Here is a 112895-nt window from a genome sequence, read left to right as displayed (position 1 = left end):
CGACGGCGCGCGCCTGATCGAGGCGTCCGACATCAACGCCGACGGCGTGCTGAAGCTGGCCGCCGGCAAGAAGAAGATCGTTCTCGTCCGTCCCGTCTGAGGTTCGCCATGACCGACATCACCGCAGGTATGAAGGCCCCGGCCTTCGACATGGCCACCGACGGCGGCGGCCGCGTGTCGCTGGACGGCCTGAAGGGCAAGTCGGTCGTCGTGTACTTCTATCCCAAGGCCGACACCCCCGGGTGCACGACCGAGGGACAGGACTTCTCGGCTCTCATCGACGACTTCGCCGCCGCCGGCGCGGTGGTGATCGGCGCCTCGCGCGATCCGGTGAAGAAGCTGGATCGGTTCAAGGCCAAGCGCGAACTGAAGGTCGTTCTTGCCTCGGACGAGCCCGAGGATGTGACCAACGCTTACGGCGTCTGGGTCGAGAAGACCCTGTACGGCCGCCAGTACATGGGCATCGAGCGGGCGACCTTCCTCATCGATGGCGAAGGCGTCGTGCGACGGGTCTGGCGCAAGGTCTCGGTCAAGGGCCACGCCGCCGAAGTGTTGGCGGCCGTCCAGTCGCTCTGAGTCCGGATCAATCGCCCTCCGGACCGGTCCAGCGCCTGTAACTTCGGCGGGCCGTTACGCCTGACAGGCGAAATTCAGACGCGAATACCGACGAACTTCGCCTGAACACGGACCAGCGTGGTTAACAAGTCGTGAAGAGACTTGTCGGCTGTCCCCAAAAATGGCTCATAACCGGAGCCGGGCGTGGGGGCGTTTGAGTATGAGCGAACAGGAGAGCACGGGCAGACCGTCTCTGATCGGCCGGTGGTTCCCGGTCCGGTACCTGTACCTGCGCGACGGCGACCAGGTTCGGGCCTGGGCCCTGACGCCGGGCCGCCAGATCCTGGGCGCCTTCGGAGCCCTGGTGCTGGGCGTCTGGATCCTGATCGCCTCGGGCGGCTTCGCCTTCGATCTCGTCATGCAGAGCCAGGCCGACCGGGCTGTCGCCCGGACGCGCGCCGAGTCCCAGCGTCTGAACGCCGACCTGCGGGCCCGTCTGGACAGCGCCGTGGTGCGCATGACGGCCACCTCCGGCTCGCTGGACGAGATGGCCGAGATGGTCGAGCGGCGTCACGCCGCCCTGACCCAGGTGATGACCATGTTCCGCGGCGTCGACGGCGCGCAGGCCGCGCTGGCCCCCGCCCCTGCCCTTGATCCGGACCGCAGCTCGCCGGTGCAGCGAATGATCGCCGTGCGCATGGACCAGGAACGTCTGATCGCCCGCGCCGAGAGCGTGGCCCGTACCCGCGCCGAACGGCTGCGCCTGGCCTTCCGCCTCGCCGGCCTGAACCCGGCCGCCTATTCACCGCGCGGAGACGCGCTGGGCGGCCCGTTGGTGGATGCCAGGGACCCGCGCGCGCTGGGCGTGGTGCTGGATGTCGACGAGGCCTTCGCCGTTCGCATCCGGCACGCCGCCGACAACCTGTCCGACATGCGCTCGCTGGCCGACGCGGCCGAGGGGTTGCCGTTCAAGCGCCCGACCACGGCGCGGACGACCTCGGGCTTCGGCGTGCGCTTCGATCCCTTCAACGGCCGCCCGGCAGTTCATCAGGGGCAGGACTTCGCCGCCCCCCTGAACAGCCCGATCTACGCCACGGCGCCCGGAATCGTGTCATTTGTCGGTGTACGTTCAGGGTATGGCAACGTCGTCGAGATAGATCATGGACGCGGTTTCAAGACGCGTTTCGCCCACCTGAACTCCATGGCCGTCCGCACCGGCCAGCGCGTCGCGCTGGGCCAACGCATCGGGGCCATGGGAACGACAGGACGCTCTACCGGCGTTCACCTGCACTACGAAGTGTGGATGGACGGCCGCCCGCAAAACCCAGCCCGCTTCATGAGAGCCGGAGACCAACTTGTTCAACAAGACTAAATCCCCCGCCCCGTCGTCGCCGCAGCCCCGCGCCGAATCCGGTTCCGCCATCCCGCCGCTGCCGGACATGCCGGCTCCCGGCGCGGCGGCAGCCGCCGCAGCGCCGCGCCCCGTCGCGCCGCCGGTCGCCCAGCGCGGCCTGTCGACCCTGTCGTCCGACCTGCAGTTCGACGGCAGCATCTCGGGCTCCGGCGATCTTCAGATCGACGGCGCGGTCAAGGGCGACGTCCGCGTCGGCCGGCTGATCATCGGCGAGACCGGCGCGGTCGAAGGCAATGTCACGGCCGACTACATCGAGGTCCGCGGCCGCATCGTCGGCGGCGTCTCGGGCAAGCAGGTCAAGCTGATCGCCACCGCCTACGTCGACGGCGACATCACCGCCGAGCAGCTGTCGATCGACATCGGCGCCTATTTCCAGGGCCGCGTCCTGCAAGGCCGTCGCGACGCCCCTGCGCCGTCGCACGCGCCGCGTCCGGCCGCTCACGTTCCGGCCCCGGTGCCGGAGCCCGGTCCGCAGATCATCGACATGAAGCCGCCGGCCGCCTGAGCCGGCGAACCGCTCCATGAAGAAAGGCCCCGGATCGCTCCGGGGCCTTTTTTGTTACTCGACCGTGGAGCCGCGGGTCTCGCCGACCCGGGCGGCCAGCGCGGCCCCCATGAAGTCGTCCAGATCGCCGTCGAGGACACCCTGGGTGTCCGAGGTTTCGACGTTGGTCCGCAGGTCCTTCACCATCTGGTACGGCTGCAGCACGTACGAGCGGATCTGGTGACCCCAGCCGATGTCGGTCTTGGCGTCGGCCAGCGCCTGGGCGGCGGCCTCGCGCTTCTGAAGCTCCAGCTCGTACAGACGGGCGCGGAGCATCTTCCACGCCTGTTCCCGGTTCTGGTGCTGGGAGCGACCGGCCTGACAGGCGACGACCGTATTGGTCGGGATGTGGGTCAGGCGGACGGCGGAGTCGGTCTTGTTGATGTGCTGACCGCCCGCGCCCGAGGCCCGGTAGGTATCGGTGCGCACGTCCGACGGGTTGATGTCGACCTCGATGGCGTCATCGACAACCGGCGAAACGCCGATCGAGGCGAACGAGGTGTGGCGCTTGGCGGCGGCGTCATAGGGGCTGATTCGCACCAGGCGGTGCACGCCGGACTCCGACTTCAACCAGCCGTAGGCGTTGGGGCCCTTCACCTGGATGGTGGCGGACTTGATGCCGGCCTGCTCGCCGGATTCCTCGGCCTCGACCTCGACCTCATAGCCGTGGGCGCGGGCCCAGCGGCTGTACATGCGCAGCAGCATGCCGGCCCAGTCGTTGGACTCGGTGCCGCCGGCGCCGGAGTTCACTTCCAGATAAGCGTCGTTGGCGTCGGCCTCGCCGGACAGAAGGGCTTCCAGTTCGGCGCGGGCGGCGCGGTCCTTGATCGCCTTCAGATCGGCGCGTGCGCCTTCGAGGGCGGCTTCATCGCCTTCCTCGTCAGCCATGTCGGCCAGCATGACCCCGTCCTCGAGGCCCTGCTCCATCTGCTTGACGGTGTTGATCTGGCTTTCCAGACGCGAGCGATCGCGGCTGACGGCCTGGGCCTGTTCGGGGTCGTTCCACAGCGTCGGATCCTCGACGCGGGCGTTCAGCTCATCGAGCTTTCGAAGCGCGACATCCCAGTCAAAGACGCCTCCTGAGCAGAGCGATGCTCTGCTCGATGTCGGCCTTCATGGCCTCGACATCCGGTCTCATCGCAAACTCCTGCGATACATGAGCCCTCAAGCAGCTGCGCGCCGTGCGCGAAGCGATAGGGCAGGAAAGGAAGCGGCGCGCCGTCGGGCGCGCCGCGTGAGGGGGTTACCTAGAGGCTCAGTACAGGCCGCTCAAGTCCTCCGCCGGTTCCTTCTTCGGCGGCGGCGGCGTCGCGGGCTGGTTCGGCGTCGTCGAAGGCGGCAGGCCGGCGGCCTCCTCCTGCTCGCGACGCAGGATGTCGTTGTAGTTCTGCGGACCGGTCGGGATTTCGCGGGCCGGAGCGCGCTCTTCCTCGCGACGGCGCTCGGTGCCGGGGCGGAACGCTTCCTCGATGCCGTTCACCGTGCGGAAGATGGCGTTCTTCGGCCGCACGAAGGGCCGCGCCGGGCGTTCGCGCAGGGCGACGGTCATGAAGTCGGTGAACACAGGCACCGGGCCAGTCGCGCCGGTTTCACCCGAACCCAGCGGGCGGTTGTCGTCGAAGCCGATGAAGACGCCGACGACGATGTCGGACGAGAAGCCGACGAACCAGGCCGAGCGGTATTCGTTGGTCGTGCCGGTCTTGCCGCCGATCCAGCGGCCGAGGCCGCGGGCGCTGGCGGCGGTGCCGCGCTGGACGACGCCTTCCAGCATGGAGCTCATCTGGTAGGCGGTGATGGGATCGATCACCTGCTCGCCGCGCGGCTCGAGTTTGGGCGACTCCTGGCCGCTGAACGGACGATCGCAATCGCGGCAGCGGCGGTCGTCGGCGCGGAAGATGGTCTCGCCGTCGCGGTTCTGGACCAGTTCGATCAGATAGGGATCGACGCGCCGGCCGCCGTTGACGAAGGCCGCGTAGGCCGCGGTCAGATTGAAGGGCGTGGTCTCCCCTGCCCCCAGCGACACCGACAGGTTCGGCTGCAGGTCGTCGGCGACGCCCATCCGCTTCGACAGGTCGACGACGTTCTTCATGCCGATGGACTGCGCGAGACGCACTGTCATGACGTTGCGCGACAGCTCAAGACCACGACGCAGGGTCTGCGGACCGTAGTATTCGCGGCTGTAGTTCTCGGGGCTCCAGCGCGTGCCGTTCGGGCCGCCGGCGAAGCTGATCGGGGCGTCAAGCACGATCGAGGCCGGAGTGTAGTCGCCTTCCAGCGCCGTCGCGTAGACGAACGGCTTGAAGGCCGAACCGGGCTGACGCTTCGCCTGGGTGGCGCGGTTGAAGCTGGACAAGCCATAGGAATAGCCGCCGACCATGGCCAGGACCCGGCCCGACTGGGGCTCGATCGCCACCAGGGCGCCGTTGACGCGCGGAACCTGTTTGATCGCGAACTGGCCGCCGCGAGCCTCGACGAAGATCAGGTCGCCACGCTTGAGCGGGCGGTTGGCGTTGGCCCAGGCCGCATCCTCGGTGAGCAGATAGCCGGAGCGATCGTTGCGGGCGGTGCGGATGCGCACGCTGTTGCCAGCGACGTTCTCGACGGCGGCGGCCTCCCAGGCGCGACGCTCGGGCGGACGGGTGCCGCGCAGGGCGGTCTGCTGCCAGCCGTCGGCGAAATCGGTCGTGCCCCACGGGCCGCGCCAGCCGTGACGACGGTCGTAGTTCTCAAGCCCCTTCATCAGGGCGTCGCGCGCCGCGGACTGCAGCTCGGGATCAAGTGTGGTGCGCAGATAGTAGCCGCCGCGGTTGACCTCTTCCTTGCCGAAACGGGCGATCGCCTGACGGCGGGCCTCCTCGACGAAGAAGTCGGCGTCGGCGTACTGGGCCCGGCGCGGGGCGTCCTGGGTGACCAGCGGACGGGTGCGCGCCTGCTCCAGCTGGGCCGGGGTCAGCCAGCCGCTCTGGGCCATTTCGCCCAGCACCCAGTCGCGACGGCCCTTGGCGGCACCGGGGTGACGTTTGGGATGATAGTTGTTCGGGCCCTTCGGCAGGGCGGCAAGGAAGGCGGCCTCGTCCGGCGTCAGCTGGTCCAGCGACTTGCCGAAGTAGTTATAGGCGGCCGCGGCCACGCCGTAGGAGCGATAGCCGAGGAAAATCTCGTTCAGGTACAGCTCGAGGATCTGCTGCTTGGTAAGCGTCGCTTCGAGGCGGTTGGCGAGGATCGCTTCCTTGACCTTGCGGTTGATGCTCGACTCGTTGGTCAGCAGGACGTTCTTGGCGACCTGCTGGGTGATCGTGGAGCCGCCCTCGAGACGACGCCCGGAGACGGCGTTGAACACGTTCTTGAACATCGCCCGGCCGAGGCCCGACACGTCGATGCCGCCGTGGTTGAAGAAGTTCCGGTCTTCAGCGGCGAGGAAGGCCTGCACCACCGGCAGCGGGATCTGGTCGTAGGGCACATAGATGCGGCGCTCGTCCGAGAACTCGCCGATCAGGGTGCCGTCGCCGGCATAGACGCGGGTCGCGGTCGCCGGACGGTAATCGGCCAACTCGGAGGCGTCCGGAAGGTCGTGAAACAGCCACGCCGCATAGATGGTGACGACCAACCCGGCCAGGGTGATGCCCCCCAGCAGGGCCACGCCGGCCAGCACGAACCAGCGTTCGGCGATCTTTACCTGGAAATCCGGGAAGCGGAGCATGAAGGCAGGTCTAGCCCGCGTCGGAGAGGTTCGCCAGACCACCTGACGCCAGGGCCGTACGACGCTCCAGTTCCTGTCGCGCGGCGGCCACGACATCGCTGTCCATATCCTGCTGCGAGGCCATCCAGCGCAGGTAGTCGTCCGGGGGCTCGGCCCAGGGTTTGCCGCGATGCTTGCCGAATGGAATGCGGTCCAGCCGGCGCGGCTCGCGCGTCCATTCGATCATTTGCTCGACGGAGGCTTCCTTCAGCAGGTCGATCAGCAGATGAGCCGTCACCCAGGCGTCGGGCCCCGCCCGGTGGGCCGGATTGGCGAGCGAGGGGTCGAGATCCAGCCCACGCCAGTAGCGCAGCACCTGGTTCGAATGGCCTGGAGCCTGCGGCCAGACCGCCTTGGCCGAACGGACCGTGCATATCCACGGCAGGCCGCCCGTGGCGGTGTCGGCGATAAAGGCGCGTTCGAAGCGCGCGCTGTGGGCGACCATGACGTCAGCGGGCTCGGAGAACATGTCTCGCAGCGCGTATTCGTCGCAGTGCGGATCGGCGTCGCAGAAATGGGCCGGCGTCAGATGATGCACCGCCATGGCGTGAAAGGAGATGTCGCCACGGGGCCGGAACAGCTTCGCCACCGGCGGCAGGGCCCGCCAAACGTCGCCTTCGCGCACGACATCGACAAAGCCGACCTCGATGATTTCGGCGGTCCGGTCTCCACCGGTGGTTTCAAGATCGACGACGCGTAGACGCATCAGGCCCAGATAGGTCCAAAGCGCCGATCATGCACCAGGCGCTACGTCAAACGCGGTCGCAGGCGCTCAGTGTTCGGTGGTGTCGGCGGCGGATGCCATTTGCACGCCGCCATCCGGAGCCTCGAAATAGCGGTCGATGCCTTCGGCCACGGCCCGCATCAGCCGACGGCGGGCGCGGCTGTCGTTCAGCATGCGCTCGTCCTCGGGATTGGTGATGAAGCCCATCTCCAGCAGGACGGCCGGCACGTCGGGCGCCAGCAGAACGGCGAGACCGGCGTCCCGATGGCTGCGACGCAGCATCGGGTGGTTGGACTCCTCCAGCTCACCCAGCAGGGTTCGGGCAAGCTGGGCCGAGCGGTTCTGGGTCGCCCGTTGCGTCATATCCAGCAGGATACGGTCCACCGACGGATCGCGGCCCGGCAGGTTCAGGCTGCGGTGCCAGTTTTCCCCCCGCGTGAACTCGCGCACGGCGCGGCCGGCCCCTTGTTCGGACAGGGTGTAGACGCTGGCGCCGCGGGTCGCCGGATCGGCGCCGGCGTCGGCGTGGAGCGAGATGAACAGATCGGCGTCGGCCTGGCGGGCGATCGCCACGCGGCGATACAGGCCGACATAGGTGTCGCTGTCGCGGACCAGCCGGACGCGATAGCGGCCCGAACGCTCAAGCTCCTGCTTCAGGGCGCGGGCGGCCGCCAGGGTCACGTCGCTTTCGTTCGAGGTCGCCCCATGGGCGCCGGGGTCGTTCCCGCCGTGACCGGCATCGATGTAGATCAGCGGCCGCTCAGCCGGACGCGCGGGACGCGGCGCAGGCGTGCGGGCGCCGGCCGGAGCACGGCCGGTGGCGCGGAGGTCGATGACGTAGCGGTAGTGCTGGACGCCGTCGCCCGGCGGCAGGAGGAAGCGGCGCTCGATCTCGGCGCTGGTGGCAAGGTCGAGCTCGATGCGTGATGAGGCTCCGGTCCCGTTGACGCGATAGCCGCGCACCAGGCCGACGCCCGCGCCATGCAGACCGCGCGGCGGCGCCACGCCCGAGAGGGACACGATGACGCGGCCGTCAGAGCCGGGCTGGATCACTTCGCCGCGGGAGGTGCTGTCGAGGTCGACGACGACGCGGGTGCGCTCGGCGTCGCCGCCGAAGCGGACGCGCATCACCTCGCCCACCGCGCCCGAGGCCAGGCCACGACCGGCGGCCAGCGCCACGACGCAGAACACGACAAACGCCAACGCGAGCATAGCGCGCTCGCGAAGCGTCCAACGCGACAGCCTGAAACGCGGCAACCCGCTCATTCTAGCGTCAACCCACCATTATGGTTGACGCGATGGTACCCCAACGTCGTCGACAACGGGTTAAGGCGAAGCCGCCTTTTAATTCACGTTTGTCGTGACTATGCTTTGTGGGCTCGCGATCCGATCGCGTCCTCCGCATTGCGGTTACGGGACGCGCCCTCCTCGCGGCGCTGCTTTCACTGATCCGAGGATCGACCGGCCCCTGAGCCGACGATCCGAAGACGGACACCGTGACGCTGCCCTGACAGGCGCGGGCGGGTCCAGGACCGACTGAACCCTATGGGCGTTAACGCCGGCTATTCCCTGCAGTCCGATTGGACCAAGCACGCTCGCGGCGAAGGCCGCGACTGCGGGATCGCGCCTGCCGTCGCCCCTATCATCCCCATTCGGCGAGCCGCCGCGTCCCTCAGCCAGGTGCTGACCGGACCGGCCCGAGCGCGCCAGAGAGAGACTTTTAATGTCAAAGACCATGTTGATCGACGCCGCACACGCGGAAGAGACGCGCGTCGCGATCGTCGAGGGCCGCCAGGTCGAGGAATTCGACTTTGAATCCCGCGCGAAGCGCCAGCTTCGCGGCAACATCTACCTCGCCAAGGTCACCCGCGTAGAGCCCAGCCTGCAGGCTGCGTTCGTGGAGTACGGCGGCAATCGCCACGGCTTCCTGGCCTTCAACGAAATCCACCCGGACTATTATCAAATCCCGGTCGCCGACCGCGAAGCCATCATGGCCGAAGCGCAGTCGGACGATGACCAGGACGATGATCTCGGCCGCGAAAGCGACGACGGCGAACACGAAGGCGGTCTCGCCGACGAGGAACGCCTGAAGCGTCGCCTGATGCGCCGCTACAAGATCCAGGACGTCATCAAGCGCCGCCAGATCCTGCTGGTGCAGGTCGTCAAGGACGAGCGCGGCGGCAAGGGCGCGGCCCTGACCACCTGGCTGTCGCTGGCCGGCCGCTACTGCGTGCTCATGCCCAACACCGGCAAGGGCGGCGGCATCTCGCGCAAAATCACCCAGGCCACCGACCGCAAGCGCCTGAAGGCCGCCGCGGCCTCGCTGGAAGTGCCGCAAGGCATGGGCCTCATCATCCGCACCGCGGGCGCCAAGCGCACCAAGGCCGAGATCAAGCGCGACTACGAATACCTCCTGCGTCTGTGGGAGACGATCCGCGAGACGACGCTGCGCTCCAACGCGCCCTCGCTGATCTATGAGGAAGAGAACCTCGTCCGCCGAGCCGTGCGCGACATGTTCGACAAGGATTTCGACGGCATCCAGGTCGAGGGCGTCGAAGGCTTCAAGGAAGCGCGCGACTTCATGCGGGTGCTGATGCCCTCGCAGGCGAAGAAGGTGCACCTGTACCAGGGCGCCCGGCCGCTGTTCGCCTCCAACGGCATCGAGGAGATGCTGACGCAGATCCACCAGCCGACCGTGCCGCTGAAGTCGGGCGGCTACCTGGTGATCAACCAGACCGAGGCGCTGGTCGCCATCGACGTCAACTCGGGCCGCGCCACCAAGGAACGGAACGTCGAGGCCACCGCCTTCAAGACGAACATGGAAGCGGCTGCGGAAGCCGCCCGCCAGCTGCGCCTGCGCGACCTCGCCGGCCTGATCGTCATCGACTTCATCGATATGGAGGAGTCGAAGAACAACCGCGCCGTCGAGAAGGTGCTGAAGGACGCGCTGGCCAAGGATCGCGCCCGCATCCAGATGGGCCGCATCTCGAGCTTCGGCCTGATGGAAATCAGCCGCCAGCGCCGCCGTCTGGGCGTGATCGAGGGCGCGACCGAGGTCTGCCCCCACTGCCAGGGCGCCGGCCGCATCCGCTCGGCCGAAAGCGCCGCGCTGATGACCCTGCGCGCCGTCGACATCGAAGCCGGCAAGAACGGCGCGGGTTCGGTGAACCTGCGCGTCTGCACCGCGGTCGCCCTCTACATCCTGAACCACAAGCGCGACTATCTGCAGCGCCTGCTGGTGCAGCGCGGCCTGAACGTCGTGATCCTGATCGACGACACGCTCGGCCAGGGCGAGAGCACGATCGAGCGCACCGAGACCAATGAAGACTTCACGCCGCCGGAAGGCGCGGAGGTCTTCGTCGATCTGGACGACGATTTCGACGACAGTGCCTACGCCGATGAAGACGAAGGCGACGACGAGTTCATCGACGACGAGGACGCCGACGATCTGGACCGCGAGGACTCCGACGACGACGAGCCGCGCGAGCGCGCCGAACGCGCCGAGGGCGAAGGCGGCCGTGGTCGTGGACGCCGCCGCCGCCGCGGCGGACGTCGGGAAGACGGTGATGCCGCGCCTGCCGATGCGGCCGGCGAAGACCTCGCGACCGCCCCGTCGGACGACGATGACGACAGCGAAGGCGGCCGTCGCCGTCGCCGCGGTCGCCGCGGCGGACGTCGGGTCCGTGAGGACGGCGGCGAGCGCGACTCCTTCTTCTGGGTCCGTGGCCGCACGCCGTCGCTGGACGATCCGTACGTCTGGTTCGACCCGATCAACCCGGAGCGCCCGCAAGCGCGCGCCGACGCCGATGCGACCACCTCCGAGAGCGATGTCGACGAAGTCGTCGGCGAGCGTCCCGAGGGCGAGATCAACGGCGAGCGTGGTGGCCGTTCGCGCCGTCGTCGCGGTCGTGGTCGCGGCCGGGATCGCGGTTCGGAAGCCGGCCTGACCCACGAGGTCAAGGTCGAGACCCGCGCCACCAACGAAGGCATGCCGCCGGACGGCTCGCCTGACACGCCGATGGCGGTGATCGTCGAGGACGAGGCTGTCGAGGTCGCTCCGGCAGTCATCGAGGAGCCGAAGCGCCGCCGCGTCCGTCGCAAGGCCTCCGCCAGCGCCACGGCCGAATCCGCCCTGGAGTCGGCGATTGAGCCCAACGAGGTCGAACCGGCCAGCGAACCGGCTGTGCTGGACGTCACGCCGATCGAGGCCGCGGAAGAAGTGTTCGAGGCGCCTGCGCCCGTTCATGAGCCGAAGCCGGCTCCCGTCGCGGCCCCGGTCGAGGCTCCGGCCCCGGAAGTCGACGTGGCCACGCTGATTGCCGAGGATCCGAACCAGATCGTCGCGCCGCCCGAGAAGCCGAAACGCGGGTGGTGGCGCCGCTGAAAGGCCGCGATTAGACTATGAGGATGATCTGACGGGCGGGGGCGTCCGGGGCCTTGAGGAGTTCGCCATGTCCTGGCTGTCTCGAAAAGCCGCCCGCCTCGCAGGCGTTGCGACCGCCGTCGGCCTTGTGCTGACGGCGGCCTCCCCGGCTTCGGCCCAGAGCGCAGTCCGCGACACCGAGATCGAGGCGATCATCCACGAGTGGTCCGATCCCGTGTTCTCGGCCATGGGGCTTGAGCCCACCGAGGTCGAAATCCTGCTCATCAACGACAACGAGCTGAACGCCTTCGCCATTCCCGGCCGGGTCATGGGCCTGAACACCGGCCTGATCCTGCGCACGCGGACGCCGAACGAACTGCTCGGCGTCATCGCCCACGAGGCGGGCCACATCCGCAACCGCCACGTCCTTCGCGACGGCGCTCAGCAGGCCGGCATGCAGCCGATGCTGATGACCATGGCCCTCGGCGCCCTGGCCCTGGCCGCAGGAGCACCCGACGCCGCCGCCGTCCTGTTGGGCAACAGCCAGTATTTCGGCGCGCTCAGCTCGCTGCGCTACATCTCCCACCAGGAGGGCGAGGCCGACAACACGGCTGCGCGGGCCCTGGAGGGCGCTGGTCAATCCGGGCGCGGCCTGGTGAGCTTCTTCGAAAACTTCCGCTCGCAGGAGGTCTTCTCGGACGCGCGGCGCTACCCCTATTTCCGCAGCCACCCGCTGTCGTCCGAGCGAATCGAGAACCTGCGCCGACTGGTGTCCGAGCAACCGCACTACGGCGTCACCGACAGCGAGGAGCGGCTGGCGCAGCACGCCCTCGTCGTGGCCAAGATTCACGCCTTCATGGATGCGCCGAACAGCACGCTGCGGGCCTACCCCGAGAGCAACACCACCCTGCCCGCCCGCTATGCCCGCGCGATCGCCTGGTACCGCGACGGTCAGACCGACCGCGCCCTGGCGGCGGTCGACGTCCTGCTGCAGGAGCAGCCCGACAACCCGTATCTGTGGGAACTGCGGGGCCAGATCCTGTTCGAGGAAGGCCGACCCGCCGAAGCCATCGGCGCGCACCAGAAATCCATCGAGCTGAAGCCCGACGCCCCGCTGCTGCGCATCAACCTCGCCCACGCGATGATCGAGACCCAGGATCCAGACCAGATCGCCCTGGCCGTCGATCAGCTGAAGCGCGCCACGGCCATGGAGAAGGACAACACCATGGGCTGGCGGCTGCTGTCGCAGGCCTATGCCAGCCAGGGCAAGGAGGGCGAGGCTCGCCTGGCTTCGGCCGAAATGTATTTCGCCATGGGCGCCGAGGAACAGGCCACCCAGTTCGCCCTGCGCGCTCGGGACATGCTGCCCCAGGGCAGCGCCGAATGGACCCGCGCCATGGACATCGTCTTCGCATCCGGGGCCACCCAGGAAGACGTCGACGACGTTGATCGCCGCAACAGCCGCAACCGCCCGGTCATCGTCCCGGCGGCCGGCTGAGACTGCAAGGAAACCTATGAACGACGCGCCTGAACCCCGCACCGAAGCCACGTCCATGGGCGGCTTCCTGAGCGGCCCCCGCGCCAGCCTGGCGGCGCTGGGCGTGTCCATCGTGGCGCTGGTTCTGGCCGCCGCCCCCTATGCGACGGGCGGAAACTTCGACCAGCGCGTTCGCAGCTATCTGCTGCAGCACCCTGAGTTGCTTCAGGAAATGAGCAACGCCCTGCAGACGAACGCTGACAAGGCGTTGGCGGATGAAATCAACCGCCGGGCTGCGGCCAGCCCCGCGCTGCTCGCCGCCGATGCGCGCGACCCGTCGTTCGGACCGGCCGACGCCAAGGTGACGGTGATCGAGTTCTTCGACTTCCGCTGCCCGGGCTGCAAGGTGACCGCGCCGGAAGTGCTGCGCCTGATGCAGGCGCATCCGGACGTGCGCTTCGTCTTCAAGGACTGGCCGATCCTGGATCGCGGCGCGCCTGACGGCGTGTCCCACTATGCCGCCCGCGCCGCCCAGGCCGCCCACGATCAGGGCAAATACCTGCCGGTGTTCCGGGCGATCATGGCCGAGCCGGATCTGTCAAACGAAGCCGTCGACCGGATCCTGGCCGAGAACGGCGTCGCCCTGCCGGCCGCCCGGGCCGCCATGAGCGACCCCGCGATGGTGCGGCACCTGACCGACACGCACACCGCCGCGACCAGCCTGGGTCTGCAAGGCACGCCGACGTTCTTCATCAACGGCAAGGCCTCGCCCAGCATTCAGCCCAGCGCCATCGACACGGCCATCCGCGCAGCCAAGGCGGGCTAGGCCAGCTTCAGGTCCATCGCCCCGCCGATCCATTCGACCCGAGAAAGTCGCAGCGCCTCGGCGGCGGCGTCCATGTTCCCGAGTGCACGCTCGGCCTCGGCGAGAACGAAGTAGCTGTACGGGTCGCCCGGCCAGTCCTCGAGCAGTTCCTGGATCTTGTCGCGCGCGGCGGCGGCATCGCCCTTCATCAGCAATGCGGCGGCGAGGCTGCGGCGGGTCGGGTACCAGATGGCGGGCGGATCCCCGCCCTCCTCGCCCTTGGCCTGTATCTCCGCGGCGCGCTTGAAGGCGGCGATGGCGGCGTCCGCATTGCCCTCGATCATGGCCGCACGGCCTTCGAGAACGCGCTGGGACAGTTCGGTGAAGTCGCGACGTTCCTCGGCCATGGGGCCCGCATCGAAGGCGGCGTCCCCGCGTAGCAGTTTGATGGCCTCAGCCTCCGCACGGACGGCTGCAGCGTCGCCCGCACGGGCGGCGGCCTCCCCACGGGCATAGCGCCAGCTGATCCGCAGCATCGGGTGGCTGACCGGCGGCTCCTTCAGCGCGGCGACCTGTTCCGGCGTGCCGAAGCGGCCGTAGACGGCGTAGGCGTTGTTGGACACCACCTGCCGCCAGACGTTCCGGGCGGGGATATCGGGATAGGTGGCGAGGAACCATTCGGCGAGCTTCAGCCCCTCATCACCTCCGCCGGCCATCAGCGCGCCGCCCATGCCGAAATGGATGTTGTGCCCATGCAGCGGCATGCCCGGCACGCCGCCGGGCGGATCGGCGAGGCCGTCGTAGCGGAGGTCCAACGCCACGGCGTTGACGTTCGACATCATGGCGTCGCGGTAGCGGCCGACCCGATAGAAGGTGTGAGACGGCATGTGCACCAGATGGCTCGCGCCCGGGGCCAGCGCCGCCAGCCGCTCGCCGTAGGGGATCGCCTTGTGCGGATCGTCCGACCATTCGGTCAGGTGAATGTAGAGGTGGATGGCGCCGGGATCATCGGGCGCCTGGGCCAGGGCCTGCTCCAGGATATTCATGGCGCGGGTGATGCCGGGATCGGCCGCCTTGCCCTCGTCGTCCCACCACTCGTCGGCGTTCATCATCCACGCGTCAGCGGTGATGGCCGCCACCGTCACGTCGGCCGGGTTCTGGCGGGCGATACGATCCATGCCCTGGGCGAAGCGCCGAGATCGGGAGCCCTTGGCGCCGGAATAGCGCTGGACGAGAGCATCGATCATCTGCCGCTGCATCGGGGTGGCGTCGCGGGCCAGCCGGCGGGCCTCCCGCGCCGTGCTCAGAGCCTGCTCCTGCACTTCGGGATCATTACCGCCGCCGTTCAGGTTGGGTCCCATGGCCCACGCCTCGCCCCAGGCGCACATGCCGCAGGTCGGGTCTATGAGACGCGCCTTGCGGAAGGCGCGCACGGACTCAGAATGCTCGAAAGCCCAGCGCAGGCGGACGCCGTGGTTGAACCAGGCCTGAGCCTCCGGACTGGCGGTGTCGACAGCGAAGCCGCCGGTTCCAAATCCATCGACCATGACCATCGAGGCGACAGGGGCACCGGTTTCAGTCGGCCCGGCGGGACCGCACACCTGGGGCCGTTCGATCAGGTCGCGGGCAGCGCGATCCGCCGTGGCGTCTGCCACCGCGGCCGGACCGACCATACATGCGCCGATGGCCACTCCCGCCAGAAGGATGATCCGCATCGCCTCTCTCCCTGCCCGACGCGATCCTTGCGCGTCTTGTGGGATTTAGCGAGGCCTAGCCGCAGTCGACCTTTTCGACGATGCGGGTCGCCTGGTTGAACCGCACGTTCAGGCGGTCAGGCTGATAGTCCCGGGTTGTCGGGCAGGTCGTGCAGACGATACGGACGTTGGCGTCCGCCGGAAAGCTCACCGATCCGACGTGCGTGCCGATGATCGAATTCGCGGTCTCCGCATCACACAGCTTCGCGACCTCGGACGGGGATTGCTCGATCGGCGCGCATGCGACGGCGCCAGACAGCACCGCCGCAAACGTGATGGCGCGGATCATCCGCACGAGACCCGGCGGATGACGCCCGAGGGTTCGTCATAGAAGATGTTCAGGCGCTCGGGATTGAAGTCCATCGTCACCGGGCACTGGGTGCAGGTCACGCGCCAGGTGGCGCCCGCGGGCTCGGGCGGCAGTTCGGACCGGTTACGGCCGATGTACTGCTGGTACTGGCTTGCCTTGCACTGATCCGCTTCGTCGTCCGGGGCTGGCGCCGGGGTCGCGGTGTCAGTCGGCGCACAGGCGACAGCCATCAGAGCCGTCGCGGCCAGGCTGAGGATCAGGGTTCTCATGGACACTCCTCCGGGTCAGCCGCAGCGGACCTGTTCGACGATCTGCGTCTGGTCGTTGAAGAAGATGTTCACCCGGTATGGCGAGTAGTCCTCGGTCACCGGGCAGGTCGTGCACGTGACGCGGCGGTTCACAACCTCGACAGGAACGGGAATGTCCGTCTTTGGTTTCCCCACCAGCCATTGCAGTTCGCCGGCCCGGCACAGGTCGGCGGTCGGGTTCTGCGGATTGAGAGTGCCGACCGGTTGATTCATCTGCGCTTCCTCGACCGCGCGAGGCGCCGGGGCGTCAGAAGCCGGGGTCGAACAGCCGGCCAGCGCGACGACAGCGATCAGGCCGCCTTTTCCCAACGGCCCTCGGGCGACTGCTTCCAGTAGGCCAGGTTGGCGCCGGCGTCCTTCAACGCCTTCCACCGCACCCGTGCGCCCGTCAGCGAGTCCTCGTCGCGACCGTCGAAAATGATGAAGCATCGATCGTAGCCCTCCGTATCGCCAAGCTCTGCGCTGTCCACGATGAACAGCGCCTGAGCGGCGTTCGGGTTCTCCATCGAATCCGTCAAAAGCACCGGTTGGCGGTCCGCGTCCGGCTCCGAGGCGCGGCCGTGCGCCAGGAAGCTGTCGTCCCTGTAGGACCAGAGCCGCTCGTCGATATCGTCGAGCAGACGCGCGTCGGCGGCGCGGACCAGAGCCCGCCACCCCCGCTCGCGCGTCTTTTCAAGCAGTCCCGGCAGCACCTGGCCCAGCGTCGAGCGCTCGAGGTGATAGAACCAGATTTCGGTCTGCGTGCTCACCGGGAAGCGCGGGTCAGGACTCGTAGGAGTCCTGAACCATGCGGTCGAGCGTGCGCACGCCCCAGCCCACCGCGCCGTCCGGCACGGTCGGGCTGCGGCTGTCCTTGACCCACGCCGTCGGCGCGATGTCGATGTGCGCCCACGGCGTGCCGTTGGTGAAGCGCTGCAGGAACAGGGCGGCGGTGATCGAGCCGCCGGCGCGGCCGTTGCCGGTGTTCTTCACATCGGCGATCGGGGTGTCGATATGGCGCTCGTAGGCCGCCGGGATCGGCATCCGCCAAGCGTTCTCGCCGACCTTCGGCGCGGCGGCGAGGAAGTTGTCCGCCAGTTCGTCCGAGTTCGAGAAGACGCCCGCGTATTCCAGACCCAGGGCCACGATCATCGCGCCCGTCAGGGTCGCGAGGTCGAGCATGAATTTCGGCTTGAAGCGCTCCTGGGTGTACCAGAGGCAGTCCGCCAGAACGAGACGGCCTTCGGCGTCGGTGTTCAGCACCTCGACCGACTGGCCCGACAGCGACATGACCACGTCGCCCGGACGTTGGGCCGCGCCGTCAGGCATATTCTCGACCAGGCCGATGACGCCGACGGCGTTCACCGCAGCCTTGCGGCCGGCCAGCGCATGCATGAGGCCGGACACGGCGGCGGCGCCGCCCATGTCCCACTTCATGTCTTCCATGCCGTCGGCCGGCTTGATCGAGATGCCGCCAGTGTCGAAGCAGACGCCCTTTCCGACGAAGGCGATGGGCTGATCGCCCTTCTTGCCGCCGTTCCACTTCATGATCGCGACCTGGCTGTCACGGACGCTGCCCTGACCGACAGCCAGCAGGGTGTTGAAGCCAAGCTTCGCCAGTTCCTTCTCGCCGAGGATCTCGACCTCGAGGCCCAGCTTCTCCAGGCCCTTCACGCGTTTGGCGAACTCTTCCGGGTACAGGACGTTGGCCGGTTCGCTGACCAGATCGCGCGAGAATTCGACGGCGTCGGCGATGGCCGAATAGGTCTTGTACGCGGCCTGGGCGGACTTCACGTCGGCGGCGACGACCTTGATGGTCTCGATCGACGGCGTCTTCTCGGGCTTCAGCGTGGTGCGGTATTTCAGGAAGCGGTAGCTGGCCAGACGGGCGGCGAAGGCCGCACGGGCGGCCTGGTCGGCCGAAAGGTGCGTCGCGTCGATCGTCAGCGAGGTCGCGCCGGACATCTTGACGGCGTGATAGGCGGCGCCCGCAGCGGCTTCCAGCGCGAGGTCATCGAATTTTCCGGCATCGCCGGCGCCGGTCAGCACGATCGTGGCGGCGTCCACGCCGGCCGGAGCGGCGACGATCAGGCTGCTGTTCGAACCGCCGGTGAAGCGGCTGGCGGTCATCGCCTTCGCCAAGGCTCCCGAGGTCGCGGTATTCAGGGACTGGCCCATTCCCGCGAGTGCGCGGCCCTCGTGAACCAGCACGGCCAAAACTTCGGCGGCGGTCGCGGACGCGACGAACTCGATCTTCATTTACTGCTCCCGCCGGGCTGCAAGCCCTGGCCTTGTGCGAGTGGGATTAAGCGCGCCCGGTTTCACCGGCGCGAACGGGTGTGTATTAGATGCGCTCCCTCGCCGCCACCTGCAACGGGCGATTTCCTTCCGCGTATGACGCTGATTCAAGGCTATCTTTTCCGCCAGATCGGGCGCCCCATCGTGGGTGCATGCGCCGCGCTGGCTGGAATCGGCATCCTGAGCCAGAGCCTGGACCAGCTCGAATTCATTGTTGAGCGCGGGCAAAGCGTCTGGGTCATGGTCAAACTGACCCTGCTGGCGGTGCCGCAACTGCTGGCCGTCATCATTCCAATCGGCTTGTTCGTCGGCGCCCTGATCTCCCTGACCCGCCTGCAGCGCGAACAGGAACTGACCGCCGTGTTCGCCTCGGGCGTGACGCGCTGGTCAGCGATCCGGCCCGCGGCGCGGCTGGCGATCATCGCCGCCCTGCTGACGTTGGCGATCACCACCGTGGTCCAGCCGTGGGCGCAGCGACAGGCGCGGGCCGAGACCTTCGCCGTCCGCACCGATCTGGCCGCGCTGCTGGTCGAGGAAGGACGCTTCGTCCAGGGGCCTGAAGGCCTGACCGTCTATGTCCAGCAGATCGAGCAGAACGGCCTGCTGAAGAACCTGTTCGCCTATGTCCAGGACGGCGACCGGACCACGACCTGGGACGCCGCCGAAGCCCGGTTCAGCCGCATTGACGGCCAGCCGTACCTGACACTGCTGAACGGTTCGTGGCAGCGCTACTCGTCGCGCGGCGTGCTGGAGTACCTGTCGTTCGGGCGCTACGAGCTGCCGCTTGCCCAGTACACGGACGTCACCGAGGACATCCGCTTCAAACCGGCCGACCTCTATCTGACCCAGCTGTTCAACCCGTCGCCCCGTGATCTGGAAAAGGTCGGTTCGGCCGCGCAACTGGCCGCCGAAGGTCATTCCCGCCTGTCCGCGCCGCTGTACGCCCTGATGGCGATGGCCATGGCCCTGGCGGCGATCATGGGCGGGCAGTTCAGCCGCACGGGCTACGGACTGCGCATCGCAAAGGCCGCGGCGGCCTTCCTGCTGGTGCGGATCGTCGGCTACGGCATCGTGGCCGCCAGCGCATGGAACGGCTGGCTGAACGTCTTCCAGTATCTGCTCCCGATCCTCGCCACCGTGGTTGCATTGAGGCTGCTGTTCCGGGCGCTGAAGCCGCGCCGTCGCCGGTCATGGCCCGCATTCGAGCGGCTCAAGGCGCGGTTCGCATGAGCAGCCGGACCTCCCTCCCCGTTCCGTGGCTGCGATTCGGCCGGATCGAGCGCTACGTCCTGGTCCAACAGGCGCGGTCGCTGGCGATCGCGCTCGGCGTCATCGCCGCGCTGATCATGCTCATCGACTTCGTGGAGATTTCGCGCGGGGTCGGGTCGGACGTCGATCTGTCCGGCCTGCAGATCCTGAGCCTGATGCTGCTAAAATCGCCACAGGTGATCATCCAGCTGCTGCCCTTCGTCTTCCTGTTCGGCACCCTGGCGGCCTTCGTCGGTCTGAACCGGCGAAGCGAGCTGATCGCGATGCGCGCGGCCGGCGTTTCGGCGTGGCGATTCGTTCTGCCCGCCGCCGGCGCCGCCCTGCTGTTCGGCGTCATCACCGTGACCGCGCTGGGTCCCGCGGCCGCAGCGGCGGACGGGCTGTTCCAGCGCGAGCGCACGCGCCTGTCGGGCGCTGCGTCCGGGTCCGAGCAGCCTGAGGCCGTATGGATTCGCGAAGGCGACGATTCCCGACAGATGGTCATCCGCGCGGCGCAGCAGGATCGCAACAACGCACGGCTGCTGGGCGTGACCTTCTTCATCTACAACAACGACGGGGACGGCATGCGCACCTTCTCCGAGCGGATCGACGCGGCGGAGGCCTCGCTCAGCGCCGGCCGCTGGCGACTGGTCGACGCCGTGGGGGCCCAGATCGGCCAACGCGCGGTGCGCTACGCCACCCTGGACCTGCCCTCCAGCCTGGCGGATGACGAGGCCTTCGAACGGTTCGCGCGCCCGCAATCGACCTCGTTCTGGGACCTGCCGGCGCAGATTCGCCGGGTGTCTGACGCGGGCTTCTCGACCACGGCCTATCGCCTCAGGCTGCAGCAGCTCCTGGCCACGCCGCTGATGTTCGCCGCCATGTCGATTCTCGCGGCGGCCTTCTCCCTGCGACTGATGCGGCTGGGCGATCTGGCGCGGATGAGCGTGGCGGCCGTCGTGCTCGGCTTCGCCTTCTTCTTCGTCAATCAGGCCGCTTCGGCGTTCGGTTCGGCCGAGGTCATTCCGCCGTGGCTGGCCGCATGGCTTCCACCGTTGCTTACGGCGCTCGCCGCCTTCACCTTGCTGTTCTATACCGAGGACGGGTAACGATCCTGCTCGTACCGACCCTTCCAGAGTGAGCTTGCATGCAGCGTGACCGACGCGCGCCACAAACGGCAGTCCTGCGCCTCCGGCTCCTCGCGGGGGCGGCTGCGGTGGCGTTGGCCGTGTCAGGCGGCGCGGCTCTGGCCCAGGAAGCACCGGTCGCCACGGCGCCGGATCAGCCGGGCACAGATGGCCTGAATCAAGGCTCGGTCTACCTGGAAGCCGATTCCGCCTCACGCGACGGCGACGTCATCACCGCGACGGGCGGCGAAACACGCGTGCTGGCGCGCTTCCGCAACACGACCCTGCGCGCCCACCAGATCACCTACAATCTGGGCCAGGGCATCGCGACGGCCGATGACCGCGTCGAGTTCGTCGATCCGGACGGCAACATCGTTTTCGCCAGTCACCTCGAGGTCGATTCGGACCTGAAGGCCGGCGTGGCGATCGATTTCGCGACCCGGTTCACCAACGGCGCCAGCCTGATGGCCGCGACCGCCGTGCGGCGCAGCGAAAACGTCAACGAGCTGAACTACGCGATCTTCACCCCCTGCCCGATCTGCGACGCCGAGGGCCGGCCTAAGGAGCCGAGCATCGCCATCCAGGCGGAGAAGGTGGTCCAGGACGAAGACCTGCGCGCCATTCTCTACCGCAACGCCGTCTTCAAGTTCGGCGGCGTGCCGGTCTTCTATCTGCCCTTCTTCTCGCACCCCGACCCGACCGTGGAGCGCGCGTCCGGCTTCCTGGTCCCGATTCCGAGCTATGACGAAGGGCGCGGCCTCAGCGTCGAGATGCCGTACCTGCAGGTCGTGTCGCCGTCCGAGGACTGGCTGATCAGCCCGCAGATCAACACCCGGGTCGCGCCGTTCCTGAACCTGCAATGGCGCCGCCGCTTCAGCGACGGGACCGTGGTCCTGCGCGGCGGCTACACCTATGCGCAGAATTTCGGCGACTTCGATCCCGATGGTGAATGCGTCATCGACTGTAATATCGAGGAAAACGTCAAATTCGGCGACCGGACCAGCCGCAGCTACTTCCTCGGCTACGGGCTGTTTGATCCGGCCGGTCCGTGGCGCTGGGGCTTCACCGCCGAGCGCACGTCGGACAAGACCCTGTTCGACCGCTACGACGTCCGCGACCCCTATCAGGACAACGGCCTGTACTACGGCGACCAGCGCCGTCTGATCAGCCAGCTGTACGCCGAACGTCAAACCGACCGGTCGTACCTGTCGTTCGCTGCCTTCACCCTTCAAAGCCTGCGGGTGAAGGAGTTCAGCCCGATCACGCCGGCGCTGAACGTGTTCGAATCCGACGGCGACCTGCCGCTGGTGGCCCCTCTGATCGAAGGACGCTGGGAACCGGACAGTCCGGTGTTCGGCGGTCGCCTGCGTCTGCGGGGCACGGCCGTCGCCCTGTCGCGGGACAACTACGTCGGCAGCCCGGTCCTGCGGCCCGGGGTCATTCCGGTCGGTCCGACAGACGACCTGCCCGGCGTCGATACCCGCCGTATCTCGGGCCAGGTCGAATGGCGGCGGACGATGTTCTCGCCGATGGGCATCCGCTGGGAGCCCTTCATCGACATGCGGGCCGACTACTACCAGGTCGAGGACCTGCCGCCGATGCTGGGCATCGAGGACGGCGACATCGGGCGTGGTCGGGCGACCGCGGGCATCGACGTCAGCTATCCCCTGATCCGCCGCATGGGCCCGGGCGCCGATCTGATCCTGGAGCCGATGGCCCAGCTGTCGATCTCGAGCGACGCCGACCTGGACGCGCGTATTCCGAACGAGGACAGCGAGACGGTCGAGCTGGACGCCAGCTCGCTGTTCCGGATCGACCGCTTCCCCGGCTACGACCTCTATGAGGGCGGCGTGCGGCTGACCGCCGGCGCCCGGGCCACCCTCCGTTGGGGTGACGCCCGCGAAGCGAGTCTGTTCGTCGGACGCAGCATGCGCAGCGACGAGGAGCCCGGCTTCCTCGTTCCGATCCCCGACGCACCTACCGAGCTGTACGACCCCACCGGTCTCGCCGCCGATACGTCGGACTGGATCGTCCAGGGCACGTTCTCGCCGTCAGACCGCATCCGTGGCTGGGCGCACGCCAACATCGACTCCTCGGGTGATCTTCGCCGGGCGGAATTCGCCGTCGACGGCAGCTGGGGCCGCCGCAACGCTGCGACCGTCAGCTATGTGCTGGACCGCTCCAACCCGCTGGCCGGACCGAACAACCGCAACTACGAATTCGTTCAGGTCTCAGCCCAGCAGTTCGTTTACGGCAACTGGGGCGTCGCCGCCTCGGCCATCGCCGACATGGAACGCGATATCGTGACCCGGTCCGAAGTCGGACTGCTGTTCGACGACGATTGTTTCCGTTTCGAGCTGGGATGGCGGCGCGATAACACCCGGGTGCAGCCGACCGGACCGTCCGAGACCATCTATATACGCCTAAACCTCGCCACTTTCGGCGGTACAGGGTAAGAGCAGGGCGACGGGCGCTGACCGACGCGCGACTCGGTGTGCGCGATGGCTCGCGGCGCCGCGGTCGACCGGCAGGCGCCGCTTGAGGAACAAGAACTGACATGCGTTTGCAGCGTTATTTGACGGGCGTGGCCATGGCCGCCCTGATGGCCGGTACGGCCGTGGCCCAGACGGCCCCGGCGCCGGCCCCTGCGGCCGCAGGCCGACTGAACCCCGCCGCCGAAGGGGCGCCGGCGCAGCCGCCCGCCGCCGCGCCGCAGTTCCAGATGGCCGACGGCATTCTGGCCACGGTCAACGACAGCGTCATCACCGGTTTCGACCTGCGTCAGCGGATGCTGCTGCTGATCGCCATGACCCAGGTCCAGCCGACGCCGGAAAATCTGCCGGCGATCCAGCAGCAGGCGATGAACGCTCTGATCGATGAGCGTCTTCAGGCCCAGGAGCTGGCCAAGTTCGAGGACCTGAAAGTCACCGACGCCGACGTCGATCGCGAAATCGCGACCATGGCCCAGGAAGTCGGCACCACGCCCCAGAACTACGTCGACTTCCTCGCCCAGGGCGGCATCCGCCCGCAGACGTTCCGCGAACAGGTCCGCACCCAGCTGGGCTGGTCCCAACTGGTCGGCGGCCGCTTCCAGAGCCGCGCCCGCGTAAGCAAGTCGGCCGTCGACGCCGCCCTGCGTCAGGTGTCGGAAGCCGCGTCCAAGAAGCAGTACCTGATCGGCGAGATCTACATCGAAGCCAGCCGCGTCGGTGGCCAGCAGCAGGCCCTCAACGGCGCCAACCAGCTGGTGGCCCAGATGGTCCAGGGCGCGCCCTTCCAGGCCGTGGCCCAGCAGTTCTCGGCCGCCCCCTCGGCGACCCGCGGCGGCGACGCCGGCTGGGTGGTCGAAGGCGCTGTGCCCGCGCCCCTGCAACAGGCCCTGGACCAATTGGCTCCGGGTCAGCTGTCGCGCCCGATCCCGGTCGATGGCGGCGTCTACATCATCTACATGCGCGACAAGCGCGACGGCGCCTCGGCCAGCCTGGTCCAGATGAAACAGGTGATGATCGAGCTGCCGGAAACGGCCAGCGAGGCCGACGTCGCCGCCGCGACCCAGCGGCTCGAGGCGATCCGTCCGCAGCTGACCTGCGACAACATCCTGGCCCGCGCCACGTCCGAGGCCGGCCTGCTCGGCGCCGATCTCGGCGAGGCCGATGTCCAGAACCTCGCGCCGCAGTTCCAGCAGGTCGCCCGCTCGGCCGAGGTCGGTTCGGTCAGCTCGCCGGTCCGCACCCCGCTGGGCATCCACCTGCTCGCCGTCTGCGGCCGTCGCGTCGGCGGCGTCGAAGCCCCTGACGCCCAAATGGTCGAGAGCCAGCTGTTCCGCCAGAACCTGACCACGCTGGCGCGTCGCTACATGCGCGACCTCCGTGAGGACGCCCTGATCGAGACCCGGTGATGACCCGCCCCGCCCCGCTGGCCCTCACCATGGGCGAACCGGCGGGCGTGGGTCCAGAGATCATCGCAAAGGCCTGGGCTGCGCTCAGGCCTGAGGGGCCCGTCTTCGCCGTCGTCGGCGACGCGGCCCTGATGCGGGCGCAAGGCCATCCGATCCAGACCATTCCAGACCTCGGCATGGCTGAGGACGTGTTCGCGCGGGCCGTACCCGTGCTGGATCACCCCCTCCCCGCCGCCGTCACGCCCGGCAGACCGGATACGGCGAACGCCGGTGCGATCGCCGACTGGATCGAACAGGCGGTCAATCTCGCCATGGCCGGAGAGGCCTCGGGCGTGGTCACGGCGCCAATCGCCAAGGCTCCGCTCTACGCCGCCGGCTTCCGCTTCCCGGGCCACACCGAGTTCATCGCCGAACTGACCGCCGACCAGCCGTTCGCCGGCACGCGCGGCCCGGTGATGATGCTCACCGCCAAGGATCTGCGGGCCTGTCTGGTCACCATCCACGCACCGCTGGCGGAGGTGCCCGAGTTGGTGACGGCCGAACGCGTTATCCGGACGGCCCGGGTTGTGCACGAGGCCATGCGACGGGACTTCGGCATCGCTTCGCCCCGGCTGGCGCTGGCGGGACTGAACCCACACGCCGGCGAGGGCGGTTCGATCGGTCTGGAGGAGATCACCGTGCTGGCTCCCGCCGTGGCCCAGCTGCGCGGCGAAGGGATCACGATCACCGACCCCCTGCCCGCCGACACCCTGTTCCATGACGACGCGCGCGCGACCTATGACGCGGTCGTCTGCCTGTACCACGACCAGGCCCTGATCCCGGTGAAGACGCTGGACTTCTGGGGTGGTGTGAACGTCAGCCTCGGCCTGCCGGTGGTGCGCACCTCGCCCGACCACGGCACCGGCTTCGACATCGCCGGCAAGGACGTGGCGCGCGCCGACAGCCTCATCGCAGCGCTCCGCCTGGCCGCGGAGATGGCGGCGGCGCGGGCGTTGCGGTAGTCAGCCTGCGTGACCGACAACCTGCCCTCCCTCCGCGAGACCCTCGACGCCCACGGGCTGCTGGCCAAGAAGAGCTTCGGCCAGCATTTCCTGCTGGACCTGAACGTGACGCGGAAGATCGTCCGCTTCGCAGGACCGTTCGAGGGCCGCGCCGTCATCGAGGTCGGTCCGGGCCCCGGCGGCCTGACCCGCGCCCTGATGGAAAGCGACGCAGGCAAGGTGGTGCTGGTCGAGAAGGACCCGCGCTTCATTCCGCTGCTGTCGGAACTGGATGACGGCTCCGGCCGCCTGACCATCGTCGAGGCGGACGCGCTGAACGTTCGCGAGGCCGATCTGACCGAAGGCCCGACCCATCTGGTCTCCAACCTGCCATACAACGTCGGCACGCCGCTGCTGATCAAGTGGCTGACTGGCCCGTGGACACCCTGCGCCCTGACGCTGATGTTCCAGAAGGAAGTCGCGGAACGCGTCGTCGCCCGCCCCGGAGAGGAGGCCTACGGCCGTCTCGCCGTAATCTCCCAGGCCGTCGCCGAAGCGAAACTGGTCATGCACCTGCCCGCCGCCGCCTTCACCCCGCCGCCCAAGGTCGCCAGCGCCGTGGTTCACCTGGTTCCGAAGACCGACCGCCCCGACCGGGACCTGCTGAAAAGCCTTGAGCGCGTCACCGCCGCCGCCTTCGGGCAGCGCCGCAAGATGCTCCGCTCCAGTCTGAAGCAGTTGGGCGGCGCGGATTTGTGCGAGGCGGCGGGAATCTCGCCCGAGGATCGGGCCGAGGTCATCGACCTTGCCGGCTTCCTGCGGCTGGCTCGCGTCGCCGCCGGCCTGCCTTCGGAGACCGTGCCGAGAGATACGGGCCCTGTGCTCGCCCGCCGGAAGCGGACCTGATCGGGCCTACGCCGCCAGTTTGAGATCGAACTCGGCCCAGATCACCATCAGCGCATCGACGAGATCGACGATCATCGCCTCGTCGTGCATCGGTCCGGGGGTGAAGCGCAGACGCTCGGTGCCGCGCGGAACGGTCGGATAGTTGATCGGCTGCACATAGACGCCGAACTCGTCCAGCAGACGGTCGCTGATCGCCTTGGCCTTCACAGGATCACCGACCATCAACGGCACGATGTGCGTCGTTGAAGGCATCAGCGGCAGACCGGCGGCGCGAAGCTGCTGCTTCAAACGGGCCGCGTTTCGCTGCTGGCCGTCACGCTCGCTCTGCGACGCTTTCAGGTGACGCACGCTGGCGAGAGCTCCGGCCACCAAGACTGGCGACAGCGAGGTGCTGAAGATGAAACCCGGGGCGTAGCTGCGGATCACGTCGACGATCCGACGGTCGGCGGTGATGTATCCACCCATGACGCCGAAGGCCTTGGCCAGGGTGCCCTCGATGATCGTCACGCGATGGGCGACGGCGTCACGCTCCGAGATGCCTCCACCACGCGGACCGTACATGCCGACGGCGTGGACCTCGTCCAGATAGGTCAGGGCGCCGTAGCGGTCGGCCAGATCGCAGATGGCCGCGATCGGTGCGACGTCGCCGTCCATGGAATAGACGCTCTCGAACGCGATCACCTTGGGGGCGTCGGCCGGCGCGGCCTGCAGCAACTCTTCCAGGTGTTCGAGGTCGTTGTGGCGGAAGCAGTGCTTCTCGCAGCCGGAGTTGCGGATGCCGGCGATCATCGAGGCGTGGTTCAGTTCGTCCGAGAAGATGATGCAGCCCGGCAGGACCTTGCCAAGGGTCGACAGGGTGGCCTCGTTGGAAACGAAGCCCGAGGTGAAGAGCAGCCCCGCCTCCTTGCCGTGGAGTTCGGCCAGCTCACGCTCCAGCGCGAGGTGGTAGTGGGTATTGCCCCCGATGTTGCGGGTCCCGCCCGAGCCGGCGCCGACGTCGTGCAACGCGGCTTCCATGGCTTCAATAACGATCGGGTGCTGCCCCATGGCGAGGTAGTCGTTCGAGCACCAGACCGTGACGGGACGAGGCTTTTCCTCGCCAGTAAAGCAACGCGCCTGCGGAAACGCGCCCTTGTTCCGAAGAATATCAATAAAAACTCTGTAACGCCCTTCTTCGTGAAGACGCGCAATTGCCCCATCGAATGCTGATGCATAGTTCATCGCAGACGCCCCAGATCACCTCCCGTCTATGCTTTCGCCCTCCAAGTCGAGAACACGCGGGATTTGTTCCAAGATCACGGAAATGCAGGGACCGAACAAGTGGATCGTTCGACATAGGACTTACGGCATAGGGCCATGTCGGCCTATCCGCATGGTTATAGCCAGCCGACCGGCCGCTCTACCGGACGGGCTATTCATAAGCATTCGCAACTAGATGAAAAACCGCACCTCGCGGAGAGCGCGAGGAGTCTTCAACCGGGGTGCCTGAAGGCCCCCGGTGCCTAGCGGTTCAGACGACTTCCTTGAGCAGCGCAGCCGTGTAGCTGTCGACCCACAGGTTGCGGCGCCGGCGGCTGCGTTCGGCGTGATAGATGTGCGCCAGTTCAGCGTAGGACCGGTCGAAGTCGTCATTGACGAAGACGTAGTCGAAGTCGCCGCAGTGTTCGATCTCGCCCTTGGCGTTCTGGATGCGACGCTCGATGACGTCTTCAGCGTCCTGCGACCGGGTCACCAGGCGGCGGCGAAGCTCTTCCAGGCTCGGCGGCAGGATGAAGACCCGCACGGCGTCCTCCGGACATTTGACGGCGATGTCGCGCGCGCCCTGCCAGTCGATGTCGAACAGGACGTCACGGCCTTCGGCGAGGGCGCGGTCGATCGGGGCGCGCGGGCTGCCGTAGCGATTGCCGTGGACGTCGGCCCATTCGAGGAAGGCGTCCTCGTCGATCAGGCGCTGGAATTCGGCGTCGCTGACGAAGTGATAGTCGCGGTCGGCGACTTCGCCCGGACGGATGCCCCGCGTGGTCATCGAAACCGAAAGCTCCAGTCGCCCGTGATCCGCCATCAGCCGGCGGCACAGGCTGGTCTTGCCCGCGCCCGACGGGCTGGCGACGATCAGGAGGACACCCCGACGGGGCGTGTGTTCATTCGACATTCTGGACCTGCTCACGCAACTGCTCGATCACGGCCTTGAGCTCCAGGCCGATTCCGGTGAGCGCGGTCGTAGCCGATTTCGAGCAGAGGGTGTTCGCCTCCCTCATGAATTCCTGCATCAGGAAGTCGAGTTTCCGCCCGGCGGGGGGTTGCTGCAACAGCGTGCGGGCCGAGGCGACGTGTGCGGTCAGCCGATCCAGTTCCTCACGCACGTCCGCCTTGGTCGCCAGGGCGGCCGCTTCGAGGAAGATGCGCTCTTCGAGACCCGGCGCGTCCGGGGCCAGTTCGCTGATCCGGCGCGTGAAGCGATCCCGGATGGCCTCCACCTGGGCGGCGGCTTCGGTTTCCGCGGCGGCGACCAGGTGTTCGATCCGGTCGACGAAGCCTGTGATGACCGGCAGCAACTGCTCCCCTTCCCGCTCACGCGAGATCTTCAGGGCGTCCAGGGCCTGATCGATCGCCGCGGCGATGGCGGCCTCCAAGGGGCCGCGGGCCTCGATGTCGTCGGCGTCTTCAGGCGCTTCAAGCACGCCGCGCAGAGCCAGAAGGCCGTCGGCGGACGGCGGCGTCGCGCCCTCTTCGGCCAACTGGTTCGCCAGAACCAGATAGCGCGCGAGGATCGCTTCGTTGACCTTCAGCGAAGCGACCGCCTCAGACCGCTTCGCCTGCACGCCCAGGGTGACCTGACCGCGGCTCAGTCGCCCCTGCGCCGAGGCCTTGGCCAGACGCTCGAGATTGTCGAACCCCGGAGGGCCGCGGAAGCGGACTTCCAGATTGCGGCCGTTGACCGAGCGCGCCTCGACCGACCAGCTCCAGTCGCCGTCCGCGCCGTCCGCCCGACCGAAGCCGGTCATGCCCGAAAGCCGGGTCATTGAGCGGCCGCCGCGGGTTGGGCGGTCTGCGGGACGCGGATCACCCGGGCTCCGGGCGGTACGGTCACGCCTGCAGGAAGGCCCGTTTCCGGGTCCGGCGCCGCGACGGGGGGCTCCGGCGGCAGACCGGCGCGGCGGCGCTCGATTTCGCGCCAGCGGGCGACGTTCAGCAGATGCTCCTCATAGGTCCGCGCGAACGCATGGCCGCCGGTGCCATCGGCGACGAAGAACAGCTCGTCGGTCTGCGGCGGGTTGAGCACGGCGGCGATCGCCTCGCGTCCGGGATTGGCGATCGGCGTCGGGGGCAGGCCGTCGATCTGGTAGGTGTTCCAGTCGGTCTGCCGATCCAGTTCCGAGCGGCGAATGCCGCGCCCGAGCGGGCGGCCCTTGGTGATGCCGTAGACGATGGTCGGATCGCTCTCCAGCCGCATGCCGGCGCGCAGCCGGTTCGAGAAGATGGCGGCGACACGGGGACGCTCTGAGGCGACGCCGGTTTCTTTCTCCACGATCGACGCGAGGATCATGGCTTCGTCCGGCGTGCGCACCACGCTGTTGGGACCGCGCTGGGCCCACAGGCGGGCGAGATTGTCGTCCCGCGCGCGCTTCATACGGGCGATCACCGAGGCGCGGGTTTCACCGCGCGAAACTTCATAGGTGTCGGGCCACAATGTGCCCTCCTCAGGAACCGCCTCGACAGCGCCCGTCAGGATCGGCTGGTTCATCAGGATGTCCACCGCCTGAGCCGACGACCAGCCTTCCGGCAGGGTCACGTAGTGCCGAACCACCTTGCCCGAGACCAGAAGGATCAGCACGGAGCGCAGTGACGCCCGTGAGGGCACCTCATACTCGCCGGCGCGTAGCTTCCGGTCCGCGCCGGTCAGGGTGGCGGCGGCCTTGAACATGTCAGTGGAGCGGATCACGCCCGCCGCCTTCAGATTGGCGGCGATGGCGCTGACCCCTGCCCCGCTGGGCAGGCTGACGACGGTCGTGTCGCCCTCCCGCGCCGCCGGCCCGGGCGCGTAGAACACGCTCCACGCCGCGACCAGGGCGGCGATCAGGAACAGGCTGAAGGTCGCCGTGGCGGCCAGGAAGGCCGTTTTCCGGCCCGGGGGCGTCCGCTCGACCGAACGTCCGAACACTCAGACCACCTTCTTGAAGATGACACTGGCATTGGTGCCGCCGAAGCCGAAGCTGTTGGACATGGCGACGTCGATCTTCATGGGCTTGCCCTTGTGCGGGACCAGGTCGATGGCCGTCTCTTCCTCGGGATTGTCGAGGTTGATGGTCGGCGGGGCGATCTGGTCACGGATCGCCAGCACGCTGAAGATGGATTCGATGGCGCCGGCGGCGCCCAGCAGGTGGCCCGTCATCGACTTGGTCGAGGAGACGGCCAGGTTCTTCGCATGGTCGCCGACCAGTTGCTCGATAGCGTGCAGCTCGATCCAGTCAGCCATGGTCGAGGTGCCGTGGGCGTTGACGTAGTCGAGGTCCGACGGCTGCATGCCCGCGCGCTTCAGCGCCGCCTTCATGGCCCGCAGGCCACCCTCGCCGGTCTCTGACGGCGCGGTGATGTGGTAGGCGTCGCCGCTCATGCCATAGCCGACGACCTCGGCGTAGATCTTCGCACCGCGCGCCTTCGCGTGCTCGTATTCCTCCAGCACCATGATGCCGGCGCCCTCGCCCATGACGAAGCCCGCGTGGTCCTTGTCGTAGGGACGGCTGGCCTTCTCGGGCGTGTCGTTGAAGGCGGTGCACAGGGCCTTGCAGGCCAGGAAGCCGGCGATGCCGATCGGCACGATGGAGCTTTCCGCCCCGCCGCACACCATCACGTCAGCGTCGTCCAGGGCGATCATCCGCGCCGCATCGCCGATGGCGTGAGCGCCGGTGGCGCAGGCGGTGACCACGGAATGGTTCGGCCCCTTCAGGCCGTGACGAATCGAGATCTGTCCCGAGGTCAGATTGATCAGCGCCGACGGAATGAAGAACGGGCTGACCCGGCGGGGGCCCTGCTCCTTCAGGATGATGGCTGTGTCGGCGATGGGGCCGAGGCCGCCGATGCCGGAGCCGACCATGACGCCGGTGCGCTCGCGCTGCTCATCCGTTTCCGGCTTCCAGTTCGCATCGGCCAGCGCCTCGTCGGCGGCGGCGATGGCGTAGACGATGAAGTCGTCGACGCGCTTGCGATCCTTTGGCGACATGACCTTTTCGTGGTCGAACACGCCCGGTTCACCGGGCACGCCGCCGCCGCCGCGTCCGTCCACGGACGGAATTTCACCGGCAATGGTGCAGCCATAGCCTTCGGTGTCGAAATTGGTGATCGGGCCGATGCCCGAACGCCCTTCGACAATGCCCTTCCAGGTGTGTTCGACACCCCAGCCGAGCGGGGTCAGAAGGCCAAGGCCCGTGACGACGACGCGGCGCATGAGTCGCGCTCCTTACAGAATCCTGAGGCTTAAACAGTAATGGCCGCCGGACGGCCCCGCTAGGGGCGTCACGGCGGCCATCAAAGCCGTAAGTGGCTGGCGGCGATCAGCCGGCCAGCTTCTCGTCGATGAACTTCACGGCATCGCCGACCGTCTGGATGTGCTCGGCGGCGTCATCCGGGATCTCGATGTCGAACTCTTCCTCGAAGGCCATGACCAGTTCGACGTTGTCGAGCGAGTCAGCGCCCAGGTCGTCGATGAAGCTGGCCTTTTCGGTGACCTTGTCCGGATCGGCGTCCAGGTGGTCGATGACGATCTTGCGGACGCGTTCCAGGGTGTCGGACATTGTGTCTCTGCCTTCCAGTGCCGCCGAAGCGGGTGTTGTCTCAATCCTTGCCGTATGACGACGGCGACGGCGAAGCAAGCCTTCAACGAAGACTCACCCCGACCGGTTGCGAGGCGTGTAGCACAGCCGCGGGTCGGGAAAACAGCCTGTAGCCATCTGTGAGCGATCCGTGATCGACGGAGGCCGCATCCCAGGGCCGCCGTGTCAGGCGACGCGGCTCACAGCGAAATCGGCCAGACGCTCCAGCGCGTCGCGCCAGTCGCTTTCCGGCAGCGGGGCCAGCGAGGCGCGGGCCAGGTCCGCATAGTCCCAGGCGGTGTCGAGCGTGGCGCCGACCGCGCCGGTGCCGAAGACCAGCTCGCGGGCGCGCCGGAAGTCGTCCTCGGTCCGCTCGCCCTTGTTGATCGTGCGATCCCAGAACGCGTCCTCGCGCCCGGCGGTCCGTGCTGCAGCCAGCAGGAGCGGCAGGGTCACCTTGCCTTCGCGGAAGTCGTCGCCGGTGTTCTTGCCCAGTTTTTCCGACTGGCCGCCGTAATCCAGGGCGTCGTCCGCCAGCTGGAAGGCGAGGCCCAGGTTCATGCCGTAGGCGCGCAGGGCCTGAACCGCGGCCTCGTCCGCGTCGGCGCCGACAGCCCCGGCCTCAGCCGCTGCGGCGAACAGCTCGGCGGTCTTGGCCGCGATGATGCGCAGATAGGTTTCCTGATCGAGGTTTAGGTCGTGGGCGCGCGTCAGCTGCAGCACCTCGCCCTCGGAGATGACGCTGGAAGCCGTGGCGAGGATGCCCAACGCCCGCATACGGTCGGTCTCGACCATCAGTTCGAAGGCGCGGGCGAACAGGAAGTCACCGACCAGCACGCTGGACGGCGCGCCCCAGATCAGGTGGGCGGCGACCTTGCCCCGGCGCAGGTCCGAGCTGTCGACCACGTCGTCGTGCAGCAGGGTGGCGGTGTGAATGAACTCGACCGCCGCAGCCAGCTTCACCGGAGCCTCGATAGGCCCGGTCGCGCCCGAAGCGCGGGCGGCGGCGATCGTGAGGAGCGGGCGCAGGCGCTTGCCGCCGGCCGCGACGAGGTGATCGGCCAGCAGCGGAATCACCGGCACTTGGGACTGCATCCGCTCGACGATCAGGGCGTCGACCGCCGCCATATCGACCTTCGCCAGCCGAACCAGCGGCTCGACGTCTCCCTTGCGACGGGAATCGGCGACGGTGACAGCGTCCACGGAGAAACTCTTCAGGGGCCGGCGCGAGGGAGGATCACGCCTGAAAATCCGGCCGCCGCCTTGCCGGGCGACGATGCGGCGCACAATGGTGGCGGCGCCAACAAGGGTCAAGCCACGTGTCCGTCGCACCCGGGACTGAAATCATTTCTGAAATCGTCGAGAACGCCTTGCTGGGCGGCCGGGTGCGCCTGCGTCAACCGGCCAGGGGATATCGCGCCGGCATGGACGCCGCCCTGCTGGCCGCGGCCGTGGACCACGCAGGTGGTCAACGGTTGATAGAAGCCGGCTGCGGCGCAGGCGCCGTCCTGATGCAGATCGCGGCGCGGCGTCCGGACCTGGAGCTTGTCGGCCTGGAACGCGACACCGCTGCAGCGGCCTTGGCCCGCGAAAACGTCACGTTGAACAGCGCCCGCGCGGAAATCGTCGAAGGCGACGTGGCCGCAGGTTTTCGCGCGCTTGGTCTCGCGCCATTCGACTGGGCCGCCTCGAACCCGCCGTTCTTCGACGATCCGGGATCGCTCCGTGCGCCTGGACCGGGCAAGCGAGGGGCCTGGATGGCCGACGACGGTCTCGCGGCCTGGACCCGCTTCCTTCTCAAGGCTGTGCGCGAAGGGGGGCGGATTGTCGTCATTCATCGCGCCGATCGGCTGGCCGACCTCCTGGCCCTGCTGGGGGAGACTGCGGGTTCCTTCGCCATCCGGCCTATCCATCCGTTCGCCGATGAGCCGGCCAAGCGGGTGCTGGTGCGGGCCATCAAGACCGGCAAGGCGCCCCTGCGCATTCTGCCGCCGCTGATCCTCCATGATCGCGAAGGCGGCAAGCACACGCCCGAGGCCGAGGCCATCCTGCGCGGCGAAGCCGCCCTGCCCTTCTGATCCGCGTCGGCATCGGCTAAGCCGACGACATGACCCTGCGCCCCCTCTTCGTCACCCAGGTCTACGAATCCACCCTCGCCGGCTCGGCCGGGTTCGAGGCGTTCAACGCCGAGCTGGCCGACGCCTGCCGCATGCTGGCGGCCGAGGATCAGGCCGGCCGCCTGTGGTGCCGCGAGCATGGCTATCGCGGCTACACCTCATACGGCTCGCTGACCGACCTGCCGGTGAGGATGCCCGAATTCGCAGAACTGAAACGGCATCTCGACCGCCACGCCATCGCCTATGCAAAGGCGCTGAACTTCGACCTCGCCCGCAAGCCGCGGCTGGACAATCTGTGGGTCAATATTCTGAAGCCCGGCGGCGGCCATACCGGACATATCCATCCGCACGCCTTCCTGAGCGGCACCGTCTATGTCGAGGTCCCGGACGGCGCATCGGCGCTGAAGCTGGAAGACCCTCGCCTGCCGATGATGATGGCCCGCCCTGGCGTCCAGGCTGACGCGCCGGAGGCCGAGCGCCCCTTCGTCTACCTCGCGCCGCAGCCCGGCACGGTGCTGATGTGGGAAAGCTGGCTGCGCCACGAGGTGCCGCCGAACGCGGCCAAGGCCGAGCGTATCTCGATCAGCTTCAACTACGCCTGATCAGTCGCCGAGCCGGCGTCCGGCACGATCAACGTAGAGCCATAGGCCCGATCGGAGCCCGCCCACGATCGCAGCGGCAGCAAATGCCAAGACCGTCGCAACGCGATCGGATCGCCCCAGACACGACCACGAAAAGCCAGAAGGCCTAAGAAGACCCGAACCAGCAGACGAAACATCTTCAAGCGAAGCATGGGTAGCCATGCACCCGAAAGCTTAATCGAGGATCGCTCGCAAGCTCACGCGTGCCTCTGGACCTGCTTGTAACGGGCGGCGTTGCGTCTAACTGCGCCCTCCGGGTTTCGCCCGATAACATCGCGCTCCGATCCGCCGAAATTTGTGTCCGTCATCAACGCAGACGGAGCGCCAGCCGTGCAGATCAATCGCTGGACCAGAACCCTCGTCGCCGGAGCGATCCTGATCGGATGCGCCTCGGCCTCGCAGGAGCCGCCCGCCCCGCAAACGGAGACGATGACGCCGGCGCAGGAAGCAGAGGTCCGCGCCATTATGGCCGCCATCTACTTGCCGCGCGGCGCGGCGCCGAACAGCCTCGCCATCCTGCCCGCACCGCCCGAGCCCGGATCGGCGGCTCAGGCCCGCGACGACGCGGCGGCCCTGGAGGCGCAGGCCCTGCGCGGCACGCCCCGGTTTGCGCTCGCCGCCAGCGACGCCGACCTCAGCCTGCCGCACGCCATCCAGGCCTTCACCTGCGCCCTCGGCGTGGAGGTCAGCGAGGCCGCCACGCCCCACACCTACACACTGCTGCGCCGAACGATGGCGGACATCGGCCTGTCGACCTATCCGACCAAGACGAAATACCAACGCACGCGCCCCTTCGTGGTCACTTCGACTCCGACCTGCACCCCGGACGACGAGGCGTTCCTGCGCCACGACGGGTCCTATCCCTCGGGACACAGCGCCATCGGCTGGGGCTGGGCGCTCGTGCTCACCGAGGTCGCGCCGGAGCGCCAGAACGAGATACTGGCCCGCGGTCGCGCCTTCGGTCAGAGCCGTGTCGTCTGCAACGTCCACTGGCTCAGCGACACCGAGGAGGGCCGGGTCATGGCGTCCGCAACGGTCGCCCGGCTCCAGTCAGCGCCCGAATTCCGCGCTGATCTGGAAGCGGCGAGAGCCGAGATCACGGCCGCTCGCGCGGCGGGCTCCGCCCCCACCAACGACTGTGCTGCGGAGGCCGCCCAACTGGCCGGCTAACCCGCGCCGCGCCTTCAATCCGCCGTCCTGACCCGCTAGCGATTTGCCGAACGGCGCGGCGGTCGCTACATCCCGCGCCAACCTCCCCATCCGATCCGACGACAGGGCGCACCGCACCTCATGGCGCAGCAATACATTTTCCAGATGCAGGGCCTCACCAAGGCCTTCCCCGGCGGCAAGAAGATCTTCGAGAACATCTGGCTGAGCTTCTACTCCGACGCCAAGATCGGCGTGGTCGGGGTCAACGGCTCGGGCAAGTCGACCCTGCTGAAGATCATGGCGGGGCTGGACAAGGAATTTAACGGCGAGGCCAAGGCCGCCGACGGCATCAAGCGCGGCTACCTGGAGCAGGAGCCCCAGCTGGATCCGGCGCTGACCGTGCGTCAGAACGTCGAGGCGTGGTGCGAAGAGAAGCAGTGGGTCAACCGCTTCAACGAGGTCGCCGCCGAACTCGGTGAGAACTACACCGACGAACTGATGGAGGAGATGACCGCCCTCCAGGAGAAGATCGACGCCGGCGACGTCTGGGACATCGACAGCCGCATCGAAATGGCCATGGACGCCCTGCGCTGCCCGCAGGACGACTGGATGACCACCAATCTGTCGGGTGGTGAGAAGCGCCGCGTGGCCCTGGCCCGCCTGCTGCTGTCCAAGCCCGACATGCTGCTGCTCGACGAACCGACCAACCACCTGGACGCCGAGTCGGTGGCCTGGCTGCAGCACCACCTGGAAAACTTCCCGGGCTGCGTCATCCTGGTGACCCACGACCGCTACTTCCTGGACCTGGTGACCAAGTGGACGCTGGAGCTGGACCGCGGCAAGGGCCACCCGCACGAGGGCAACTACTCCTCGTGGCTGGAAGCCAAGACCAAGCGCGTCGTGCAGGAGCAGTCGGAATCGGAAGCCCGCCAGCGCGCCCTCACCCGCGAACTGGAATGGGTCCGCTCGGGCGCCAAGGCCCGTCAGGCCAAGTCCAAGGCCCGCCTGGCCGCCTATGAGAAGATGGTCGCCGAGCAGGAGAACCAGCGCGGCGCCCAGACCCACGCCGTCATCCAGATCCCGCCCGGCCCGCGCCTCGGCAACGTCGTCCTCGAGGTCGAGAACCTCGAGAAGGAGTACGGCGACAAGATCCTGTTCAAGGGCCTGACGTTCAAGCTGCCGCCCAACGGCATCGTCGGCGTCATCGGCCCCAACGGCGCCGGCAAGTCGACGCTGTTCCGCCTGATCACCGGCCAGGAGACCCCGGACGCCGGTTCGATCCGCGTCGGCGAGACGGTCAAGCTGGCCTATGTCGACCAGTCGCGCGACGACCTGAAGCCGGACGAGACGATCTGGCAGGCCATCTCGGGCGGCACCGACATCATGATGGTCGGCAAGCGCGAGATTAACAGCCGCGCCTACGTCGGCAGCTTCAACTTCAAGGGCGGCGACCAGCAGAAGAAGGTGGGGCAGCTCTCTGGGGGTGAACGAAATCGCGTGCACCTGGCCAAGACCCTGGCCTCGGGCGGCAACCTGATCCTGCTCGACGAACCGACCAACGACCTGGACATCGAGACGCTGCAGAACCTCGAGGAGGCCCTGGAGGAGTTTGCCGGCTGCGCCGTGGTCATCTCCCACGACCGCTGGTTCCTGGACCGTCTGGCCACCCACATCCTCGCCTTCGAGGGCGACAGCCACGTCGAATGGTTCGAAGGAAACTTCGAGGCCTACGAGGAAGACAAGAAGCGCCGCCTCGGCACCGACGCCCTGATCCCGCACCGGATCAAGTTCCAGAAGTTCGGCCGCTAGATACAACTACGACCGTTTCTGACGTATCAAACGGGTAGATTGGCGACATCCTGCACAGGAGGTCGCCAATGCCCCGCAAAAAACCGAAGGTCCGCGCGCCCTACAAGATGGTCAGCCCCCCGACGTGGGAGCTGGCCCGCGCGGCCTATCTGGGCGGCATGACCGCCGAAGCGGTGGCCGAAAAGTACGACATCGGGCTGCACAACCTGCGCCAGACGATCGCCCGCAAGGGCTGGAGCAAGCGCGCGCTGGCCGACGCCCGGGCGCTGGCCGGACCCGGCGGCCCGCCCGTGCCCGCGCCGGTCGCCGCCACGCCCCCCTCCCCCGAGCCGGCTTCCCCGCCAGCCCCGCCCATCACCGTCGACATGATCCTGCGCTCCATCCTGGACGTCGCCATGGTCCGCGCGGGCAAGGCCATTATCGCCGGAACAGGGGCCGAGGCCTCCGCCCTGATAAAGGCGACACGGGAGTGGGTGACGCTGAACGCCGAGGTCGTGACGGCTCGCGCTGAAGTTCCAGAGACCGGAGCGCCGCTGGAGGGGTTCTCGCCAGGCGATCAGGCCACCGTCAGGGAGCAGGTCGCGCTTCTGCTGATGCAGGAGAGCTGGGCGAAAAAGACCTGAGAACTAACAAAACCCTACTTGCTGACACCGGTATCCCGGATCAAGCTGGGCCGTTGGGGCAGTGCGCGTGGTTTGCAGAACTCCCTGTGCGTGATTTCGGGCCGGGGGCCCGCCAGGGGGACGACCATGCCTACGATCAACGGCGACGCCGGCAACAATGCGCTGACCGGCGAAAGCGGCGCCGACACCATCAACGGCCTGGACGGCAACGACGCGCTCGACGGGCTGGAGGGCAACGACACCCTTAATGGCGGCGCAGGTCACGACATCCTGTTCGGCTACACCGGCGACGACCGCCTGAACGGCGACGACGGCGACGACATCCTCGAAGGCGAGGCCGGGAACGACATCCTCAACGGCGGCGCCGGCTTCGACATCGCCAGCTATCTGAACGCGACCGCCAGCGTGACCGTGAACCTGGGTCTGCCGAGCCAGAATACGGGCACATCGACCGGGACCGACACGTTCACGAGCATCGAGGGCGTCTACGGATCGGCCTTCAACGACGTGCTGACGGGCGACGGCGGCGCCAACCTGCTGGACGGGGCGGAGGGCGCCGACCGCCTGTCGGGCGGCGGCGGCGACGATATTCTTCAGGCGATGGGCGCCGAAGTCGTCGCCGGGGACTGGTTCAGCGGCGGCGAAGGATTCGACACCCTGCTGCTGCTTGACGGGGCTCGCCTCAACCTGGCGACCATCGGCGCCGATATCGAGGCGCTTGTCTCGGATACCGGAGGCTCCATCGGCGCCGGCCAGCTGGACAATTTCGTCTACATCGACACCGCAAGCCTGACCCTGAACGTCGCCGGCGTCGCCGACCTGCGCGGCGTGGACGTCTACACGCCGGAATTCTATCTCAGCGTCGCGGGCGTCACCCTGAACCTGGACGGCAACACCTTCAACGCCCACAATATCCGCGGCAGCAGCGGCGCCGACGTCGTGTACGGCGGCGCGTTGAACGACAAGATCGAGGGGAATGGCGGAAACGATATCCTCGCCGGCGGCGCGGGCGACGATCAGATTCTGGCCGCGGGCGGCGCCGACCGCCTGTCAGGCGATGCGGGCGACGATTTCCTGAGCGGCTTCGCCGGCGACGACGTCCTTGAGGGCGGCGACGGCAAGGATCGACTGGCCGGCGGCGATGGCGCGGACATCCTTCGCGGCGGCGCGGGCGACGACAGCCTCTTCGACTTCCAGGAGGACGGCAGCGACCATCTGTACGGCGGCGACGGGAACGACCGCCTCGAGCTCTCCCTCAGCTTCTACCATCAACCTGGCACGCCGATCCCCGCGGACGTCAACGTGATCGACGGCGGCGACGGCGACGATGTCTTCGTTCTGGGCGGCACGCCTGTCGGGTCGATGTCCTACACCCTGCACGGCGGAGCCGGCGTCGACCGGATCGACATCGGCATCACCAATCAAAACGCGGACTACACCTCGATAATCTTTGACGGCTTTGAGGAGCTTGTCGGCACAGAGGGTGGCCGGTTCACCGCGGCGCAGCTTGACCAGTTCACCTACTTTTATACCGGCTACGGCAACAACAGGATTGTGACGGTCGCCAGCGCCGGCACGGTCGATGTGCGCGACGCCACCGCTTTCACCAGCCGCGTCGCGTTCGGTGTGGGGGGCGTGAACTTCACCGCCGAAGGGTCGCAACTCTATTTCACCATCTTCGGCAGCACGGGCAGCGACACCTTCACCGGAGGACTCGGCGCCGACACCGTCACCGGCGGGGCCGGAAACGACCGGCTGGATGGCGGAGCCGGGAGCACCGGCGACGTAGCCATTTTCAGCGGTCCGCAATCGCAATACTCATACCTCAACCTCGCCGACGGCTGGATCCAGGTGACGGGCCCCGACGGCGTGGATCTGATCCGCAACTTCAGCAGGCTGGAATTCGGCGACTTCACCTATTTGACCCTGGCGCCGGGTCTGACGCACTTCGGCCAGGCCGCCGGAGAGACGGTGAACGGGACCGCGTTGCGCGACACCATCAACGGTCAGGGCGGCAATGACGTCCTGCGCGGCTTCGAAGGCAACGATTACCTGGACGGCGGGGCCGGCGACGACCGGCTGGAAGGCGGCGCGGGCAGCAACAGCCTGGACGGCGGCGCAGGCAACGACATTATCGACGGGGGCAACAGTCTCGCCGGTTACGCCTCGGGCGGCGACGGCAATGACTGGTTCGCCAATGTCGCGGCGGCCAACGGCGGAGCCGGTGACGACAGCTACATCGGCATCGCCGAGATCTATGGCGAAGACAGCGCGAGCGGAACGGATTCCTACTATTCGTTCGCGGCCAGCACCTCGCTGACCTACGGCCTCCAGTACATCGAGAACCTGTATTTCAGCTGGGATGGTTCTCAGACGCCGTTCGGCGTCGGACATCAGGTGCATGCAAGCCACGTCGGCACCGGCAACGAGCGGGCCAACATCATTGTCGGCGCCAGCGCCGGCGATCAGCTGTACGGCATGGGCGGCGCGGATGTGCTGCAGGGCCAGGGCGGAAACGACACCCTGGAAGGCGGCGACGGCACGGATACCGCGGTCTTCCGCGGCGCACGTTCGGCCTACACCATCACCGCCACCAGCTTCGGCGCCATCGTGTCCGGCCCCGACGGCGTCGACACCCTGACCGGCATCGAGCGCCTTCAATTCGACGACGGACTGTACAGCCTCGCCGGCGCGCCGCTCCCGTCAACCACCAACGGCACCGCAGGCGCCGATACGATCAACGGAACCGCCGGAGTCAACACGGTCTACGGCGAGGGCGGCGACGACACCATCAGGGGCGCGGCCGGCGACGACATCATCGACGGCGGCGCCGGAACGGACACGGCGGTCTTCTCGGGCCTGCGCTCGGCCTATTCGATCACGACCATCAGCGGGGTGACCACGGTCACCGGACCGGACGGCTCGGACACCCTGACGAATGTCGAGCGCCTCCAGTTCGACGACGGGCTGTTCCTGTGGAACGGGGCGCCGGTTCCGATGGCCATCAACGGCACGTCGGACGGCGACATCATCGTGGCCAATGCAGGCTCCGATATCGTGGCCGCGGGAGACGGCGACGATGTCATCACAGGCGCGGCGGGCGATGATCTGATCGACGGCGGCGCGGGCACCGACACGGCGATCTTCACCGACGCCCCGACGACCGTCACGGTCGAGGGCGGCGTGGTCACGGTCACAGGCCCCGACGGAACCGATATCCTGACCAGCGTCGAGCGCCTGCGTTTCGGCGCCATGGAGGTCAGTGTCCAGGCGCTGCTGGCGAACAGCAGGTTTGGCTCCTCGACGGGCGAAACCCTGGTCGGCGGCTCGTCTTCCGAGGCCCTGTTCGGCCTTGCGGGCGACGACACCCTGAACGGCGCCGGCGGCGACGACACCCTGAACGGCGGCGCCGGCGTGGATGTCCTGAATGGCGGCGCCGGCTTTGACACGGTCGACTACGGCTCGGCCGCATCCGGCGTGACCGCCCGCCTCGACATCCTGCGCGCGACCAATGACGGCGACGGCGGGACCGACACCTTCTACCTGGTCGAGGCGATCACGGGTTCGGCCTTCAACGACCTGCTGGTCGGCGGCATCGGGGACAACACGTTGCGCGGCGGGCTCGGCGCCGACCTCCTGCTGGGTCAGGACGGCAACGACACCCTTTGGGGCGGCTCAGGCGTCAGCAACACCCTGCAGGGCGGGCTGGGCGACGACCGCTATGTGCTGGAGGCGCTGGATTCGGTGGTCGAGGTCGCCGGCCAGGGCACGGATACGGTGGAGGCGCGCATCAACGCCTACAACCTGGCCAACAACGTCGAGAACCTGATCTACGGCGGGACGGGCGCCTTCTCCGGCACGGGCAACGCCCTGAACAACGTCATGACCGGCGGGGCGGGCGACGACCTGCTGCGCGGCCGCGGCGGGATCGACAGCCTGGTCGGCGGATCGGGCATCGACACGGCCGATTACTCCCAGGCCGCGGCGGGCGTCCACGCGCGGCTCGACGTCATGCGCGCCGTCAACGACGGCGACGGGGCGACCGATACCTACACCTCGATCGAGGCCATCCTCGGCTCGGCGTTCAACGACACCCTCGTCGGCGGCGTGCTGGGCGACCGTCTGTCCGGCGGTCTCGGCGCCGACACGCTGCTGGGCATGCTGGGCGATGACGTGCTGGCGGGCGGCCAGGGCCTGGCCAACCAGTTGCAGGGCGGTCTGGGCGACGACCTCTATGTGCTGGACGCCTACGACACCATCGTCGAGCTGGCGGGTGAAGGCATCGACACCATCGAGGCCCACGTCGGCGCGCACGTCATGGCGGCCAATGTCGAAAAGATGTTCTACGTCGGGAACAACAAATTCTACGGCACCGGAAACGCCGGCGACAACATTATCACCGGCGGCGTCGGCGACGACATCCTGAAGGGGATGGGCGGGTTCGACCAGCTGTTCGGCGGCGCAGGTCAGGACGAGGTCCAGGTGCGGGGGAGCAAGGCCCAGTACGCCATCTTCGCCGAGGGCGCCGGTTACCGCATCGTCGATCTCGTCGCCGGCCGGGACGGCGCGATCTACGTCGAGAGCATCGAAACGCTGCGCTTCATGACCGGCAACACCAAGACGGTGCTGACCTACGGCGCCGCGGCGACCCCGGATCTGTCGGCCAAGGGTGCGGGCCCGCTGGTCTCGCCGATGCTGGCCGACGACGCCTTCGTGCTGCCGGCGCTGGACGACAAGGCGGGGCCGCAGGTGCTGCCCGTTCAGGACGAGCTGGCCTTCGAGGGCGCGGGCTCCGGCGGCGCGAGCGGCATGGAGACGGGCTTCCACGGCTTCGCCGACGCGCCGCTGTTCATCGGCGGGATGTTTGGGCCGCACATGGACGGCCACGCCCACGACGGCTGGATCGTCTGACGCGTGAGGGCGCCGCGGGGCCGCCCGGTCAGCGGCTATCGCGCACCACGCGGGTGTTGCCGTGCGCCCCGGTGACGCGAACCCGGTCGCCAGGACGGAAATCACGCACGTCGCCGGGCTGAACCACGGCGATGGTCTGGTTGTTGTCGAGTTCCACGACCAGTTCGACGCCGCTGGTGTTCTGCGACCCCTGCATCGCGCTGCCGACGGCGGCGCCGGCGACGCCGCCCGCCACGGCGCCTGCGGTGTTGGCGGCCGTGCCGCTGCCGATCTGCGATCCGGCGAGACCGCCGAGGATCGCGCCGGTCGTCGTGCCGACACGGGTCTGGCCGGGACGGATGTCGACCGCCCGGACGCTGACCACCTCGCCGAAGGACACCGGCTGCGCGCGCATCGTTTCGCTCGAGCCGAAGGACCCCGGCGTCTGCGAAGGCGTGCAGGCGGCCGCGAAGAGGGCGACCGAGGCGACGGATACGAGAGCAATGGTTTTCATGGGGGAGGCTCCTCTCATCATGCATGAGGTGCCCGGGCGCGGGCCGGCACTCCATCGGGTGAAGACCGGAGTGGGACCCTGGATTGTGCGGAGACGTACGCTAACCGCCGCTCGCGCGGGCGGGCGGGCCTGATGTACAGTCCCCGCATGACCTCCCGCCCTGCCCTGCTCATCATGCAGCGCCACCTGGCGCCCCTGACGGCCTTTCTCGAAGGGACGTACGACGTGTACCGGTTCTGGGAAGGGCCGCCGGTGGAGGCGGCGCACGATATCCGGGCGCTGGTGGTGGCGGGCGAGTTCCCGCTGGACAAGCACCTGATCGAGAGCCTGCCGAACCTGTCGCTGATCGCCTGTTTCACCTCGGGCTATGACGGGATCGACGTCGACTGGTGCCGCGCGCGCGGGCTGCCGGTCACCCATGCCCCCGGGGTCAATCACGAGGACGTCGCCGATCACGCCATCGGCCTGGTGCTGGCGGCGCGGCGCGGGATCGCGGCGGGCGACCGGGCCCTGCGTGCGGGCGCGTGGACGCCGGACTCGAAACTGATCACGCCGTCGCTGAAGGATCAGCGGCTGGGCGTCGTGGGCCTGGGGGCCATCGGCGAGGCGGTCGCCCGGCGGGCGCAGGCGCTGCGCATGCCGGTGCAGTGGTGGGGACCGCGCGACAAGGCGGCGGACTGGCCGCGGGCCGCGTCGCTGCTGGATCTGGCGCGCGACAACGACATTCTGGTCGTCGCCTGCCGGGCCGACGAGAGCAATCGCGGGCTGATCTCGAAGGCCGTCATCGAGGCGCTGGGGCCTCAGGGCCTGCTGGTGAACGTCGCGCGGGGTCAGCTGGTCGACGAGACGGCGCTGATCGCGGCGCTGAAGGACGGCCGGCTGGGCCAGGCCGCGCTCGACGTGTTCGAGGATGAGCCGACCGATCCGGCGCGCTGGGCCGACGTGCCGAACACCGTGCTGACGCCGCATACCGGCGGGGCGACGACCGAGGCGGTGCAGGGCATGCTGGTGCTGCTGATGCAGAACCTGCAGGCGGCCTTCGCCGACGAGCCGCTGAAGACGCCTGTTCCGGACTAGCGCCCGCCGGGCGCGTCCGGCGTCGGCATGGGCATGGGATCGGCCGAAGGCATGGGGGGCATCTGCACCTGCGCCGGCCGCGGGGCCTGGGGCAGTTCGTCGTCCGACAGGCGGCCGTCGCCGTTGACGTCCATGCGCGCGAAGGTCCGGGCGGCCCCGGCGCTCAGCTCCTCCTGGCTGACCCGCGCGTCACGGCTGGAGTCCGACTGCGAGACCATGGCGCGGATGCGCGAGCCGCCGCGCGAGGCGACCTCGCCCTGGCTCAGGAAGGCCAGTTCGTCGCCGGTGATGGCGCCGTCCTGATTGGCGTCCAGGCGGCCGAACAGGCGATCCGCCCACGGCTGCACCTCGTCGCTGGTGCGAGGCAGGCCCATACCGCCGCGTTGCTGCTGCGGCGCCGCGCCCGGTGGCGGGGTCTGCGCCAGCGCAGCGCCGGAGAGCGCGGAGAGAAGCACCGCCGCGGAGGCGGCCGACAGGGTCTGGCGAAGGGTCATCAGAGGCATGCCATGCAGGGTGGCTGATGAAACGCAGATTGTTCCCGGATCCGGCGGCTGACCAGCGCTTTTTCCTTGCCTGATCACATAAGGATATCCTTATATAAGGATATGTCGTTCAACGCTGACCAGACCGTCGAGGCCCTCCGCGCCGTGGGCGAACCCACCCGTTTGCGGGTCCTCTCACTGCTGGCCGGCGACGAACTGTCGGTGATGGAGCTGTCGCGGATTCTGGAGCAGAGCCAGCCGCGGGTTTCGCGCCACCTGAAGCTGATGGTCGACGCCGGTCTGATCGAGCGGTTTCCCGACGGCGCCCGCGTCTTCTACCGGCTGTCGTCCGACCTGCCCGCGCGACGGCTGATCGACACGGTTCTGGACCTGCTGGACGACGCCGCCGGCGAGGCGGATGACCGCCGCCTGGACGACGTGCGCCGCGACCGCGAGGCCGCCGCCAGCGCCTATTTCGAGCGCGTCGCGCCGCAGTGGGACCGTATCCGGTCGCTGTACGTCTGCGAGACGGCGGTCGAGGCGGCGATCCTGGAGGCGGCGGGCGACGGGCCGTTCGAACGGGTGGTCGATCTGGGCACAGGATCCGGCCGGATGCTGACCCTGCTGGGCAAGAAGGCGCGCATGTCGGTGGGGCTGGATCTCAGCCAGAACATGCTCAACATCGCCCGCACCAACGTCGCCCGGGCGGGCCTGGACAAGGTCGAACTGCGCCACGGGGACATCTTCTCCACCCGCCTGCCGCAACACAGCGCCGACCTGGTGCTGGTGCACCAGGTGCTGCACTACCTCGCCGATCCCGCCTCCGCCGTCGCCGAGGCCGCGCGACTGGTGGCGCCGGGCGGACGGCTGCTGATCGTCGACTTCGCCCCCCACGCGCTGGAGCACCTGCGCGAGGAGCATCAGCACCGGCGGCTGGGCTTCGCCGACGACGAGATGCGGCGCTGGCTGGGCGAGGCGGGACTCAAACCGAGCGAGCCGGTCGCCCTGCCCCCGGACACCGAAGGCCTGACCGTGTCGATCTGGACCGCCGAACGCCCCTCCGTCGCCGAAGCGAGCGCGGCATGACCGCCCCTGCCCTCAGCCTCGCCGAAGCCCGCGCCCTGCTGCTGTCGCCGCTGGGTCCCGTGGCCCGCGCCGGACAGGACGCCTCGCGCCCGCGCGTCTCGTTCGAATTCTTCCCGCCAAAGACCGACGAGGCCGAAGCCAATCTGTGGAAGGCGGTCACCCGACTGGCCCCGCTGCAGCCGGACTTCGTCTCGGTGACCTACGGCGCCGGCGGATCGACGCGGGAACGTACGCACCGCACCGTGCAGCGCATTCTGGGCGAGACCTCGCTGACGCCGGCCGCGCACCTGACCTGCGTCGAGGCCAGTCGCGACGAGGTCGACGCGGTGATCGACGGCTATCACGCCGCCGGGGTGCGCCACATCGTGGCCCTGCGCGGCGATCCGCCGGGCAGCAACGGCATCGGCGGGGTCTATGCGCCGCGCGCCGACGGCTACGCCAACGCCACCGAACTGACGGCCGCGGTGGCGCGCCGGGGCGGGTTCGAGATCAGCGTCGGCTGCTACCCCGAAGGCCATCCGGAAAGCCCGTCGGCGGCCCACGACACCGACGTGCTGAAGGCCAAGGTCGACGCCGGGGCGACGCGGGCGATCAGCCAGTTCTTCTTCGACATCGACGCCTTCCTGCGCTTCCGCGACCGGGTGCGCGCGGCGGGGGTCGAGGTTCCCCTGATCCCGGGCATTATGCCGGTGACCAATTTCGCCGGGCTGAAGCGGATGTCCGCGACCTGCGGCGCGGCGGTGCCAGGCTGGCTGGCGGCGCATTTCGACGGGCTGGACGACGATCCGGAGACCCGCAAGCTGATCGCCGCCTCCGTGGCCGCCGAGACCTGTGCGCGGCTGCAGGAGGAAGGCTTCGCCGACTTCCACTTCTACACCCTGAACCGGGCCGATCTGGTCTACGCCATCTGCCGGGTGCTGGGCGTGCGTGAGCAGAAGGCCGAAGCATGAGCCGCGCCGACCGCATTGCCGCGCTGCATCAGGCCGCGAAGGAGCGCATCCTCGTGCTGGACGGCAGCTGGGGCGTGATGATCCAGCGCCGCGAGCTGTCGGAGGCCGAGTTCCGCGGCGCGCGCTTCGCCGACCATCCGGTGCAGATGAAGGGCAATAACGACATCCTGTGCCTGACCCGGCCGGACGTCATCTCCGACCTGCACGACCAGTATTTCGCCGCCGGCGCCGACATCACCGAGACCAACACCTTCTCGGCCACGACGATCGCCCAGGAAGACTACAGCCTGGCGCCGCAGGACGTGTTCGACCTGAACCTGGCCGGCGCTCAACTCGCCCGGGCCGAAGCCGACCGCTGGACCGCGAAGGAGCCGCACAAGCCGCGCTTCGTGGCCGGAGCCATCGGGCCGCTGAACAAGATGCTGTCGATGTCGTCGGACGTGAACGATCCCGGCGCGCGGCTGGTGACCTTCGACCAGGTCTATGAGGCCTATCGCCAGCAGGTGCTGGCCCTGCACGAGGGCGGGGTCGACCTGTATCTGATCGAAACCATCACCGACACGCTGAACTGCAAGGCGGCGATCAAGGCCATCCTGGACCTTCAGGACGAGGGGCTGGAGGCCCTGCCGATCTGGATTTCGGGCACCATCGTAGACCGGTCGGGGCGGACCCTGTCGGGGCAGACGGCCGAGGCCTTCTGGCACAGCGTGCGCCACGCCAAGCCGTTCGCCGTGGGCTTCAACTGCGCCCTGGGCGGCGAGCTGATGCGGCCGTTCATCGCCGAGCTCGCCCGCGTCGCCGACACCCTCGTCGCCGCCTACCCCAACGCCGGCCTGCCCAACGCCATGGGCCAGTACGACGAGCAACCGCACGAGACCGCGCACTTCATCGAGGAGTGGGCGAAGTCCGGCCTGGTCAACATCGTCGGCGGCTGTTGCGGCACCACGCCGGAGCACATCCGGCACGTAGCGGAAGAGGTGGCGGGCGTGACGCCGCGGGCGATCCCGGAGCGGCCCACGGCTATGCGTCTGTCGGGTCTGGAACCATTCGAGCTGGTGGCGTGACCAAGCCCGCCTTCAACTTCGCCGATCCCGGGTTCGTCGCCGGATACGTCGAGAAGGGCCCGCGCGCCTTCATGCCGGGTCAACCCGGCGTGCTGCAGATGGCGGGCATCCTGCTGGCCGAGCGCATGCCGCACGACGGCCATGTGCTGGTCGTCGGCGCCGGCGGCGGACTGGACACCCAGGCGCTGGCCAAGGCCGGCCCCGACTGGCGGTTCACCGGCGTTGATCCTGCCGGAAAAATGCTCGATCTCGCCCGCCACATCCTCGGCGAGGAGACGATGCGGCGCGTCGAGCTGATCGAGGGCGGCGTCGAAGCGGCGCCTGCGGGTCCCTTCGACGGCGCGACCATGATCCTGGTGCTTGGCATCCTGCCCGACGACGGCGCGAAGCTGGCGACGCTCAAGGACATCCGCCGCCGCCTGAAGCCGGGCGCGCCCTTCGTCCTGGTCGATCGCTGCGACAGCGCCGACAATCCGCAGTTCGACCGCAACATGGACCGCTACGTCGCCTTCGCGGCGGCCAACGGCGTCGATCCGGAGACGCTGAAGAACGCCCGGGCCAGCCATCGCGGCAATCCCGGCCTGGCGACCGCAGCCCGCGACGAGGCCCTGCTGGCCGAAGCCGGCTTCGGCGACATTGAGCATTTCTATCACGCCATGAACTGGCACGGCTGGGTGGCCTACGCGTGATGCCCAATTCGGAAATCAATGCGTTCCAGCGCTTCCGGGAAGAAGCGAGGCGGTTCGTCGACAAACATCCTGTCTGCGCAATCAACCATGAGTCCGAGAAGGCCATTCTTCTGAGACTCGGCGAAGGAGAGGACATGTCTCTCCTCGACGCAGGCATCGGCAGTTTCGAATTGCGGATCAGCAGCGGCCAAGGGCTAGACTTCGAGCCACTGCGGAACGAGCGTGATGTGGAACGGGCGCTCGCTCTTTGCGATGCGGTTGTGGCTGGCCGAGGCGTCTCTCTAACCGGACCAAACGGCTATCCGACCCGCTCGTGGGTTTTCCTGGCCAGCCGGGGCTTCAAGGAAGCTGTTACGACCACGGCCGTGTCCATCACGTCATGGCGTCGTGCCCGGTCGATCAGGAAAAGCCTGTGGCGGCGCAGTCGGCTGCCTGTTCTGTTGAACGAGTCCGCCTGATGCGTCCCACCTTCATCAACGTCGGCGAGCGGACCAACGTCACCGGCTCGGCCAAATTCCGCAAGCTGGTGGTCGAGGGCGACTATGCCGGGGCGTTGGCCGTGGCGCGGCAGCAGGTCGAGGCGGGCGCCTCGGTCATCGACATCAACATGGATGAGGGCCTGCTGGACGGCGTCGTCGCCATGCGGACCTTCCTGAACCTGATCGCGGCCGAACCGGACATCGCCCGCGTGCCGGTGATGATCGACTCCTCCAAATGGGAGGTGATCGAGGCCGGCCTGAAATGCGTCCAGGGCAAGCCGATCGTGAACTCGATTTCGATGAAGGCCGGCGAGGCGGAGTTCCGCGAACAGGCCGTCAAATGTCTGCGCTACGGGGCCGCCGTGGTGGTCATGGCCTTCGACGAGATCGGCCAGGCCGACACCGCCGCGCGCAAGATCGAGATCTGCACCCGCGCCTATCGCATCCTGGTGGACGAGGTCGGCTTCCCGCCCGAGGACATCATCTTCGATCCCAACATCTTCGCCGTGGCGACGGGGATCGAGGAGCACGACAACTACGCCGTCGACTTCATCGAGGCGACGCGCGCGATCAAGGCGACCCTGCCCTTCGCCCGCGTGTCGGGCGGGGTGTCGAACGTGTCGTTCAGCTTCCGCGGCAACGAGCCGGTCCGGCGGGCGATCCACTCGGTCTTCCTGTACCACGCCATCCAGGCGGGCATGGACATGGGCATCGTCAACGCCGGCGACCTGCCGGTCTATGACGACATCGATCCGAAGCTGCGCGAGGCGGTCGAGGACGTGATCCTGAACCGGCCGCAGCGGACAAACGTGTCCAACACCGAGCGGCTGGTGGACATGGCGCCCGACTACAAGGGCGAGAAGGGCGCGGCGCGGGTCGTGGACCTGAAGTGGCGCGACGCCCCGGTCGGCAAACGCATCGAGCACGCCCTGGTCAACGGCATCACCGACTGGATCGAGGCCGACACCGAGGAGGCGCGGCTGTCGGTCGAACGCCCGCTGCACGTCATCGAAGGCCCGCTGATGGACGGGATGAACGTCGTCGGCGATCTGTTCGGCTCGGGCAAGATGTTCCTGCCGCAGGTGGTCAAGTCGGCGCGGGTGATGAAGCAGGCCGTGGCCTGGCTGGAGCCCTTCATGGAGGCCGAGAAGACCGGCAAGCCGAGGAAGCAGGCCGGGCGCATCCTGATGGCCACGGTGAAGGGCGACGTCCACGACATCGGCAAGAACATCGTCGGCGTCGTGCTCCAGTGTAACAACTACGAGGTCATCGACCTCGGCGTCATGGTTCCGGCGGACCGGATCCTGGACGAGGCCGAGAAGCACAAGGTCGACATCGTCGGCCTGTCGGGCCTGATCACGCCGTCGCTGGACGAGATGACGTTCGTGGCGCGCGAGATGGAGCGGCGCGGCTTCAACATTCCGCTGCTGATCGGCGGCGCGACGACCAGCCGGACGCACACGGCGGTGAAGATCGAGCCGGGCTATCACAGCGGATCGACCACCTATGTGATCGACGCCAGCCGCGCCGTGGGCGTGGTGTCGGGCCTGCTGTCGCCGACCGACAGGGCGAAGAACGAGGCGGCGACGCGCGACGAATACATCCGCATTCGCGAGCAGTTCGCGCGCGGCCAGGAGGTGAAGGCGCGGGCGGCCCTGCCGGCGGCGCGGGCCAATCGCTTCCGGCCGGATGCGGCGACGCCCCTGCCCCCGCGCCCATCCTTCCTCGGCGTGCGGGCGTTCGACGCCTGGGATCTGGGCGATCTGGCCAGCTACATCGACTGGACGCCCTTCTTCGCCAGCTGGGAGCTGATCGGCCGCTATCCGCTGATCCTCGAGGACGAGATCGTCGGCGAGGCGGCCAAGGACCTGTTCGCCGACGCCCAGGCGATGCTGAAGCGGATCGTGGAGGAGAAATGGTTCACCGCCCGGGGCGTGGTCGGCTTCTGGGCCGCCAATGCGCGCGGCGACGACATCGTGGTGTGGACCGACGAGATGCGGACGGTCGAGCTGGCGCGCTTCCACGGCCTGCGGCAGCAGATCGCCAAGACCAACGGCAAGCCGAACCTGTGCCTGTCGGACTTCGTGGCCGAGGACGGCGACGACTGGCTGGGCGCCTTCGCGGTCACCGCCGGGCATGGCGAACTGGAGATCGCCAAACGGTTCAAGGACGCCGGCGACGACTATTCGTCGATCATGGCGACGGCCCTGGCCGACCGGCTGGCGGAGGCGTTCGCCGAGGCGCTGCACAGGAAGGTGCGGACCGAACTGTGGGGCCATGCGCCGGACGAGGCGACCACGGTCGAGGAGCTGATCGCCGAGGCCTATGAAGGCATCCGGCCGGCGCCGGGCTATCCGGCCCAGCCCGATCACACGGAAAAGGCGACGCTGTTCAATCTGTTGCAGGCGGAAACGAACGCCGGGATGCAGCTGACGGAGAGCTTCGCCATGACCCCGCCGGCGTCGGTGTCAGGGCTCTATTTCGGCCATCCGGGCAGCCACTATTTCGGCGTCGGCAAGATCGATCGCGACCAGGTCGAGGACTACGCCCGGCGCAAGGGATGGGACGTCGCCACCGCCGAGCGGTGGCTGGCCCCGATCCTCAACTACGATCCGGCGGCCGCGCGGCGCAGCGACGCGGCCTGACGCGCCCTACTCCAGGCCGACGTCCGCGGGCGTCGCCGGCGGGGTGGTGATGTTGTTGCGCAGGCGGCGGGCGGCGTGTTCGCACCGGCCCGGCAGGCCGAAGAACAGGCCGAACGACTGGCTGCGGACGGCCTCGTCCGCCTCGTTCTGAAGCGGCGCCCATTTGGCGGTGGCTTCGGCGGCGGCGGCCCGGGCGGCGGCGCGGGTCTGGGCCGACTGGCGCGGTCCGGCGACCTCGAGCGCAGTGTGGAAGTCGGCGGCCTCGCGACGACCCAGGCGGATGATCTCCTGATCCAGCGGATCGTTGTCGGTCAGGCTCTCGCCCAGCCGGATGTGGCCGTTCACCAGGGCCTCGCACCAGGCGACCAGCGGATAGTCGGCTTCCGGCGCGCCGCGCGGCAGCGGATTGGCGTAGGCGACCGCCTCGCGCACGCGCTCGGCTTCCGCCGTCTCGGCGACGCGGGCGGTGGCGATCGGGCCTTCCTGCACGGCGCCGGCGGGCGCGTGGGACAGGAGAAGGGCGGCGGCGAGGCTGGCGAACATGAAGGCTCCGGAGCGGATGGACGCATGTGCGTCCGACAGGACGCTGCAACGCTTGAATCGGCAAATGGTTTTTCTGCGGCGAGCGGTTCGCGCGAAAAATGCGTCAGGCAACAAAAAGGGCGGCGGACCCGAAGATCCGCCGCCCCCGATGTCTACGAAATCAGGGCTTAGAAGTTAGCCGTGACGCCGAAGAAGAAGTAACGACCCAGCGCATCATAGAGCTGCGGATAGGTGTTGTTGTTGCCGGTCGTGCCGACGCTGTACGAGAGCGGCGGATCGATGTCGAACACGTTGTTGACACCGGCACGCACGGTCACGTTGTCGCGAACCTGCCAGACAGCGGCCAGATCGATGTAGTTCTGGTCTTCCAGAACCTTGTCGATACGAGCCGGGCTGTTGTTCAGGCTGCCGTCGGAGCCGAGAACGGCGACTTCAGCTTCGCCGAAGTAACGCCACGTGGCCGACAGATCCAGGTCCCACGGCGAGACCCAGGTCATGCGGGCGCGGTGACGCCATTCCGGGTTCGGAACGCCGCACTGGTTGGCGTAGAAGCCGGCGCAGTCATAGACGCTGTTGGAGAAGCCCAGACCGGTGTCGGTCTCGAGCGATTCCAGCCAGGTGCCGACGAAGGCGAACTGCAGCGAGCCGGCCGAGGACATGCCCCAGTCTTCCAGATCAACGCCGTAGTTGGCGTTGACGTCGACACCCGAGGTGCTGAGACCACCGATGTTGACGTTGGTGTCGATCACGTTGCCGTCGTTGAGCCACAGGGCTCCGGTCGGGCCGTCGCGAACGATCAGTTGGCAAGCCGTCAGGTTGTTGTTGGTGTAGCAGGCGTCGAGCGTGTTCAGCGGACCGACGGTGCTGACCAGGTTCTCAACCTTGATGTTGTAGTAGTCGATCGACAGGTTGAAGCGCGGCAGGAACGACGGCGTGACAACGAAACCGACCGTGTAGGTGTCAGCTTCTTCCGGCTCCAGGTTCGGGTTACCGCCCTGCAGGAAGTTGTACTGACCGGCCGGGCTGTTGAGCAGACCACCGTCCGACTCAGCAGCAGTGACCTGCCACGGGTTGGTGCCGATGCACTGGGCCGAAACCGAGTTGTTCAGAACGCCATCGTCGTTCAGGTCGTCGCAGGGATCGAAGTCCTGGTCGAACAGGTTCAGGCCCTGTGCGGTGAACAGTTCGATCACGTTCGGAGCCCGCACGGCGCGCGAGTAGCTGGCGCGGAAGCGGACGTCTTCGACCGGAGCGTAGTCGAGGCCGAACTTGTAGGTGTCGGCGCCGAAGTTCTCGTACTCCGAACGACGGTAAGCGGCGTCGAACGAGGCCGAGTAGGCCCACGGTTGATCGTCAGCCAGGGGAACCTGGATTTCGCCGAACAGTTCAGCGACGTCCGTGTCACCCGAGAAGCCGATCGTCGGGCCGCCCTGGCCGGCGCCGTCGCCGGTCGAGAAGGCGGCGTCGGTGACCGAGCCCAGGAAGTCACGACGGTATTCCGCACCGAACGCGACCTGAACGGTGCGCGTCGAGGTCGGAACAGCCCAGCCCGTGTCGCCCGTGATCGCGGCGGTGACGACTTGTTGGGTCGTTTCACCGGTCTGGATCAGCGGGATTTGCAGGTAGTCGAGAGCCGCTTGCGTCACGCCGCCCGGCGAGAAGATGTCGTAGGGCACGCAGGCGGTGTCGGTGCCGTCGACCACCGATTGACAGGTCGGAACGCCGCCGACGTCGACGACGTCAAAGGCGCGACCCAGGCGGGTGTTCGAGAAGTCGTTCAGGTAGGTACGGTTCATGGCGACGCGCGAGTATTGCGCCGCGATGTCGTAGTTCCAGCCCGGGGTGAACTCGCCGCGGATGCCGACGACACCGCGATACGATTCGTAGTTCAGGCTGTCCTGACGACCGCCGCCTTCAACGTTACGGCGACCGATCAGGGTGTCGACGGTCTGGCCGGCGACGCCCGTGCAGCCCAGTTGCGTGGCCTGTTGGGCCGACAGCATCGGGTTGTCGCAGCTCAGCGTGATGATGTCGCCGAGGAAGGCGCCCGAGGGAGCGATCTGGGCGACGGACTTGTAGTCCGAGAACATCAGCTGGGCGAAGGCTTCGATCTTGTCGTTGACTTCGTAACGGCCGAAGGCGCCGAGGGTGTAACGCTCGTCCGGACGCTGGAAGTAGTTCAGCGGACCGAAGTTGTAGGCGCCCGTCGCGCCCGAATACGGGACGAAGGTGCCGTTGCCGAGGCCGCTGCCGCCGCCGACGGTGAAGCCCGTGTTGCCGTTGTTCAGCGCGATGACCTGAGCCGGAGCCGTGGTGCCCGAACCGCCGCAGGAGAAGTTCTGCGGGGTCGCAGCGGCCGGAGCGGCCAGCGAGCAGGACGAGTAGTCGCGGTAGCGACCCAGGACGTAGTTGTTGTTCCGATAGCCGGCGTAGGCCATCAGGTTGCCCTTACCGTCCGGCGAGGCCACACCCATGATCGCGTTGACCGAGCGGCTTTCGCCGTCCGACACGTTGTCTTCCGGCAGCTGGAACTGGGCCGGGTTGGTGGCGGCACGACCGGCGATGACCTGGCGCAGGTTGCCCGGGCCGTCATAGTCGTTGTTGTGCTGATAGAAGCCGTACTGGGCATCGATCTGGATGCCTTCGAAGTCCTTCTTCATGATGAAGTTCACGACGCCGGCGATGGCGTCCGAACCGTAGATGGCGGAAGCGCCACCCGTCAGGACTTCAACGCGCTCGACCAGCTGTTCCGGAATCTGGTTCAGGTCGGCGGCGTCGTCGTTCGGCGAGCCGTAGCCCATCCGGCGGCCGTCGATCAGCACCAGGGTGCGCGACGAGCCGAGGTTACGCAGCGAGACGGTCGCGGTGCCCGAAGCGCCGTTCGACACGGTCGAGTTTTGCGCGGCGAAGGCCTGCGGCAGCTGGGCCACCAGGTCCTCAACGCGGGTCACGCCGGCGATGTCGATGTCTTCGCCGGTGACCTGGGTGACGGGGCTGGTGGTCGTCAGGTTGGCTTGCGGGATGCGCGAACCGGTGACGACGATTTCGTCCAGCTGCGTGTCCTGCGGGGCCTCTTGGGCCATCGCCGGGGCAGCGAACGCGAGAGCGGCGAAACCGCCGATCATCGTCGTGGCCAGCAGCCTGTTTCTGGTTTTGTGGTTTCTCAAAGGTCGTCTCCTGATGTTCGACGCCGCCCCTCAATCAAGCGGTGTCGCGGCCTTAGAATGGAATAGTCCCTTCCCCCGCGGACAGAATCCCGACCGCAGTTGCTGCACGTTAGGCGCCCCCAGGCTGGTTTCGCCAGCGTAATTACACGGCTGTAATCCTGTCCAAGCTCGACTGTCGTATTTAGGCCACGATAGCGTCACAGCACCGCTTCACCCGCCAGTTGACCGCGTTCGTGTCATAGGGGACTGAGAAACAGGTCGCCCCAGTGAGGGGCAGTTCCAGGAGCAAACGATGTCCCTGATTTCCGTCGTCGCGGCGCTCGCCGTCACCACCAGCCCGACGGTCCAGGATGTGCCGCCCCAGCAACGGCCCGAGTCGCTTCAACGACTGGTGGCCTGCCGGGCCGTCACCGACAACGCCGCCCGTCTGGCCTGCTACGACGCCGCTGCGGGCGCGCTGGACTCGGCCGAACGCCAGGGCGAGGTGGTGGTTATCGATCGGGCGCAGGTCAATGAGACGCAGCGCCAGCTGTTCGGATTCGAGATGCCGTCCCTGCCCCGCCTGTTCGGCAACGCCGCAGCGGCGCAGATCGATTCCATCGAGACCACCCTGCAAAGCGCGTCCCTGGCCGGCGACGGCCACTGGGTCTTCCGCCTGGCGGACGGCGGCGTATGGCGGCAGATCGACAGCGAGCCCGTGCGCTTCCGGAATCGCGCCGGACAGGAAGTGCGGGTGCGCAAGGCGTCGCTGGGCAGCTACATGCTGACCGTGGACGGCAGCCGCGCCGTTCGCGTTCGCCGGCAGTAATCATGCGCGCCCTCGCTCCCGGGGTCTGGAGTTCGCCGCAATTGAGACCGGAAGCCCTGGCCGGGCTGGCTGAGTCGGGCGTGCGCCGGATCGTCAACAACCGGCCGGACGGCGAAGAGCCCGGTCAGCCTTCGTCATCCGAAGTGCAGGCCGCAGCGGCTGCGGCGGGACTCGACTATCGTTGGGTCCCGATCTCCGGAATGCCTGGCCCCGACCAGGTCTCCGCGGTGAGCGACGCCCTGGAGGACGGCGCGCCGACGGTTCTGTTCTGCCGGTCAGGCATGCGGTCCGCGGCCGCCTGGGCGATGGCCCGGCGGCTTCACGGCGATGACGCCGACGCCTTGCGCGCGGCGGCCGCCGCGGCGGGCTACGACCTCAGCCGCCTGCCGCTCTGAGCGCTCAGCGAACGATCATGACCCGCGCCGCATAGGGGGCGGGTTCGGGCGTGCACGAAGCGACCGCCAGTTGCGCCGCCATGAGACACAGGAAGGCGCCGGCGACGGGCAGGAGCCGATTTGATACAGCCAGAGCCATGGAAACGGCCACGTCGAGCACTCCGCGAAAGGTTTACGAATTCCTAACGCAAGGCCCGGGCCGCCCCGGGGAGACGCACGCATGATCCCCTTCGTCCGCCAGTTCGACTTCGCCTACGGCCGGTGCGACCGGGTCTCGCCGCTGATCCGCCGCGTGGTGGCGGAGAACCCCGGCCCGTTCACCTTCACCGGCACCGGCACCTACATCATCGGCCGCGACGGTCCGGGCGCAGGGGTCGCCGTGATCGATCCCGGGCCGCTGGACGACGCCCACCTCAAGGCGCTGTTGTCAGCGGTCGAGGGACAGACGGTCAGTCATGTGCTGGTGACCCACACGCATCGGGACCACGCCCCCCTCGCCCGCCCGTTCGCCGAGGCGGTCGGCGCGCCGGTGCTGGCGGCCCGGCCGCCGGCCCGGACGATCCATGCGTCGGCGTCGCTGGACGAGGACGATGACGAGACCTTCGCGCCCGATCTGATCCTGACCGGCGGCGAGCGCCTGCAGGGCGACGGCTGGACGCTGGAAGCGGTCGCTACGCCGGGCCACGCCTCAAATCACATGGCGTTCGTGCTGATCGAGGAGAACGCCCTGTTCAGCGGCGACCATGTGATGGGCTGGTCGACGACGGTCGTCGCGCCGCCCGACGGCGATATGACCGACTACATGGCCAGCCTGGACGAGGTCATCGCGCGTGACTTCACCACCGTGTGGCCCACGCATGGCGCGCCGATCACGGACGTCCGTCCGTTCCTGGAAGCCTATCGCAGTCACCGGCTGGATCGCGAAGCGCAGATCATGGCGCGGCTGGAGGCCGGCGACCGCACGATCGCGGATATGGTCCCGACGTTGTACGCGGCGGTGGACCAGCGGCTCTGGCCGGCGGCCTCGCTGTCCGTCTGGGCGCATCTGATCGCCCTGGTCCGCCAGGGACGCGCAGACGCCGATCCCGAACCGACGTTGCAGGCACGCTACCGGCCCGTCTGACCCGCCGACCCGCTTACTACCGGCTGTTCAGCGCCTCGCTGATGCGCGTCACGAGGCGGCAGGCCTCGCCGCCATGGGGGCGATCATCGCGGGCGGCGACACGGATGTCGGTGCGGCCCGGCCGGATGCGGATCACGGCGTCATGGGTGAAGCCGAACCAGAAGGTGTCGCGACTTCCGTCCGCGCGCGACACGCCGGTCTTGCGCAGGGCGAAGCCGGCTTCCTGCAGCGCCCAGGCGGCCGACTCCGGCGCGATCTGGGTCATGGCGGGACGCGCGCCCGGGCAGGCCTCGATCCCGACCGCCGGTCCCTGTCCGTCATCACTGCGCAGATCGCCAAAGCCGGGCACTTCAGTCAGGTCCGTGCTGACGTTCTCCACCGGCCCGGCCGCCAGGCGGCCCTTTTGCCAGACGAACACGCCCAGGGTTCCGGCGCCGATGACCAGCGCGACCAGCGCCAGCAGGCCAAGGCGGCGGAAATCCCGCAGCGCGAGGATCACGGCCAGCACGCCCGCCCCGACCCCGACGAACGACAGCCACCAGGCGACCTGCAGCGTCAGCAGGTCATAGCCGAGCTCGACCGGCCATAGGCCTGTGCGCACGCCGAGGGCGGCGACCAGCACCAGAAGAGGCGCAGCGACGGCCAGCACCGCCAGCGCCCAGATCGTCCTGCGTCCCCTGACCGGTGCGCGGGCCATGATCTCAGCCCGCCGTCGTCGGCAGGCGATAGTCCTTCATGCGTTCCCGCACGAGCTTCTTGTCGATCTTGCCGGTGGCGCCCAACGGGATCTCGTCGACGAAGACGACGTCGTCCGGCATCCACCATTTGGCGATCTTGCCCTGCAGGAAGTCGAGATGTTCCTGCTTGTCCTGGACCTGATCGGGCTTGAGCTTGATGACCAGCACCGGGCGCTCGTCCCATTTGGGGTGCGCGGCGCCGATGACGGCGGCCAGCTCGACCTTGGGATGGCCCACGGAGATGTTCTCGATCTCGATCGAGCTGATCCACTCGCCGCCGGACTTGATCACGTCCTTGGCGCGGTCGGTGATCTGCATGAAGCCCTGTTCGTCGATGGTCGAGACGTCGCCGGTGTCGAAGAAGCCCTCGTGGTCGAGGATGTCGCCGCCCTCACCCTTGAAGTAGGCGCCGGCGATGGTCGGCCCCTTGATCATCAGACGCCCGTAGGTGTGCCCGTCGTGGGGCATCTCCTGGCCGGCGTAGTTCTTCAGCTTCAGCTCGACGCCCAGCGGCGGCGTGCCCTGCTTGACCCGCCACTTCATCTGTTCGTCGTACGGCAGGGCGGAGAGCTCAGGCGTCATGTTGGACAGGGTGCCGATGGGCGAGGTCTCGGTCATGCCCCAGCCCTGCAGCACCTCGATATCGAACTCGTCATGGAAGGCGCGGATCAGGCTCTCGGGCACCGCCGAGCCGCCGATGAGCACCTTCTTGACGGTCGGGATCTTGAGGTTGTTCTCGCGCAGGTGGGTCAGCAGACCCTGCCAGACCGTTGGCACGGCGGCCGAGAAGGTCACGCCCTCGCTCTCGATCAGTTCATAGATGGCGGCGCCGTCCATGCGCGCGCCCGGCATGACCAGTTTGGTGCCGCCCGCCGGACCGGCGAAGGCGATGCCCCAGGCGTTGGCGTGGAACATCGGCACAACCGGCAGGATGACGTCGCTCGGCGAAGCCCCCAGCACAGTCGCCTGCATGCCCAGCAGGGTGTGAATGAAGTTCGAGCGGTGCGAGTACAGCACGCCCTTCGGATTGCCGGTCGTGCCCGAGGTGTAGCAGAGCCCGCAGGCGGTCTGTTCGTCGAAGCCGCCCCAGGCCACGTCGCCCGACACGCCGGCCAGCAGGGCCTCGTAGCATTCGGCGCCCGGAAGCTTGGTCGCCGGCATGGTCAGTTCGTCGGTCAGCACCACCACCCGTTCGACGGACGGACAGTGCGGGAGCACGGCCTCAAGCAGCGGGATGAAGGTCAGGTCGACGAAGATGATCTTATCTTCGGCGTGGTTGATTATGTAGACGAGCTGTTCGGGGAACAGGCGCGGGTTCAGGGTGTGGCAGACCGCGCCCATGCCCATGATGCCGTACCAGACCTCCATATGGCGTCCGGTGTTCCAGGCCAGGGTGGCGATGCGGTCGCCGACCTTGACGTCCCAGTCCTTCAGCACGCTGGTGACGCGCTTCGCCCGCGCATGGATTTCAGCGTAGCTGGTGCGGACGATCGGCCCCTCGACCGAGCGCGTCACGACCTCGCGGTGACCATGCCAATTCTTCGCATGGTCGATGATCTTGTCGACCGTCAGCGGCCAGTCCTGCATCAGCCCAAGCATAGCGATCCCTCGGTGTGCATCCGCTCAGTCGGGATGCTTGATGGTCACGCTATCGGCGCTCCGGACGATAAGCAACGTGACGCAAGGTCAACGACTGTCCCGAAAACCCGTCCCTGCGGCATCCTGTCCACCCGCCCCTCCCCCTGGACCGGAGGCGCGTCGGGCCCTAGAAGCGCGCCCATGACCATCCTGATCGCGATCACCGGCGGCTCCGGCTCGGGCAAGAGCACCCTCGCCGAGGCCCTCGTCGCCGCCCTGCCCGGCGGCGCGGCCGTGCTGCTGCGCGAGGACTCCTACTATCGCGACGCGGCCAGCCTGCCGGATTTCGACCCGGCGACGTTCGATTTCGACGACGTGGCGGCGCGCGATCACGAGCTGATGGTCCGGGACCTGGCGGCGCTGAAGGCCGGTCAGGACATCACCGCCCCGATCTATTCCTTCATCCACCATGGCCGCGAGCCGGGCGGCGAGCCGGTGCGGGCCACCGAGGTGGTGATCGTCGAGGGCACCCACGTGCTGTGCACCCCGGCCCTGGTCGAGTTGTTCGACATCCGGGTGTTCGTCGACACCCCCGCGGACATCCGCTTCATCCGCCGGCTGTTGCGGGACCAGGCCGAGCGGGGCCGGACGGCGGAATCCGTCATCGGACAATACCTGGCCACGGTTCGTCCGGGTCATGAACGTCTGACCGAGCCGTCGCGCGTCAACGCCGACTTCATCGTCGCCGACGCCACGGCGGCGGTGCGTCTTGAGGATCCGCAGGCGGTGGTTCGCCTCGCCGCACCGGTGCTGGCGCATCCGCTTCTGGCGCAACTGGTCGAAACCTGACGAAGCCTGACGACACCTTGCCGCCTGCTTTCATCCGCGTCACCCTTGTGACTCCGAGAGCAGCGAACTCATGCACGGCCTTGTCGGAGAATCCCCGGTTCAGGACGCCAAACGAGAGGCGATACTGAAACACGCACGGACAGCCTTCGTGACCGAGGGCTACGCTGCGACCCGGATGGAGCCGATCGCCCGCGAAGCCGGGGTCTCCACCGCCACCCTCTACGCCCTCTTCAGCGGCAAGGCCGAGCTCTACTCGGCCGTCATCGACGCGGCCGGCGACGACTTCGCCCGGCGCATGGCGCATGTGCGAGCAATCGAGGGCGACGCCAGAGAGGCCCTGACCAGTTTCGCCGAGGCATACGCCGACTTCATGGGCGACGTGTTCGTGCGCTCGATCTTCCGCCTCGTGGTCGCCGAGCGGCCGCGCTTCCAGGCCGTCGCCTCCGGCCTGTTCGAGAAGGGCCAGGCGGCCATCGGCGCGACCCTGATCGACACCCTGAAGCGCCTCAGCGAGGCGGGGCAGATCAAGCCGCTGGAGCACCCGTCCTGGGCCGCCGGCCAGCTGGTGGGGATGATCGAGCACCCGGTGTTCTTCGTGTCCCTGGTCACCGGCGAAGAGATCCGCATCCGCCGCACCCGCAAACAGATCGTCGACGACGCCGTCGAGACCTTCCTGGCCCGCTACGGAACCTGAGCCGTCAGGGCTGCAGGCGGGTGGCCCGCCAGCGGTCGCCGACGCGCTCGCGGTCGAAACGCAGGCGGTCGTGCAGGCGGAACGGCCGGTCGCGCCAGAACTCCACGCTCGTCGGCACGACCCGCCAGCCGGTCCAGCGCTCGGGCCTCGGCACGTCCAGGCCTTCGAACCGCGCCGTTTCGCGCGCCACGGCCAGTTCCAGCGCTTCGCGGCTCTCGATCGGCCTGGACTGATCCGAGGCCCAGGCGCCGATACGGCTCTCGCGGGCGCGGCTGGCGAAATAGGCGTCGGCGTTGCCCGCCATGACCGGCTCGATCCACCCCCTCACCCGAACCTGGCGCCGCAGGGACTTCCAGTGGAACAGCAGCGCCGCGTGCGGATTCGCCGCCAGCTGCTCGCCCTTGGCGCTCTCGCGGTTCGAATAGAAGACGAAGCTGGCGGGCGACTGGAGCTCCTTGAACAGGACCATCCGGTTGTCCGGCCTGCCCTCGGCGTCGACGGTGGCCAGGGCCATGGCGTTGGGGTCGTTGGGCTCGGTCGCGCGCGCGTCCTCCAGCCATTCGAGGAACAGGAGGAACGGCTCCGTCCGCTCGAACATGCTGTCGTCGCTATTGGCTGCGAGCGCCGCGGCGTACTGCTCGGCGTACTCCTCGCGGGTCGGGCTGGGCGGGATCACGGGTGCGGTCATGGCGATCAAATAAACCTTCGCAGGCGCGGTGGGGAGAGGCGACACGGTTAAGCCGGTCTTCACCACGTTGCGCGCCTTAGTATGCGGATGCGTCCGCGCCCGATCTCCGAAGTCGCCTCGATCCGTGAGGCCCACGCCCTGCTCGGCCTGACCGGCCCGGCCGAGGGCGAGGCGCTGACCGCGGCGTTTCGCGCGGCGATCAAGGCCGCGCGGCCGGATCAGGCCGGGGGCGACGAGGTGCGCTTCCGCAAGACCATCGCGGCGTGGCGGCTGCTGCAGCAGCAGGCTCCCGCGCCGCTGGCGCTGACGCCCCCGACCTCCCCTCCTCCGGCCATGCCCGTCGTCTGCATCACGCCCCGGGACGCCTTGAAGGGCGGCAAGGCCCTGGTCGGCGTCAACGGCAAGGCCCTGCGCGTGCGCGTTCCGAAGGGTCTGCGCTCGGGCGAGCATCTGCGACTGAAGCGGGCGGCGGCGGACGGGAGCGACCTGCACCTGCCGGTCCTGATCCGCGGCGCGGGCGGCCTGACGGTGCTGGGCGACGACGTCTACATGAACTGGCCGATCACCCCGCGTCTGATCGAGGACGGCGGCCGGATCGAGATCGAAACCCACGCCGGTCCGCGCTCGGCATGGCTGGTGGCGGGCCAGGAGACGCTGCGTCTGCGCCTGAAGGACCTGGGTCTTCCCGCGCGCGGTTCGCGGCCGCAGGGCCATCTGTTCGTGACCCTGGCGCCCAGCGCGGACGCGCCGTCCGCCGCCGAGGATCTGCTGGTGCGCTTCACGCGCGTCTGGACGCCGGACCGGCTGGCGGCTTAGGTCACCGGCATGTCGCACAACACCTTCGGCCACCTGTTCCGCGTGACCACCTGGGGCGAAAGCCACGGGCCGGCGATCGGCTGCGTGGTCGACGGCTGCCCGCCCCTGATCCCGCTGACCGAGGCCGACCTCCAGCCCTGGCTGGACCGGCGCAAGCCCGGCGGCAGCCGCTTCGTCACCCAGCGCCAGGAGAGCGACACCGCGCAGATCCTGTCGGGCGTGTTCGACGACGGCGAGGGTCCGGTCACCACCGGCACGCCGGTCTCGATCATAATCCACAACGAGGACGCCCGGTCGAAGGACTATGGCGAGATCGCCCGCGCCTTCCGCCCCGGCCACGCCGACTTCACCTACCAGAGCAAATACGGCGTCCGGGATCACCGCGGCGGCGGCCGCTCCTCGGCGCGCGAGACGGCGGTTCGGGTGGCGGCGGGCGCGGTGGCTCGCAAGGTGTTGGGCGACGGCGTCCGTATCCGGGCGGGCGTGGTCCAGTTGGGGCCCCACCGGATCGCGCCCGAGGATGTCGATTTCGACGCCGTCTACGACAACGCCCTGTTCGCGGCGTCATCCGCGGTGGTCCCGGCCTGGGAGGAGTATCTGGACGGCGTCCGCAAGGCGGGTTCGTCCATCGGCGCCGTCGTCGCGCTGGAGGTCACCGGCGTTCCCGCCGGCTGGGGCGCCCCGATCTATGGCAAGCTGGACGCCGAACTGGCCGCCGCGATGATGTCGATCAACGCCGTGAAGGGCGTCGAGATCGGCGCCGGCTTCGAGGCCGCCGAACTGTCCGGCGAGGAAAACGCCGACGAGATGCGGCTGGGCGACGACGGCCGGCCGGTCTTCCTGTCGAACAAGGCCGGCGGCGTGCTGGGCGGCATATCCACCGGCCAGCCGGTGACGGCCCGCATCGCCTTCAAGCCGACCTCCTCGATCCTGACGCCTCGCCAGACGATCACGCGGGACGGCGCCGAGACCGATCTGCGTACGAAGGGCCGCCACGACCCCTGCGTCGCCCTGCGCGGGGTGCCGGTGGTCGAGGCCATGGCCGCCTGCGTTCTGGCGGATGCGATGCTGAGGCACCGGGCGCAGGTGGGCTGATTTGGCGCTCTCGCTCAGCCGCCTGCGATTTTGGCTCAACTATTATCGCGACGAGGTTGGTTTCGTCAGAGCGATCACAGCCGCCACGGGGGTGATCCTTCTGATCACGAGCGGACTTCTCTGGCTGACATATCCGGCCGGGCCTGTGCGGCCGGTAGAAGGGCGCATCATCGCCGTGGGGTTCATGGAAACAGATCGCGGTTCACGCTCCACCGCTTCGGTCAGCGTCGATGGTCGGCCCGTCCGCATCCAACTGCCTGCGAGGTACGGCTGCCGAAAGGGAGACCGGATCGCACTGAAGCGTCGTGCGACCCGTTTCGGCTTCAGCTACGGCGTCGGACGAAACCCGAAACCCTGCTCAATGCTCACCCCCTTTTCGCAACAGTAGTTGTTACCTATATAGGTCCCGACCGGCGCGACGTAGGATGCGCGCCTCCAAGGGAGACTGCGTCATGATCGACGTTCGACGCTTCGGCACGCTGGGCGGGGCCAACCACGGCTGGCTCAACGCCAAACATCACTTCTCGTTCGCCAACTACTACGACCCGTCGCGGATGGGCTGGGGCCGGCTGCGCGTCTGGAACGACGACGAGATCGCCGCCAGGTCGGGCTTTCCGCCCCACCCCCACTCGGACATGGAGATCATCACCTACGTCCGGACCGGGGCCATCACCCATGAGGATTCCATGGGCAACAAGGGCCGTACCGGCGCAGGCGACGTGCAGGTGATGAGCGCCGGCACCGGTGTGCGTCACTCCGAGTTCAACCTCGAGGACGAGACCACGACGCTGTTCCAGATCTGGATCGAGACCGACAAGCCGGGCTCGAAGCCGGGCTGGGGCGCCAAGCCGTTCCCGAAGTCCGACCGCAGCGGCAAGTTCGCCGTCCTGGCCTCGGGCGACGCGGCTGACGAGGCCCTGACCATCAACGCCGATGCGAAGGTGCTGGGCGCCACGCTGAACGCCGGCGAGACGATCACCTACAGCCTCGCTGAAAACCGCCGCGCCTATCTGGTGCCGGCCGTCGGCGAGGTCGAGGTCAACGGCGTGACGCTGAACGCCCGCGACGGCGCCGCGATCGCCGACGAGGGGGAACTGGTGATCACGGCCAAGGCTGACGCCGAACTGGTGATGGTCGACAGCCGCTAAAGGCCGCTCACCGCAAATGCATCGAGGCCGCCGGAGCGATCCGGCGGCCTTTTTGCTGGCTCAGCCGAAGGGGCCGATCCGGAAGATCATGCCAATGGCGGCGAATATGCCGAGGAAGAACAGAAGCATGGCTGTGATCAAGGTGACCGAGACCGGGAATACGCTCTCTGCGTGGATCAACTCCGCGCTCTTCATCGAGCCGCGCTCGTTCCTCAGACCGGTCATGAAGATCAGATGGTAGATGATCCCGAGCGCCAGAATGCCGCTCCCGAGGACAACCAACGCCTGACCGAAGAAGCGCGCCGCTGTGTCGCCTGCGGGGACTGTTCCGCTCGAGGCCAGACCGCGAAAGAAGCTGTAGATCGTGAAGCCGAAACCGATCATCGACAGCGATGTCCGGATCACCGACATCAGCGTCCGGTCGGCGCTCATACGGGTTCGCTGGAACGACATCCCGGTGCGCCGCATCGACATCTCGGTGCGGTTGACCGACAGGTTCGTGCGCCGCTCGGACAGATCAGTGCGGTGTTCCGACAGACCTGTTCGATGCTCCGACAGCCCCGTTCGATGCGTCGAGAGCCGCGTCCGGTAACGCGAGTACTGGGTGGACGCCACGGCCTCGTTCGATGGATCCACCACCGGCATCGGCGGCTCGGGCAGGTCGTCGAATTTTCCAGTCGATATGGAGGGGAAGGCCGGATCGTTCGGCGCACCCGCGCCGCTGCTTTTACTCGCCGCCATGACCGCTCTCCTCGCACTGCGCCCGCAGCGATCATGGAGGCCCCGGCGAGCAGCGGGGATCGGGTCTTCACCCCAGGTGGGTCGGGAGGGCGCCGGATAGAGGTGATGAACGGCGGGAAACGAAAACGCCGCCCGGATCGCTCCGGGCGGCGTCTTCATTTCAGGCGATGATCGCGCCTAGTGGGCGACGACCGTCGTGCCGTCGACGGGCGGCGGCGGGGCAGGAAGCGGTTCGGCTTCCTCGTCCCATTCCACCGGCGTCAGTGTGCCGGTCAGGGCCCACTTCAGCGCTTCGTCCGCCGTCTTGATCGGAACGATCTCCAGCGCGCCCTTCACGTTATCGGGCACGTCGGCGAGGTCCTTCTCGTTCTCTTCCGGGATCAGCACCGTCTTGATGCCCGAACGGAGCGCCGCGAGCAGCTTCTCCTTCAGGCCGCCGATGGCGGTGACCCGGCCGCGCAGGGTGATCTCGCCGGTCATGGCGATGTCCTTGCGGATCGGAATGCCGGTCAGGACCGAGACCATCGCGACAGTCATTGCGACGCCGGCCGAAGGGCCGTCCTTGGGCGTCGCGCCGTCCGGCACGTGCACGTGGATGTCGGTCTTCTCGAACACCGGCGGCTTGACGCCGAAGTTCAGCGCCCGGGCCCGCACATAGCTGGCGGCCGCCGAGATGGACTCCTTCATCACGTCCTTCAGGTTGCCGGTGACGGTCATGCGACCGCGGCCCGGCATCTTGATCGCCTCGATGGTCAGGATGTCGCCGCCGAACTCGGTCCAGGCCAGGCCGGTGACGATGCCGACCTGATCTTCCTCGTCCGTCTCGCCGTAGCGGTACTTCTTCACCCCGGCGTACTGGGCCAGCTTGGCGTCGTCGACGGTGATCGACAGCACCTTGTCCTTCGCCATCTCGCGCACGGCCTTGCGGGCCAGTCCGCCCAGGGCGCGTTCAAGCGAACGCACGCCGGCTTCCCGCGTGTAGTAGCGGATCAGGTCGCGGATGGTGCTGTCGGGCACGATGAACTCGGCCGGCTTAAGGCCGTTCTCGGTCGTGACCTTGGGCAGGACGTGACGCTTGGCGATCTCGACCTTCTCGTCCTCGGTGTAGCCGCTGACCCGGATGATCTCCATCCGGTCCATCAGGGGCTGCGGCATGTTCAGGCTGTTGGCCGTGGTGACGAACATGATGTTGGACAGGTCATAGTCGACCTCGAGGTAGTGGTCCCCGAAGGTCGAGTTCTGGGCCGGGTCCAGCACCTCCAGCAGCGCCGACGACGGGTCGCCGCGCCAGTCGGCGCCCAGCTTGTCGATCTCGTCCAGCAGGATGAAGGCGTTGGTGGTCTTCGCCTTCTTCATCGACTGGATGATCTTGCCCGGCATCGAGCCGATGTAGGTCCGGCGGTGACCGCGGATTTCGGCCTCGTCGCGGACGCCGCCCAGCGACATGCGGACGTATTCACGGCCGGTCGCCTTGGCGATGGACTTGGCCAGCGAGGTCTTGCCGACGCCCGGAGGACCGACGAGGCACAGGATCGGGCCCTTCAGCGAGCCGGTGCGCGCCTGGACGGCCAGATATTCGATGATCCGTTCCTTGACCTTCTCGAGGCCGTAGTGGTCCTCCTCGAGGATGTCCTCGGCCTTCTGCAGGTCGATCGGCTTCTGCTTGGCCTTGCCCCACGGGATCGACAGCAGCCAGTCGAGGTAGTTCCGGACCACCGTCGATTCAGCCGACATCGGGCTCATGTTGCGCAGTTTCTTGACCTCGGCCTCGGCCTTGGTCCGCGCTTCCTTGCTGAGGCGCGTCTTGCGGATGCGCTTTTCGAGCTCGAGGATCTCGTCGCGCTGATCGTCGGTCTCGCCCAGCTCGCGCTGGATCGCCTTCATCTGCTCGTTGAGATAGTACTCGCGCTGGGTCTTCTCCATCTGGCGCTTCACGCGCGAGCGGATCTTCTTCTCGACCTGCAGGACGGAGATTTCGCCCTCCATCAGGCCGTAGACCTTCTCGAGGCGCGCGGGCACGGCGACGGTTTCAAGCAGGGCCTGCTTGTCGCCGATCTTCACCGACAGGTGCGCCGCGACCGAGTCCGCCAGACGCGACGGTTCGGTGATCTGGGGGATGGAGCTGAGGGCCTCGGGCGGGACCTTCTTGTTCAGCTTCACATAGTTTTCGAACTGCTCGATCACCGCGCGCAGCAGGGCTTCCGACTGCGAGGGTTCCCCCTCCTCGTCGGCGATCTCCTCGGCCTCGGCCTCGAAATAGTCGGTGCGGTCGGTGAAGCGCAGCAGGCGGGCGCGGCCCTTGCCCTCGACCAGCACCTTCACGGTGCCGTCGGGCAGCTTCAGCAGCTGCAGCACATTGGCCAGCACGCCGATCGGGTAGATGGCGTCCGCCGACGGATCGTCGTCGACGCTGTTCTTCTGGGTGGCGAGCAGGATCTGCTTCTCGCCCTTCATGATCTCGTCCAGCGCGCGCACCGATTTTTCGCGCCCCACGAACAGGGGCACGACCATGTGCGGGAAGACGACGATGTCTCTCAGCGGCAGGACGGGAAGTGTCTTGGTCTCGGTCATGATGCGTACTCCGGGGCCCTTGTTTATCTCGAGCCCGCCGGGGCGGCGACCGGAACGCGATGCCCCGGTCGTATCGACTCGGCCCGCCGTTCGGCGGCCTTCGTATGAGTATGTGGTTTTGCGGTCGCGCGGTTCAAGCGTGACGGGTGGACGCCCGTCCGTTCCATCCACAGACGGTCAAGCTGCACGGGCGGTCCGAAGGGCGGCCGGAGCCGGTAAGGATCATGCGCAGTCGGGGCCTGGCGCGAACGGCCTCGCCCCGGCGCCCTGTTGCGCGGACGCATCAGAAGCCGACGCTCGCTAGCGTGACGGGGCCTGATTCAGCACTGGAGACAATGCCGCCAGCTGCTGCCTGCCCCCCGCAGCGGTCAAATGATTGCGATCAGCGTACCAGGCGCCGTCCGGGCCCCGTGTCCGGCACAGAGCGCCGTCGCAGAAGGCGGTCCACGGGCGGAAGACGACGGTTCCGGGCTCCGAGGCCGCGATCTGCTCCAGTCTCGCATCGACGAGGGCGGCCAATGCGGCGTTGGCCGGGCGGGCACGATCGCACCGGTCCGTGTCTAGACCCAGGAAGGCGCGCCGGGCGTGGCAGCGGGCGGGCGAGAAGGCGTAGTCCGGCGTGGTTCCCAACAGCACGATCCGCCCCTCCGGGCCGATGGCGGCGCGAAGGCTCCGGATCGTGGTGGTCAGGTCGGCCGCCAGGGCCTCGAGGCCGACCTCCCCTGCCCCCTGCTGGTCGAGCACGACCGTCCATCCCGCGCCGAGCAGGACCATCGCGGGCTTCTCGCGCGCCCATTCCGCCATCGCCGCGCGATTGAACGCAGCGCAATAGCTGTCCGTCAGCGTCGGCACCGCCTCGATCACAGGCAGGCAGCCCGATTGCGCGGCCTCGCGCACCGCCAGCCCGCGCGGGCCGGCCCAGGCGAGGACGGCGGGCGCGAGGTGATCCGCATGGGAATTGCCCCACAGGACGACGTCGGCCTTCGCCCCGGTCGGGATGGTGCAGGCCGCGGCCGGGGGCAGCCCCGGATCGCGGTCGACCACGCACATGGCGTGGAGCGGCGGTCGAAGCTGCGCCGAGGCCTCCTCCATGCGAACGGCAGGCGAGGCCCGCCCCGGCAGGCCGTCCATCGCCGTGAGCGACAGGCCTGCGAACGACAAGACGCCGAGCGTCATCATCATGGCGACGAGCGCCCCCCGCGGGCGGCCGGAGAAGAGGCGGGCGACAGGGGCTGCGATCAACCGTTGAGCCAGCACGGCGAGACCGGCGGCGAGGATCAGGGCGGCGGCCGTCTCGGGCAGGCTCAGGGCGTGCGCCAGCAGCATGCGCGGGAGCAGCAGCAGCGGCCAGGTCCACAGCCAGAAGGCCAGCAGCAACCCCGCCATGCCCGCCGGATCGCGCTCCCGGCCGGCGCCCGGAGCCCGCAGGGCGCCCGCCGCGACCGCCGCGCCCAGCAGGAAGCCCCAGGCCCGGGCCGGCGCCAGATAGTCGGCCGGGATATGCAGGCCCGTGGCTCGCCACCACCCGTCTATCGCGAGTGACAGGGCCGCGCCCGCCAGCGCCGCCGGCGCGGCCCAATGCACGCGTCCCATGCGCCGCAGCCCCCACAGCACGACCGTCCAGCCCAGCGCGAGCTGGGCTGCGACGCCCAGCACCCAGGCGGGGCCCGTCAGTTCATTCGCGACCGCCGGATCGTATCCGCCCCGCTGGCGCAGCACTTCGCCGCCGAGCCCCGCCGCCGTCCACGCGATGACCCAGGCCTGATCCGCCAGTTCCGCGGGGGGCAGCAGGAACAGCCCACCGATCAGCACGGTCGCGGCGACCAGAGCGACCGGGGGAACCGCCCACAGCAGCATGTCCGCCCACACCCGCCGGACCTCCGGCGCCTCGGCGAGCAGGCGGCGCGTCACGACGTAGCCGGCGACGGCCAGGGCGAGGTCGAAGCCGAACCGGCCGGAGGGCAAGGCCGGAAAAGCGTGGAAGGCGACCAGGGCGGCGACGGCCACCGCCCAAATGCAAAGGGCCGCCCGCCAGTCCTGGCGAGCGGCCCCTGCGATGTCGTCAGGCGCTGTGGTCAAACAGGCCCTCGCTCAGGGTGTCAGGCGGCGCTGTCAGGCGTCGCCGTCTTCTTGCCCTTGGTTTCGGCGTAGATGAGCAGAGGCTGGGCCTTGCCCTCGATGACCTCGGCGTTGACCACGACTTCCTCGACGCCCTCGAAGGTCGGCAGCTCGAACATGGTTTCGAGCAGGATGCCTTCCAGGATCGAGCGCAGTCCGCGCGCGCCGGTCTTACGGGTGATGGCCTTCTTGGCGACGGCGATCAGCGCGTCGTCGGTGAACGTCAGGTCGACGTTCTCCATCTCGAACAGGCGCTTGTACTGCTTGACCAGGGCGTTCTTCGGCTCGGTCAGGATCTTAACCAGGGCTTCCTCGTCGAGGTCCTCCAGGGTCGCCAGAACCGGCAGACGGCCGATGAACTCGGGGATCAGGCCGAAGCGCATCAGATCGTCCGGCTCGACACCCTTGAGGATGTCGCCCGTGCGGCGCTCGTCGATTTCCTTGACCTTGGCGCCGAAGCCGATCGAGGCCCCCTCACCGCGCGCCGCGATCACCTTCTCGAGGCCGGCGAACGCGCCGCCGACGATGAACAGGATGTTGGCGGTGTCGACCTGCAGGAACTCCTGCTGCGGATGCTTGCGGCCGCCCTGCGGGGGCACGGAGGCGACGGTGCCTTCCATGATCTTCAGCAGGGCCTGCTGCACGCCTTCGCCCGACACGTCGCGGGTGATCGACGGGTTGTCCGACTTGCGCGAAATCTTGTCGATTTCGTCGATGTAGACGATGCCGCGCTGGGCCCGCTCGACGTTGTAGTCCGAGGCCTGGAGCAGCTTGAGGATGATGTTCTCGACGTCTTCACCGACGTAACCGGCTTCGGTCAGCGTCGTGGCGTCGGCCATGGTGAAGGGCACGTCGATGATGCGCGCCAGCGTCTGGGCCAGCAGCGTCTTGCCCGAGCCGGTCGGCCCGATGAGCATGATGTTCGACTTGGCCAGTTCGACGTCGTTGTTCTTCGTCGCGTGGTTGAGGCGCTTGTAGTGGTTGTGAACGGCGACGCTCAGCACCTTCTTGGCGTGCGACTGGCCGATCACATAGTCGTCAAGAACCTCCCGGATCTCCTTCGGGCTCGGGACGCCGTCCTTGGCCTTGGAGAACGAGATTTTGTGCTCTTCACGGATGATATCCATGCAGAGCTCGACGCATTCATCACAGATGAAAACAGTCGGCCCGGCGATAAGCTTGCGCACCTCGTGCTGGCTCTTTCCGCAGAACGAGCAGTAGAGGGTGCTTTTAGCGTCTGTGCCGGCGGCTTTGGTCATCGACCCTTCTCACTCCCGCGATCAACCCCGATATGAGGCCGAAAGCGCTTCCTTCGCGTTTGATTCCCGAACAATGGGCGCAAAGGTCTTCAAAAATTGACAATCACCCATCCCCGCGCCCTCTACAACCCCGCGAAAGCGTGGCCGTGGATGGTTTTAGGACGTTCATTGTTGATGGGGATCGCCGCGAATGACTGACATGGGGAGCGACGGCGGATTTCGCCAGACCGTTCAGCCGGATACGCCGATCGTCGCATTCGATTTCGACGGCACCCTGACCATTCGCGACAGCTTCACCGCCTTCCTGCGTTGGCGCGCGGGCGCCGGCGGCTGGGCGCTGGGTCTCGTAAAAATGGCGCCGGCGGTGGCGAATTACGCCACCGACCGCGATCGCGGACGCATCAAGGCGGCGTCGGTGCGCGAGTTCCTGAAGGGCGTTTCACGCACCGAACTGGAAGCCGACGCGGAAACCTTCGCCGGAGAGATGTGGGACCGATTCATGCGGCCCGACGCCCTGAGGGTCTGGAACGACTGGGGCGCCAGGGGCGCGCATCGCGTCATCGTCACCGCCAGCCCGGAAACCACCGTCGCCCCCTTCGCCCGCCGCCTCGGCGCCGAGGCCCTGCTGGGGACCCAGCTGGTGTTCGACGGCGACGACCGCGTCACCGGGGCCTTCGCCAGCGCCAACTGCCGCGGCGAGGAAAAGGTGCGCCGCCTGCGCGCCGTCTATGGCGACGATGTGAGGCTGGCCGCCGCCTATGGCGACACCTCCGGCGACACCGAAATGATCGCGATCGCCGGGGAGAAGGGCTTCCGGGTCTTCACCGCCCGCCCCTAAGGGTCAAAAACCGTCAGCGTCGACGTCGAAAACCATGGGCTTCCCGCGCGAGGTGGGATTCCAGCCCGCTTCGATCACGGACGTGACGGCGTTGCGCACCGCGTCGACGTTGATGCGCTGCTTTTCCATGACGGGTCGCCCGTTCGCGCCCATCGGCATGGGGAACTGGACCACGGCCTCACGCTGGAATTCCTGCAGGCGCAGGGTGATGGCCATGCCGTCCCACTTGCCGCCGGACTTCGGCTGCGGCTGGCGGCGGATCTCCCACTCGTAGATGTCGCCCTCGACCTCGACGGTCCCGCTGGTGTCGCGCGTGAATTGCATGGCCGCCTGATAGCACAAAAGAAAAGGGGCGCACCGGTTACGGCGCGCCCCTGATCGTCAGGTTGTCGCTGAGGCTCAGGAGCCCGGCGTCTTCACGCCGTCCTCGTCGGCCTGTTCGCGGCGGTCGTAGACGTGGTCGACGATGCCCCAGGCCTTGGCTTCCTCGGCGCTCATGAAGTGGTCGCGGTCCAGCGTCTGCTCGACTTCCTCGTACGTCCGGCCGGTGTGGTGGACGTAGATCTCATTCAGGCGGCGCTTGGTGTAGCGGATGTCCTCGGCGTGACGCTCGATGTCCGAGGCCTGGCCGCGGAAGCCGCCCGAGGGCTGGTGCACCATGACCCGCGCGTTCGGCAGGGCCACGCGCTGGCCGGCGGCGCCGGCGGTCAGGATCAGCGAGCCGGCCGAGGCGGCCATGCCCATGCAGACCGTCGAAACCGGCGAGCGGATGTATTGCATGGTGTCGTAGATCGCGAGCGCCGAGGACACCTGTCCGCCGGGGCTGTTGATGTACATGCTGATTTCCTTCTTCGGGTTCTCCGACTCCAGGAACAGCAGCTGGGCGCAGATCAGCGACGCCATGCCGTCCTCGAAAGGCCCGGTCAGGAAGATGATCCGCTCACGCAACAGGCGGGAGAAGATGTCGAAGGCCCGCTCGCCCCGGCTGGATTGCTCCACCACCATGGGGACGAGGTTCATGTTCAGAAGTTCGATCGGATCGCGCATTCAGGCCTTCTCGGATGCATTGGAGCGCGACTCAACGGTCGCCTCCCTGTTGGACAGGATATCGCGTTGCCAGAGCGTTGACGCAAGGCGGGCGGATCAATCGTCCGCCGGCGTCTCCGGTTCCTCGCGTCGCACCTGGTTCATCCGGGTGACCATGTCGTTGATCTGCTGGGCCTCGGTCGCCCGGTCGGCGCGCGAGCTGTACAGCGCCGTCAGGTAGTCCTTGTCCCAGCTGGTCAGGCTGGTCACGTCCGACCCTCGCTCGAACAGGTTCAGGATCGTGTCCAGGCCCCGCATGTCGGCGAACGGATCCAGCTGGGTCAGCGTCGCCATGGCCACATAGTCGGCGACAGCGCCCAGCGGCTCGCCTTCCGTCATGCTGAAGTCGACGATGATGATCGCCCAGCCGATGTCGTACCGGACGTTCGAACGCAGTCGCGACGCATCACGCACCGTCAGGGTCGGCGCTTCCTGACCGCGGAAAGCGATCGCCACCTGGCCGGACTGGGGCTCGACCGGGACGGTCACGTGCCACCAGCGCACCGGGACGTCCGCCGTGCGGAAATGATTCAGGGCGTCACGCCCCAGATTGGTGCTGCTGACCGCCGGGCGGAAACCCAGACCGACTCGCTCGACCATCTCGTTGGCCAGACCCGGGCCGTCGCTGGTCGCCAGGATGATCACGTTCGGACGGCAGCCGGGCCCTTCGACGTCGACGCCGGCGTCGAGCGCCGCGATGGCCACGCGATCGATCATGAACTGGGCGACGTCGGCGCGCATGCCGGTGACGCTCATGCAGATCGGGCCGTTCCAGCGCCCGGGACGCGTTCCGGGCGGCGGCGAGCCGATCTGCTCGACGAACTGCCGGGTCGCCTCCTCAAGGCGCCGCGCCTCGACCACGACCTCTTCAAGCTGGACCGGGTCCTGGCGGGCGGCGGCCGGAGCGCTCGCCGGAGGCGGCGTCTGCGGCGCGCCGGTCAGGACGAGAGCGGAAAGCAGAGCAGGCAACATTACAAAAATCCCCGCAAAAGTTGTCCTGCGACCCTACACCCGGCAGAGCTTGTCGTCTTCCCCGGTCGCCGCCTTCCTGCGGAAATTGCGTTACTCGTCGCCGTCGCGTCGTTGGTCGCGCGCCATACCCCTCGCCACCTCGTTGCTCTGCGCGTTCGCCCGCGCCTGATCCAGCTCAGCGCTGTACAGCGCCCGCAGATACGACAGGTCCCAATCGGTTATCCGCGGCAGCGTCTCCGGGCTGCCGAACAGGTTCAGCACGGTGTCGTAGCCGGCCGTCTGCGCGTCCGGATCGATCTGCGCCAGCGCAACCATCGCGACATAGTCGCTGATCTGGATGAGGTTGGCGCCGCCGGCGCGGTTGAAGTCGACGATGATGAAGACCCGCTGCAGGTCGGACTGGATGCCGGTGCGAAGGCGGGATGCGAAGGTGTTTCCAGTCGCGGCCGGTCCATAGCCGGGCATGCGGACCGCGGCCTGTCCGGTGTCGGAATCGACCGGCAGGCTGATGTGCCACCAGCGCACCGGCCGATCGGTCGCCTGGAAGTCGGCCAGTTCGCTCCGGCTCTGGTTGGCGCCGCTGACGTGGGTCAGGAACAGGCCGGGGCGCGCCTCGACCAGCGCGCGAGCCATCTCGCCGCCGTCCGCCGCGGCGATGACCAGCACATTCGGCCTGCAGCCGGGTTGGCCGGGCTCGAGCCCCACCTCCAGCGCGACGGCCGACATCCGGTCGATCATCTGCTGCGCCAGCTCCCGGCGAAGATTGACGACGCCGATGCAGACGCTGCGATCCCACCGCGCCGGGCCGTAGTCGCCGACGGGCGCGCCGACCTCCTCGACGAAGCCGCGGACGAGCTCCTCGAGATTGCGGCCTTCGACCACGACATCCGGAAGCGTGGTCTGCGGAGGCGCGTCCTGCGGCGCAGACAGCGCCAGGGCCGCCGCCGCCACGCTGATCAGTCCGATCATCCTGGCCTCCGTCTCTGCGGCCGCCGGGGCCGACAGCCCACCATACGCCACTGTTCGGCACGCGGACGAATCGGCTGGCGCCGACGCCCGGCCCAACGAAAACGGGCCGCCGCTGCGATGCAGCGACGGCCCGGTGATTTCGTCGGAATGACGGAGTCGATCAGACCTCGTCTTCTTCCTTCAGCAGCTCTTCCTTGGTGATCGGCGTGTCGGTCACCTTGGCGGTCCCGAAGATCAGGTCGCAGACCTTCTCCTCGTAGATCGGCGCGCGCATCTGGGCGGCGGCGTTCGGGTTCTGGCGGTAGAACTCCAGCACCTGACGCTCCTGACCCGGATAGTTGCGGGCTTCGTTCATGATGGCGTTGTTCAGCTCCTGGTCAGAGACGGTCACGTTGTTGGCGCGGCCGATCTCGGCCAGCACCAGGCCCAGGCGCACGCGGCGCTCGGCGATCGCGCGGTACTCTTCCTTGAGCTTCTTGTCGGACTTCTTGGCGTCCTCTTCCGGCAGACGGCCGGCGGCCTTGTCGGCCTCGACCTGTTGCCAGATGCCGTCGAACTCGGCGTCCACCATCTTCGGCGGCAGCGGGAAGTCGTGGGCCTTGTCCAGCTGGTCCAGCAGGGCGCGCTTCAGCTTGAAGCGGGCGGCGCCGGTGTATTGCTGGTTCAGGTTGGCGCGCAGGAGCTCCTTGAGCTTGTCCAGCGACTCGAGGCCGATGCGCTTGGCGAAGTCCTCGTCGACCTTGGCGGGAGCCTCGGCCTTGATGGCCTTGACGGTGATGTCGAAGGTCGCGGCCTTACCGGCCAGGTGGCTGGCCTGGTAGTTGTCGGGGAACGTGACCTCGATGGTCTTCTCTTCGCCGACCTTGGCGCCCTTCAGCTGCTCTTCGAAGCCCGGGATGAAGCGGTTCGAACCGATCACCAGGTCGGCGTCGGTGGCGGCGCCGCCCTCGAAGGCCTCGCCGTCGATCTTGCCGAGGAAGTCGATGGTCAGCTGGTCGCCTTCGGCGGCCTTGACCGACTTGCCGGTCTTGTCCTCGTACGACTTGGCCTGGCCGGCCAGCTCGGTGAGAGCCTCGTCCAGGTCGGCGTCGGACGCCTCATAGGTCGGGCGGTCCAGCTTCAGCTTCTTGATGTCGGTCGGGGTGAAGTCGGGCATGACTTCCAGCGACATTTCGTAGGCCAGGTCGTCCTGACCGGCGATGACCTTGTCCATGTCGGACGTCAGCTTCATCTCGGCCGGGGCGGCGGGGCGCACCTTGGCCTCGTCCAGCGCCTTCTGGCTCGACTCGTTCAGCGCGTTGTTGACGATCTCGCCCATCAGGTCGCGACCGAAGGTCTTCTTCACGTGGGCGGTCGGCACCTTGCCCGGACGGAAGCCCTTCAGCTTCATCTGCGGCGCGACTTCCTTCAGCTTCGCATCCAGCTTGGCGTTCAGCTCGGCGGCGGGGATGGTGACCGCGATAACGCGGCTCAGGCCTTCGGAGGACTTTTCGACGACTTGCATGGTCGGGATTCTGACGCTCTGGGGCGCACATGCCGGGAACGGCGCGCGCGGTGTTGGAAAAGCAATAAGGGCCGCCCTTGCGAGGCGGCGCCTTTGAAGCCCGCCCTTATGTCGAGGACGGCCCCAAAGGTCAACGTGAGCCGCAGCGGTTTCAGTGCGCGCGCGCCTCGGCTATCCAGCCGGGATGAGCCAGTCCCCTCCCCCGATCGGTGTCGCGGTCGTCCCGGTCACCCCGCTGCAGCAGAACTGCACCATCGTCTGGTGCCGCAAGACGATGAAGGCGGCGATCATCGATCCGGGCGCCTCGGTCGATGGTTTGCTGGCCACGGTGGCGAAGCAGGGCCTGACGCTGGACGCCATCTGGATCACCCACGGCCACCTGGATCATGCCGGCGGCGCGGCCGAGATGCAGGAGAAGACCGGGCTGGAAATCATCGGCCCGCACGAGGCGGACCAGTTCTGGATCGAGAAGATTCCGATGCAGGGCCAGCTGTACGGGATGCCGGACGTTCGCTCCTTCACCCCCACCCGCTGGCTGGCGGATGGCGATACGGTCACGCTGGGCGAGACGACGTGGGAGGTGCTGCACTGCCCCGGCCATACGCCGGGCCACGTCATCTTCTTCAACCGGGAGGCCCGCTTCGCCCAGGTCGGCGATGTTCTGTTCCAGGGATCGATCGGCCGCACCGACTTCCCGATGAGCGATCACGGCGCGCTGCTGAACGCCATCACGACCAAACTCTGGCCGCTGGGTGATGACGTCACCTTCATTCCGGGCCACGGGCCGCATTCGACCTTCGGGGCCGAGCGGCGCACCAATCCTTACGTCTCCGACGCGGCGATGCGGCAGGCCCCAATCGCCCGGCCCGCCAGCGGCCCGTCCTAGCGGGACATCAACAGGCCGATCAGCACGCCGATGCCCAGCGCATAGATCGAGGCGCGGATCGGCTCTTCCTCGACCGCCCCGCGGAAGCGGTTGGCGCGCACGCGTCCCCAGTCGCGCACCAGGCCGGCGTCCTCGCGCAGGGCCTGCCGGATCGGGCGGACGCCGAGGGACCGCATCTCATCGCGTTGAAGGATCGCGTCGGCTTCCCGATCCAGCCGCGCGGACGGAACGTCGGCCGCCTCGTCGATGTCGCCGGGTTCGGGATCGCCGGTGTAGGTTTCGGTCATGACGGGCTCCGGGGAGTGGGGAGGAAGCCGGGATTCAATCCGTCGTCAGGGTCCTGGGTTCCGGCGGCCTGTGCGTCCTGATCGTGATGCAACACGCCGGTCACGCCCGGCGTTGCTGTGGGGAGAAAGGAGGTTGTCATGACCTTTATCGATCCAGACAGCCCGGGCGGAGAACCCGAGATCACGCCTCCGGATACGCCCGGTCCCGACATCAATCCCGGCGAGACGCCGGCTGAGGTGCCGCCCAGCCAGCCCGAACAGGACGACAACGACTCCCGGCCATACGGCGGTCGATGAACGCCGAATCCAGGCGGGGCCTGTGATTCGTTCGCATTTGTGTGACCGCGACCCCGGAACCGGAGCGGAGCGAGTGGGTTCACTCTCCAACCGCCACAGTCGCCACGAAAGGAACCCCCGATGGCTCAAGGTCAGCCCACCCGAGCCTCCGGCGTCTCCAAGCGGGGCTTCGCCTCGATGGATCCGGAACGACAACGCGAGATCGCCCGCAAGGGCGGCGCGAGCGTACCGAGCGAGAAACGCAGCTTCTCGCAGGACCGCAGTCTTGCCGCCCAGGCGGGGAGAAAAGGCGGCGAGGCGTCGCACGGCTCCCGCAGCCGGGAACGTCCCCCCACCGCAGAATAACGGCTGACGATCAAAGGAAATCCGTCCGAAGGGCGGCGTCGAAAGACGCCGCCCTTCGTCGTTTCAGGCTTCGAGAAGCGCCAGCGCGACGGACGGCGCCGGACCGCTGCGGAAGTCGGCGACCCGCCAGCCGGCGGCGGCGGCGAGATCGCGCACGGACGCCTCGGTGAATTTCCGCGAGTTCTCGGTGTGAATGGTTTCGCCGCGCGCGAAGGCGATCCGTTCGTCGCCGATCCGCACCGTCATGTCGCGGCCGGCCTCCAGATGCATCTCCATGCGCGACGCCCCGGCGTTCCACACGGCCCGGTGCCGGAAGGCGCCGAGGTCGAAGTCGGCGCCCAGTTCGCGATTGGCGCGGACCAGCAGGTTGCGGTTGAAGGCGGCGGTCACGCCGCGGGCGTCGTCGTAGGCGGCGATCAGGACCGACGGCGCCTTCACCAGATCCACGCCGAGCACGAACAACGCACCCTCGCCCAACAGTTCGCGCGCGCCTTTCAGGAAGGCGACGGCCTCGTCCGGCGACAGATTGCCGATCGTCGATCCCGGGAAGAAGCCGACCCGACGTCCGGCCGCGACCTCGGGCGGCAGCGCATTCAGGTGCAGGAAGTCCCCTACCACGGGGGTGACGGCCAGGCGGGGGTAGGCTTCATCGATCCGGGCGGCCGCGGCGTCCAGCGCGGCGGGGCTGATGTCGATGGGCACATAGCCGGCGAGATCGGGCGCGGCGTCCAGGACGATACGGGTCTTCTCGCTGGCCCCTGAGCCGAACTCGACCAGCACCGCGTCCCCGAACCGTCGCGCCCAGTCCGGCGCGACCTCGCGGAGCAGCGCCGCCTCCTGGCGCGTCGGATAATATTCCGGCAGGCGCGTGATCTCTTCGAACAGGCGCGATCCCTCGGCGTCGTAGAACCATTTCGGCGAGGCGTTTTTCGGCGACGCCTTCAGCCCGGCCAGCAGGTCAGAACGGAAGCCCACCGTCTCGTCGCCATCGGTCACGGTCGTCTCCGCTGCTTCGAAGGCCAGGCGCAGGCCGGTGAACGGCCACCGCTGATGCGGATAGAAGAAGTTGCGGTAGGTCACGCGCGCATGGCCCTCGGGCGTCGCGAACGACGACCCGCGCAGCACCGCCTGGTTGGCCATGAACTTGCCGTTGTACTCGGACGCCGTGCCCTCGGTCGGGCGGAAGCCCGGATAGGGCGCGTAGGCCGAGGCCGTCCACTGCCAGACCTCGCCGAACGCGTTCGACAGGGCGTCACCCTGCGAGCGCACAGCGTGCTCCCACTCCGCCTCGGTCGGCAGCCGGCCGCCGGCCCATCGCGCAAAGGCGTCGGCCTCGTACAGGCTAAGGTGCCGCACGGGCGCCGTCGGATCGACGGGACGCCGCCCGGCCAGGGTCATCGCATTCCAGCCATCCGCCTCACGTCGCCAGTAGAGCGGTGCGTCCCAGCCCTCGGCCTGCACGGTCGCCCATCCATCCGAGAGCCAGAGCTCGGGCCGCGCGTAACCGCCATCCTCGATGAACGCGATCCACTCGCCGTTGGTGACCAGATCGGCCGACAGCGCATAGGGCTCCAGCCAGACGCGATGGGCGGGGGCCTCGTTGTCGAAGGCGAACGCCCCGTCCCCGTGACCGATTTCGACCAGACCACCGTCAAATCGCAGCCGGCCGCCGCGCATCGGCTCGACCTTTCCGGCGCGAGGCTCCTCGGTCCAGGCCGCCGGATTCAGCGGCGAACGCGACATCAGGTTCAGGATGTCCATCAGGAACAGCTCCTGATGCTGCTGCTCGTGATGCAGGCCGAGGGTGAACAAATAGCCGGTGCGCTCGTCCGCCCTGCCCTCTTCCAGCCAGGCGACCATGCGGCGGTCGATTTCGCGGCGGTAGGCCAGCACCTCGTCCAGCGACGGCCGCGTCATCAATCCGCGCTCGGGCCGCGCGACGCGCTCGCCCAGGGCCTCATAGTAACTGTTGAACAGGGTCTGGAAGATCGGATCGACCGGCTGGTAGCCCGGCTCGCCGGACAGGATCATCGCCTCGAAGAACCAGCTGGAATGCGCCAGGTGCCATTTGCCCGGGCTGCAGTCCGCCATGGACTGGGCCGCGAGATCTTCCGCCGACAGGCTTCGGGCCAGGTCGGGCATCGCGGCGCGGACGCGCCGGAAGGCTTCGATGTCGTCCTGCGCGACCGATGTCACCCGCGAGTGGACGTTCATGCATTCGCTCCCCCGCCGTGGTCCCGGGAAATGGGGCGGCGTCACGGTAACCGCCAGTCCCGGCCTTCCGTTCCCCGTGTGTCAGCCCTCCGACACAGGAACGGGGGTCAGACGCAACCGTTTGAATTCCGTCGTTCCGACCATGGGACGACGGGCGAAATCAGCTGCCTGAAATCGTAGCGAAGCGCTGGGGTGGTTCAGTCGGCGTCCGCGGGATCGGCCTCGGCCGACAGGCGCTCGATCAGTTTAAGGAAGCGCTCGGGAACGGGCTCGCGCTCGACTTCGCGATACACCTCAGCCAGCCGGGCCATGACGTCCGGCCAGCGGTCCCTCGTCAAACGCTTGTGCAACCCTGACATCCCCCCGCGACCCGAAGGCCGCATTGGCGTCAATGTCCGGAAACCGGTGTCTTGTCACGCCTAAAGCGTGACCATGGCCGCCAGCAGTTCGTCCACGGCTTCTTCCTGGGTCGCCCACGAGCAGACGAACCGCACCGACCCGTCGTCGAAGCGGTAACAGGCCCAGCCCAGTTCGTTCAGCCGCTGATGGGCGCGCGGCGGCATGCGCACGAAGACCGCGTTGGCCTCGACCGGGTGGGCCAGGGCGAACGAGGTGCCGGCGACGACGCCATCCGCCAGCCGCTGGGCCATCAGGTTGGCGTGGGCCGCCCCGTCCTCCCAGGCGTTGGTTTCCAGCAGACCCAGGAAGGGCGCGGCGAGGAAGCGGGTCTTGGACGCCGTCTGCCCGGCCTGCTTCAGCCGGTTGTCGACGCGCCGGGCCAGCGTCTTGTCGAACATGACGATCGCCTCGGCGCAATTCGCGCCCGCCTTGGCGCCGCCGAACACCAGAATATCCACGCCCAGACGGGCGATCTGCGTCAGGTCGAAACCGGCGGCCGCGGCATTGGCCAGGCGCGCGCCGTCCAGGTGCACGCCGTAGCCCTTCAGCTTCACCGGCTCGATCAGGTGCCGCAGTTCTTCCTCGGTGTAGACCGTGCCGTACTCGGTCGACTGGGTCAGGCTCAGCGCCGCCGGCGGCTGGCGATGGCCGACCTCGGGTTCGTCAAGCGCCGCCCGCAAGGCGACGGGCTCGATCTTGCCCGAGAAGCCAGGCAAGCCGATCAGGCCGACGCCCTGTCCGAAGAAGCCCGGCGCACCGGTCTCGTCGGTGCACACGTGCGCGGCATGGTGAGCCAGCACCGCCTCGTGTGGCCAGGCCAGCATGGACAGGGCGATGGCGTTGGCGGCCGTACCGGAGAAGACGAAACGGATCTCCGCATCCGCATCCAGGCGTCGGCGGATCTGGTCGGCCGCGCGGGCGGTGACGTCATCCGCCCCGTAGGCGCGGGCGTAGCCGTCGTTGGCCTCGATCAGGGCCTGAATCGCCGCCGGGGCCATGCCCGCCGTGTTGTCGGATCCGAAGTCGTAACGCATGGCTCAGTCCGCGGCGGCCGGCGCGGTGGTGCCGGCCTGATAGATGTTGGGAAGCACGATGCCGGCTCGATCCAGCGCGCGCTTGGCGGCCAGGATCACGTCCGGCTTGGCCGTCGAATAGTCTGACGTCTTCACCCAGGCGTGCAAGCTGATCTCGACCACATTGTCCTTGAAGGCGGTGATCTCCGCCGTCGGCGCCGGGTCGTCCAGAACGTCCGTAATGCCCTCGGCGGTCTTGACCAGGACCTTGAACGCCTTGTCGAGGTCGGTGTCGTAGCGGACGTTGAAGACCGCATCGATGCGCCGGCGGCGATAGGCCGTCCGGGTGACGATGAAGTCGCCCAGGATCTTGGCGTTCGGGGCGGTGACCCGGCGATTGTCGAAGGTGGCGATCTCGGTGATGAACAGGTCCAGCCGCTTCACCACGCCCTGGTAGGGCCCGATCTCGACCTGATCGCCCACACGGTAAGGCCGCAGGATCAGCAGCAACACGCCGGCCGCAACGTTCGACAGCGCCCCTTGCAACGCCAGGCCGATAGCCAGGGACGCCGCGCCCAGGACGGCGATGATCGAGGTCGTCTGCACGCCGAGGCGCTGCAGCACCATGATCAGACCCATGATCAGGATGGTCCAGCGCACCAGGGCGCCGAGGAACCCCGGCAGAGTCGCGTCGTGGCGGCTGGACTTCAGCCGTCCCAGCGCCCGCACCACCAACTGCGACGTCCACCGGGCCACGAACCACGCTGCGCCCAGGGTCAGGGCGGCGATGGTCAGGTTCACCGCCAGATCGCCGAACATGTCGACCATCTTGGCGGCCACCGCCGCGTCGAAGCTCAGGGGCGGCAGTTCGCCGAAATCGTAGGAGGGTGGCGCTGAAGCTTGGATCATGAGCCGGGTCTAACGCCTGGCGGCCGGATTGGAACCCCGGCCCCGGCATTTCGGCGCTACGCCTGGAGCGGCTTCGCCACCCGGCCGCCGCCGCTCTCGATCGCGTCCAGCAGATCCATGACGTCGTCGAGGGTATTGGCCTCGCGGGCAGGTTTGTCCCAGCGGATGCGGCTGACCCGCGGGAAGCGCATCGCCACCCCCGACTTGTGCCGCGTCGAGCGCTGCAGCCCCTCGAAGGCGACCTCCAGCACCAGGCCGAAATCACGATCCGCCCGGACCGACCGCACCGGGCCGAACCGCTCGATCGTGTGGTCGCGGACGAACTTGTCGAGTTGCTTCAACTCCTCGTCGGTGAAGCCGAAATAGGCCTTGCCGACCGGGGTGAGCACCCCCTCCTCCGTCCAGACGCCGAAGGTGTAGTCGGAATAGAAGCTGGAGCGTTTGCCGTGCCCGCGCTGGGCGTACATCAGCACCGCGTCGATGACATGCGGATCGCGCTTCCACTTGAACCACGGCCCCTTCGGACGCCCGGCCAGGTAGGGGCTGTCCCAGCGCTTCAGCATCAGCCCTTCGGCCGCCGCCCCGACCGGCGGATCGGCGCGGAGCCGACCCAGTTCCTCCCAGGTCGAGTAGCTGACGATGGGCGAAAGATGCAGGCGATCGCCGCCGTTCGCGGTCACGGCTTCCAGCCTTGCGCGACGTTCCGCGAGCGCAAGCCCCCGCAGGTCATCGCCGTCACGGGCCAGGATGTCGTAGGCGACGATGGCCGCCGGATGCGCCGCCATCGTCTTCGCATCGACCGCCTTGCGGTTCAGCCGCTGCTGCAGGTCGCCGAACGGCGCCACCATCCCGTCTCGCCAGACCACCAGTTCGCCGTCGATCGCCCCCTCGAACGTCAGGCCGGCCATGACGTCGGGAAAGGCGCCCGAAATCTCGTCGCCGGTGCGGGAGTAGAGTTTCTCGACCCCGTCCTCGCGCACCGCCTGCACGCGGATGCCGTCCCATTTCCATTCGGCGGCGTAGTCGGCCGGGTCCAGCCGCTCGAAATCCACGGCCTCGTCGATGGCCACCGCCAGCATGACCGGCCGGAACCGGCCTGGCGCGTCGCCGCTCGGGCGTTCGGCCCGCCCCTCCAGCCAGGCGAACAGGTCGGCATAGGGCGGCGTCAGGGCGTGCCAGATCTCCTCGATGTCCGATACGTCGACCGGCTCCAGCGCCGTCACGACCTCGCCGCCGTCAGGATCGGGCGGTTCGCTGACCGCCGCCGGCCGCATCATCGCCGCCGCCGTCTTCGCCAGTCGCGCCGACAGCCCGACGCGCAGCCCGCCCGTCATCAGTTTCAGCAGCGCCCAGCGCGCCTTGGGCTCCAGCGCGTCCAGCCAGCCCTCCAGCAGCCCCCTCACCTCGCCCCGGCCGGCGGTGCGCAGGGCCTCGACCACCTCGCCCAACTCGGGCTCGCGGTTGGGGCGGTGATCGCGATCGGCCGGCCAAATCAGGGCGACGGTCTCGGCCAGGTCGCCGACGTAGTCGTAGGACCAGCCGAACAGGACCGGATCGACCCGCGCCTCGACCGCCTTGCGGATCATCGCCGGCTTGGCGGCGTCGAACACCAGTTCGCCGGTCAGGGACGCCAGGGCCCAGCCCCGGTCCGGATCGGGCGTGGCTCGAAGATAGTCGCGCAGCAGGACCAGCTTCGCATTGCGCGACCCCGTCAGCGAAAGGCGGTCCAGCAGTTCGGCGAAGGCGCGCATCGGACCTCATGGGGACACAGGCTCCCCAAACGCGCAAACGCCCCGGAGGTCTCCCTCCGGGGCGTCGCGCCCCGACCCGGGCGGCGATGGGAGGGGTCCGCCTCCCGGATCGTTCGGTCTAGTTGAACATGCCGGCGATAACCGCGGTGATCAGGCCGGTGGCGATGGCGGTCATGACCACGTCATTGCCGCTGCGCACGTACTGGTAGCCATGGGGCGGCTGGCGCAGGCCGTAGCGGCCGTAGTCGCGCACGACGTACTGGTTGCTGCGGTAGTAGGACGGCATCCGCTGGCCATAGGACCAGGTGCGGACCTGGTAGCCGCGCGGCGCATAGTAGCGACCGGCGTCGTAGCGGCGTTGGGCCTGCTGCCAGCGGGCGTACTGGCGCTGCTCCTGACGATATTCGCGGCGATCGTCCCGGGCGTTCTGACGATATTCGCGACGGTCGTTGCGGTCGTCCTGACGGTACTCTCGGCGATCGTTGCGGTCGTCTCGGCGATCCTGACGCTGTTCATAGCGATCGTGGCCGCGCGATTGGGCTTCGGCGGCGGACGCCACGCCGACCGAGCCCAGGGCGAGCGTGGCGGCGATGGCTGCGGTGAGAACCTTTTTCATGGTCTGTCTCCAGATGCGGCCGAAGAAGTTCGACTTGCCTGCAATCTGGAGCCCGGCCCTTGAGCCGGGTCTGAATGGTTGTGATCACCTGCCGTTCAGACGGCGGCCGCCTTTCGAACGCGATTGTTGCGCGACCGTCAGGCCGCTTCGGCAGCGTCCGTCTGGCGGACCAGCGAGCCGACACCGGCCCGGCCCGCGCCGACCCGGTTCATCACCATGGCCAGGGCCGCGAAATCGATCGGCTTGTTCAGATAGGCGTCGGCGCCCGCGTCCAGACCGGCCTGATGGTCCTCGGTCCGGGCCGAGGCCGACAGCACGACGATCGGCGTGTCGCGGTTCAGGCCTTCGCCGGCGCGGATCGCCCGCGTCGCCGTCAGGCCGTCCATCACGGGCATGTTCACGTCCATGATGATCAGGTCGAAGCGCTGGCCTTCGGCGGCGTCGATGGCGATCTGGCCGTTCTCGGCGTTGGCCGAGGTGTGGCCGGCCGAGTTCATCCAGGCTTCCAGGATCATGCGGTTCACCGGGTGATCCTCGACCACCAGAACGCTCAGGCTCTGGCCGCCCTCTACCTCGGCGACGATCGCTTCGGCCTCTTCCTCGCGGTCCCATTGAACCACGTCGGCCTCGACAGTGAAGGTGAAGGTCGAGCCCTCGCCCACCGTGGATTCGACGGTGATGTCGCCGCCCATGATGTTGGCCATGCGCCGCGAGATGGTCAGGCCCAGGCCCGTGCCGCCGAAACGGCGCGTCGACGAGGCGTCGACCTGGGTGAAGGGCTGGAACAGGCGCTCCAGGTCTTCCGGGGCGATGCCGGCGCCGGAATCCCTGACAGCGAATTCGAAGCGGACCCGGTCATCCTCCAGCCGCTCGCCGCGGACCGTGTAGACGATCTCGCCGCCGTCGGTGAACTTCACGGCGTTGGACAGCAGGTTGTGTACGACCTGGCAGACGCGCAGCGGATCGCCGCGTACGACGGCCGGCACATCGCCCTCGCGATGGACCGTGAAGATCAGGCCCTTGGCCTCGGCCTGGGCCTGGAACGGGCCGGTCACCCGCTTGTGCAGATCATCGACGGCCACATCGACGATCTCGAAGGTCATCTTGCCGGCCTCGATCTTGGTCATGTCGAGGATGTCGTTCAGCAGGCTGAGCAGGTTGTCGCCCGAGTTGCGGATGATCGTCAGATACTCGCGCTGGGTCGGCTCAAGGCGCGTGGCGCTCAACAGCTGGGCCGCGCCGAGGACGCCGTTCATGGGCGTGCGCAGTTCGTGCGAGATGACGCCGAGGAAGTTGGACTTGGCGTCGTTGGCGGCGTTGGCGCGGTCGCGCGCCGACTCCAGCTCTTCGATCAGGTGCGCCTGATGCTCCTGGAAGGCGCGGATACGCTCTTCCCGCAGCATGGTCATGGTCACCAGCACGAACAGGCCGGCGGCCGTGAACGGGATCACGGCGATGAACTGCCAGAACTCGGGCGAGCCCCACAGGCTGGCGGCGATGATCAGGGCGGCGACGCCGTACGGCGACGAAATTACAATGGCCTGGCGTGGCGAACTGCGCAGCTGGGCGAACACCAGCACGTAGCCGGCGACCAGCAGGGCCATGGCGAGCGAGTGACCGAATTCGGCGCCCGAGAACCAGGCCAACACGGGCGCGGTCGCCCAGGCCGAGGTCGTGGCGGTCGCCACCGCCGGGAACACCAGGCCCCAGCCGGTGCCGACCCGCTGGCTGATGCGCTTTTCGACGGCGCCGCGCAGGGCGCCGGCGGCCAGGGTGCCGACGAACCACAGGGTCGCGGCGGTCCAGCCCACGGTGGCCAGCAGGCCGACCGCCCAGCTGGCGATGATCAGATAGCGCAGGTACTGGGTCTGCAGAATCGCGCGCAGGGCCTGCGCGGCCTCGCCGGAATCCGGATCGTTGCCTGTCGGCTTGCCGATGCCGTCGGATTCCACCATGCGCCCGCCCCCAAGCCTTCCCAATCCGGCCGGAACGCTAGGGCGAACCTTCTAAGACGAAGTGAACGCTGACGCTTATATGACGAACTTCGTTCTGCGAACTCAGCCGGCGGCTTCCGCCGGGGTCAGCGCCTTGATGGACAGCGCATGCACCGGGCCGGCCAATTCCTCACGCAGCAGGCCGTTGACGGTCCGCTGGCGCTGGACCCGCCCCTGCCCTTCGAACGCCGTCGACACCACCGTCACATTGAAGTGGCTCTCGCCGCCGGCGCGTCCGTCGACGCCGCCTTCGTGGTGGTGGCCGGCGTGCCGCCCGCTGTCGTCCTCGATCTCGAGACGCTCCGGAGACAGCCCCGATGTCAGTTTTTCGCGGATAATCGTCGCGATCGGGCCTTCCGGCATCGGTGTGTCCTTGTTGGTGACCAATTCGACCCTACACTTCGGGTGATGTCTTCTGCGTTTCAATACAAACCGCGCTTCAAGGATATGCGGATCAAGCCGCCCCGCCCCGAAGAGGAGGCGGCGGAGGAAGACGTCCTGCACCTTAAGCCCGGCGAGAAGCCCTGCCAGTGGCCCGAGTGCCGTCAGGCCGCGACCGCCCGCGCGCCCAAGTCGCGCGAGCGTCTGAACGACTTCTATGACTTCTGTCAGCGCCACGCGGGCGAGTACAACAAGGGCTGGAATTTCTACGCCGGCATGAGCGAGGGCGAGGTCCGCGCGGCGCAGGAGAACGAGGCCATGACCGGCGGCCGTCCCACCTGGGAGATGAAGGCCGGCAAATTCACCCGCGAAGCCGCCGCCTTCGCCGCCAAGGTGGGCACCGCCAACAACGCCGGCGCGGGCTCTTGGCGCGACAGCTTCGGCCTGTTCGGTCGTCGCATGAAGGAACAGGCCGGACCTGACGGTCAGGACGATCTGCGCATCGGCAAGCTGGAGCGCGCGGCCCTTGCCGACCTCGACCTCGATCTCCGCACCGACAAGAAGGCCATCAAGTCGCGGTATCATGAGCTGCTGAAGCGCTTCCACCCGGACCACAACCAGGGCGACCGCGGCGCTGAAGCCAAGCTCCAGCGCGTCATCAAGGCCTACAAGACGCTGAAGAAGGCGGGCCTGGCTTAAGCCCGCTCCTCCGCGAAGCGGGCTTCACCTCCGGTCGGTTCATCACGAAGCCCACGAAGGGATCACAAAGAAACACGAAGGGGCCTGCGCCAGACTCCGTCCCTTTGTGCCCTTCGTGATCCCTTTGTGCCCTTTGTGACGAACCAGCCAGCCACGCAAGCAAGGCCCGCTGCGCGGGAATGGTCTGACCCGGAACTGGCTTTCGCGCCGTCTCCGCCTATCTCAGACGCTCCCAAGCACAGGAGCCTCGCCATGGAAGTTCTCTACCGCGCCCACGCCACCGCCTCGGGCGGCGGCCGCGACGAAGGTCGCTCGGCCACCGACGACGGCAAGATCGACGTTCGCCTGTCCATCCCCACCGAGATGGGCGGCAAGGGCGGCGAAGGCACCAACCCCGAGCAGTTGTTCGCCACCGGCTACGCCGCCTGCTACCTCGGCGCCCTGCGGCTGGTCAGCGGCAAGGCGGGCACGCCCGTCGGTCCGGACACGAAGGTCACCGCCGGCATCGGCTTCGGGAAGAACACCCGCGGCGAGGGCTTCAACCTGGACGTCGACCTGGCCGTCACCGACCACGGTCTCGACCAGGCGGTCATCGACGACCTGATCCAGAAGGCCCACCAGGTCTGCCCCTACTCCAACGCCACGCGCGGCAACGTCGATGTGAGGTTGAGCGCGGCCTAGCCTAGCCGACGACGCCTTGCTCAGATTCTCGCCTACGCTGCCTCAGGAGCTCACGTGTGTTGCGTGGGTTGGCGGTGAGCTGAAGAGCGTTGCACCACCGGTACGCGTCGGTCCGTCGTCTGAACTCCCCCATAAGCATGGCTTCGCTATGGGTGTAGTACATTGCAGATTGATGCGGCATCTGCCGGTGGCGACGATGAACCACCGCGTAGGTGCTGTGCATCGTGGGCTCCACACGAAACGTGTTCGTGAGCACTCGAATCTGCCCGGCCACATCCAGAACCTGGAGGGCGACGCCTTCAGCCAACGGTTCTACACTTCCTTCCCAAGCCACGATGGTTTTTCGGCTTACGCCAAGGCGTTCGGCCATCTCGAGTTGAGTCATTGCGATCGTCTTACGGATCGCGCGCATTTCTTCACCAGTCATGGGTCGCAGTATGTCACCTATTTTCACATTTTGCAAGAAAAAGTCACCTTAGGTGACATTCAGTCCAGCGTGGTCCGGTAGCGCAGCATCGCCAGCGTCCCGACCACCAGCACGAACAGCGCCAGCGCGAACAGGCTGGGGCCGGCGTTCTCGATGCCCACGCCCTTGAGCAACGATCCCCGAACCACCCGCAGGAAATGGGTGACGGGGATCGCGGTGCCGATGATCTGGGCCCACTCAGGCATGCCGCGGAACGGGAACATGAAGCCCGACAGCAGGATCGACGGCAGCATGTAGAAGAAGCTCATCTGCATCGCCTGCAGCTGGGTCCTGGCCACCGTCGAGATCAGGAAGCCCAGCGCCAGCGAGCCGATGATGAACAGCATCAGCCCCAGACCCAGCGCGATCCAGCCGCCGCTCATCGGCACATGGAACAGCAGTCGCGCCATCACCAGGATGACCGTGGCCTGGGTCAGGCCGACCAGCACATAGGGAGTCAGCTTGCCGACCATGACCTCCAGCGGCCGGACCGGCGTGGCCAGCAGGCTTTCCATCGTGCCCCGCTCGCGCTCCCGCGCCATGCCCAGCGAGGTCATCATCACCAGCGTCATCGACAGGATCACGCCCAGCAACCCGGGCACGATGTTGTAGGCGGTGATGGCCTCGGGGTTGTAGCGACGCTGCACGACCACCTCGAACGGCTGCGTCCCCGGCGCGCGGTTCGCCAGCGGCCCCGTCAGTTCGCGCACCAGCGCCTGTTGCGGCAGGCTGGCGATCGCCGCCACCGCCCCGCTGGTCGCCGAAGGGTCCGACGCGTCCGCCTCGACCAGGATCTGGGCCCGGTCGCCACGCACCACCCGGTTGGTGAAATCGGCGGGGATCATCACCGCGAACTGCACCTCGCCCCGCGCCAGCGCCCGGTCCAGCTCGGCCTGGCTGCGTGCCTGCAGGGTGATTTCGAAATAGCCGCTGTTATCGAGCGCGGTCAGGATCGAGCGCGAGAAGGCGCCGTTGTCCTGCACCAGCACCGCCGTCGGCAGGCTGCGCGGGTCGTCATTGATGGCGTAGCCGAACAGCAGGAGCTGCACGATCGGCAGCAACAGGATCATGGCGTAGGTCAGCCGGTCCCGCGTCAGCTGGATGAACTCCTTGGCCATCACGGCCCAGGTGCGCGACAGCGAGATCACGCCGCCCTCCGCTTCTCGGCCTCAAGGTCGTGGATCAGCTGGATGAAGACGTCCTCCAGCGTCGGCCGGGTCTCCTCCCACTCCAGCGGCGGCTTGCGATACGGCGCGATGGCCGCCTCCAGCGCCGTGCGATCCCGACCCGACACATGCAGCACCGTGCCGAACGGCGCCGCCATCTCGACGCCGGGCTTCGTGCGCAGCTCTGCTGCCAGCCGGTCGGCCCCTGGGCCCTCCGCATGGAAGGTGATCAGGCCCGAGGCGTCGACCACCTCGTCGGCCGTGCCGCGCGCCAGCGTCCGCCCGCCGACGATGTACGCGATCTCATGACAGCGCTCGGCCTCGTCCATGTAGTGGGTCGACACCAGCACGGTCATGCCCTCGGCCGACATGGCGTGGATCTCGTCCCAGAAGGTCCGCCGCGCCTCCGGGTCGACCCCGGCGGTGGGCTCGTCCAGCAGCAGCAGGTCGGGCTCGTGCAGCGTCGCCACCGCCAACGCCAGCCGCTGCTTCCAGCCGCCCGACAGATTGCCCGCCAGTTGCGCCCGCCGTTCCACCAGGCCCAACCGTTCCAGCGCTGCCTGAACCCGCTCCTTGCGGCGATCCAGGTCGTGCACCCGCGCCGCGAAGGTCAGGTTCTGCTCGATGGTCAGGTCTTCGTAGAGCGAGAATTTCTGCGTCATGTAGCCGACGCGCTGCTTGATCTCGCGCGCCTGCTTCATGACATCGAAGCCCAGCACGCTCCCCTCGCCGCTGTCGGGCGTCAGCAGGCCGCACAACATGCGCAGGGTCGTCGTTTTGCCCGCGCCGTTCGGTCCCAGAAAGCCGCAGATGCGCCCCCGGGCCACCTGGATGCCGAAATCCTTCACCGCATGCAGCGCCCCGAACGACTTGTTCAGGCCGCGCACGTCGATGACGAGATCGGGCGCGTCGCTCACTCGCCGGCCCTCAGCGGGATGACATCGACCGGCAGGCCGGGGTTCAGGCTTGCGGCGTTCGCCGGCAGGGCCTCGACCCGATAGACCAGCCGGTCGCGGCTGCCCTTGCTGTACAGCACGGGCGGCGTGAACTCGGGCCGCGGGCTGACCCAGGTGATCCGCGCCGTCCCTTCACTCGCGCAGCCGTCGCAGCCGAAACGCACCGTGCGGCCGGGGCGGTAAAGCGCCATCTCCGCCTGGGGCACGAAGAACACCAGCTTGACCTCCTGGTCCGGCAGCAGGGCCATGATCGGCTGGTTCGCAGCCGCCCATTCCCCCGGCCGATAGAAGATCTCCTCCACCCGCGCCGTGCCCGGGGCGAGCGGCGCCAGTTGGCCCAGCCGGACATTCGCCTCGGTCAGCCCGCCGGCCGCCTGGGCCGCCTGCTGTTCGGCCTGGGCTACCGCGTCCTGACGGGCGCCGAGGGTGGCGACCTCGCGCCGCCGCCGCACCGCCGCCGTCTGGGCCCGCGCCGCGTCACGCGCCGCCCGCACCTGATCCAGCCGCGCCGGCGCGAAGATGCCGCGTCGCACCAGCGGTTCGATCCGTCCGAACTCGGCCTCGGCCTCGCGCTGCGTCGCCTGGGCGGCGTGCAGCTCGGCGTCGAAGACGGCCAGTTCCTGCTCACGCTGGCCCTTGCGCAAGTCCTCGGCCCGCGCCTCGGCCGCGCCGACGGCGGCGGCGGCGCTGTCGGCCTGGGCGCGCTGCACCTGCGGGTCGATCAGGAAGGTCCGGCCGCCCGCCGTCACCCGCTCGCCTTCGCGGACATACAGCGCCGCCACCGAGCCCGAGACCGGCGCGGCCAGATAGACCCGCTCGCCCTCGACATAGCCCGTCAGCGTCCGCGGCCCCTCGTCGCGCAGGAACAGGGCCCAGACCACGACGCCCAGAACGGCGATCGCGACGACGGCCAGCACCAGCCGCGGGTTCACATGCGGTCGCGTCAAGGTCTCATCCCCTGCAGAACGGTGTCGAGGTGTTGTTCAGCCAGCTTCACGACGTCGATCGGCTGCGCGCCCACGGGCTCGAAGGTCTCACGCCAGACCATCGACAGCACCATCGGCCCCATCAGGCCGAAGGCGAACAGGCGCGGGTCGCCCTCGCGCACCTCGCCCCGCACCTGGGCCTCGGCGATCAGACGGCTCATCAGGCCGATGCCGGGCTCGACGACCGTCTCGTGCCAGATGGCGGCTAGTTCGGGGTGGGTGCGGCTCTCGGCGATGACCAGTTTGACCACGCCGCTGACGCGCCGGTCGGTGACCACCCGGCTGGCCAGCATGACCAGGCCGATCCGGACCGCCGGCTCGAAGCTGACCTGGGCCTCGGCCATGGCCTTGATCCGTTCGATATTCGGCGAGATCGCGTCCCTCACCACCGCCCGGAACAGGTCCGCCTTGGTCTCGAAATACAGATACAGCGCGCCCTTCGACACGCCGGCGCGTTTGGCGACCTCTTCCAGCCGGGCGGAATGGAAGCCGCGCTCGGCGAATACCTCCAGCGCCGCGGCCAGAATCTCGGCGGGACGGTCGCCGGGTCGGCGGCGGAATTTGGGTTCGCCTGCGGGCAGCATGACGACGCCTCACAAAATAACTGACCCACCAGTCATCTACTCATCCGATATCGGATGCAAGCGGGTGCGCGCCACGCTGGACCCCGCCCCGCCGGAATTCTAAGGAGAGGCATGACCTCCCTGCTCGACTCGTCGCCCGATCCCCTGCTGACGCTGGAACCGCACCGCCAGGTGTCGGTCCGCGAACTGTTCGGCATCGACAGCGACATGACGGTGCCGGTGTTCGACCACCGCGACAGCCACGTCCCCGACATCGACGACGCCTACCGCTTCGACCCGCAGACGACGCTGGCCATCTGCGCCGGCTTCAGCTTCGACCGCCGCGTCATGGTCCAGGGCTATCACGGCACCGGCAAGTCGACGCACATCGAGCAGGTCGCCGCCCACCTGAACTGGCCGCTGGTGCGCGTGAACCTGGACAGCCACGTCAGCCGCATCGATCTGGTCGGCAAGGACGCCATCGTCCTCAAGGAAGGCCGTCAGGTCACCGAGTTCCGCGAGGGCATGCTGCCCTGGGCCCTGCAGCGCCCGATCGCGCTGGTGTTCGACGAATACGACGCCGGCCGTCCCGACGTGATGTTCGTCATCCAGCGCGTGCTGGAGGCGCAGGGCCGCCTGACCCTGCTGGACCAGAACCGCGTCATCCGCCCGAACAAGTGGTTCCGCCTGTTCTCGACCACCAACACCATCGGCCTGGGCGACACCTCGGGCCTGTATCACGGCACCCAGCAGATCAACCAGGGTCAGATGGACCGCTGGAACATCGTGACCACGCTCAACTACCTGGACCACGACGTCGAGGCCGAGATCGTCGCCGCCAAGGCGCCGGAGTGGAACACCGCCGAGGGCCGCCGCGCCATCGCCGCCATGGTCCGCGTCGCCGACATGACCCGCAACGCCTTCATGAACGGCGACATCTCGACCGTCATGAGCCCGCGGACCGTCATCACCTGGGCCCAGAACGCCACCATCTTCGGCGGCGACGTCGGCCTCGCCTTCCGCCTGACCTTCCTGAACAAGTGCGACGAGCTGGAGCGCCCGACCATCGCGGAGTTCTACCAGCGGGCGTTCGGGGAAGACCTGCCCGAGGCGGCGACGCGGGTGAAGGTCGGCTGATGCTCTCGACTGTACTGGCCGCTTACCTGGCCGTCGCCCTGCCCCAACAAGCCGACGAGCGTCCGCCCCGGCCGACGGATGAGCAGCTTCTGGCCGCCCTTCAGGCCAAGGTTCCGGATGGCCGCATCCTCTCGAGCGCCTTTCAGCCGACGCCGCGCGGCGGTGGATGGAAAGGCTGCGGCCTGATCGACGTCGGCGGCACGGTGGAGCCGTTCGCCGTCTATACGATCTGGCAGCAAGCCCGCCCGGAGCGGCGGCTGATCGCGACCATCTCCGCACCTGACGAAAACGGCCGCATGCGCGAGCACCCCGTTCCGCCGCTGCCCGCGGAGCCCGCGCACTGGAAGGTCGGCGTATCGGTCCCGACCCACGAGGATCACGACGACGACGGCATTGACCGGGACGATCGGAACCACGACGTCCTGAGCCGCAAGATGGCTCTCGTTTTCTGCGATACCCTCACGCCCCCGGAAGGCGCGACCTGGGCCACCGAGCTTGAACCGCATCCTGATCCCGCACGGGAAGCCCAGATCAATCGCCAGGCGCGACAACTCACCGACATGATCTTCGGGGCGGCAGAACGACGCGCGGCGGACTAGGCTTCACCCCCTTCCCGTTCATCCCGGCGAATGCCGGGACCCAGATTGAATGGCGCCATTCCGCCAAGCTCCCTCGGCCATCCCCCTCACCGCCTCCCGCACATCCTCCGGCCAGGCCTCTACCGCCGCGTCGAACGCCGTCCAGTCGCCCGCGAACAGCACCCGCACGGCCTCCTCATAGCCCGGCTTGTCGCCGGCGATGGCGGTCATGAAGCGGTAGGTGGCGTCCTTGGCCTTGCGGGCGCGGTCCGGGCCCTCGGCTTCCTTCAGGGCTCCCTCGACCAGTTTGCGCAGGGCTACGGAGGCGCCGCCGGGCTGGGAGGCGAGCCAGTCCCAGTGGCGGGGAAGCAGGGTGACCTCGCGGGCGGTGACGCCCAGCTTCGGGCGGCCGGGGCCGCGCTTCTCCGCCTCGGGCGCGGGCGCCAGGCGGGACAGGGCCGCGTCCAGATCGCCGCGCAGGTCCAGATCCACGGCCTTGCCGGTGGCGGCTTCGAACACCAGCACCGCCTCCCCCGCGTCCGTCGCCGCCTTGATGGCGGCCAGCGCCTCACGCGCCGGGCCGCGGGCGATCAGGCGGTCGCCGGTGAAGGCGAGGACGGGAAGGTCGGCGGGGATCGACATGGAAGCCTCCTGAAGCTCCGGTCGATTTACCCGGACGAAATATCGGCGTCAATAACGCCCGGATATAATCACGGAGAACACGGTCCGGATTTGTCTTCAGCGGACGGGAACCGCGCCCGTCGTCCTGCGCTCATCCCGCAGCCTCCCCGGCCGAATGAGAGAGAAGTAAGAGATGACTGACCAACGCATCGAAGGCGCCGCGACCGAGTTCAAGGGCCGCGTCCAGAACGGCCTCGGCGAGGCGACCGGCGACAGCAAGCTGCAGCTCGAGGGCAAGTTCAACGAGCTGAAGGGCAAGGCGGCGAACTACTACGGCCGCGCGCTCGACGGCCTGGACGGCCTGGTCGAGAAGGCCCCGGCCGACGTCCAGGGCCATGCCCGCAAGGGCCTGGATTTTGCGCGCCGCAAACCGTTGGTCACCACCGGCATTCTCGCCGGCCTGGCGATCCTGCTGACCGGCGTCGGCCGCCGCCGCTAGCCGTTGTCGGCCGCGGCCGCGAACAGCCGCGCGATCTCGGCATCGACCTGATCGGCCGCGTTCAGCTCGACCACGGCGACCAGCCGTTCGGACCAGCTTTCCTTGCGCACCGACGCCCGCAACCGGTCCGACGCGTCCGGATCCAGTTTGAGACCCAGCAGCGCCCGGCCGCCCTTCAGCGGCCGGGTCGCGGCGAACTGCACCGAGCGCGAGAACGGGGTGTAGCCCTTCCGCTGGCCGGAAATGACGCCGTCTACATCCGCCGCCACCCGCTCGATCGCCTCCAGGATCGCCAGCGAGCCGGCGTCCTTCCACAGCGCGGCGCGCAGGGCGTCCGGATCATCCCAACCCAGGCCTTCGCCCTTCGGCGCGCAGGCGTCGAGGATGTGGGAGCCGTGGTTCACGCCGATGCCGTGTTCGGCCTTCAGCCAGGCCAGCCGCGCGCGGTGACCGGTCTCCGGGCAGGCCTTCATGATCTCGACCCAGGCCTCGATCGGCTTGCCGGTGGCGGCCTCGAAATTCGCCTGGACGGTGGCGAACCACTTCTTCTGGCGATCGGTGAAACCCGCTTCGGCCATGTCACTCCCCCGACAGCCACTCCACGAGGTTTGTCATGTACCGCTTCGTCTGACGCAAGGCCTCGGGGTCGCGGATCATGGCGTCGCCCGGGACCTCGTCGACGAAGCTGGGGCGCCCGTCGCGCGGGTCCCAGTTGAAGTCCGCAAAATGGTGGAAGGTGCTCTGGGCCAGGCCCCTGCCCTCGCCCGCCTCGCCCTCGAAGGCCACGGCGATGTTGAAGGCCCGGCCGCTGACCTTGCTGACGCCGGTGGCGATGACCCGGGCGCTGGATGCGCCTTCGGGAACGCCGACCCCGCCCTCGTGCGGATGCGCCGGAAGCCGGTCCAGCAACCCGCCGCCCTCGTCCCGCAGCAGCGGATGCACCTCGCCCTCGGGGCGGATCGTCTGCCAGTCGCCGTTGGCGCCGGAGTGGTAGTTGGGGAAGTCGATGTACCCCGTATCGAGATCGTCCCGCTGATTGCGGTCCGGATCGGGGTCCAGCTTGCGCGAGTGGAAATAGTGGGCGTCCCCGACCCCGCCGAGGGTGCAGACGCTGGAGCCCAGATCCATGTGGTCGCGGGTGATCATCAGAGCCCCTCCCCGCGCGCGGAAGCGGCCGATGGCGGCGCACTCGTCGCTGGTCAGGCCGTCGCCGACGTCGACGGCGAACAGCCATAGCTGGTCGAAGTCGCTGTCGGGCAGCGAGCCGAGCACCGGGTCGGTTTCGCCGGCCGGAGTCGCCCGGTCACGGGCTGTGACCTCGACCCCAGGCAGACCGGCCAGATGCTGCGTCAGGCGCGAGAAGCGGCCGATGTGCCAGTCGTCCTCGGTCGTCGGAATGGTGGTTTGAAGCAGGATCCGGGTCATCTGCGTCTCCGCACGAAAAAGGCCCGGACGTTTCCGCCCGGGCCCCATTTCAATCCGCCGGATCAGTCGGCGGCTTCTTCCTCGACCACCTTCGCCGCCGCGCCGGTGGCGCTGGTGACGTCGAAGGCGATCTTGCCGTCCTTCAGCTCGACCTTCACATGCCCGCCGCGGGTCAGGCGGCCGAACAGGATGTCGTCGGCCAGCGGCTTCTTGATGTGCTCCTGGATCGTCCGGGCCAGGGGCCGGGCGCCGTAGAGCTCGTCGAAGCCGTTCTTGGCCAGCCAGTCGGCGGCTTCGTCGGTCAGCTCGATGGTGATGTTGCGGTCCGCCAGCTGGGCTTCCAGCTGCATCACGAACTTGGTCACCACCGACTTGATCGTCTCGGAGTCCAGCGCCTTGAACGCCACGATGGCGTCGAGACGGTTGCGGAACTCCGGTGCGAACAGTCGCTGGATGGCCTTCTCGTCCTCGCCTTCCACCTTGCCGCGGCCGAAGCCGATGGCGGCGCGGGCGTTGTCCGCAGCGCCGGCGTTGGTGGTCATGATCAGGATGACGTTCCTGAAATCGACCTTCTTGCCGACGGCGTCGGTCAACTGGCCGTTGTCCATCACCTGCAGCAGGATGTTGTAGACGTCCGGGTGGGCCTTCTCGATCTCGTCCAGCAGCACCACCGAGTGCGGATGCTGGTCGACGGCGTCGGTCAGCAGGCCGCCCTGGTCATGCCCGACGTAGCCCGGAGGGGCCCCGATCAGGCGGCTGACCGTGTGCCGCTCCATGTATTCCGACATGTCGAAACGCTGCAGCTCGATGCCGAGGGTCGACGCCAGCTGGCGCGCGACTTCGGTCTTGCCGACGCCCGTGGGGCCGGAGAACAGGAAGGCGCCGATGGGCTTCTGCGGGTCGCGGAGGCCGGCGCGGGCCAGCTTCATCGCCGCCGAGACCTGTTCGATGGCCGACTCCTGGCCGAACACCGTGCGGTTCAGGTCGGACTGCAGCTCGCGCAGGCTTTCGGTGTCCGACTTCGACACCGACTTCGGCGGGATGCGGGCCATCTTGGCGATGACGGCCTCGACCTCCTTCTGGCCGATGACCTTCTTCCGCTTCGACTCGGGCAGCAGCATCTGCGACGCCCCCGCCTCGTCGATCACGTCGATGGCTTTGTCCGGCAGCTTGCGGTCGGTCATGTAGCGGGCCGACAGCTCCACCGCCGTACGGATGGCGGCGTCGGTGTAGCGCAGCTTGTGGTGGTTCTCGTAGGAGGTCTTCAGCCCCTTCAGAATCTTGATCGTGTCGTCGACGGTGGGTTCGTTGACGTCGATCTTCTGGAAGCGGCGGGCCAGCGCCCGGTCCTTTTCAAAGTGCTGGCGATACTCCTTGTAGGTCGTCGAACCCATGCAGCGCAGGGTGCCCGAGGCCAGGGCCGGCTTCAGCAGGTTGGAGGCGTCCATCGCCCCGCCGCTGGTCGCGCCGGCGCCGATGACGGTGTGGATCTCGTCGATGAAGAGCACGGCGTTGTCGTGCGTCTCCAGTTCCTTGACCACCTGCTTCAGGCGTTCCTCGAAATCGCCGCGGTAGCGGGTGCCGGCCAGTAGCGCGCCCATGTCGAGCGAGTAGATGGTGGCGTCCTTGAGGACGTCCGGCACCTCGTTGTTGACGATCTTGCGGGCCAGGCCTTCGGCGATGGCCGTCTTGCCGACGCCCGGATCGCCGACCAGCAGCGGGTTGTTCTTGGTCCGGCGGCACAGAATCTGGATCGAGCGCTCGACCTCGGCATGGCGGCCGATCAGCGGGTCGATCTTGCCGTTGCGGGCCTTTTCGTTGAGGTCGACGCAATAGGCCTCGAGCGCCTCGCCGCCGGTCTTGGCGGCGGCCGCATCCTCGGCGTCCTCGGGCGAACCGGCCGCCTTGGCCGGGCGCGCCTCGGTCGAACCGGGCTTCTTGGCGATGCCGTGGGCGATGAAATTCACCGCGTCGTACCGCGTCATGTCCTGCTCCTGCAGGAAGTAGGCGGCGTGACTCTCGCGCTCGCTGAAGATGGCGACGAGCACGTTCGCGCCGGTCACCTCCTCACGGCCCGAGGACTGGACGTGGATCACCGCGCGCTGGATCACGCGCTGGAAGCCGGCGGTCGGCTTGGCGTCGTCGCCGTCCGAGGTCGCAAGCGCGGCCAGGTCGGTGTCGACATAGAGGGTCAGCGCCGTTTTCAGCGCGACCAGGTCGACGTTGCAGGCCGTCATCACATTGGCGGCGTCTGGATCGTCGACCAGCGCCAGAAGCAGATGCTCCAGCGTGGCGTATTCGTGCCGGCGCTCGTTCGCATAGTGAACGGCCCGGTGCAGGGTCTCTTCGAGCGGACGCGAGAAGGAGGGCAAAGCTCTCAGTCCTTTTCCATCGTGCATTGCAGGGGATGCTGGTGGCGGCGGGCGGTTTCAATCACCTGGGCGACCTTGGTTTCGGCCACCTCGTAGGTGAAGACCCCGCAGACCCCGACACCATGCTGATGCACGTGCAGCATGATGCGGGTCGCGTCCTCGCGGCTCTTCTGGAAGAACCGCTCCAGCACGTAGACGACGAATTCCATCGGCGTGTAGTCGTCATTCAGGATCAGCACCCGATAGAGCGAGGGCTTCTGAAGCTTCGGCTTTGTCTCTGTGATCGTGGCGGCGCCGGGGCCTCCATTGGGATCACTGACCTTACGTGACGGCGGCATTCGTTGTCCGGTTGGGGAGTCGATGGACAGATAGGTGATGATGGCGTGATTTGTAGATGCGTCCAGTCACAGCTTGCGTGAGACATGTGGGTTGGTTGCAGCGGAAGCACGACCCGGTCGTGACCTGAGTGCGGCCACGGATTGCCCGGGCGTCATGACCCAAAGTTCACGGGACAGGCGGCGCCATGTCGTCGCAGGATCGGGCGCGCCTTGCTGACAGCGGAGCTCCGATGCCGATCATCGCCCTTCTCGCCGCCCTGGCCCTGCAAACGCCGGGCGTCGTCATCCCGGCCGAGCCCGCCCTGACCGAAGCGATTGCAGCGCGCGACGCCGCCATCTTCTCGGTGATGTTCGACCAGTGCGATCCGCCGGCCCTGGCCGACCTGGTCACCGACGACCTCGAATTCTATCACGACCGGGGCGGCGCCATGTTCACCCGCCGGACCTTCGTCGAGGACTACGACCGCAACTGCAACGCCCGTAAGGCGCCCGATTCCTGGCGGTCCCGCCGCGAACTCGTGCCAGGCACGCTGAAAGTCTACGCCATCCCGGACTATGGCGCGGTCGCGGAAGGCACGCACCAGTTCTACGAACGCCAGGGCGACGGGCCGGAGGCGCTGGCGGGCCGGGCCCGCTTCTCGGTGCTGTGGAAGCTGGAGCCTGACGGCCAGTGGCGAATGGCGCGGGCGTTCAGCATCGACCACGCGGCGGCGTCGGAGTGAGCGCCCTCGCCCCCTCTACCGCTCATCCCCGCGAAAGCGGGGACCAGTTCTTTCGCGAGGCAGGTGCGTGGGAGATCGAAAGCGCGTCCCCGGCTTCGCCGAAGCGCCCAAAGCACTGGGTCCCCGCTTTCGCGGGGATGAGCGGTCTTGGGTACTGCGCCCAAGCAAAAAGGCCCCGGCGTTTCCGCCGGGGCCTTTCTGTACGCTTACGCGGTCGCCTTAGCGGGCGGCCTGGAACTTCTCGACCGAGGCGCTGACGCGCTCGTTGATCGGCTTGAAGCTGTCCTTCACCGAGGCGGTGAAGACGTCGGTCATCTTCGAGACTTCCGACAGGTAGGTTTCGGCGGCCGACTTGGCCCACGAGGTTTGCAGCTCGACCAGTTCCTGCACCGAGCGGGCGGCGGTCAGCGACTGGGCGGCGGCGACGCCGTCTTCCCAGGACTTCTTGCCGTAGGCCAGCGAGGCGGCCGACAGGGTCTCGGCGCCCTTCTGGGCGGCGGTGGCCGAAGCGACGAGGGCTTCGAGGTTCTTCTTGCCTTCGGCGTTCAGCTCGCTGATGCCGGCAACCGACTTCTCGGTGGCTTCACGGAACGCCTGGGCGCCTGCAGCCTGGATCTTTTCAGCCTGGGCCTGGGCCTTCTCGGCCGAAGCCTTGACGGTGGCGGTGGCGGTTTCGACGGTCTTTTTCACGGTTTCGGCGCTGTCGGCCATGGAAGTCTCTCCTGAACCTGTCGCGGCTGGGCCGCTGTGATTATCGCCGCGACAGAGGGGGGCTCTGCCGCGATGCAGCGTATATGGTGCAAGTGCGAACAGCGGTCAAGGGTTTTTGTGCGGTGCACAAAAATGTCGCCGGGGCGTCATGCCGCCTGCGGGGCGAATGGCCTTCACAAAGATGTTGACGGCCTGTTTACCCTCATGAAACCGGGTGGGCGCATGTTAGCCTCTTGAACTGCGCCGCGCCGGGGGGCCGCCGTCGCGCATAGTACGGGGTTGAGGTTTGCCGTTGTCTGCACTGATCCGTCGGGGATTCCTGTCGATGATGCTGGTCGTCGCGCTTGCGATGACCCCTACGGCGACGCCCCTCGTCGCCCAGTCCTCCGACAACGCCCGCTACGCCGCCATCGTCGTCGATGCGGAGTCGGGCGAGGTCCTGTTCGCGCGTCACGCCGACAGCCGCCGCTACCCCGCCTCGATCACCAAGGTGATGACGCTGTATCTGACCTTCGAGGCCCTGTCCGAAGGCCGGGTCAAGCTGGACGACGTGATCACCGTCTCGCCCCACGCCGCCAGCCAGCCGCCGTCCAAGCTGGGCCTCGGCGCCGGCCAGACCATCACCCTCGACGACGCCATGAAGGCGACCGCGGTGCGCAGCGCCAATGACATGGCCGTCGCCATCGCCGAGCACGTCGGCGGCTCGGAATCGCGCTTCACCGCCCAGATGACGCTGAAGGCCCAGGAACTGGGCATGAGCCAGACCCGCTACGTCAACGCCAACGGCCTGCCGGACGCCCGCCAGCTGACCTCGGCCCGCGACCTGGCCATCCTGGCCCGCGCCATCATGCGCGACTATCCGCAGTACTATCGCTATTTCGGCTTGCACGACTGGGCCTACAACGGCCGCGACTATCGCAACACCAACGGCCTGCTGCGCACCGGCGCGGGCTATGACGGCATGAAGACCGGCTACACCAACGCCTCGGGCTACAACCTCGCGGCCTCGGCGGTGCGCAACAACAAGCGGCTGATCACCATCGTGCTGGGCGGCCAGTCGACCGCCAGCCGCAACGCCCATGTCGCAGCCCTGATGGACACCGGCTTCGACGTCGAGCGCGCCCGCGCCGGCGGCCAGGTCATCCAGGTGGCCCAGACCTATTTCGAGCAGCGCGGCTTCGGCATCGGTTCAGACAACGCCTCCTCCGGCCCGGTGCAGTACGCCTCGACCGCCAGCGACGAGGATCCGGGCCCGATCGGCGGCCCGCTGGGAACCCCGCTGGGCAGCAGCCCCACGGCCGTGTCCTACACCTCCCTGCCCGCGACCCCGCCGCCGCCGACCCGCGTGACGCCCGCGCCGTCCGAGCGCGCGGCCGCCCCGATCGTGCGCGCCGAGCGGCCCGCCGACGTCACCGCGATCCTGAACGGCGGCGTCTCGCCCACGGCGTCCTCTTCGTCAGCGCGCGCGGCCGCCCCGCCCCCGGCGCGGTCGACGGCCCGTCCGCCCGCCCGAGAACCCGCCCGCGCGCCCGCCGGCCGCTGGGCCGTCCAGGTCGGCGCCTTCCGGGACGAGACCGTGGCCCGCGACTGGCTGACCGAGGTCAACCGCCGCTTCCGCACCCAGTTCGCCAGCGCCGAACGCAACGTCCAGAACGCCTCGGGCTGGTACCGCTCGCGCTTCACCGGCATGACCGAACAGACGGCCCAGGCCGCCTGCGCCGCCCTGGCCGAGCGTAGCGTGACCTGCATGGTGGTGCGTCCGGAATAGCCGGGTTCGGCCTGCGGGCCCCGGCGGCCTTGCCGGGCTGCGCCTTTTCCCTTATACGCGCCCGCTTTCCAGGGCCTCGGTCCCGGTGCGGAATTCCAAAGGGTTCGGGAAATCATCCCGGCCGCCGCCTCGGGATCCATCGTGGAACGGACTTACCCGGTCCGCCCCGCGCCGGCGCCCACAAGGGAGACTAACCGCATGGCTCTTTACGAGCACACGGTCATGACGCGCCAGGATATCTCGGCGCAGCAGGCCGAAGCGCTGAACGACACCATCAAGGCTCTGATCGAGGAAAACGGCGGCGTCGTCGCCAAGATCGAGTACTGGGGTCTGCGCAACCTGACCTACCGCGTGAAGAAGAACCGCAAGGCTCACTATTCGCTGCTCGCCATCGACACGCCCCCGGCCGCCATGGCCGAGGTCGAGCGTCAGCTGTCGATCAACGAAGACGTGCTGCGCTGGCTGACCGTCCGCGTCGAGGAACTCGACCTGGAACTGTCGCCGCTGCTGGCCCGCCGTGAACGTGAGCGCGAGCGCGAGCGTGAACGCGGTCCCCGCGACGACGCCGCCGCCGAAGCGACCTTCTAAGGAACCCGGAACATGACCGATACCACCGCCCCGACCCCGGGCGCGCCGGCCGGCTCCGGCCCGGCCCGTCGCCCGTTCTTCCGCCGCCGCAAGGTGTGCCCGTTCTCCGGCCCGAACGCGCCGAAGATCGACTACAAGGACGTCAAGCTCCTGCAGCGCTACATCTCCGAGCGCGGCAAGATCGTTCCTTCGCGCATCACGGCCGTTTCCCAGAAGAAGCAGCGCGAACTGGCCAAGGCCATCAAGCGCGCCCGCTACCTGGCCCTCCTGCCCTACGTGGTGAAGTAAGATGAAGGTCGTTCTGCTGGAACGCGTCGATAACCTCGGCGCCATCGGCGACGTCGTCACTGTCAAGGACGGCTTCGCTCGTAACTTCCTTCTGCCGCGCGACAAGGCCCGTCGGGCCACCGCCGCCAACCTGAAGGCCTTCGAACTCGACCGCGCCGCCATCGAGCAGCGCAACGAGAAGAACAAGTCCGACGCTCAGAAGGTCGCCGACAAGATCGACGGCCAGACCTACGTCATGATCCGCCAGGCGGGTGAGACCGGTCAGCTGTACGGTTCGGTCGCCGGCCGCGACGTCGCTGAAGCCATCCAGGCTGAAGGCGGCAAGGTCGAGCGCTCGCAGGTCGTCCTGCACGTGCCGATCAAGACGCTGGGCGTCCACGAAGTGCTGGTTCGCCTGCACGCCGAGGTCCAGGCCACCGTCAAGATCAACGTCGCGCGTTCGGCTGATGAAGCCGAGCGTCAGGCCAAGGGCGAGGACGTCATCAAGTCGGCCTACGACCAGGACCGCGCCGAAGCCCTTGAACAGGCCAAGGACATGGTCGCCGGCGGCGCCGGCCAGCAGGAAGGCCTGGGCTCGGAAGCCTGAGCCCAGCCATCTCGCTGAAAGTCTGCAAGAGGGCGGGTCCGCAAGGGCCCGCCCTTTTCGCTGGCCGCCGTTCCGTCGTAAGCTCTACTGGACAGGGTCGAAGGGAACGCCATGAAGAAGCTCGCGCTTGCAGTAGGCCTCGCCGCCGTCCTGTTCGCCACCGCCGCCCAGGCCATGTCGGTTCAGGAGTTCCTGACCACAGCCGCCGGCATCCCGCGCAATCCGACCGCCCTGCTCCGCTCCGACACACGCCGCCTGATGAACGAGGTCAAGAACGCCTTCGCCACGGTGCGCAACGAACAGGACGCCGCCCGCACGGCCGGTCGCACCGCGGCGACCTGCATGCCCGAGAAGGTCTCCGTCTCGGCCGATCAGATCCTGGCCCGGTTCAACGCCATTCCGGCCGGCCGTCGCTCGATCAGCGTCACCCAGGCGGTGCGCGAATGGATGATCGAACGCCATCCTTGCCCGCGTTGACGGCAAGCGTTGCCCTGGACGCTTCGCCGACCTAACTGAGGCGGCGGAGATGTTCCCCCCATGAAACGCATCGCCCTCGTCGCCGGCCTCGCCCTCGCACTCGCCCTGTTCGCCACCGCCGCGGAAGCGATGACGGTGCGCCAGTTCCTGACCGTCGCGCAGACCCTGCCGCAGAACGCCACGATGATGTTACACCCCGAAGGCCGTCGCCTGGTCAGCGAGGTCACCGGCGCCGTCAGCGCGCTGAAGGCCGAACAGGCCGCCGACATCGCTGCCGGCCGGCGCCCGGCGCACTGCATTCCGTCCAGCGGCACCGGCATTTCGCCCGAAGCCCTTATGGCCAGGCTGAACGCCATCCCGGCTAGCCGGCGCGACATCAGCGTCCTGCAGGCGCTCCGCGAATGGATGGCGGAGCGTTACCCGTGTCCGAGCTGAGCCGTTAACTGATCCGGTTACGGAATTCCGGACTGCCCACAAGCGGACTCACCTTATCCTCGCCCACGCACACGTCCGCGCATGTCGTCGCGCGCGTGCATGAGCCATACGCATGTCGATGAACGCCTTCGCTCCCGCCGCCTTCCCGTCCATGGATGGTCCCTCCATCCAGTCCCTGCCTCACAACCTTGAGGCGGAGCAGGCGCTGCTGGGCTCCCTGATGTTCGACAACGCGGTGTTCGAGCGCCTGAGCGACCGTCTGCGCGGCTCGCATTTCTACGAACCCTTCCACCAGCGCCTGTACGACGCCGTCGAGGATCACATCCGCCAGGGCATGCTGGCCGAGCCCACCATCCTGATGGAGCGGTTCAAGCAGGACCCGGCCTTCCAGGAGTTCGGCGGTCTGCGCTACCTGGCCGACCTGGTCGATCGCGCCCCGCCGGCGGCCAACGCTCCGGACTACGCCCGGGTCGTCTACGATCTGGCCCTGCGCCGCGACCTGATCCGCATCGGCGGCGAGATCATCAAGGAGGCGCCGAACCCGGCGACCCCGGCCGACGAGCAGATCGAACAGGCCGAACAGACGCTGTATTCGCTGGCCGAGACCGGCAAGCCGTCGTCGGGCTTCGTCAGCTTCAGCCACGCCCTGTCCGGCGCCGTGCAGATGGCCGCCGAGGCCTATCAGCGCGACGGCAAGCTGGCGGGCCTGGCCACCAACCTGGACGACCTCGACAGCAAGCTGGGCGGCCTCCACCCCTCCGACCTGCTGATCCTCGCGGGCCGTCCGTCGATGGGCAAGACCGCGCTGGCCACCAACATCGCCTTCAACGTCGCCCGCAGCTATCGCTGGGAGCCGTCGCCCGAAGGCCGCAAGACCGTCAACGGCGGCGTCGTGGCCTTCTACTCGCTGGAAATGAGCGCCGAACAGCTGGCCATGCGTATCCTCGCCGACGCGTCGGGCGTGTCGTCGGACAAGCTGCGTAAGGGCGAGATCGACGCCGCCGACTTCGGCAAGATCCGCGACGCCGCCGTCGAGATCGGCGAAAGCCCCCTGTTCATCGACGCCACCGGCGGTCTGTCGATCTCCAAGCTGGCCGCCCGTGCGCGCCGCCTGAAGCGGATGGACCACGGCCTCGACCTGATCATCGTCGACTACCTTCAGCTCATCACCACCGGCGAGAACAGCCAGAAGAACCGCGTGCAGGAAGTGTCCGAGATCACCGGCGGCCTGAAGGCCCTGGCCAAGGAACTGTCCGTGCCGATCATCGCCCTGTCGCAGCTGTCGCGTCAGGTCGAGCAGCGCGAGGACAAGCGGCCCCAGCTGTCCGACCTGCGGGAATCCGGCTCGATCGAGCAGGACGCCGACTGCGTCATGTTCGTGTACCGCGAAAGCTACTACCTCGGCCGCGCCGAGCCGCGCGAGGGCTCGGAAGAGCACCTCAAGTGGCAGGAAGACATGGACCGCCTGAAGAACCAGGCCGAGGTCGTCATCGGCAAGCAGCGTCACGGCCCCATCGGCATCGTGAAGCTCTCGTTCGACGCCGACACCACCAAGTTCGGCAACCTGGCCCAGGGCCAGCGCTACGACGACTACGGCGACTGAGGTCGCAGCTGTTCCTTCTCCCGGGCGGGAGAAGGTGGCGGGGCCGCGCCTCGCCGGATGAGGGTCGGCTCTCCTTCCGAGCCTTCCTGGGGCCGACCCTCACCCCTCGCTCCCGATTGCCATAACTGCGTTACGCGTGCAGGGTCCGGCGTCACAGGAGCCGTGCCCCATGCCCGTCGTCGCGCTTGTCGCCCTCAGCCTGATCGCCGCGCAGGACCTTCCGCCGCCTCGCCAGCCGACGGCGCCGCCGGCCGCCGGTGCGCGCGCGGGCGGCGCGCCTCCGCCCCCTCCCGGCGGCCCCCAGCCCCAGGAACACGAGATCAAGGCCGTCACTGGCAATGAAGGCGGCCAGCCGCACACCGGCGGCACGGCGCAAACCCCGATCCCCGCGCCTACGGTCGGCTTCCGCCCGTCGGCGCCGCCCCCGCCCGCCCCGCCGGCGCCGGAGGCTCTGACCGGCCGCCCCGTCGGACAGCCCGCCGCGGCGGGCCTGGGGTCTCACGGCCAGAGAGAGGCGTCCTCGCCCACCGAAGCGCCCGCCGCCCCGTCCAGCTCGCCGGGCTGACGCCGCCGACGAGGCTCAGCGCATCTCCACCCGCCGGGCGCCCGTCGGGATGGTCAGCGTCCGACCGGTCCAGGTCGCTGCACGTCCGTCGATCCGCGCCGTCGCGGGCGGCGTCTCGCCCTCCGGCCAGGTCACGATGAAGCCGTCCGGCGGCGTCGCGCCCTCGTCCAGGGTCAGCAGATAGCCCCGGCCATCCCGGCGCAGGTTGTAGGTCAGCGGGCCGTACGAGGTGCGGACGTCGGCCACGCCGACCCCCTCGCCTTCCAGCCAGGCCAGTGGCGCGCCGGCCGCCAGCACCAGGGCCTCGTCGCGCTGGTAGACCAGCAGGTCCAGGGCCGAGCGGATGTAGTCCGAGCTGATCCAGGCGTGCGGCATGTCGCCGATGAAGCGCGGCTCGCGCGCGTCGCGGCCCACCACCTCGGCCCAGCCGTTCCAGGCCGTCGGGCGCATGTCGGCGAAATAGAAGTCCAGCGCCCGCATGGCGTCCGCGCGCCGCCCCAGCCGCAGCAAGGCGCCGACGTTGCGCAGTTCGTAGGGGGTGTAGTCCTTCCACTGCATGCGGTTCTCCTGCCGCGCCGTGAAATTCTCCCACCATTTGTCGAAGGTGTTGATCAGCAGCGGCTGCGGCAGCTCGTCGATCAGACCGGCCGGCGACAGGGCAATGGTCGTGGAGGTGGCGTCGAAATCGCCCCGGTCCGCCGCGCCGGCGATCCAGTCGATATCGTGGAACGCCGCCGTGGCGACGATCGAGGCCATGATGTCGGCCTTGAACTCGGCCTCCGCGGCCCGGAAGCGTTCAGCCGCCGCCACATCTCCGAGGGTGTCGGCGATGAAGATGGCGTCGCGGTAGCCCAGCAAGCCCCAGAAGTCGTCCCAGTAGCTGTAGGCGATCTTGTCCGAATAGCCCTCGTGGCTGATCGTCGGCGGCAGCAGGCCGAACAGGTGCCGGGTCTCGGGGGTCTGGAACTCCGCCGTCCGGGTCGAGGCGCGCAGCCCGTCCATATAGCCGATCGCCGCCTGGACCTGCGGCCAGACCTCGCGCAGCAGAGCCTCGTCGCGTGTATGCCGCCAGGTCTCGGCGGCGAGGAAGACGAACTGGCCGTGGCTGTCGTTCTCCGGCACCGGATCCGAGCCGCGCGCGTCGGCGCAGCACGGCACCTTGCCGTTCTCGAACACCAGCGGCGCGAACCAGCGCAGATAGTCGGCCGACAGCTGCTCATGGCCCAGCCGGTTCAGCCCCTCGGCCATCATGGCCCCGTCGCGAATCCAGGTGCGGTTGTAGCTGCGGGTGCCGGGCTGGAGGATCGGTCCCTGCCGAGACATCAGGATCTGCGCCAGCGACGAGCGGGTCACGTCCTCGATGCGCTGCGCCTCGGCCGGCAGGGTCATGTCGAAGCGGTCCAGCTTCTCGCGCCATGAGGCGGCGACGCGCTCCTGCGCCGTGTCCAGCGCCGCCTCGACCGAGCCGGTCACCGGCTGGTCCGGCGCCCCGCTTGACAACGGCGCCATGAAGCCGAAGGTCCGTGTCTCGCCCGGTTGCAGGGTGACGTCGTACAGCATCGCACCGGCCATCAGGGCCGTGGCGTCCGACTCCACCAACCGCTCGCCCGGAGCACGCCGCATCGCTGCATCAGCCAGCAGCCCTTGCGGGTCAGAGCCGGACGCGAAGGTCGCCGCCGACACCGCATCGGGCCGCACCAGGGTCGTCACCCGGATGTTGTCGTTCAGAACCATGGCGGCGCCGTTCCAGTCGATCTGCTGTATCGGCCCCACCCCGCCCGGCGTGGTCAGGAACTGGCTCGGGCCGTTGACCTGGAACGGCCGCGCCATCAGGGCGAGGGTCAGGCTCCGCGGCCGGTTCGAGGTGTTGGTCAGGGCGTAGCGGCCGTAGATCTGCGCCGTCTCCGGCGTTCCGTCGGCGAAGGCGGTGACGGCCAGGCTCCAGCCGTCGGCGGTCCAGGTCACCGTCGGGATGGGCAGATAGCCGTCCTGCAGGCTCTGGGTCGCATTCACGTCCGCCCAGCTCACCAGCCGTCCGTTGTCCAGCACGAAGGGCTCGATCGACGGACCGCCGCGACGCAGCTCGATGGCCCCGTCCTCGCCGATCAGCCCGCTCTCGCCGCCGCCGTCGACGCCGACGAGGGTCCAGTAGGGCTGCTCCCCCGCGAAGCCGCGCGGGTACAGGCCCCGGCGGCTCTCGCCGGCCACGGCGCGCATGAAGGTGGTCGGCGTCTCGCCGAACGCCAGCGGCTCGATTTCGAGGGCGGACAGGCCATAGGCGTTGGCCGCCGCCTGACCCAGCCGCTGCCCGGCGCCCGCCTGCCCGACCACCCCGCCGCGATCCAGCGGCGTCAGCAGGTCCAGCCGCAGCCAGCGGGCAGAGGCCTCGGGCGTGCGCAGCCAGTCGGTCCCGCCGTTGCCGCCCTGCACCGCCGCCAGCGCGCGCCAGGTCTCCCCGTCCGAAGACGCCATCAGCCGGTAGTCCGACGCCGCCAGCCGGTCGGCCCAGCGCAGGGTCACGCCGCCGAACTCGCGCTCGAAACCGAGGTCGAGGGTCAGGCTCTGGGCCCCGGCCGCGGTCGTGCGCCAGAAGGTCAGCGGGTCGTCGTCCACCGCCCGTGCGGCGAGGTTCAGGCCGTCCTCGCTGCTGGCGCCGGCCAGCGGACGGGGCGGCACGGAGGGTTCTGGCGGAAGTTCGCGCAGCTCCAGCTGGTCGACCTCGATCCAGCCCTTTCCGCCCTGCCCGGCGGTGATCACGAACTCGATCCGCGCCGCGCCGCGGAAGGTGCGGTCAGGATCGGGGCCCCAGGCCCAGATGATGTGGCGCTTGCGGACGACGTAGCGCGTCCACTCGCCGTTCGCCTCGAACCGCTCGACGCGCCGCCAGTGGACGTTGTCGCCCGACGCATCGACGAATTTGATCTCCAGCGTATTGGGCAGCATCTCGCCGCGCAGCCAGAAGCTGATCTCGTAGTTGTCGGGGACCTGCAGATCGATGGTCCGCGCGGCGAAGGCGTAGCCCGAGCGGCCGTTGAAATCGTAGTCCAGCCGCATCGCCTGGCCGTCGCGGCCCGCCACCGAGGTGATCGCCGAGGAGACGTCGGTCGAGGCGTCGGCGGACCACGGCGTCAGGTCCTCGAACCCGTCCAGCAGCCGCGCCGACTGGGCGTGAGCGGGCAAGGCGATGGCCAGGGCGAGCAGGCTGGCGATCAGCAGTCGGACGAACGACATCGGCTCTCGACTCCATCAGATCCTCCCCCATTGGGGGAGGGGGACCATGCGCAGCATGGTGGAGGGGGCCGGCGCACCGCGCCGGCGCGAGGGTGGGGGGGGGGGGGGGGGGGGGGGGGGGGGGGGGGGGGGGGGGGGGGGGGGGGGGGGGGGGGGGGGGGGGGGGGGGGGGGGGGGGGGGGGGGGGGG

General features: G+C 68.1%; 108 protein-coding genes (1 of these 108 running past the window's edge). 54 read left to right on the top strand and 54 right to left on the bottom strand.

What is annotated here, in order from left to right; all coding sequences use genetic code 11:
- The 4 genes from tyrS to GGR12_RS08005 form a co-directional block, all read left to right on the top strand.
- Positions 1-100: the 3' end of a tyrosine--tRNA ligase gene (gene tyrS / locus GGR12_RS08020; protein ID WP_183203908.1), read on the top strand. It extends 1157 nt beyond the left edge of the window; the window shows 100 of its 1257 coding nt (coding positions 1158-1257); the start codon falls outside the window, past its left edge; it ends in the stop codon at positions 98-100.
- Positions 101-108: 8 nt separating this feature from the next.
- On the top strand, positions 109-576 hold the full coding sequence (locus GGR12_RS08015; protein ID WP_183203907.1) for a peroxiredoxin: 468 nt from the start codon (positions 109-111) through the stop codon (positions 574-576).
- Between the two features lie 199 nt (positions 577-775).
- Positions 776-1927 (top strand): M23 family metallopeptidase, encoded by a 1152-nt coding sequence (locus GGR12_RS08010; RefSeq protein WP_183203906.1) that lies wholly within the window; start codon positions 776-778, stop codon positions 1925-1927.
- Entirely contained in the window at positions 1911-2474 is a 564-nt protein-coding gene (locus tag GGR12_RS08005; RefSeq protein WP_246328824.1) for a bactofilin family protein, read from the top strand. Before GGR12_RS08010 ends, GGR12_RS08005 begins: the two co-directional genes overlap by 17 nt.
- Before the next feature lie 54 nt (positions 2475-2528).
- On the opposite strand, the gene prfB is transcribed toward GGR12_RS08005, so the two are convergent.
- The 4 genes from prfB to GGR12_RS07985 form a co-directional block, all read right to left on the bottom strand.
- Positions 2529-3651 (bottom strand): peptide chain release factor 2 gene (prfB, locus tag GGR12_RS08000; RefSeq protein WP_183203905.1). Its coding sequence is split into 2 segments (ribosomal slippage): positions 2529-3581 and positions 3583-3651, totalling 1122 coding nucleotides; the frame shifts between segments, so codons are not numbered across the junction.
- Between the two features lie 117 nt (positions 3652-3768).
- Complete coding sequence (locus tag GGR12_RS07995; RefSeq protein ID WP_183203904.1) at positions 3769-6213, bottom strand: penicillin-binding protein 1A; 2445 nt, start codon at positions 6211-6213, stop codon at positions 3769-3771.
- A 10-nt stretch (positions 6214-6223) separates the two neighbouring features.
- Positions 6224-6958, bottom strand: coding sequence for an exonuclease domain-containing protein (locus tag GGR12_RS07990; protein ID WP_183203903.1), 735 nt, complete (start codon positions 6956-6958; stop codon positions 6224-6226).
- A 66-nt stretch (positions 6959-7024) separates the two neighbouring features.
- Positions 7025-8188 carry an N-acetylmuramoyl-L-alanine amidase family protein gene (locus GGR12_RS07985; RefSeq protein WP_183203902.1) on the bottom strand — a complete coding sequence of 388 codons (1164 nt, stop codon included), beginning with the start codon at positions 8186-8188 and terminating at the stop codon, positions 7025-7027.
- A 511-nt stretch (positions 8189-8699) separates the two neighbouring features.
- Between GGR12_RS07985 and GGR12_RS07980 the strand changes: the two genes are divergently transcribed.
- The 3 genes from GGR12_RS07980 to GGR12_RS07970 all read left to right on the top strand — a co-directional run bounded on the left by GGR12_RS07980 (position 8700) and on the right by GGR12_RS07970 (position 13642).
- Complete coding sequence (locus GGR12_RS07980) at positions 8700-11360, top strand: Rne/Rng family ribonuclease (RefSeq protein ID WP_183203901.1); 2661 nt, start codon at positions 8700-8702, stop codon at positions 11358-11360.
- A gap of 67 nt (positions 11361-11427) precedes the next feature.
- Positions 11428-12837 (top strand): M48 family metalloprotease, encoded by a 1410-nt coding sequence (locus GGR12_RS07975; RefSeq protein WP_183203900.1) that lies wholly within the window; start codon positions 11428-11430, stop codon positions 12835-12837.
- A gap of 16 nt (positions 12838-12853) precedes the next feature.
- Entirely contained in the window at positions 12854-13642 is a 789-nt protein-coding gene (locus GGR12_RS07970) for a DsbA family protein (protein WP_183203899.1), read from the top strand.
- Here GGR12_RS07970 and GGR12_RS07965 read toward each other — a convergent pair.
- The 6 genes from GGR12_RS07965 to GGR12_RS07940 all read right to left on the bottom strand — a co-directional run bounded on the left by GGR12_RS07965 (position 13639) and on the right by GGR12_RS07940 (position 18231).
- Positions 13639-15336, bottom strand: coding sequence for a tetratricopeptide repeat protein (locus GGR12_RS07965; protein ID WP_183203898.1), 1698 nt, complete (start codon positions 15334-15336; stop codon positions 13639-13641). The two genes, GGR12_RS07970 and GGR12_RS07965, sit on opposite strands and share 4 nt — an antisense overlap.
- 55 nt (positions 15337-15391) lie before the next feature.
- Positions 15392-15664 carry a hypothetical protein gene (locus tag GGR12_RS07960; RefSeq protein ID WP_183203897.1) on the bottom strand — a complete coding sequence of 91 codons (273 nt, stop codon included), beginning with the start codon at positions 15662-15664 and terminating at the stop codon, positions 15392-15394.
- Positions 15661-15954 (bottom strand): I78 family peptidase inhibitor, encoded by a 294-nt coding sequence (locus GGR12_RS07955; protein WP_183203896.1) that lies wholly within the window; start codon positions 15952-15954, stop codon positions 15661-15663. The genes GGR12_RS07960 and GGR12_RS07955 overlap by 4 nt, the downstream gene beginning before the upstream one ends.
- Positions 15955-15969: 15 nt before the next feature.
- Positions 15970-16206, bottom strand: a complete 237-nt coding sequence (locus tag GGR12_RS07950) for a hypothetical protein (protein ID WP_246328823.1) — start codon at positions 16204-16206, stop codon at positions 15970-15972.
- A 77-nt stretch (positions 16207-16283) separates the two neighbouring features.
- Complete coding sequence (locus GGR12_RS07945) at positions 16284-16742, bottom strand: DNA polymerase III subunit chi (protein ID WP_183203895.1); 459 nt, start codon at positions 16740-16742, stop codon at positions 16284-16286.
- Between the two features lie 13 nt (positions 16743-16755).
- Positions 16756-18231 carry a leucyl aminopeptidase gene (locus GGR12_RS07940; RefSeq protein ID WP_183203894.1) on the bottom strand — a complete coding sequence of 492 codons (1476 nt, stop codon included), beginning with the start codon at positions 18229-18231 and terminating at the stop codon, positions 16756-16758.
- A gap of 183 nt (positions 18232-18414) precedes the next feature.
- On the opposite strand from GGR12_RS07940, the gene GGR12_RS07935 reads away from it, so the two are divergent.
- The 6 genes from GGR12_RS07935 to rsmA all read left to right on the top strand — a co-directional run bounded on the left by GGR12_RS07935 (position 18415) and on the right by rsmA (position 26429).
- Positions 18415-19500, top strand: a complete 1086-nt coding sequence (locus GGR12_RS07935; RefSeq protein WP_343053166.1) for an LptF/LptG family permease — start codon at positions 18415-18417, stop codon at positions 19498-19500.
- Positions 19497-20627 carry an LPS export ABC transporter permease LptG gene (gene lptG, locus GGR12_RS07930; protein ID WP_183203892.1) on the top strand — a complete coding sequence of 377 codons (1131 nt, stop codon included), beginning with the start codon at positions 19497-19499 and terminating at the stop codon, positions 20625-20627. The genes GGR12_RS07935 and lptG overlap by 4 nt, the downstream gene beginning before the upstream one ends.
- Before the next feature lie 107 nt (positions 20628-20734).
- Entirely contained in the window at positions 20735-23101 is a 2367-nt protein-coding gene (locus tag GGR12_RS07925; protein ID WP_343053164.1) for an LPS-assembly protein LptD, read from the top strand.
- A gap of 101 nt (positions 23102-23202) precedes the next feature.
- Complete coding sequence (locus GGR12_RS07920) at positions 23203-24543, top strand: peptidylprolyl isomerase (protein WP_183203890.1); 1341 nt, start codon at positions 23203-23205, stop codon at positions 24541-24543.
- Positions 24543-25544, top strand: coding sequence for a 4-hydroxythreonine-4-phosphate dehydrogenase PdxA (gene pdxA, locus GGR12_RS07915; protein WP_183203889.1), 1002 nt, complete (start codon positions 24543-24545; stop codon positions 25542-25544). Before GGR12_RS07920 ends, pdxA begins: the two co-directional genes overlap by 1 nt.
- Before the next feature lie 9 nt (positions 25545-25553).
- Positions 25554-26429, top strand: coding sequence for a 16S rRNA (adenine(1518)-N(6)/adenine(1519)-N(6))-dimethyltransferase RsmA (rsmA, locus tag GGR12_RS07910; RefSeq protein WP_183203888.1), 876 nt, complete (start codon positions 25554-25556; stop codon positions 26427-26429).
- Positions 26430-26435: 6 nt separating this feature from the next.
- On the opposite strand, the gene hemA is transcribed toward rsmA, so the two are convergent.
- From hemA to GGR12_RS07875, 7 genes are all read right to left on the bottom strand, one after another.
- Positions 26436-27650: a 5-aminolevulinate synthase gene (hemA, locus tag GGR12_RS07905; protein WP_183203887.1), complete on the bottom strand. Its 1215-nt coding sequence runs from the start codon at positions 27648-27650 to the stop codon at positions 26436-26438.
- A gap of 289 nt (positions 27651-27939) precedes the next feature.
- The gene (gmk, locus tag GGR12_RS07900) at positions 27940-28581 is read right to left on the bottom strand and encodes a guanylate kinase (RefSeq protein ID WP_183203886.1); all 642 of its coding nucleotides are present in this window, start codon (positions 28579-28581) and stop codon (positions 27940-27942) included.
- A complete protein-coding gene (locus tag GGR12_RS07895; RefSeq protein WP_183203885.1) occupies positions 28571-29452 on the bottom strand; it encodes a YicC/YloC family endoribonuclease in 882 nt (293 codons plus the stop codon). Before GGR12_RS07895 ends, gmk begins: the two co-directional genes overlap by 11 nt.
- The gene (gene mltG, locus GGR12_RS07890) at positions 29449-30591 is read right to left on the bottom strand and encodes an endolytic transglycosylase MltG (RefSeq protein WP_183203884.1); all 1143 of its coding nucleotides are present in this window, start codon (positions 30589-30591) and stop codon (positions 29449-29451) included. Before mltG ends, GGR12_RS07895 begins: the two co-directional genes overlap by 4 nt.
- Positions 30592-31875, bottom strand: a complete 1284-nt coding sequence (gene fabF, locus GGR12_RS07885) for a beta-ketoacyl-ACP synthase II (RefSeq protein ID WP_183203883.1) — start codon at positions 31873-31875, stop codon at positions 30592-30594.
- A 106-nt stretch (positions 31876-31981) separates the two neighbouring features.
- Positions 31982-32221 (bottom strand): acyl carrier protein, encoded by a 240-nt coding sequence (locus GGR12_RS07880; protein ID WP_092312098.1) that lies wholly within the window; start codon positions 32219-32221, stop codon positions 31982-31984.
- Between the two features lie 204 nt (positions 32222-32425).
- A complete protein-coding gene (locus GGR12_RS07875) occupies positions 32426-33367 on the bottom strand; it encodes a polyprenyl synthetase family protein (RefSeq protein WP_183204848.1) in 942 nt (313 codons plus the stop codon).
- A 191-nt stretch (positions 33368-33558) separates the two neighbouring features.
- Between GGR12_RS07875 and GGR12_RS07870 the strand changes: the two genes are divergently transcribed.
- From GGR12_RS07870 to GGR12_RS16715, 6 genes are all read left to right on the top strand, one after another.
- Complete coding sequence (locus tag GGR12_RS07870) at positions 33559-34317, top strand: tRNA1(Val) (adenine(37)-N6)-methyltransferase (RefSeq protein ID WP_425486215.1); 759 nt, start codon at positions 33559-33561, stop codon at positions 34315-34317.
- 29 nt (positions 34318-34346) lie between these two features.
- Positions 34347-34958, top strand: coding sequence for a TIGR02466 family protein (locus GGR12_RS07865; RefSeq protein WP_183203882.1), 612 nt, complete (start codon positions 34347-34349; stop codon positions 34956-34958).
- Positions 34959-35327: 369 nt separating this feature from the next.
- A complete protein-coding gene (locus GGR12_RS16830; RefSeq protein WP_221212300.1) occupies positions 35328-36167 on the top strand; it encodes an acid phosphatase in 840 nt (279 codons plus the stop codon).
- A gap of 120 nt (positions 36168-36287) precedes the next feature.
- On the top strand, positions 36288-37955 hold the full coding sequence (ettA, locus tag GGR12_RS07855; protein ID WP_183203881.1) for an energy-dependent translational throttle protein EttA: 1668 nt from the start codon (positions 36288-36290) through the stop codon (positions 37953-37955).
- 68 nt (positions 37956-38023) lie between these two features.
- A complete protein-coding gene (locus GGR12_RS07850) occupies positions 38024-38578 on the top strand; it encodes a hypothetical protein (protein WP_183203880.1) in 555 nt (184 codons plus the stop codon).
- Between the two features lie 126 nt (positions 38579-38704).
- Positions 38705-43489, top strand: coding sequence for a beta strand repeat-containing protein (locus tag GGR12_RS16715; protein ID WP_183203879.1), 4785 nt, complete (start codon positions 38705-38707; stop codon positions 43487-43489).
- 28 nt (positions 43490-43517) lie between these two features.
- On the opposite strand, the gene GGR12_RS07840 is transcribed toward GGR12_RS16715, so the two are convergent.
- The gene (locus GGR12_RS07840; RefSeq protein WP_183203878.1) at positions 43518-43982 is read right to left on the bottom strand and encodes an outer membrane lipoprotein; all 465 of its coding nucleotides are present in this window, start codon (positions 43980-43982) and stop codon (positions 43518-43520) included.
- 147 nt (positions 43983-44129) lie between these two features.
- On the opposite strand from GGR12_RS07840, the gene GGR12_RS07835 reads away from it, so the two are divergent.
- Entirely contained in the window at positions 44130-45059 is a 930-nt protein-coding gene (locus GGR12_RS07835) for a 2-hydroxyacid dehydrogenase (protein ID WP_183203877.1), read from the top strand.
- Here GGR12_RS07835 and GGR12_RS07830 read toward each other — a convergent pair.
- Entirely contained in the window at positions 45056-45553 is a 498-nt protein-coding gene (locus GGR12_RS07830; protein WP_183203876.1) for an EF-hand domain-containing protein, read from the bottom strand. The two genes, GGR12_RS07835 and GGR12_RS07830, sit on opposite strands and share 4 nt — an antisense overlap.
- Before the next feature lie 111 nt (positions 45554-45664).
- Here GGR12_RS07830 and GGR12_RS07825 point away from each other — a divergent pair, with 111 nt between their 5' ends.
- The 6 genes from GGR12_RS07825 to metH are packed head-to-tail and all read left to right on the top strand — an operon-like array spanning position 45665 to position 52454.
- Entirely contained in the window at positions 45665-46627 is a 963-nt protein-coding gene (locus GGR12_RS07825) for an ArsR/SmtB family transcription factor (protein ID WP_183203875.1), read from the top strand.
- Complete coding sequence (metF, locus tag GGR12_RS07820) at positions 46624-47577, top strand: methylenetetrahydrofolate reductase [NAD(P)H] (protein ID WP_183203874.1); 954 nt, start codon at positions 46624-46626, stop codon at positions 47575-47577. The genes GGR12_RS07825 and metF overlap by 4 nt, the downstream gene beginning before the upstream one ends.
- Positions 47574-48641: a homocysteine S-methyltransferase family protein gene (locus tag GGR12_RS07815; RefSeq protein ID WP_183203873.1), complete on the top strand. Its 1068-nt coding sequence runs from the start codon at positions 47574-47576 to the stop codon at positions 48639-48641. The genes metF and GGR12_RS07815 overlap by 4 nt, the downstream gene beginning before the upstream one ends.
- Entirely contained in the window at positions 48638-49330 is a 693-nt protein-coding gene (locus GGR12_RS07810; RefSeq protein WP_221212299.1) for a methyltransferase domain-containing protein, read from the top strand. The genes GGR12_RS07815 and GGR12_RS07810 overlap by 4 nt, the downstream gene beginning before the upstream one ends.
- Positions 49330-49788 (top strand): hypothetical protein, encoded by a 459-nt coding sequence (locus tag GGR12_RS07805; protein ID WP_183203872.1) that lies wholly within the window; start codon positions 49330-49332, stop codon positions 49786-49788. The genes GGR12_RS07810 and GGR12_RS07805 overlap by 1 nt, the downstream gene beginning before the upstream one ends.
- Positions 49710-52454 carry a methionine synthase gene (metH, locus tag GGR12_RS07800; RefSeq protein ID WP_183203871.1) on the top strand — a complete coding sequence of 915 codons (2745 nt, stop codon included), beginning with the start codon at positions 49710-49712 and terminating at the stop codon, positions 52452-52454. Before GGR12_RS07805 ends, metH begins: the two co-directional genes overlap by 79 nt.
- 6 nt (positions 52455-52460) lie before the next feature.
- On the opposite strand, the gene GGR12_RS07795 is transcribed toward metH, so the two are convergent.
- Both GGR12_RS07795 and GGR12_RS07790 read right to left on the bottom strand, forming a co-directional pair.
- Positions 52461-52997, bottom strand: a complete 537-nt coding sequence (locus tag GGR12_RS07795) for a hypothetical protein (protein ID WP_183203870.1) — start codon at positions 52995-52997, stop codon at positions 52461-52463.
- A gap of 167 nt (positions 52998-53164) precedes the next feature.
- On the bottom strand, positions 53165-56164 hold the full coding sequence (locus GGR12_RS07790) for a TonB-dependent receptor plug domain-containing protein (protein ID WP_246328822.1): 3000 nt from the start codon (positions 56162-56164) through the stop codon (positions 53165-53167).
- 292 nt (positions 56165-56456) lie between these two features.
- Here GGR12_RS07790 and GGR12_RS07785 point away from each other — a divergent pair, with 292 nt between their 5' ends.
- Positions 56457-56972 (top strand): hypothetical protein, encoded by a 516-nt coding sequence (locus GGR12_RS07785; RefSeq protein ID WP_183203869.1) that lies wholly within the window; start codon positions 56457-56459, stop codon positions 56970-56972.
- A gap of 2 nt (positions 56973-56974) precedes the next feature.
- Positions 56975-57367, top strand: coding sequence for a protein tyrosine phosphatase family protein (locus GGR12_RS07780; RefSeq protein ID WP_183203868.1), 393 nt, complete (start codon positions 56975-56977; stop codon positions 57365-57367).
- Between the two features lie 4 nt (positions 57368-57371).
- Here the strand turns inward: GGR12_RS07780 and GGR12_RS07775 are convergent, their stop codons facing one another.
- Complete coding sequence (locus tag GGR12_RS07775; RefSeq protein WP_183203867.1) at positions 57372-57518, bottom strand: hypothetical protein; 147 nt, start codon at positions 57516-57518, stop codon at positions 57372-57374.
- A gap of 69 nt (positions 57519-57587) precedes the next feature.
- On the opposite strand from GGR12_RS07775, the gene GGR12_RS07770 reads away from it, so the two are divergent.
- Positions 57588-58490, top strand: coding sequence for an MBL fold metallo-hydrolase (locus tag GGR12_RS07770; RefSeq protein WP_183203866.1), 903 nt, complete (start codon positions 57588-57590; stop codon positions 58488-58490).
- Positions 58491-58506: 16 nt separating this feature from the next.
- Here GGR12_RS07770 and GGR12_RS07765 read toward each other — a convergent pair whose 3' ends face one another.
- Positions 58507-59187, bottom strand: a complete 681-nt coding sequence (locus GGR12_RS07765; protein WP_183203865.1) for a DUF1499 domain-containing protein — start codon at positions 59185-59187, stop codon at positions 58507-58509.
- A gap of 4 nt (positions 59188-59191) precedes the next feature.
- On the bottom strand, positions 59192-60826 hold the full coding sequence (locus tag GGR12_RS07760; RefSeq protein WP_183203864.1) for a long-chain-fatty-acid--CoA ligase: 1635 nt from the start codon (positions 60824-60826) through the stop codon (positions 59192-59194).
- 180 nt (positions 60827-61006) lie between these two features.
- On the opposite strand from GGR12_RS07760, the gene udk reads away from it, so the two are divergent.
- Together udk and GGR12_RS07750 are read left to right on the top strand one after the other, a co-directional pair.
- Positions 61007-61654: a uridine kinase gene (gene udk, locus GGR12_RS07755; protein WP_183203863.1), complete on the top strand. Its 648-nt coding sequence runs from the start codon at positions 61007-61009 to the stop codon at positions 61652-61654.
- A 70-nt stretch (positions 61655-61724) separates the two neighbouring features.
- Positions 61725-62348: a TetR/AcrR family transcriptional regulator gene (locus GGR12_RS07750; RefSeq protein WP_183203862.1), complete on the top strand. Its 624-nt coding sequence runs from the start codon at positions 61725-61727 to the stop codon at positions 62346-62348.
- A 4-nt stretch (positions 62349-62352) separates the two neighbouring features.
- Here the strand turns inward: GGR12_RS07750 and pdxH are convergent, their stop codons facing one another.
- A complete protein-coding gene (pdxH, locus tag GGR12_RS07745) occupies positions 62353-63042 on the bottom strand; it encodes a pyridoxamine 5'-phosphate oxidase (protein WP_425486220.1) in 690 nt (229 codons plus the stop codon).
- An 81-nt stretch (positions 63043-63123) separates the two neighbouring features.
- Here pdxH and GGR12_RS07740 point away from each other — a divergent pair, with 81 nt between their 5' ends.
- From GGR12_RS07740 to GGR12_RS07725, 4 genes are all read left to right on the top strand, one after another.
- The gene (locus GGR12_RS07740; protein ID WP_183203860.1) at positions 63124-63852 is read left to right on the top strand and encodes a DnaJ C-terminal domain-containing protein; all 729 of its coding nucleotides are present in this window, start codon (positions 63124-63126) and stop codon (positions 63850-63852) included.
- Between the two features lie 9 nt (positions 63853-63861).
- Positions 63862-64947 carry a chorismate synthase gene (gene aroC / locus GGR12_RS07735; protein WP_183203859.1) on the top strand — a complete coding sequence of 362 codons (1086 nt, stop codon included), beginning with the start codon at positions 63862-63864 and terminating at the stop codon, positions 64945-64947.
- Between the two features lies 1 nt (position 64948).
- A complete protein-coding gene (locus tag GGR12_RS07730) occupies positions 64949-65335 on the top strand; it encodes a hypothetical protein (RefSeq protein ID WP_183203858.1) in 387 nt (128 codons plus the stop codon).
- A 64-nt stretch (positions 65336-65399) separates the two neighbouring features.
- On the top strand, positions 65400-66095 hold the full coding sequence (locus GGR12_RS07725) for a pirin family protein (protein WP_183203857.1): 696 nt from the start codon (positions 65400-65402) through the stop codon (positions 66093-66095).
- Positions 66096-66155: 60 nt separating this feature from the next.
- On the opposite strand, the gene GGR12_RS07720 is transcribed toward GGR12_RS07725, so the two are convergent.
- The 4 genes from GGR12_RS07720 to clpX all read right to left on the bottom strand — a co-directional run bounded on the left by GGR12_RS07720 (position 66156) and on the right by clpX (position 72784).
- Positions 66156-66836 carry a YidH family protein gene (locus GGR12_RS07720; RefSeq protein ID WP_221212298.1) on the bottom strand — a complete coding sequence of 227 codons (681 nt, stop codon included), beginning with the start codon at positions 66834-66836 and terminating at the stop codon, positions 66156-66158.
- Between the two features lie 177 nt (positions 66837-67013).
- Positions 67014-69407 carry an endopeptidase La gene (gene lon / locus GGR12_RS07715; protein ID WP_183203856.1) on the bottom strand — a complete coding sequence of 798 codons (2394 nt, stop codon included), beginning with the start codon at positions 69405-69407 and terminating at the stop codon, positions 67014-67016.
- A 300-nt stretch (positions 69408-69707) separates the two neighbouring features.
- Positions 69708-71486 carry an SGNH hydrolase domain-containing protein gene (locus tag GGR12_RS07710; protein WP_183203855.1) on the bottom strand — a complete coding sequence of 593 codons (1779 nt, stop codon included), beginning with the start codon at positions 71484-71486 and terminating at the stop codon, positions 69708-69710.
- 20 nt (positions 71487-71506) lie between these two features.
- Positions 71507-72784, bottom strand: coding sequence for an ATP-dependent Clp protease ATP-binding subunit ClpX (gene clpX / locus GGR12_RS07705; protein ID WP_183203854.1), 1278 nt, complete (start codon positions 72782-72784; stop codon positions 71507-71509).
- Positions 72785-72974: 190 nt separating this feature from the next.
- Here clpX and GGR12_RS07700 point away from each other — a divergent pair, with 190 nt between their 5' ends.
- Positions 72975-73622: an HAD-IB family hydrolase gene (locus tag GGR12_RS07700; RefSeq protein ID WP_183203853.1), complete on the top strand. Its 648-nt coding sequence runs from the start codon at positions 72975-72977 to the stop codon at positions 73620-73622.
- Between the two features lie 3 nt (positions 73623-73625).
- Here the strand turns inward: GGR12_RS07700 and GGR12_RS07695 are convergent, their stop codons facing one another.
- The 5 genes from GGR12_RS07695 to tig form a co-directional block, all read right to left on the bottom strand.
- Positions 73626-73946: a hypothetical protein gene (locus GGR12_RS07695; protein WP_183203852.1), complete on the bottom strand. Its 321-nt coding sequence runs from the start codon at positions 73944-73946 to the stop codon at positions 73626-73628.
- Between the two features lie 75 nt (positions 73947-74021).
- On the bottom strand, positions 74022-74669 hold the full coding sequence (locus GGR12_RS07690) for an ATP-dependent Clp protease proteolytic subunit (protein WP_183203851.1): 648 nt from the start codon (positions 74667-74669) through the stop codon (positions 74022-74024).
- Between the two features lie 96 nt (positions 74670-74765).
- The gene (locus GGR12_RS07685) at positions 74766-75680 is read right to left on the bottom strand and encodes a hypothetical protein (protein WP_183203850.1); all 915 of its coding nucleotides are present in this window, start codon (positions 75678-75680) and stop codon (positions 74766-74768) included.
- 90 nt (positions 75681-75770) lie between these two features.
- A complete protein-coding gene (locus GGR12_RS07680; RefSeq protein WP_183203849.1) occupies positions 75771-76649 on the bottom strand; it encodes a hypothetical protein in 879 nt (292 codons plus the stop codon).
- Between the two features lie 160 nt (positions 76650-76809).
- Positions 76810-78153 (bottom strand): trigger factor, encoded by a 1344-nt coding sequence (tig, locus tag GGR12_RS07675; RefSeq protein ID WP_183203848.1) that lies wholly within the window; start codon positions 78151-78153, stop codon positions 76810-76812.
- Positions 78154-78337: 184 nt separating this feature from the next.
- Between tig and GGR12_RS07670 the strand changes: the two genes are divergently transcribed.
- Positions 78338-79039 (top strand): MBL fold metallo-hydrolase, encoded by a 702-nt coding sequence (locus tag GGR12_RS07670; protein ID WP_183203847.1) that lies wholly within the window; start codon positions 78338-78340, stop codon positions 79037-79039.
- Here GGR12_RS07670 and GGR12_RS07665 read toward each other — a convergent pair.
- Positions 79036-79326, bottom strand: a complete 291-nt coding sequence (locus GGR12_RS07665; protein ID WP_183203846.1) for a hypothetical protein — start codon at positions 79324-79326, stop codon at positions 79036-79038. The two genes, GGR12_RS07670 and GGR12_RS07665, sit on opposite strands and share 4 nt — an antisense overlap.
- 138 nt (positions 79327-79464) lie before the next feature.
- Between GGR12_RS07665 and GGR12_RS07660 the strand changes: the two genes are divergently transcribed.
- Together GGR12_RS07660 and GGR12_RS07655 are read left to right on the top strand one after the other, a co-directional pair.
- Positions 79465-79623, top strand: a complete 159-nt coding sequence (locus tag GGR12_RS07660) for a hypothetical protein (RefSeq protein ID WP_183203845.1) — start codon at positions 79465-79467, stop codon at positions 79621-79623.
- 120 nt (positions 79624-79743) lie between these two features.
- Complete coding sequence (locus GGR12_RS07655; RefSeq protein WP_183203844.1) at positions 79744-79968, top strand: con-10 family general stress protein; 225 nt, start codon at positions 79744-79746, stop codon at positions 79966-79968.
- A 63-nt stretch (positions 79969-80031) separates the two neighbouring features.
- Here the strand turns inward: GGR12_RS07655 and egtB are convergent, their stop codons facing one another.
- The 8 genes from egtB to GGR12_RS07615 form a co-directional block, all read right to left on the bottom strand.
- A complete protein-coding gene (gene egtB, locus GGR12_RS07650; protein WP_183203843.1) occupies positions 80032-82182 on the bottom strand; it encodes an ergothioneine biosynthesis protein EgtB in 2151 nt (716 codons plus the stop codon).
- A 197-nt stretch (positions 82183-82379) separates the two neighbouring features.
- Positions 82380-82493 (bottom strand): NepR family anti-sigma factor, encoded by a 114-nt coding sequence (locus GGR12_RS07645; protein WP_183203842.1) that lies wholly within the window; start codon positions 82491-82493, stop codon positions 82380-82382.
- 108 nt (positions 82494-82601) lie between these two features.
- On the bottom strand, positions 82602-83615 hold the full coding sequence (locus GGR12_RS07640) for a threonine aldolase family protein (RefSeq protein WP_183203841.1): 1014 nt from the start codon (positions 83613-83615) through the stop codon (positions 82602-82604).
- Positions 83616-83618: 3 nt separating this feature from the next.
- Positions 83619-84503 (bottom strand): mechanosensitive ion channel family protein, encoded by an 885-nt coding sequence (locus GGR12_RS07635; RefSeq protein ID WP_183203840.1) that lies wholly within the window; start codon positions 84501-84503, stop codon positions 83619-83621.
- A gap of 56 nt (positions 84504-84559) precedes the next feature.
- Positions 84560-86254, bottom strand: coding sequence for a cisplatin damage response ATP-dependent DNA ligase (locus tag GGR12_RS07630; protein WP_183203839.1), 1695 nt, complete (start codon positions 86252-86254; stop codon positions 84560-84562).
- A 118-nt stretch (positions 86255-86372) separates the two neighbouring features.
- Positions 86373-86870, bottom strand: a complete 498-nt coding sequence (locus GGR12_RS07625) for an RcnB family protein (protein WP_183203838.1) — start codon at positions 86868-86870, stop codon at positions 86373-86375.
- A 137-nt stretch (positions 86871-87007) separates the two neighbouring features.
- Complete coding sequence (locus GGR12_RS07620; protein ID WP_183203837.1) at positions 87008-88825, bottom strand: ATP-binding protein; 1818 nt, start codon at positions 88823-88825, stop codon at positions 87008-87010.
- A gap of 102 nt (positions 88826-88927) precedes the next feature.
- Positions 88928-89227, bottom strand: coding sequence for a BolA family protein (locus GGR12_RS07615; RefSeq protein WP_183204842.1), 300 nt, complete (start codon positions 89225-89227; stop codon positions 88928-88930).
- Between the two features lie 45 nt (positions 89228-89272).
- On the opposite strand from GGR12_RS07615, the gene GGR12_RS07610 reads away from it, so the two are divergent.
- The 3 genes from GGR12_RS07610 (at position 89273) to GGR12_RS07600 (ending at position 91133) form a co-directional block, all read left to right on the top strand.
- Positions 89273-89944, top strand: a complete 672-nt coding sequence (locus GGR12_RS07610; protein ID WP_183203836.1) for a J domain-containing protein — start codon at positions 89273-89275, stop codon at positions 89942-89944.
- Positions 89945-90196: 252 nt separating this feature from the next.
- Complete coding sequence (locus GGR12_RS07605; RefSeq protein ID WP_183203835.1) at positions 90197-90625, top strand: organic hydroperoxide resistance protein; 429 nt, start codon at positions 90197-90199, stop codon at positions 90623-90625.
- Between the two features lie 172 nt (positions 90626-90797).
- A complete protein-coding gene (locus tag GGR12_RS07600) occupies positions 90798-91133 on the top strand; it encodes a hypothetical protein (RefSeq protein WP_183203834.1) in 336 nt (111 codons plus the stop codon).
- Here GGR12_RS07600 and GGR12_RS07595 read toward each other — a convergent pair.
- The 4 genes from GGR12_RS07595 to GGR12_RS07580 are packed head-to-tail and all read right to left on the bottom strand — an operon-like array spanning position 91112 to position 94783.
- Positions 91112-92239, bottom strand: coding sequence for an ABC transporter permease (locus GGR12_RS07595; RefSeq protein WP_343053156.1), 1128 nt, complete (start codon positions 92237-92239; stop codon positions 91112-91114). The genes GGR12_RS07600 and GGR12_RS07595 overlap by 22 nt on opposite strands.
- Positions 92236-93174 (bottom strand): ATP-binding cassette domain-containing protein, encoded by a 939-nt coding sequence (locus GGR12_RS07590; RefSeq protein ID WP_183203833.1) that lies wholly within the window; start codon positions 93172-93174, stop codon positions 92236-92238. Before GGR12_RS07590 ends, GGR12_RS07595 begins: the two co-directional genes overlap by 4 nt.
- Positions 93171-94160 (bottom strand): HlyD family secretion protein, encoded by a 990-nt coding sequence (locus GGR12_RS07585; RefSeq protein ID WP_221212297.1) that lies wholly within the window; start codon positions 94158-94160, stop codon positions 93171-93173. The genes GGR12_RS07590 and GGR12_RS07585 overlap by 4 nt, the downstream gene beginning before the upstream one ends.
- Positions 94157-94783, bottom strand: a complete 627-nt coding sequence (locus GGR12_RS07580) for a TetR/AcrR family transcriptional regulator (RefSeq protein WP_246328821.1) — start codon at positions 94781-94783, stop codon at positions 94157-94159. Before GGR12_RS07580 ends, GGR12_RS07585 begins: the two co-directional genes overlap by 4 nt.
- Before the next feature lie 111 nt (positions 94784-94894).
- Between GGR12_RS07580 and cobS the strand changes: the two genes are divergently transcribed.
- Both cobS and GGR12_RS07570 read left to right on the top strand, forming a co-directional pair.
- The gene (gene cobS, locus GGR12_RS07575; RefSeq protein WP_183203832.1) at positions 94895-95899 is read left to right on the top strand and encodes a cobaltochelatase subunit CobS; all 1005 of its coding nucleotides are present in this window, start codon (positions 94895-94897) and stop codon (positions 95897-95899) included.
- A complete protein-coding gene (locus GGR12_RS07570) occupies positions 95899-96498 on the top strand; it encodes a hypothetical protein (protein WP_183203831.1) in 600 nt (199 codons plus the stop codon). Before cobS ends, GGR12_RS07570 begins: the two co-directional genes overlap by 1 nt.
- A gap of 18 nt (positions 96499-96516) precedes the next feature.
- On the opposite strand, the gene GGR12_RS07565 is transcribed toward GGR12_RS07570, so the two are convergent.
- On the bottom strand, positions 96517-97119 hold the full coding sequence (locus tag GGR12_RS07565; protein WP_183203830.1) for a DUF2239 family protein: 603 nt from the start codon (positions 97117-97119) through the stop codon (positions 96517-96519).
- A 172-nt stretch (positions 97120-97291) separates the two neighbouring features.
- On the opposite strand from GGR12_RS07565, the gene GGR12_RS07560 reads away from it, so the two are divergent.
- Complete coding sequence (locus GGR12_RS07560) at positions 97292-97597, top strand: CsbD family protein (RefSeq protein WP_183203829.1); 306 nt, start codon at positions 97292-97294, stop codon at positions 97595-97597.
- Here the strand turns inward: GGR12_RS07560 and GGR12_RS07555 are convergent.
- The 4 genes from GGR12_RS07555 to clpS form a co-directional block, all read right to left on the bottom strand.
- The gene (locus GGR12_RS07555) at positions 97594-98175 is read right to left on the bottom strand and encodes a DUF4287 domain-containing protein (protein WP_183203828.1); all 582 of its coding nucleotides are present in this window, start codon (positions 98173-98175) and stop codon (positions 97594-97596) included. The two genes, GGR12_RS07560 and GGR12_RS07555, sit on opposite strands and share 4 nt — an antisense overlap.
- A 1-nt stretch (position 98176) precedes the next feature.
- The gene (locus GGR12_RS07550; RefSeq protein ID WP_183203827.1) at positions 98177-99022 is read right to left on the bottom strand and encodes a hypothetical protein; all 846 of its coding nucleotides are present in this window, start codon (positions 99020-99022) and stop codon (positions 98177-98179) included.
- 62 nt (positions 99023-99084) lie between these two features.
- A complete protein-coding gene (gene clpA / locus GGR12_RS07545; protein WP_183203826.1) occupies positions 99085-101394 on the bottom strand; it encodes an ATP-dependent Clp protease ATP-binding subunit ClpA in 2310 nt (769 codons plus the stop codon).
- Positions 101395-101399: 5 nt separating this feature from the next.
- A complete protein-coding gene (gene clpS, locus GGR12_RS07540; protein ID WP_183203825.1) occupies positions 101400-101732 on the bottom strand; it encodes an ATP-dependent Clp protease adapter ClpS in 333 nt (110 codons plus the stop codon).
- 230 nt (positions 101733-101962) lie between these two features.
- On the opposite strand from clpS, the gene GGR12_RS07535 reads away from it, so the two are divergent.
- Positions 101963-102454 (top strand): nuclear transport factor 2 family protein, encoded by a 492-nt coding sequence (locus GGR12_RS07535; protein WP_183203824.1) that lies wholly within the window; start codon positions 101963-101965, stop codon positions 102452-102454.
- A gap of 219 nt (positions 102455-102673) precedes the next feature.
- Here GGR12_RS07535 and GGR12_RS07530 read toward each other — a convergent pair whose 3' ends face one another.
- A complete protein-coding gene (locus tag GGR12_RS07530; RefSeq protein ID WP_183203823.1) occupies positions 102674-103165 on the bottom strand; it encodes a phasin family protein in 492 nt (163 codons plus the stop codon).
- A gap of 292 nt (positions 103166-103457) precedes the next feature.
- Here GGR12_RS07530 and GGR12_RS07525 point away from each other — a divergent pair, with 292 nt between their 5' ends.
- The 8 genes from GGR12_RS07525 to GGR12_RS07490 all read left to right on the top strand — a co-directional run bounded on the left by GGR12_RS07525 (position 103458) and on the right by GGR12_RS07490 (position 109475).
- Positions 103458-104933, top strand: coding sequence for a D-alanyl-D-alanine carboxypeptidase family protein (locus GGR12_RS07525; RefSeq protein ID WP_183203822.1), 1476 nt, complete (start codon positions 103458-103460; stop codon positions 104931-104933).
- Between the two features lie 198 nt (positions 104934-105131).
- Positions 105132-105521, top strand: coding sequence for a 30S ribosomal protein S6 (rpsF, locus tag GGR12_RS07520; RefSeq protein ID WP_183203821.1), 390 nt, complete (start codon positions 105132-105134; stop codon positions 105519-105521).
- A 12-nt stretch (positions 105522-105533) separates the two neighbouring features.
- Positions 105534-105809 (top strand): 30S ribosomal protein S18, encoded by a 276-nt coding sequence (rpsR, locus tag GGR12_RS07515; RefSeq protein WP_092311918.1) that lies wholly within the window; start codon positions 105534-105536, stop codon positions 105807-105809.
- A 1-nt stretch (position 105810) separates the two neighbouring features.
- The gene (gene rplI / locus GGR12_RS07510) at positions 105811-106395 is read left to right on the top strand and encodes a 50S ribosomal protein L9 (RefSeq protein WP_183203820.1); all 585 of its coding nucleotides are present in this window, start codon (positions 105811-105813) and stop codon (positions 106393-106395) included.
- A 111-nt stretch (positions 106396-106506) separates the two neighbouring features.
- Entirely contained in the window at positions 106507-106872 is a 366-nt protein-coding gene (locus GGR12_RS07505; protein ID WP_183203819.1) for a hypothetical protein, read from the top strand.
- 60 nt (positions 106873-106932) lie between these two features.
- Positions 106933-107307, top strand: coding sequence for a hypothetical protein (locus tag GGR12_RS07500; RefSeq protein WP_183203818.1), 375 nt, complete (start codon positions 106933-106935; stop codon positions 107305-107307).
- A gap of 118 nt (positions 107308-107425) precedes the next feature.
- Positions 107426-108910, top strand: coding sequence for a replicative DNA helicase (locus GGR12_RS07495; RefSeq protein WP_183204838.1), 1485 nt, complete (start codon positions 107426-107428; stop codon positions 108908-108910).
- A gap of 169 nt (positions 108911-109079) precedes the next feature.
- Positions 109080-109475: a hypothetical protein gene (locus GGR12_RS07490; RefSeq protein WP_183203817.1), complete on the top strand. Its 396-nt coding sequence runs from the start codon at positions 109080-109082 to the stop codon at positions 109473-109475.
- A gap of 15 nt (positions 109476-109490) precedes the next feature.
- Here the strand turns inward: GGR12_RS07490 and GGR12_RS07485 are convergent, their stop codons facing one another.
- A complete protein-coding gene (locus GGR12_RS07485) occupies positions 109491-112706 on the bottom strand; it encodes a discoidin domain-containing protein (protein ID WP_183203816.1) in 3216 nt (1071 codons plus the stop codon).
- Between the last annotated feature and the right edge of the window lie 189 nt (positions 112707-112895).

The organism is Brevundimonas lenta, assembly GCF_014196335.1.
Lineage (GTDB): Bacteria > Pseudomonadota > Alphaproteobacteria > Caulobacterales > Caulobacteraceae > Brevundimonas > Brevundimonas lenta.
This window is presented reverse-complemented; position numbering and strand designations above follow the sequence as displayed.

Coding starts and splice junctions, on each gene's coding strand:
- GGR12_RS08015 (WP_183203907.1), top strand. CDS start 109: ATGACCGACATCACCGCAGGTATGAAGGCCCCGGCCTTCGACATGGCC.
- GGR12_RS08010 (WP_183203906.1), top strand. CDS start 776: ATGAGCGAACAGGAGAGCACGGGCAGACCGTCTCTGATCGGCCGGTGG.
- GGR12_RS07995 (WP_183203904.1), bottom strand. CDS start 6,213: ATGCTCCGCTTCCCGGATTTCCAGGTAAAGATCGCCGAACGCTGGTTC.
- GGR12_RS07990 (WP_183203903.1), bottom strand. CDS start 6,958: ATGCGTCTACGCGTCGTCGATCTTGAAACCACCGGTGGAGACCGGACC.
- GGR12_RS07985 (WP_183203902.1), bottom strand. CDS start 8,188: ATGCTCGCGTTGGCGTTTGTCGTGTTCTGCGTCGTGGCGCTGGCCGCC.
- GGR12_RS07980 (WP_183203901.1), top strand. CDS start 8,700: ATGTCAAAGACCATGTTGATCGACGCCGCACACGCGGAAGAGACGCGC.
- GGR12_RS07975 (WP_183203900.1), top strand. CDS start 11,428: ATGTCCTGGCTGTCTCGAAAAGCCGCCCGCCTCGCAGGCGTTGCGACC.
- GGR12_RS07970 (WP_183203899.1), top strand. CDS start 12,854: ATGAACGACGCGCCTGAACCCCGCACCGAAGCCACGTCCATGGGCGGC.
- GGR12_RS07965 (WP_183203898.1), bottom strand. CDS start 15,336: ATGCGGATCATCCTTCTGGCGGGAGTGGCCATCGGCGCATGTATGGTC.
- GGR12_RS07960 (WP_183203897.1), bottom strand. CDS start 15,664: ATGATCCGCGCCATCACGTTTGCGGCGGTGCTGTCTGGCGCCGTCGCA.
- GGR12_RS07955 (WP_183203896.1), bottom strand. CDS start 15,954: ATGAGAACCCTGATCCTCAGCCTGGCCGCGACGGCTCTGATGGCTGTC.
- GGR12_RS07950 (WP_246328823.1), bottom strand. CDS start 16,206: ATGAATCAACCGGTCGGCACTCTCAATCCGCAGAACCCGACCGCCGAC.
- GGR12_RS07940 (WP_183203894.1), bottom strand. CDS start 18,231: ATGAAGATCGAGTTCGTCGCGTCCGCGACCGCCGCCGAAGTTTTGGCC.
- lptG (WP_183203892.1), top strand. CDS start 19,497: ATGAGCAGCCGGACCTCCCTCCCCGTTCCGTGGCTGCGATTCGGCCGG.
- GGR12_RS07920 (WP_183203890.1), top strand. CDS start 23,203: ATGCGTTTGCAGCGTTATTTGACGGGCGTGGCCATGGCCGCCCTGATG.
- pdxA (WP_183203889.1), top strand. CDS start 24,543: ATGACCCGCCCCGCCCCGCTGGCCCTCACCATGGGCGAACCGGCGGGC.
- hemA (WP_183203887.1), bottom strand. CDS start 27,650: ATGAACTATGCATCAGCATTCGATGGGGCAATTGCGCGTCTTCACGAA.
- gmk (WP_183203886.1), bottom strand. CDS start 28,581: ATGTCGAATGAACACACGCCCCGTCGGGGTGTCCTCCTGATCGTCGCC.
- GGR12_RS07895 (WP_183203885.1), bottom strand. CDS start 29,452: ATGACCCGGCTTTCGGGCATGACCGGCTTCGGTCGGGCGGACGGCGCG.
- fabF (WP_183203883.1), bottom strand. CDS start 31,875: ATGCGCCGCGTCGTCGTCACGGGCCTTGGCCTTCTGACCCCGCTCGGC.
- GGR12_RS07880 (WP_092312098.1), bottom strand. CDS start 32,221: ATGTCCGACACCCTGGAACGCGTCCGCAAGATCGTCATCGACCACCTG.
- GGR12_RS07875 (WP_183204848.1), bottom strand. CDS start 33,367: ATGGCGGCGGTCGACGCCCTGATCGTCGAGCGGATGCAGTCCCAAGTG.
- GGR12_RS07865 (WP_183203882.1), top strand. CDS start 34,347: ATGACCCTGCGCCCCCTCTTCGTCACCCAGGTCTACGAATCCACCCTC.
- ettA (WP_183203881.1), top strand. CDS start 36,288: ATGGCGCAGCAATACATTTTCCAGATGCAGGGCCTCACCAAGGCCTTC.
- GGR12_RS07850 (WP_183203880.1), top strand. CDS start 38,024: ATGCCCCGCAAAAAACCGAAGGTCCGCGCGCCCTACAAGATGGTCAGC.
- GGR12_RS16715 (WP_183203879.1), top strand. CDS start 38,705: ATGCCTACGATCAACGGCGACGCCGGCAACAATGCGCTGACCGGCGAA.
- GGR12_RS07840 (WP_183203878.1), bottom strand. CDS start 43,982: ATGAAAACCATTGCTCTCGTATCCGTCGCCTCGGTCGCCCTCTTCGCG.
- GGR12_RS07835 (WP_183203877.1), top strand. CDS start 44,130: ATGACCTCCCGCCCTGCCCTGCTCATCATGCAGCGCCACCTGGCGCCC.
- GGR12_RS07830 (WP_183203876.1), bottom strand. CDS start 45,553: ATGACCCTTCGCCAGACCCTGTCGGCCGCCTCCGCGGCGGTGCTTCTC.
- GGR12_RS07825 (WP_183203875.1), top strand. CDS start 45,665: ATGTCGTTCAACGCTGACCAGACCGTCGAGGCCCTCCGCGCCGTGGGC.
- metF (WP_183203874.1), top strand. CDS start 46,624: ATGACCGCCCCTGCCCTCAGCCTCGCCGAAGCCCGCGCCCTGCTGCTG.
- GGR12_RS07815 (WP_183203873.1), top strand. CDS start 47,574: ATGAGCCGCGCCGACCGCATTGCCGCGCTGCATCAGGCCGCGAAGGAG.
- GGR12_RS07805 (WP_183203872.1), top strand. CDS start 49,330: ATGCCCAATTCGGAAATCAATGCGTTCCAGCGCTTCCGGGAAGAAGCG.
- metH (WP_183203871.1), top strand. CDS start 49,710: ATGGCGTCGTGCCCGGTCGATCAGGAAAAGCCTGTGGCGGCGCAGTCG.
- GGR12_RS07795 (WP_183203870.1), bottom strand. CDS start 52,997: ATGTTCGCCAGCCTCGCCGCCGCCCTTCTCCTGTCCCACGCGCCCGCC.
- GGR12_RS07785 (WP_183203869.1), top strand. CDS start 56,457: ATGTCCCTGATTTCCGTCGTCGCGGCGCTCGCCGTCACCACCAGCCCG.
- GGR12_RS07780 (WP_183203868.1), top strand. CDS start 56,975: ATGCGCGCCCTCGCTCCCGGGGTCTGGAGTTCGCCGCAATTGAGACCG.
- GGR12_RS07770 (WP_183203866.1), top strand. CDS start 57,588: ATGATCCCCTTCGTCCGCCAGTTCGACTTCGCCTACGGCCGGTGCGAC.
- GGR12_RS07765 (WP_183203865.1), bottom strand. CDS start 59,187: ATGGCCCGCGCACCGGTCAGGGGACGCAGGACGATCTGGGCGCTGGCG.
- GGR12_RS07760 (WP_183203864.1), bottom strand. CDS start 60,826: ATGCTTGGGCTGATGCAGGACTGGCCGCTGACGGTCGACAAGATCATC.
- udk (WP_183203863.1), top strand. CDS start 61,007: ATGACCATCCTGATCGCGATCACCGGCGGCTCCGGCTCGGGCAAGAGC.
- GGR12_RS07750 (WP_183203862.1), top strand. CDS start 61,725: ATGCACGGCCTTGTCGGAGAATCCCCGGTTCAGGACGCCAAACGAGAG.
- GGR12_RS07740 (WP_183203860.1), top strand. CDS start 63,124: ATGCGTCCGCGCCCGATCTCCGAAGTCGCCTCGATCCGTGAGGCCCAC.
- aroC (WP_183203859.1), top strand. CDS start 63,862: ATGTCGCACAACACCTTCGGCCACCTGTTCCGCGTGACCACCTGGGGC.
- GGR12_RS07725 (WP_183203857.1), top strand. CDS start 65,400: ATGATCGACGTTCGACGCTTCGGCACGCTGGGCGGGGCCAACCACGGC.
- GGR12_RS07720 (WP_221212298.1), bottom strand. CDS start 66,836: ATGGCGGCGAGTAAAAGCAGCGGCGCGGGTGCGCCGAACGATCCGGCC.
- lon (WP_183203856.1), bottom strand. CDS start 69,407: ATGACCGAGACCAAGACACTTCCCGTCCTGCCGCTGAGAGACATCGTC.
- clpX (WP_183203854.1), bottom strand. CDS start 72,784: ATGACCAAAGCCGCCGGCACAGACGCTAAAAGCACCCTCTACTGCTCG.
- GGR12_RS07700 (WP_183203853.1), top strand. CDS start 72,975: ATGACTGACATGGGGAGCGACGGCGGATTTCGCCAGACCGTTCAGCCG.
- GGR12_RS07695 (WP_183203852.1), bottom strand. CDS start 73,946: ATGCAATTCACGCGCGACACCAGCGGGACCGTCGAGGTCGAGGGCGAC.
- GGR12_RS07690 (WP_183203851.1), bottom strand. CDS start 74,669: ATGCGCGATCCGATCGAACTTCTGAACATGAACCTCGTCCCCATGGTG.
- GGR12_RS07685 (WP_183203850.1), bottom strand. CDS start 75,680: ATGTTGCCTGCTCTGCTTTCCGCTCTCGTCCTGACCGGCGCGCCGCAG.
- GGR12_RS07680 (WP_183203849.1), bottom strand. CDS start 76,649: ATGATCGGACTGATCAGCGTGGCGGCGGCGGCCCTGGCGCTGTCTGCG.
- tig (WP_183203848.1), bottom strand. CDS start 78,153: ATGCAAGTCGTCGAAAAGTCCTCCGAAGGCCTGAGCCGCGTTATCGCG.
- GGR12_RS07670 (WP_183203847.1), top strand. CDS start 78,338: ATGAGCCAGTCCCCTCCCCCGATCGGTGTCGCGGTCGTCCCGGTCACC.
- GGR12_RS07665 (WP_183203846.1), bottom strand. CDS start 79,326: ATGACCGAAACCTACACCGGCGATCCCGAACCCGGCGACATCGACGAG.
- GGR12_RS07660 (WP_183203845.1), top strand. CDS start 79,465: ATGACCTTTATCGATCCAGACAGCCCGGGCGGAGAACCCGAGATCACG.
- GGR12_RS07655 (WP_183203844.1), top strand. CDS start 79,744: ATGGCTCAAGGTCAGCCCACCCGAGCCTCCGGCGTCTCCAAGCGGGGC.
- egtB (WP_183203843.1), bottom strand. CDS start 82,182: ATGAACGTCCACTCGCGGGTGACATCGGTCGCGCAGGACGACATCGAA.
- GGR12_RS07645 (WP_183203842.1), bottom strand. CDS start 82,493: ATGGCCCGGCTGGCTGAGGTGTATCGCGAAGTCGAGCGCGAGCCCGTT.
- GGR12_RS07640 (WP_183203841.1), bottom strand. CDS start 83,615: ATGCGTTACGACTTCGGATCCGACAACACGGCGGGCATGGCCCCGGCG.
- GGR12_RS07635 (WP_183203840.1), bottom strand. CDS start 84,503: ATGATCCAAGCTTCAGCGCCACCCTCCTACGATTTCGGCGAACTGCCG.
- GGR12_RS07630 (WP_183203839.1), bottom strand. CDS start 86,254: ATGCGCGCCTTCGCCGAACTGCTGGACCGCCTTTCGCTGACGGGGTCG.
- GGR12_RS07625 (WP_183203838.1), bottom strand. CDS start 86,870: ATGAAAAAGGTTCTCACCGCAGCCATCGCCGCCACGCTCGCCCTGGGC.
- GGR12_RS07620 (WP_183203837.1), bottom strand. CDS start 88,825: ATGGTGGAATCCGACGGCATCGGCAAGCCGACAGGCAACGATCCGGAT.
- GGR12_RS07615 (WP_183204842.1), bottom strand. CDS start 89,227: ATGCCGGAAGGCCCGATCGCGACGATTATCCGCGAAAAACTGACATCG.
- GGR12_RS07610 (WP_183203836.1), top strand. CDS start 89,273: ATGTCTTCTGCGTTTCAATACAAACCGCGCTTCAAGGATATGCGGATC.
- GGR12_RS07605 (WP_183203835.1), top strand. CDS start 90,197: ATGGAAGTTCTCTACCGCGCCCACGCCACCGCCTCGGGCGGCGGCCGC.
- GGR12_RS07600 (WP_183203834.1), top strand. CDS start 90,798: ATGCGGCATCTGCCGGTGGCGACGATGAACCACCGCGTAGGTGCTGTG.
- GGR12_RS07580 (WP_246328821.1), bottom strand. CDS start 94,783: ATGCTGCCCGCAGGCGAACCCAAATTCCGCCGCCGACCCGGCGACCGT.
- cobS (WP_183203832.1), top strand. CDS start 94,895: ATGACCTCCCTGCTCGACTCGTCGCCCGATCCCCTGCTGACGCTGGAA.
- GGR12_RS07570 (WP_183203831.1), top strand. CDS start 95,899: ATGCTCTCGACTGTACTGGCCGCTTACCTGGCCGTCGCCCTGCCCCAA.
- GGR12_RS07565 (WP_183203830.1), bottom strand. CDS start 97,119: ATGTCGATCCCCGCCGACCTTCCCGTCCTCGCCTTCACCGGCGACCGC.
- GGR12_RS07560 (WP_183203829.1), top strand. CDS start 97,292: ATGACTGACCAACGCATCGAAGGCGCCGCGACCGAGTTCAAGGGCCGC.
- GGR12_RS07555 (WP_183203828.1), bottom strand. CDS start 98,175: ATGGCCGAAGCGGGTTTCACCGATCGCCAGAAGAAGTGGTTCGCCACC.
- GGR12_RS07550 (WP_183203827.1), bottom strand. CDS start 99,022: ATGACCCGGATCCTGCTTCAAACCACCATTCCGACGACCGAGGACGAC.
- clpS (WP_183203825.1), bottom strand. CDS start 101,732: ATGCCGCCGTCACGTAAGGTCAGTGATCCCAATGGAGGCCCCGGCGCC.
- GGR12_RS07535 (WP_183203824.1), top strand. CDS start 101,963: ATGCCGATCATCGCCCTTCTCGCCGCCCTGGCCCTGCAAACGCCGGGC.
- GGR12_RS07530 (WP_183203823.1), bottom strand. CDS start 103,165: ATGGCCGACAGCGCCGAAACCGTGAAAAAGACCGTCGAAACCGCCACC.
- rpsF (WP_183203821.1), top strand. CDS start 105,132: ATGGCTCTTTACGAGCACACGGTCATGACGCGCCAGGATATCTCGGCG.
- rpsR (WP_092311918.1), top strand. CDS start 105,534: ATGACCGATACCACCGCCCCGACCCCGGGCGCGCCGGCCGGCTCCGGC.
- rplI (WP_183203820.1), top strand. CDS start 105,811: ATGAAGGTCGTTCTGCTGGAACGCGTCGATAACCTCGGCGCCATCGGC.
- GGR12_RS07505 (WP_183203819.1), top strand. CDS start 106,507: ATGAAGAAGCTCGCGCTTGCAGTAGGCCTCGCCGCCGTCCTGTTCGCC.
- GGR12_RS07500 (WP_183203818.1), top strand. CDS start 106,933: ATGAAACGCATCGCCCTCGTCGCCGGCCTCGCCCTCGCACTCGCCCTG.
- GGR12_RS07495 (WP_183204838.1), top strand. CDS start 107,426: ATGAACGCCTTCGCTCCCGCCGCCTTCCCGTCCATGGATGGTCCCTCC.
- GGR12_RS07490 (WP_183203817.1), top strand. CDS start 109,080: ATGCCCGTCGTCGCGCTTGTCGCCCTCAGCCTGATCGCCGCGCAGGAC.
- GGR12_RS07485 (WP_183203816.1), bottom strand. CDS start 112,706: ATGTCGTTCGTCCGACTGCTGATCGCCAGCCTGCTCGCCCTGGCCATC.